The 115,343-nt window shown below is 67.5% G+C and carries 93 protein-coding genes and 1 tRNA gene (2 of these 94 cut by a window edge); 63 read left to right on the top strand and 31 right to left on the bottom strand.

Annotated elements, in window-relative coordinates:
- The 14 genes from J8F10_RS38825 to J8F10_RS38810 all read left to right on the top strand — a co-directional run.
- Positions 1-457, top strand: the 3' portion of a protein-coding gene (locus J8F10_RS38825) for a hypothetical protein (protein ID WP_246523280.1). The gene continues 272 nt to the left of window position 1, outside the view; 457 of the gene's 729 nt are visible here — the last part of the coding sequence; its start codon lies beyond the left edge, outside the window; the stop codon is at positions 455-457.
- A 204-nt stretch (positions 458-661) separates the two neighbouring features.
- Complete coding sequence (locus J8F10_RS13315; protein WP_210654287.1) at positions 662-1,180, top strand: hypothetical protein; 519 nt, start codon at positions 662-664, stop codon at positions 1,178-1,180.
- A gap of 567 nt (positions 1,181-1,747) precedes the next feature.
- On the top strand, positions 1,748-2,194 hold the full coding sequence (locus tag J8F10_RS13310) for a hypothetical protein (protein WP_210654286.1): 447 nt from the start codon (positions 1,748-1,750) through the stop codon (positions 2,192-2,194).
- Positions 2,195-2,266: 72 nt separating this feature from the next.
- Positions 2,267-2,716 (top strand): TIGR03067 domain-containing protein, encoded by a 450-nt coding sequence (locus tag J8F10_RS13305; RefSeq protein ID WP_210654285.1) that lies wholly within the window; start codon positions 2,267-2,269, stop codon positions 2,714-2,716.
- 502 nt (positions 2,717-3,218) lie between these two features.
- Positions 3,219-3,896 carry a hypothetical protein gene (locus tag J8F10_RS38820; RefSeq protein ID WP_246523279.1) on the top strand — a complete coding sequence of 226 codons (678 nt, stop codon included), beginning with the start codon at positions 3,219-3,221 and terminating at the stop codon, positions 3,894-3,896.
- 45 nt (positions 3,897-3,941) lie between these two features.
- Positions 3,942-4,844 carry an SMI1/KNR4 family protein gene (locus J8F10_RS13295; RefSeq protein WP_210654284.1) on the top strand — a complete coding sequence of 301 codons (903 nt, stop codon included), beginning with the start codon at positions 3,942-3,944 and terminating at the stop codon, positions 4,842-4,844.
- 80 nt (positions 4,845-4,924) lie between these two features.
- Positions 4,925-5,680: a hypothetical protein gene (locus J8F10_RS38815; protein ID WP_246523278.1), complete on the top strand. Its 756-nt coding sequence runs from the start codon at positions 4,925-4,927 to the stop codon at positions 5,678-5,680.
- A 108-nt stretch (positions 5,681-5,788) separates the two neighbouring features.
- Complete coding sequence (locus J8F10_RS13285; RefSeq protein WP_210654283.1) at positions 5,789-6,136, top strand: small ribosomal subunit protein bS21; 348 nt, start codon at positions 5,789-5,791, stop codon at positions 6,134-6,136.
- Positions 6,137-6,174: 38 nt separating this feature from the next.
- Entirely contained in the window at positions 6,175-6,573 is a 399-nt protein-coding gene (locus J8F10_RS13280; protein ID WP_210654282.1) for a hypothetical protein, read from the top strand.
- Between the two features lie 75 nt (positions 6,574-6,648).
- Complete coding sequence (locus J8F10_RS13275; RefSeq protein ID WP_210654281.1) at positions 6,649-7,044, top strand: hypothetical protein; 396 nt, start codon at positions 6,649-6,651, stop codon at positions 7,042-7,044.
- A gap of 395 nt (positions 7,045-7,439) precedes the next feature.
- Positions 7,440-7,946 (top strand): DinB family protein, encoded by a 507-nt coding sequence (locus tag J8F10_RS13270; protein WP_210654280.1) that lies wholly within the window; start codon positions 7,440-7,442, stop codon positions 7,944-7,946.
- Between the two features lie 97 nt (positions 7,947-8,043).
- Entirely contained in the window at positions 8,044-8,757 is a 714-nt protein-coding gene (locus J8F10_RS13265) for a hypothetical protein (RefSeq protein ID WP_210654279.1), read from the top strand.
- A gap of 196 nt (positions 8,758-8,953) precedes the next feature.
- Positions 8,954-9,451, top strand: coding sequence for a hypothetical protein (locus J8F10_RS13260; protein WP_210654278.1), 498 nt, complete (start codon positions 8,954-8,956; stop codon positions 9,449-9,451).
- A gap of 90 nt (positions 9,452-9,541) precedes the next feature.
- A complete protein-coding gene (locus tag J8F10_RS38810) occupies positions 9,542-10,213 on the top strand; it encodes a hypothetical protein (RefSeq protein WP_246523274.1) in 672 nt (223 codons plus the stop codon).
- A gap of 853 nt (positions 10,214-11,066) precedes the next feature.
- Here J8F10_RS38810 and J8F10_RS13250 read toward each other — a convergent pair.
- Together J8F10_RS13250 and aceE are read right to left on the bottom strand one after the other, a co-directional pair.
- Positions 11,067-12,704, bottom strand: a complete 1,638-nt coding sequence (locus J8F10_RS13250; protein ID WP_210654277.1) for a 2-oxo acid dehydrogenase subunit E2 — start codon at positions 12,702-12,704, stop codon at positions 11,067-11,069.
- Positions 12,705-12,834: 130 nt separating this feature from the next.
- Positions 12,835-15,663: a pyruvate dehydrogenase (acetyl-transferring), homodimeric type gene (aceE, locus tag J8F10_RS13245; RefSeq protein ID WP_210654276.1), complete on the bottom strand. Its 2,829-nt coding sequence runs from the start codon at positions 15,661-15,663 to the stop codon at positions 12,835-12,837.
- A 140-nt stretch (positions 15,664-15,803) separates the two neighbouring features.
- Between aceE and J8F10_RS13240 the strand changes: the two genes are divergently transcribed.
- The 3 genes from J8F10_RS13240 to J8F10_RS13230 all read left to right on the top strand — a co-directional run bounded on the left by J8F10_RS13240 (position 15,804) and on the right by J8F10_RS13230 (position 18,185).
- Positions 15,804-16,874, top strand: coding sequence for a hypothetical protein (locus tag J8F10_RS13240; protein WP_210654275.1), 1,071 nt, complete (start codon positions 15,804-15,806; stop codon positions 16,872-16,874).
- A 445-nt stretch (positions 16,875-17,319) separates the two neighbouring features.
- Positions 17,320-17,685, top strand: a complete 366-nt coding sequence (locus tag J8F10_RS13235) for an STAS domain-containing protein (protein WP_052551918.1) — start codon at positions 17,320-17,322, stop codon at positions 17,683-17,685.
- Between the two features lie 77 nt (positions 17,686-17,762).
- On the top strand, positions 17,763-18,185 hold the full coding sequence (locus J8F10_RS13230; RefSeq protein ID WP_210654274.1) for an ATP-binding protein: 423 nt from the start codon (positions 17,763-17,765) through the stop codon (positions 18,183-18,185).
- A gap of 18 nt (positions 18,186-18,203) precedes the next feature.
- Here J8F10_RS13230 and J8F10_RS13225 read toward each other — a convergent pair whose 3' ends face one another.
- On the bottom strand, positions 18,204-19,094 hold the full coding sequence (locus J8F10_RS13225; RefSeq protein WP_210654273.1) for a hypothetical protein: 891 nt from the start codon (positions 19,092-19,094) through the stop codon (positions 18,204-18,206).
- 215 nt (positions 19,095-19,309) lie between these two features.
- Between J8F10_RS13225 and mutS the strand changes: the two genes are divergently transcribed.
- Positions 19,310-21,883, top strand: a complete 2,574-nt coding sequence (gene mutS / locus J8F10_RS13220) for a DNA mismatch repair protein MutS (RefSeq protein ID WP_246523272.1) — start codon at positions 19,310-19,312, stop codon at positions 21,881-21,883.
- A gap of 688 nt (positions 21,884-22,571) precedes the next feature.
- A complete protein-coding gene (locus J8F10_RS13215) occupies positions 22,572-25,739 on the top strand; it encodes a COR domain-containing protein (protein WP_210654272.1) in 3,168 nt (1,055 codons plus the stop codon).
- Between the two features lie 133 nt (positions 25,740-25,872).
- Here J8F10_RS13215 and J8F10_RS38805 read toward each other — a convergent pair whose 3' ends face one another.
- From J8F10_RS38805 to dnaX, 7 genes are all read right to left on the bottom strand, one after another.
- A complete protein-coding gene (locus J8F10_RS38805; protein WP_246523261.1) occupies positions 25,873-26,529 on the bottom strand; it encodes a hypothetical protein in 657 nt (218 codons plus the stop codon).
- A gap of 325 nt (positions 26,530-26,854) precedes the next feature.
- Positions 26,855-27,550 carry a hypothetical protein gene (locus tag J8F10_RS38800; protein WP_246523253.1) on the bottom strand — a complete coding sequence of 232 codons (696 nt, stop codon included), beginning with the start codon at positions 27,548-27,550 and terminating at the stop codon, positions 26,855-26,857.
- 296 nt (positions 27,551-27,846) lie between these two features.
- The gene (gene rpoN, locus J8F10_RS13200; RefSeq protein ID WP_246523249.1) at positions 27,847-29,433 is read right to left on the bottom strand and encodes an RNA polymerase factor sigma-54; all 1,587 of its coding nucleotides are present in this window, start codon (positions 29,431-29,433) and stop codon (positions 27,847-27,849) included.
- 205 nt (positions 29,434-29,638) lie between these two features.
- Positions 29,639-30,247 carry a recombination mediator RecR gene (gene recR, locus J8F10_RS13195; RefSeq protein ID WP_210654270.1) on the bottom strand — a complete coding sequence of 203 codons (609 nt, stop codon included), beginning with the start codon at positions 30,245-30,247 and terminating at the stop codon, positions 29,639-29,641.
- Positions 30,248-30,285: 38 nt separating this feature from the next.
- Positions 30,286-30,534, bottom strand: a complete 249-nt coding sequence (locus tag J8F10_RS13190; protein ID WP_210654269.1) for a hypothetical protein — start codon at positions 30,532-30,534, stop codon at positions 30,286-30,288.
- A gap of 302 nt (positions 30,535-30,836) precedes the next feature.
- Complete coding sequence (locus J8F10_RS13185; protein ID WP_210654268.1) at positions 30,837-31,190, bottom strand: YbaB/EbfC family nucleoid-associated protein; 354 nt, start codon at positions 31,188-31,190, stop codon at positions 30,837-30,839.
- A 4-nt stretch (positions 31,191-31,194) separates the two neighbouring features.
- Positions 31,195-33,024 (bottom strand): DNA polymerase III subunit gamma/tau, encoded by a 1,830-nt coding sequence (gene dnaX / locus J8F10_RS13180; RefSeq protein WP_210654267.1) that lies wholly within the window; start codon positions 33,022-33,024, stop codon positions 31,195-31,197.
- A 398-nt stretch (positions 33,025-33,422) separates the two neighbouring features.
- Here dnaX and J8F10_RS13175 point away from each other — a divergent pair, with 398 nt between their 5' ends.
- Positions 33,423-34,598 (top strand): sulfotransferase family protein, encoded by a 1,176-nt coding sequence (locus tag J8F10_RS13175; RefSeq protein ID WP_210654266.1) that lies wholly within the window; start codon positions 33,423-33,425, stop codon positions 34,596-34,598.
- Between the two features lie 201 nt (positions 34,599-34,799).
- Here J8F10_RS13175 and J8F10_RS13170 read toward each other — a convergent pair whose 3' ends face one another.
- On the bottom strand, positions 34,800-35,252 hold the full coding sequence (locus tag J8F10_RS13170; RefSeq protein ID WP_210654265.1) for a hypothetical protein: 453 nt from the start codon (positions 35,250-35,252) through the stop codon (positions 34,800-34,802).
- Between the two features lie 329 nt (positions 35,253-35,581).
- Between J8F10_RS13170 and J8F10_RS13165 the strand changes: the two genes are divergently transcribed.
- The 6 genes from J8F10_RS13165 to J8F10_RS13140 all read left to right on the top strand — a co-directional run bounded on the left by J8F10_RS13165 (position 35,582) and on the right by J8F10_RS13140 (position 43,680).
- Positions 35,582-36,361 (top strand): OmpH family outer membrane protein, encoded by a 780-nt coding sequence (locus J8F10_RS13165; RefSeq protein ID WP_210654264.1) that lies wholly within the window; start codon positions 35,582-35,584, stop codon positions 36,359-36,361.
- A gap of 236 nt (positions 36,362-36,597) precedes the next feature.
- Positions 36,598-37,527 (top strand): UDP-3-O-acyl-N-acetylglucosamine deacetylase, encoded by a 930-nt coding sequence (locus J8F10_RS13160; RefSeq protein ID WP_315854110.1) that lies wholly within the window; start codon positions 36,598-36,600, stop codon positions 37,525-37,527.
- A gap of 83 nt (positions 37,528-37,610) precedes the next feature.
- Complete coding sequence (locus J8F10_RS13155) at positions 37,611-38,711, top strand: Gfo/Idh/MocA family protein (RefSeq protein WP_246523247.1); 1,101 nt, start codon at positions 37,611-37,613, stop codon at positions 38,709-38,711.
- A gap of 490 nt (positions 38,712-39,201) precedes the next feature.
- A complete protein-coding gene (locus J8F10_RS13150) occupies positions 39,202-40,863 on the top strand; it encodes a hypothetical protein (protein ID WP_210654262.1) in 1,662 nt (553 codons plus the stop codon).
- 382 nt (positions 40,864-41,245) lie between these two features.
- Positions 41,246-43,054, top strand: coding sequence for an RNA polymerase sigma factor (locus J8F10_RS13145; protein ID WP_210654260.1), 1,809 nt, complete (start codon positions 41,246-41,248; stop codon positions 43,052-43,054).
- A gap of 167 nt (positions 43,055-43,221) precedes the next feature.
- Positions 43,222-43,680, top strand: a complete 459-nt coding sequence (locus J8F10_RS13140) for a hypothetical protein (protein ID WP_210654257.1) — start codon at positions 43,222-43,224, stop codon at positions 43,678-43,680.
- Positions 43,681-43,781: 101 nt separating this feature from the next.
- Here J8F10_RS13140 and J8F10_RS38795 read toward each other — a convergent pair whose 3' ends face one another.
- Positions 43,782-44,951, bottom strand: a complete 1,170-nt coding sequence (locus J8F10_RS38795; RefSeq protein WP_246522717.1) for a transposase — start codon at positions 44,949-44,951, stop codon at positions 43,782-43,784.
- 281 nt (positions 44,952-45,232) lie between these two features.
- Between J8F10_RS38795 and J8F10_RS13125 the strand changes: the two genes are divergently transcribed.
- From J8F10_RS13125 to J8F10_RS13095, 7 genes are all read left to right on the top strand, one after another.
- Entirely contained in the window at positions 45,233-46,105 is an 873-nt protein-coding gene (locus J8F10_RS13125; protein WP_210654255.1) for a LamG domain-containing protein, read from the top strand.
- A gap of 406 nt (positions 46,106-46,511) precedes the next feature.
- Positions 46,512-46,874 carry a DUF4274 domain-containing protein gene (locus J8F10_RS13120; protein WP_210654254.1) on the top strand — a complete coding sequence of 121 codons (363 nt, stop codon included), beginning with the start codon at positions 46,512-46,514 and terminating at the stop codon, positions 46,872-46,874.
- A gap of 215 nt (positions 46,875-47,089) precedes the next feature.
- Positions 47,090-47,644, top strand: coding sequence for a hypothetical protein (locus J8F10_RS13115; protein ID WP_210654252.1), 555 nt, complete (start codon positions 47,090-47,092; stop codon positions 47,642-47,644).
- 119 nt (positions 47,645-47,763) lie between these two features.
- Entirely contained in the window at positions 47,764-48,786 is a 1,023-nt protein-coding gene (locus J8F10_RS13110) for an AAA family ATPase (protein WP_210654248.1), read from the top strand.
- A gap of 51 nt (positions 48,787-48,837) precedes the next feature.
- Positions 48,838-49,293 (top strand): hypothetical protein, encoded by a 456-nt coding sequence (locus tag J8F10_RS13105; RefSeq protein WP_210654246.1) that lies wholly within the window; start codon positions 48,838-48,840, stop codon positions 49,291-49,293.
- Positions 49,294-49,739: 446 nt separating this feature from the next.
- Complete coding sequence (locus J8F10_RS13100; protein WP_210654245.1) at positions 49,740-50,714, top strand: DUF58 domain-containing protein; 975 nt, start codon at positions 49,740-49,742, stop codon at positions 50,712-50,714.
- Between the two features lie 47 nt (positions 50,715-50,761).
- Entirely contained in the window at positions 50,762-52,921 is a 2,160-nt protein-coding gene (locus J8F10_RS13095; RefSeq protein ID WP_210654243.1) for a S9 family peptidase, read from the top strand.
- Between the two features lie 352 nt (positions 52,922-53,273).
- Here J8F10_RS13095 and J8F10_RS13090 read toward each other — a convergent pair whose 3' ends face one another.
- The gene (locus J8F10_RS13090; protein WP_210654242.1) at positions 53,274-54,596 is read right to left on the bottom strand and encodes a PQQ-binding-like beta-propeller repeat protein; all 1,323 of its coding nucleotides are present in this window, start codon (positions 54,594-54,596) and stop codon (positions 53,274-53,276) included.
- A gap of 332 nt (positions 54,597-54,928) precedes the next feature.
- Between J8F10_RS13090 and J8F10_RS13085 the strand changes: the two genes are divergently transcribed.
- The 5 genes from J8F10_RS13085 to J8F10_RS13065 all read left to right on the top strand — a co-directional run bounded on the left by J8F10_RS13085 (position 54,929) and on the right by J8F10_RS13065 (position 61,464).
- Positions 54,929-56,101 (top strand): CotH kinase family protein, encoded by a 1,173-nt coding sequence (locus J8F10_RS13085; RefSeq protein ID WP_210654241.1) that lies wholly within the window; start codon positions 54,929-54,931, stop codon positions 56,099-56,101.
- Positions 56,102-56,203: 102 nt separating this feature from the next.
- On the top strand, positions 56,204-56,431 hold the full coding sequence (locus J8F10_RS13080) for a hypothetical protein (RefSeq protein ID WP_210654240.1): 228 nt from the start codon (positions 56,204-56,206) through the stop codon (positions 56,429-56,431).
- 202 nt (positions 56,432-56,633) lie between these two features.
- Positions 56,634-57,680, top strand: coding sequence for an NAD-dependent epimerase/dehydratase family protein (locus tag J8F10_RS13075; RefSeq protein WP_210654239.1), 1,047 nt, complete (start codon positions 56,634-56,636; stop codon positions 57,678-57,680).
- Entirely contained in the window at positions 57,677-58,729 is a 1,053-nt protein-coding gene (locus J8F10_RS13070) for an NAD-dependent epimerase/dehydratase family protein (RefSeq protein ID WP_210654238.1), read from the top strand. Before J8F10_RS13075 ends, J8F10_RS13070 begins: the two co-directional genes overlap by 4 nt.
- Positions 58,730-59,061: 332 nt before the next feature.
- The gene (locus J8F10_RS13065; RefSeq protein ID WP_210654237.1) at positions 59,062-61,464 is read left to right on the top strand and encodes a sigma-70 family RNA polymerase sigma factor; all 2,403 of its coding nucleotides are present in this window, start codon (positions 59,062-59,064) and stop codon (positions 61,462-61,464) included.
- A 353-nt stretch (positions 61,465-61,817) separates the two neighbouring features.
- Here the strand turns inward: J8F10_RS13065 and J8F10_RS13060 are convergent, their stop codons facing one another.
- Entirely contained in the window at positions 61,818-63,161 is a 1,344-nt protein-coding gene (locus J8F10_RS13060; RefSeq protein ID WP_210654236.1) for a PHP domain-containing protein, read from the bottom strand.
- A 165-nt stretch (positions 63,162-63,326) separates the two neighbouring features.
- Here J8F10_RS13060 and J8F10_RS13055 point away from each other — a divergent pair, with 165 nt between their 5' ends.
- From J8F10_RS13055 to J8F10_RS13030, 7 genes are all read left to right on the top strand, one after another.
- Positions 63,327-64,007, top strand: coding sequence for a hypothetical protein (locus tag J8F10_RS13055; protein ID WP_210654235.1), 681 nt, complete (start codon positions 63,327-63,329; stop codon positions 64,005-64,007).
- Positions 64,008-64,533: 526 nt separating this feature from the next.
- Positions 64,534-65,202, top strand: a complete 669-nt coding sequence (locus J8F10_RS38790) for a hypothetical protein (RefSeq protein ID WP_246523245.1) — start codon at positions 64,534-64,536, stop codon at positions 65,200-65,202.
- 3 nt (positions 65,203-65,205) lie between these two features.
- Positions 65,206-65,802 carry a hypothetical protein gene (locus J8F10_RS38785; protein WP_315854109.1) on the top strand — a complete coding sequence of 199 codons (597 nt, stop codon included), beginning with the start codon at positions 65,206-65,208 and terminating at the stop codon, positions 65,800-65,802.
- 320 nt (positions 65,803-66,122) lie between these two features.
- A complete protein-coding gene (locus J8F10_RS13040) occupies positions 66,123-66,779 on the top strand; it encodes an OB-fold protein (protein WP_210654234.1) in 657 nt (218 codons plus the stop codon).
- A 96-nt stretch (positions 66,780-66,875) separates the two neighbouring features.
- Entirely contained in the window at positions 66,876-67,211 is a 336-nt protein-coding gene (locus tag J8F10_RS13035; RefSeq protein WP_210654233.1) for a hypothetical protein, read from the top strand.
- Positions 67,208-67,339: a hypothetical protein gene (locus J8F10_RS39855; protein WP_261363056.1), complete on the top strand. Its 132-nt coding sequence runs from the start codon at positions 67,208-67,210 to the stop codon at positions 67,337-67,339. Before J8F10_RS13035 ends, J8F10_RS39855 begins: the two co-directional genes overlap by 4 nt.
- A gap of 849 nt (positions 67,340-68,188) precedes the next feature.
- Positions 68,189-68,944 (top strand): hypothetical protein, encoded by a 756-nt coding sequence (locus tag J8F10_RS13030; protein ID WP_210654232.1) that lies wholly within the window; start codon positions 68,189-68,191, stop codon positions 68,942-68,944.
- Positions 68,945-68,976: 32 nt separating this feature from the next.
- On the opposite strand, the gene J8F10_RS13025 is transcribed toward J8F10_RS13030, so the two are convergent.
- The gene (locus J8F10_RS13025) at positions 68,977-70,689 is read right to left on the bottom strand and encodes a sigma-70 family RNA polymerase sigma factor (RefSeq protein WP_210654231.1); all 1,713 of its coding nucleotides are present in this window, start codon (positions 70,687-70,689) and stop codon (positions 68,977-68,979) included.
- 480 nt (positions 70,690-71,169) lie between these two features.
- Here J8F10_RS13025 and J8F10_RS13020 point away from each other — a divergent pair, with 480 nt between their 5' ends.
- From J8F10_RS13020 to J8F10_RS12980, 9 genes are all read left to right on the top strand, one after another.
- Positions 71,170-73,311 carry an HAD-IIIC family phosphatase gene (locus tag J8F10_RS13020; protein WP_210654230.1) on the top strand — a complete coding sequence of 714 codons (2,142 nt, stop codon included), beginning with the start codon at positions 71,170-71,172 and terminating at the stop codon, positions 73,309-73,311.
- Positions 73,312-73,634: 323 nt separating this feature from the next.
- Positions 73,635-73,730, top strand: a tRNA-Sec gene (locus tag J8F10_RS13015).
- A 338-nt stretch (positions 73,731-74,068) separates the two neighbouring features.
- Positions 74,069-74,482, top strand: a complete 414-nt coding sequence (locus tag J8F10_RS13010; RefSeq protein ID WP_210654229.1) for an ArsR/SmtB family transcription factor — start codon at positions 74,069-74,071, stop codon at positions 74,480-74,482.
- Entirely contained in the window at positions 74,475-75,149 is a 675-nt protein-coding gene (locus J8F10_RS13005) for an aquaporin (RefSeq protein WP_210654228.1), read from the top strand. The genes J8F10_RS13010 and J8F10_RS13005 overlap by 8 nt, the downstream gene beginning before the upstream one ends.
- A gap of 24 nt (positions 75,150-75,173) precedes the next feature.
- On the top strand, positions 75,174-75,629 hold the full coding sequence (locus tag J8F10_RS13000) for a DUF6428 family protein (RefSeq protein ID WP_210654227.1): 456 nt from the start codon (positions 75,174-75,176) through the stop codon (positions 75,627-75,629).
- Between the two features lie 32 nt (positions 75,630-75,661).
- Complete coding sequence (locus J8F10_RS12995) at positions 75,662-76,057, top strand: arsenate reductase ArsC (RefSeq protein WP_210654226.1); 396 nt, start codon at positions 75,662-75,664, stop codon at positions 76,055-76,057.
- 169 nt (positions 76,058-76,226) lie between these two features.
- Positions 76,227-76,559, top strand: a complete 333-nt coding sequence (locus J8F10_RS12990) for an IS1/IS1595 family N-terminal zinc-binding domain-containing protein (protein WP_246523242.1) — start codon at positions 76,227-76,229, stop codon at positions 76,557-76,559.
- 17 nt (positions 76,560-76,576) lie between these two features.
- Positions 76,577-76,966 carry an IS1 family transposase gene (locus J8F10_RS40800; RefSeq protein WP_390891140.1) on the top strand — a complete coding sequence of 130 codons (390 nt, stop codon included), beginning with the start codon at positions 76,577-76,579 and terminating at the stop codon, positions 76,964-76,966.
- Between the two features lie 171 nt (positions 76,967-77,137).
- Complete coding sequence (locus J8F10_RS12980; RefSeq protein WP_210654223.1) at positions 77,138-80,032, top strand: serine/threonine-protein kinase; 2,895 nt, start codon at positions 77,138-77,140, stop codon at positions 80,030-80,032.
- Positions 80,033-80,052: 20 nt separating this feature from the next.
- Here the strand turns inward: J8F10_RS12980 and J8F10_RS12975 are convergent, their stop codons facing one another.
- From J8F10_RS12975 to J8F10_RS12925, 11 genes are all read right to left on the bottom strand, one after another.
- Entirely contained in the window at positions 80,053-81,450 is a 1,398-nt protein-coding gene (locus J8F10_RS12975) for a sigma-54-dependent transcriptional regulator (RefSeq protein ID WP_210654222.1), read from the bottom strand.
- Positions 81,447-82,940 (bottom strand): two-component system sensor histidine kinase NtrB, encoded by a 1,494-nt coding sequence (locus J8F10_RS12970; RefSeq protein WP_210654221.1) that lies wholly within the window; start codon positions 82,938-82,940, stop codon positions 81,447-81,449. Before J8F10_RS12970 ends, J8F10_RS12975 begins: the two co-directional genes overlap by 4 nt.
- A gap of 68 nt (positions 82,941-83,008) precedes the next feature.
- Positions 83,009-84,265, bottom strand: coding sequence for an anion transporter (locus J8F10_RS12965; protein ID WP_210654220.1), 1,257 nt, complete (start codon positions 84,263-84,265; stop codon positions 83,009-83,011).
- A 12-nt stretch (positions 84,266-84,277) separates the two neighbouring features.
- On the bottom strand, positions 84,278-85,336 hold the full coding sequence (locus J8F10_RS12960; protein ID WP_210654219.1) for a metallophosphoesterase: 1,059 nt from the start codon (positions 85,334-85,336) through the stop codon (positions 84,278-84,280).
- Positions 85,326-86,588 carry an MFS transporter gene (locus tag J8F10_RS12955; protein ID WP_210654218.1) on the bottom strand — a complete coding sequence of 421 codons (1,263 nt, stop codon included), beginning with the start codon at positions 86,586-86,588 and terminating at the stop codon, positions 85,326-85,328. The genes J8F10_RS12960 and J8F10_RS12955 overlap by 11 nt, the downstream gene beginning before the upstream one ends.
- Positions 86,585-87,802 (bottom strand): MFS transporter, encoded by a 1,218-nt coding sequence (locus tag J8F10_RS12950; protein WP_210654217.1) that lies wholly within the window; start codon positions 87,800-87,802, stop codon positions 86,585-86,587. Before J8F10_RS12950 ends, J8F10_RS12955 begins: the two co-directional genes overlap by 4 nt.
- 128 nt (positions 87,803-87,930) lie before the next feature.
- Positions 87,931-88,476 (bottom strand): hypothetical protein, encoded by a 546-nt coding sequence (locus tag J8F10_RS12945; RefSeq protein WP_210654216.1) that lies wholly within the window; start codon positions 88,474-88,476, stop codon positions 87,931-87,933.
- Positions 88,477-88,552: 76 nt separating this feature from the next.
- Positions 88,553-89,380, bottom strand: coding sequence for a hypothetical protein (locus J8F10_RS12940; RefSeq protein ID WP_210654215.1), 828 nt, complete (start codon positions 89,378-89,380; stop codon positions 88,553-88,555).
- 438 nt (positions 89,381-89,818) lie between these two features.
- Entirely contained in the window at positions 89,819-90,514 is a 696-nt protein-coding gene (locus J8F10_RS12935; protein WP_210654214.1) for a DUF4082 domain-containing protein, read from the bottom strand.
- 1,099 nt (positions 90,515-91,613) lie between these two features.
- Entirely contained in the window at positions 91,614-92,867 is a 1,254-nt protein-coding gene (locus J8F10_RS12930) for an RNA polymerase sigma factor (RefSeq protein WP_210654213.1), read from the bottom strand.
- 553 nt (positions 92,868-93,420) lie between these two features.
- Positions 93,421-93,738 carry a hypothetical protein gene (locus tag J8F10_RS12925; protein ID WP_210654212.1) on the bottom strand — a complete coding sequence of 106 codons (318 nt, stop codon included), beginning with the start codon at positions 93,736-93,738 and terminating at the stop codon, positions 93,421-93,423.
- Positions 93,739-93,893: 155 nt separating this feature from the next.
- Here J8F10_RS12925 and J8F10_RS12920 point away from each other — a divergent pair, with 155 nt between their 5' ends.
- The 5 genes from J8F10_RS12920 to J8F10_RS12900 all read left to right on the top strand — a co-directional run bounded on the left by J8F10_RS12920 (position 93,894) and on the right by J8F10_RS12900 (position 100,051).
- Positions 93,894-96,419 carry a DUF1549 and DUF1553 domain-containing protein gene (locus J8F10_RS12920; protein ID WP_210654211.1) on the top strand — a complete coding sequence of 842 codons (2,526 nt, stop codon included), beginning with the start codon at positions 93,894-93,896 and terminating at the stop codon, positions 96,417-96,419.
- A 78-nt stretch (positions 96,420-96,497) separates the two neighbouring features.
- Positions 96,498-96,677, top strand: coding sequence for a TIGR02996 domain-containing protein (locus tag J8F10_RS40795; RefSeq protein ID WP_210661905.1), 180 nt, complete (start codon positions 96,498-96,500; stop codon positions 96,675-96,677).
- Positions 96,678-96,740: 63 nt separating this feature from the next.
- Complete coding sequence (locus J8F10_RS12910) at positions 96,741-97,427, top strand: class I SAM-dependent methyltransferase (protein WP_210654210.1); 687 nt, start codon at positions 96,741-96,743, stop codon at positions 97,425-97,427.
- A gap of 267 nt (positions 97,428-97,694) precedes the next feature.
- Positions 97,695-99,473, top strand: coding sequence for a sigma-70 family RNA polymerase sigma factor (locus J8F10_RS12905; RefSeq protein ID WP_210654209.1), 1,779 nt, complete (start codon positions 97,695-97,697; stop codon positions 99,471-99,473).
- A 59-nt stretch (positions 99,474-99,532) separates the two neighbouring features.
- A complete protein-coding gene (locus J8F10_RS12900; protein WP_246523241.1) occupies positions 99,533-100,051 on the top strand; it encodes a hypothetical protein in 519 nt (172 codons plus the stop codon).
- A 75-nt stretch (positions 100,052-100,126) separates the two neighbouring features.
- On the opposite strand, the gene J8F10_RS12895 is transcribed toward J8F10_RS12900, so the two are convergent.
- Both J8F10_RS12895 and J8F10_RS38780 read right to left on the bottom strand, forming a co-directional pair.
- Positions 100,127-100,873, bottom strand: a complete 747-nt coding sequence (locus J8F10_RS12895; RefSeq protein ID WP_210654208.1) for an ATP-grasp domain-containing protein — start codon at positions 100,871-100,873, stop codon at positions 100,127-100,129.
- A gap of 104 nt (positions 100,874-100,977) precedes the next feature.
- On the bottom strand, positions 100,978-101,682 hold the full coding sequence (locus tag J8F10_RS38780; RefSeq protein ID WP_246523239.1) for a hypothetical protein: 705 nt from the start codon (positions 101,680-101,682) through the stop codon (positions 100,978-100,980).
- A 559-nt stretch (positions 101,683-102,241) separates the two neighbouring features.
- On the opposite strand from J8F10_RS38780, the gene J8F10_RS12885 reads away from it, so the two are divergent.
- The 3 genes from J8F10_RS12885 (at position 102,242) to J8F10_RS12875 (ending at position 107,830) form a co-directional block, all read left to right on the top strand.
- Positions 102,242-106,216 carry an AsmA-like C-terminal region-containing protein gene (locus J8F10_RS12885; RefSeq protein ID WP_210654207.1) on the top strand — a complete coding sequence of 1,325 codons (3,975 nt, stop codon included), beginning with the start codon at positions 102,242-102,244 and terminating at the stop codon, positions 106,214-106,216.
- Positions 106,217-106,334: 118 nt separating this feature from the next.
- Entirely contained in the window at positions 106,335-107,162 is an 828-nt protein-coding gene (locus J8F10_RS12880; protein WP_210654206.1) for a polysaccharide biosynthesis/export family protein, read from the top strand.
- Positions 107,163-107,329: 167 nt separating this feature from the next.
- Complete coding sequence (locus tag J8F10_RS12875) at positions 107,330-107,830, top strand: nucleoside 2-deoxyribosyltransferase domain-containing protein (protein WP_210654205.1); 501 nt, start codon at positions 107,330-107,332, stop codon at positions 107,828-107,830.
- 94 nt (positions 107,831-107,924) lie between these two features.
- Here J8F10_RS12875 and J8F10_RS12870 read toward each other — a convergent pair whose 3' ends face one another.
- Positions 107,925-109,178, bottom strand: a complete 1,254-nt coding sequence (locus J8F10_RS12870; RefSeq protein WP_210654204.1) for a PDZ domain-containing protein — start codon at positions 109,176-109,178, stop codon at positions 107,925-107,927.
- A 709-nt stretch (positions 109,179-109,887) separates the two neighbouring features.
- On the opposite strand from J8F10_RS12870, the gene J8F10_RS12865 reads away from it, so the two are divergent.
- Complete coding sequence (locus tag J8F10_RS12865) at positions 109,888-110,097, top strand: hypothetical protein (RefSeq protein WP_246524616.1); 210 nt, start codon at positions 109,888-109,890, stop codon at positions 110,095-110,097.
- 539 nt (positions 110,098-110,636) lie between these two features.
- Here the strand turns inward: J8F10_RS12865 and J8F10_RS12860 are convergent.
- Positions 110,637-113,564 carry a serine/threonine-protein kinase gene (locus J8F10_RS12860; protein ID WP_210654203.1) on the bottom strand — a complete coding sequence of 976 codons (2,928 nt, stop codon included), beginning with the start codon at positions 113,562-113,564 and terminating at the stop codon, positions 110,637-110,639.
- Between the two features lie 272 nt (positions 113,565-113,836).
- On the bottom strand, positions 113,837-115,343 hold the 3' portion of the coding sequence (locus tag J8F10_RS12855) for a hypothetical protein (RefSeq protein WP_210654202.1). Its footprint extends 365 nt past the window's final position; only the last 1,507 of its 1,872 coding nucleotides appear in the window; the start codon falls outside the window, past its right edge; it ends in the stop codon at positions 113,837-113,839.

Here is a 115,343-nt window from a genome sequence, read left to right as displayed (position 1 = left end):
CAGGAGCGAGGGCCATCCGACGCTCATCGAAGAAGTAGAGTACCGCGCCGGGTGCGCGATCCTCACCGCGGGGAGCCCGTACCGCGACCGGGAATGGCACGGGTCGAGGAAGCTGCACTCGTACCCGTGCTACGTCGCCTATGAAATACTGAACGCGACCGATTTGCTCGGTCAGAGGGACGCCGCCGAGCGCTCCATCATCTGCTTCCTCCAAGATATCTTCGGCCCGTTGCCGTTCCGCCCCGTGGTCATCTCCTCCGCGTGGCGCACGTCCACTGTTGTGGCGCTCGCGGCACAGATGTACGAGTCGCGCGAGTTCGGCGCGATGCCGATTCTGGCCGACGCGATTCAGGACGCCGGCTGTGACAGCGAGGATGTGCTGAGTCACTGCCGCGACGCGGGCGCGCCGCACGTGCGCGGGTGCTGGGTCGTGGACCTCGTGCTCGGGAAGGAGTAGGTGGCCCGGGTGCGCGCACGGGGTTCCCAGGGTGCGCCGCGTTGCGGTCGACCCTGGGCTGGGTAATCTAACCCCTTCGGGGTAAATACCCCGGTGGTTTGGGTTTCTACCCCGAAGGGGTTGCACACCTCAGCCCAGGGTCGCGAAACGCGCACCCTGGGAACGCTGGATTGATACCGCCGCACACAACGAGGTCCCATAGCGATGGCCCGCATCGAACTCACGTTCCCCCTATCTCCGGACGAGTGTACCGCGCGCCTGGCCGCGGCCACGAACCGGGGCTACATGCAGTTCTTCGAGAGCGAACCCAAAGCGGTGTACGGGTACGTCGGGGCCGAGCGGGTGCGCGTGTGGAAGCGGATCGAATCCCGCAACTCGTTCCAGATGTGCCTCTCGGGAACGTTCGAGGCGCTGGGGGGCGTGACCGTGTTCCGGGGCCGGGTCGGGCGGGACGTCTCGTCCTGGTGGGCCCTGGCTACCTACGCGATGTCTATATTGGTCAACCTGTTTGTGCTGATCGTGGCCGCGAACAGCACTGCTTCCGGAATCAGCCGTTGGATGCTGCCGGTGTTTTTGTTCATGATCGTTGTGGGCACCTTCCGTTTGTGGCGCGACTGGCAAAAGGCCCGCGATGAAGCGGCGTTCCTGGTCGAATTTCTGACCCGGACCCTCGGCGGAACGGTGTGCGCGCACGAGTGCGAAGTGGAGGCTCTTTCGCCCTGAAGCGCTCGGGAGCGCAGAAGGTGCCCGGCGATCCGTTGGAACTGCGAAACGACACGGGCCGGGGATCGCTCCCCGGCCCGTCCGCTTCCCGACCGGCCCTGGCGGTGCTTGCGCCCCGCTGGGCAGGCCGGTCAATGTTCCCGTGGGGTCTACTTCTCTTCCTGGAGCGCGGAACGCTCGCGGCACCGCCGGGCAGATCTGCCGCAGGTGCGGCGCTGAACGGCATCCGGTGATGTTGTTCCAGCCAGCGCCGCACCTGCGGCAGATCTGCCCGACAGCGGTGCTGGAACAGCGGTCCCCGCGCGGGGTGTGGTGGAACGTGCTCGGACGACGCAACATCGTCCTGTCGCAGAGCGACGAGCTAAACGCAACCACGGGAACAGAACACAGAGTACCCGAACCGGCGCTCGATGCAAGGGCCGGGGTCGGCACGCGCGGCCGGGTGGCTTCGGCCGGAGCGCTCGTCGCGGGACCGGACGAGGGGCGCACGCACAAGAATGGAACAGATTCGTTTGCACGAACACGCGCGGCGCGGGTACACTGCGCTCCTCAACGCCCGGAGGCCCGATGGATCACGCGGACGAGACGTGGAAGTTCAAGTGCATACTGGTTTGCGGCGCACTGTTCCTGATTTCGTGCTTCATGTGTTACGACGAACTGGCCTTCCAGATCAGCGGCAAACAGACCGCGGCGACCGTCACGAAGGCCTACCCGTCGTCCACGCGCCGGGGCGGCACCGAGACGACGGTCGAGTACGCCTGGTCCGAGCCGGGCGGCGCGCCGCGCAAAGCCATGTTCACGACCGATCCGTCCTGGGTGGCGCCCGCCGACGGGAAACTGCAGATCGTTTACACCCCGGGCGCGGACGGCAGCTCGCGCTTGCTCGGCCAAGTGCGCTGGGGGTGGATCGCGATCTTCGTCGGGTCGCTCGGGGCCGCGGGCGCGTTCATGTTCCTGATGTGGCGCGAGTCGCGGGACGACGGGCGCCCGCGGAAACGGGTCCGCACGCGCTGACCCGGAGCGCCCGCGCCGCGCTCACGGACCGGTGGTTCGGTGTTCGGTACTTCACCCAAAGGAGAGCTTCTCATGCGCGCGCTCGTTGCGACCGTTCTCTGCTTGTGCCCCGTCGGGCACGCCGTTCTGACGGCGGACGACAAGAAGAGCGACAGCGACCTGTTCCAGGGCACCTGGGAGGTGGTCAAGCTCGAACAGACCGGCCAGGACCTCGCCGAAGTGGTCAAGGCCCTGGAGCCGACGATGGCGTTCGAGAAGAACACGTACACGTTCACGCTGGGCGAGAACGTGGAGAAGGGCAAGTTCACGCTCGACCCCAAGGCCAAGGTGCCGACGGTCGATTACGACATCACCGAGGGCGAGCAAAAGGGCAAGAAGCAGGTGGGCATCTACAAGTTGGACGGGGACACGCTCGTGCTGTGCCTGAGCGAAGAGGGCGCGGACGCCCGCCCGACGAAGTTCAAAACCGCCGCGGACGCGCCGGAGTACGTGATGTTCACGCTCAAGCGGAAGAAAAAGTAGGCCGGCCCTCGATCGCAATTGCTCCGCGCCCGTGAGTGCGGCGCGGGTGCGAAACGCCGCGAGCCGGGGAGCAATCCCCGGCTCGCGGCGCGTTTTCGTGGTGTCTACTTCTCTTCCTGGGGCGCGGAACGCTCACGGCAACGCCGGTTGGGGCAACCCCTTTTAAAAGGCGGAACCGCGACGGGCGAGGTTGACCCAGACCGACTTTTAAAAGGGGTTGCCCCAACCGACAGCGGTGCTGGAACAGCGGTCCCCGCGACGAGTGGGGCAGAGTGTGCTCGGACGACGCAACATCGTCCTGCTGCAGAGCAGCGAGCTAAACCGACCACGAGAACTTTGACCGGCCCGCCCAGCGGAGCGTATGCACCGCCAGGGCCGGTCGGGAAAGTGACAGAGTACCCGCGCGCGTGCCGGGTGCAAGAGGAAAGGCGTGCGCGCGCCGGGACTTGTGGGCGGGCGCCGGAACGGTCATGCTGAGGGCGGTTCCAGGAGGGGGCGACTGATGACCGAAGCGGAATGGCTCGCGTGCGAGGATGCGGAAGAGATGTACTTTCAGGTCGCAAAGTTGCCGTGGGGCAGCCCGCGCCGACTGGACCATTTCTGCGTCGCTTGCGCGAGCCTAGTATTGTCTCTGATTGAAGACGAGGACGCGCGGCGACCGTTCGAGTGGCTAGAGGAGCACCCTGGGCAGCGGCCTCGGCCTGACGGAGGGGCACACGTTCGGGAATTGTTCCGCGGTCCGGCACGGGCACTGTACGACGCTCATCATCGGCGCGAGCAAGGTATCAGCGGTGCCGCGATCCACGTCGCCTACGATTTTTGGGCCGACTGGTACGAGTACGCCTTCCCCAACTTGGGTGAATACTTCACCGATTCAAACGCACCTTACCGCGGTGCGCTTCGCGATAATCCTCGGACCTTCCTTCCAATTGCCATCCGTGACATCTTCGGGAACCCGTTTCGCCCGGTGGCGTTCTCCCCGTCATGGCGCACGTCCACGGCAGTGGCGCTCGCATCTCAGATGTACGAGTCGCGCGAGTTTAGTGCGATGCCCATTCTGGCGGACGCGCTCCAGGACGCGGGATGCGACAGTGCCGACGTGCTGAGCCACTGCCGCGCCGCGGGCGCGCCGCACGTGCGGGGGTGCTGGGTCGTGGACTTGGTGCTCGGGAAGACGTAGCGGGCGGGACGGTGAGTGCGTATCGCCGTTAGCAACGGAGCGCGTATGAGCGACGAGGCCGCATTTCTGGACGCGATCGCGGCCGCCCCGGGCGACGATGCGGTCCGGCGCGCGCTCGCCGACTGGCTGGACGCGCGCGGGCGCCGCGGCGGGGAGCTGATCCGCGCCGAGTGCGCGCTCGCGGCCGCGCCGTTCGGTTCCCGGCGCTGGCACGGGGCGTTCGCCCGGTACCGGTCGGCCGGCGCGGGGCTCCCCGACGAGTGGTGCCGGGCCGTCGGCCGGTACCCGTTGGACTACTGGCTGGAGGTCTCCGCGCGCAGCGCCTGGGCGCGCCTGGAGCGCTGGCACGAGAAGCACCGGGCGCTGTTCGGTGTGCTCAGCCCCGGTGCCTCGGCCGGGGAGATCGAGGACGTCGAGCGCACCATCGGTGCCCCCCTCCCGCCGGACGCGCGCGCGTCGCTCGCGACCCACAACGGGAGCTGTGACCACTTCCTCCTCGGCGACGGGCTCCTTTCGACATACGCGATTGTGCTGCTCTGGAAGGGCGACCGGAGGAACGCGGGGTCCGAAAAGGGGCTCCGGCGCGCTGCGGAATCGTTCCCGGTGGCGGCGGTCGCGCCCGGCCACTTCAACCCGGGCTGGGTTCCGCTCGCCTCGGACCTCAACGGCCGCTCCCTCGGGGTGGACCTGGCGCCCGGACCCGCGGGCACCGTCGGGCAGGTCATCAACTTCGGGACGCACGAACCGAGTACGTGCGTGCTGGCGCCCGGGTGGGGCGAGTTCCTCGCGCACTACGCGACGTTCCTGGAGTCCGGTGCGGTGGGCACGAGCGGTCCGAACGCGACCGACCCGTGCGCGTGGTACACCGATGCGTTCGACGGCCACTGCCACGACGCGCTGTGCAAATGGCGGCGTGCGGGGCGCTGGCCCCCGCGCGACCCGGCCTGACCGCGGATCGCGGCAGCGCAACCACCGAAGGGCACCGGGCGGCACGGGAACGGGCATTCTGAGGAGCGGGAGGGCGACCGATGACCGAACACGAGTGGCGGCAAGAAACGAGCGTTCACGCGCTACTTCGGTTCATCGCCCCCAACGTATCGGACCGGAAGCTCCACTTGTACGAAGTCGCACACCTCCGAAGAATTGCGGCTCTGTTGCCCCTTCCGGAGTGTTTGGCCGGCATCGACGTGCTGGAGCGGTTCGCGGACGGCGAAGCGACGAGAGAGGACATTCAGCAACTAGATTACGACCTCGAGGGGGCGGCCTTTAGATTCGAGTATTACGGGCGCGGTTCCTCGCCTCCCTTGCCTTTTAAAGATCACGACGTTGCCCGCGCCATTCAGCAACTGGAGCAAATGCCGCGCGAGCAGCTTGAGGAATTGGTGAACGATGCGACCTACATGAACCGAACCCCGCGCGAAATTCTCATGTCGGCCGCGTACTCGGTGCACACGGCGGTTAATTTCATACCCTTCGTTCGTTCGTACCCTGAACTAATGGGAAGGGAAGACTGCCCCGAACCTTTCGAGTCGCTCCCACATTTTCGGGACATTTTCGGGAACCCGTTCCGCCCCGTTGTGTTCTCCCCGTCGTGGCGCACCTCCACTGTTGTGGCGCTCGCATCTCAGATGTATGAGTCGCGGGACTTCAGCGCGATGCCGATTCTGGCGGACGCGCTCCAGGACGCGGGGTGTGACAGTGCCGACATCCTCGACCACTGCCGCGGACCGGGGCCGCACGTGCGGGGGTGCTGGGTCGTGGACCTGGTGCTCGGGAAGACGTAGCGGGCGGGACGGTGCGATGGTACGCTGTACACGAAGCGATTGAGCACTACGTTCGGTCGCGGGGGACTCTTTCAACCGGCCCCGCGTCGGCCGCGAAGACGCACCGCAGTGAGTGTAAAAGTGACCGTCCGCGAGGGCGAATCCGTCGAGGAGGCGCTCAAACGGTTCCGCGGGCTCGTGCGGCGCTACGGGCCGCCGGGTACCAACGTGAAGCGCCCCAAGTGGCACAAGAACCCGCTCACGTTCTACCTCAAGCCGAGCGCGCGCCGGCGCCGGGACGAGATCCGCGACGCCTTCGAGACCCACGCGGGCGAGTGCGCGCGGCGCCGGCTCGTGTGCGTCATCCGGCGCCAGACCAAGCGCCGCAAGGAGCACTTCGGCGCCGCTCCGGTCGTGGCGCAGTACCCCCGCGGTGACGCCGGCCCCGGTCCTGCGTCGGGCACCCTTCGGCACTGACCCGGGGCGCGTGTATTCGGTTATGCGAGTGTGATCGTATGCGGAAGCGTTCGCGATTCGTTCCCCTGATTGTTCTGGTGGCCGCGGTGGGCGCCGCGTACTGGTCCGCGGACCCCTTCGGCCAGCGAGCGGGGCCGAAGGCACCCCCGGAGCGGCCGTTCGTCGAACTGGAGGCGGCGGTCGCGCTGTACATCGAGAACCGGTGGGAAATCGCCGCCCCGCCCCGGTTGCCCGGTCCGTACCGCGAGTCGCGCGAGGGGGCGATGGGGTACGGGGCCGGGAGCAAGGTGACCTGCCGGCTCCGGGACGATTCCGGAGCGGTCACCGAAGATCTCCAACTGGAGCCCGACCCGGAGTTCGATCGAACGGTCATGTGTCTGGATACCGCCAGCGGGGGCCGCACGCTGGTCGTGCTGCGCCGCCCGCACAACCCGTGACGCGCGCCTCACGTGCGGGGAACGCTGTGGTTCGCCGGGGCGGGGGGGCGTGTTCGGTTATGGGAGTGTGCTCGTATGCGGAAGCGTTCGCGATTCGTTCCCCTGATTGTTCTGGTGGCCGCGGTGGGCGCCGCGGTCTGGTCCGCGGACCCCTTCGGTCAGCGAGCGGGGCCGAAGGCGCCCCCGGAGCGGCCGTTCGTCGAACTGGAGGCGGTGATCGCGGTGTACACCAGGGGCGGGTGGGAGATCGCCACCCGGCCCCGGTTGCCCGGGCCGTACCGCGAGGGTGAGGTGACACCGGTTTCCGGGGCCGGGGTATCGATGGTCAGTCGGGTCCGAGACAACACCGGGGCCGTAACCGAAGAACTGCGGGTGGACGGTGACTCGAAGTTCGATCAACTGGTCGTGAGGCTGGATACCGCGAGCGGGGGCCGAACGCTGGTCGCGCTGCGCCGCCCACGTAACCCGTGACGCGCCCCACGTGCGGGCGGCGGAAGCGTTCGGTGGGAGGGGCGGTGGTGGCTTTTAGCCCCGGCGGGGCGACCGATGGTAGCCAGGGGTGGAGCAACGCGCAACCCCTGGCGGACGTCCCGCGCAACCCCTGGCGGCAGGCGGCAGAGCGTGGCGGGGGGCGCGGGTGCGCGCACGGGGTTCCCAGGGTGCGCGTTCCGCGACCCTGGGCTGGGTAATCTAACCCCTTCGGGGTAAATACCTCGTGCGGTCGCGGGGCATTTCCCGGGTGGGATTTCTACCCCGAAGGGGTTGTACATCTCAGCCCAGGGTCGACCGCGACGCGGGCGCACCCTGGGAGCCCTGTTGCGTGCGTTCGGCGGGGCGTTCGTCTTCAAGGTTTACGGGAGGGGCAGATGACGTCGCTGGCCGACCGGTTCCGCCGGTGGTACGAGTACGAGCGCGACTGCAACGCGAAGTCGCTGGAGATGCTCGCGTCGGTGCCGGTCGAGCGCCGGGGCGCGCCGGAGTTCCAGAAGGCCGTCGACAAGATGGCGCACCTGGTGTCCGCGCGCCGGCGCTGGCTGCACCGGTTAGGGCGCTGGCCCGAGACCCCGCCCCTGTTCCCGCCCGGGACCGCGCTGGCGGACCTGACCGCGCAGGTCGCGGACACCGAGGCGGAGTGGGTCGCGTACCTGAGTCGGCTGGACGAGGGCGAGCTGGCGCGCGAACTGGAATGGGAGGCCGCCGACGGGCACCGGTACCGGTGGGACATCGAGGGCATCCTGACTCAGACGTTCGGGCACGCCTGGTACCACCGCGGGCAGATCGCGCACCTGGTGGCCGCGCTCGGGGGGACCGCCGTGGACACGGACTACATCCTCTGGTGCAAGCTCCCCCAACTCGACGCCCCGGCGCCGTGACCCGCGGACCAGCGCGCCGCCCTTGGGGGCTCCGGGCCGGGGAAGGGGGCGGGAGGGTGATGGGTGTTCCGAATCGCACGTCCGGGCGGGAGAACAAATGGTACGCGCGCGCCCGCCGGTTCTCGGGATCGCGGTCCTGGCCGCTCTGTTCGCAGTTTCGCCGGCACGCGCGGACCAGGACCTCAGTCCCGTGTCGTACAAGGTCACGGTTCCCGGCGGGGAGTTCGTTTTCGTGATGCTCGCCCCCGCAGGTGAACGGGGAAACGGCTGGTTGAACGAGGCGCAGGCGGCCGAGGTCCGGGAGATCCGCCGCGTCTATGCGGTGAGCGGCCTCTATTACAACGACGGAACTGTTAAGCCGTTGTGGACGGTCGATTGGTACGCTCGCGAGGTCGCGGTGGCACGCGACGGGGTTCACATGGTTCGGTTCGGCCCGCGGCCAGAACTCGCTCCGGACCGCGCCGCCCCGCTCGGCCCGGAACTCGCCACGGAAGCCGTCAGCTTCTTCGCCCGGGGCCAACTCGTGCGCACGTACAGCATCGGAGAGTTGGTCGATCGCCCGGACCGGTTGCCGCGCTCGGCGTCACATTTTTACTGGCGCGGCGGGGACTCGTTCGATGACGCCCGGCTGGAGTACGCGCTCGTGACACACGACGGCAACAGGTTCGTGTTCGACGCTCGGACCGGGGCAATCACCTCCCAAACCCGCGCAACCCCTTCGGCGTGGTGGGCCGTTGGCGGGCTCGCAACGGTCGCGGCCGGCGTGGCGCTCGGACTCTGGTTGAGCCGCCGAAACCGCCGACCCGCTTAACTCAGGTGCGAAACCGCCGATGTGCTGAGCCACTGCCACGTGCGCTGGGTCGTGGACCTGGCTCTCGGCAAGGAATAGCGGGCGGGTAACGACGCGGTTCGACAATAGGGGCCGAGCAGGGCTGCCTTGTGTTCGAGGGCGGGGGACGATATGGCGCTCCCAAACGATTCATCCGTATCGCCGCACAGGGGTTGCTGTGCCCATCTCGCTGCCCACGCTCGACACATTAGACGCGCTCACCGTCGCCACGCCGTGTACCGTTCCGTGGGACGAAATGAGCGGCAGCGACCGGTCGCGGTTCTGCGGTCAGTGCCGCCGGCAGGTGTTCGACCTGTCGGCACTGACCACCGCGGAAGCAACGGACCTGCTCTCCGACCCGACCGGGGCGCCGTGTGTGCGGCTGTACCGGCGCCCGGACGGGCGGGTGCTGACCGCCGATTGTCCGGTCGGGCTGCGGACCCGGGTGTGGCGGCGGTTGCGGCGCCGGGCGGCGTGGGCCGCGTCCCTGTTCGCCGTACTGTTCGTGCCGGCGTGCCGGACGGCGACTCAAGGAGCCCTGGGCGGTGCTTACGATAACGGTCGCGTGTCCTTACCCGCTTCCTTGCAGGACGACGCGCCGGGCACCAAGGGGCGTCCGCCCGCGGCCCACACGGAGTCGGGCGGACCCGGGGTTGCGTCGGTCCCGGGGACGTGATTTCTTCTCCCCCGCAAGCCGACAGGAGTGAACCCCGGCTGTCATGAGGGTGCGGGTATCCACGCGCGGACGCACCTCGTGGGGCAACCGATGACCGAAGCGGAATGGCTGGCGTGCGAAGATCCCGAGCCGATGCTTGAGTTCCTCCGAGGCAAGGCGGGTGACCGGAAGTTGCGGTTGTTCGCGGTGGCGTGTTGCCGAAGGATCTGGCACCTGATCCTTCACAACTGGAGCAAGGAAGCCGTCGAAGTTGCCGAGATGAATGAAAACGGTTTGGTCGACTCGTGCGTTGTCGAGGGGCGTTCGGATCAGGCCGAGCGAGCGATTGGGCGAGTGGCGCTCCGTTCGGAAATCGAGGAGTACGCCGCAACCGCAGCGGCGTGGGCCGTGTCGTTTGATCCCGAGCGAAGGAGACAGGTCTTCCAACCCGCTGCGGTAGCGGTTGGGTCGATGGCGGACCCCGAGGATTGGACTACCGGACGAAATAAAGAGTTTGCCAGCCAGTGCGGGTTGTTAAGGTGCGCTTGGGGGCCGCTCCCGTTCCGCCCGGTGCCCTTCTCCCCGTCATGGCGCACGTCTACCGCGGTTGCGCTGGCGGCGCAGATGTACGAGTCGCGCGAGTTCGGCGCGATGCCGATTCTGGCCGACGCGCTCCAGGACGCGGGGTGCGATAACGCGGACGTGCTGAGCCACTGCCGCGACGCGGGCGCGCCGCATGTGCGGGGGTGCTGGGTCGTGGACCTGCTGTTGGGCAAGGAGTAGCGGGGCACGGGGGGCGCGGTGGTGGCTTTGTAGCCACGGATGGGGCGACCGCAGCTCGCCAGGGGTGAAACCCCTGGCGAGCTGCGCGTGGTCGGGGACCGGGTGGCGCCCAGTGTTGTTTGGGGCGCGGGTGCGCACGGGGTTCCCAGGGTGCGCCCGCGTTGCGGTCGACCCTGGACGGGGGAGTATGACCCCTTCGGGGTACCGGCATTGGTCGTGCGGGCGCGCGCCGCGTGTGGGCGCACCCGCCGCCCTTGCGGGCGGGGTTCACCGGGGCTCAAGGGTGGTTCGGGTTTCTACCCCGAAGGGGTTGCACATCCCAGCCCCCGGGTCGTGATGCGCACCCGGGGAAACACCCGCGGGGAAGAAACTGTTTGTATTTATTCGTTCACTAGTATACAATTTGCCAATGCGCGGACCGAGTGTCCGATGCTATTGTGCGCGCGGGACATGCACGGGTGCAGGTGCGAAATGTTGGCCGAATGCTCACCCGGAAGCGCAGAAATGTCAGCGATTGTTAGCCATCTGCGGGGGATGATTCGGCGCCCGATGTGTCAAAAGCCCGGGGATATCAGCAGTTGGTGTGTTGCTCGGCCGGCGCGATCGGCCCCGGCCCCGAAATGTTAGCAAATGTTAGTCCGGCGGCCCGTTGACCGAAACGGCAGGCCGGTTTCGGATTGTGCCCTCTCCCCTTGCGGGAGAGGGTGGTGAGGCTTTGCGAACCGGGTGAGGGGTGGTTCCTGTGTGTGGGAGCAACCCCTCACCCCGCCGCGAAGCGCGACGACCCTCTCCCGCAAGGGGAGAGGGCACAAACACGAATCCCCTGCGGGTCGACCGCGGCCCCCGGTGGTTCTCACGTCTCCATCAGGAGCCGGAGCGGGTCGCTGAAGAGCTGGGACAGGCGCACCGCGAACCGGCACCCGTCGGCCCCGTCGATGACGCGGTGGTCGTAGGTGAGCGAGAGCGGCATCACGAGCCGCGCGACGATCTGCCCGTCGCGCACGACCGGTTGCAGTGCGGACTTCGACAGGCCCAGGATCGCCACCTCGGGGTAGTTCACCAGCGGCGTGAACCCGGTGCCCCCGATGCCGCCCAGGTTCGTGATGGTGAACGTGCCCCCGCGCATCTCGTCGATCGTGAGCTTGTTCGTGCGGGCCTTCTCCGCGATGACGGACACTTCCGCGGCCAGGTCGCGGATGCTCTTCTTGTCCGCGTCGCGGATCACGGGCACCTTCAGCCCCGCGTCCGTGTCCACCGCGATGCCGATGTGGAAGTACTTCTTGAGGACCAGCTTGCCCGCGTTCATGTCGTAGCTGCTGTTGAACCGCGGGAACTCCTTCAGGGCCGCGATGCACGCCTTGATCGCGAGCACCGTCATCGTGATCTTCGGGCTACCTTTGGGGAGGGCGTCGACGATGCGCTTGCGCCCGGCTTCCAGGTCGGTGATGTCCGCGAGCTCGTGCTGCGTGACCATCGGCATGGTCCGCCAGCCGACGGTGAGGTTCTTCGCGATCGCCTGCCGGGTCACACCGATATCGGTCACCTCGACCGGCCCGAACTTCGCGAAGTCCGGCAGCGGCGGGAGCGCGAACGCATTCACGATGATCCCGCTCGCGGGCGCGGCCGGCCCGCCGCCGGTGCCCTTCACGCGCTGGCGCTCGGTGCGGACGAAGCCCTTGAGGTCGTCGAGCGTCACGCGGCCCTCGCGCCCGCTGCCCTTCAGCTCGCCGAGTGCGACGCCGAGTTCGCGTGCGAGTTTGCGCGTCGCGGGTCCGGCGGGGACGACCGTCTTGGTGCCGCTCGCGCTGCCGTTGTTCGATGCGGGCTGCGCTTGTGGGGAGGGCGCGGCCGACGTCGGTGCGGCTTGTTGGGCCGGTGCGGGCGTCGAAGCCTTCGGCTCGGTCGGTGCGGCGCCCGCGGTCTTGAGGGTGACGAGCTTGCCCCCGACGGCGACCTTGTCTCCGGGCTTGACGTGGACCGCTTCGACGGTGCCGTCGGCCTCGGCGGTGACCTCCATCGAGGCCTTGTCGGTGCTCACCTCGACCAGCGCCTGGCCCGACTTGACCGCGTCGCCCGCCTTCACGAACACCGCCGTGACCGTACCGCCCTCAATACCCTCGCCCGGGTTCGCGAGCACGACGTCGATCGATGCGGCGTCGGCGCGAGGCGCTTCGGCCTTCGGTTGCGGCGCGGGCGCGGCCGGGGCTTCTGCCTTCGGCTGGGGTGGGCTCTTCGGTGCGGGCGCCTCGCTCGGCTTCGCCCCGCCGGATACGCGGACGAGTTTGCCTCCGACGGCGACCTTGTCTCCGGGTTTGACGTGGACCGCTTCGACGGTGCCGTCGGCCTCGGCGGTGACCTCCATCGAGGCCTTGTCGGTGCTCACCTCGACCAGCGCCTGGCCCGACTTGACCGCGTCGCCCGCCTTCACGAACACCGCCGTGACCGTACCGCCCTCAATACCCTCGCCCGGGTTCGCAAGCACGATGTCCATTAGGCCCCCTACGGACCGCGCGCACGCGACCCGCCACTGTGGTGTCAACTTGTCCGAACGGTCACGCGGTGCGAGCCGGGGGCGCGAGGTCGCGCGCCTTCGATTGTCACTGTCCGACGGCGCGCCCCGGTCAGATGGTCCACGGGTGCGCGGCGTCCGGGTCGATGCCCAGGTCCGCGACCGCCTTCTTCACCGTGCCGGGGTCGAGTTGCCCCTGCTCGAAGAGCGCGTACAGCGCGGCGACCACCACGTTCTCGGCGTCCACCTCGAAGAAGCGCCGCAGCGCCTTGCGCGTTTCCGAGCGGCCGAACCCGTCGGTGCCCAGCGCGAGCAGCCGGCCGTTCAGGTACGGGGCGACCGTTTCCGGCAGCGCCCGCATGTAGTCGCTCGTCGCGACGATCGGCCCCTTCGTGGCGCCGAGCACCTGGGAAACGAACGGCACCTTCTTGGGCGCGTCCGGGTGCAGGCGGTTGTGGCGCTCGCACTCGATGGCGTCCTTGCGGAGCATCTGGTAGCTGGTCGCGCTGTAGACCGTGCTGGCGATGTTGTACTTGTCCGCGAGGATCTGCTGTGCCCGGAGCGCCTCGTTCAGGATGACGCCGCTGCCGAGGAGCTGCACCTCGAGTTTCGCGCCGGCGGGTTTCGCGCTCTTTACGGGGTACAGCCCGCGGATGATGCCCTCGCGCACGTGCTCGCCGGGCATCGCGGGCATGTCGTAGGCTTCGTTGTAAACGGTGAGGTAGTAGAAGCACTCCTCGCCGCGCACGTACATCGCGTTGATGCCCTCTTCGATGACGACCGCGAGCTCGTAGGCATAGGCCGGGTCGTAGGTGCGGCACGTCGGGATGGTCATGGCCATCAGGTGGCTGTGCCCGTCCTCGTGCTGGAGCCCCTCGCCGTTGATCGTGGTGCGCCCGGCGGTGGCGCCCATCAGGAACCCGCGGGTGCGGGCGTCGGCCGCGGCCCACGCGAGGTCGCCGATGCGCTGGAACCCGAACATCGAGTAATAGATGTAGAACGGGATCGTGTTCACGCCGTGCGTGCTGTACGCGGTGCCGGCGGCGATGAAGCTCGCCATGCTCCCGGCCTCGTTGATCCCCTCTTGCAGGATCTGGCCGGTCTTCGACTCGCGGTATTCCGAGAGCGACCCCTTATCGACGGGCGTGTACGTCTGCCCGACGCTGGAGTACATGCCGAACGCCTTGTACATCGGCGGCATCCCGAACGTCTGCCCCTCGTCCGGCACGATGGGGACGATCAGGTGCTTGATGTGCGGGTCGCGGCACAGTTGGGTCATCAGGTTGACCCACGCGAACGTGGTCGAGGCGGTCTTCCCCTCGACCGTGGCCCCGTACAGGCGCTCGAAGCTCTTGCGCTCCGGCGGCTGGCACGGCACGAACTCGTTGTTGCGGAACGGCTGTGGGCCGCCGAGGGCGTCGCGCCGGGCCTTCAGGTACTTCGCTTCGGGGCTGTCCGCGGGCGGGCGGTAGAAGGGGATCGTTTCGAGTTGCTCGTCGGACAGGGCCGGGAGCTCGAACCGCTCGCGGAACTGGCGGAGCGCGGCGAGCGTCTGGCGCTTCGACTTCTCCTCCGGCTTCATGTCGGGCACGGCTTCGATCTGGACCGCGAGTTTCTTCAACTGGTGGGTGGTGAACTTGCCTTGCCCGCCGTCGCCGGGGATGCCGTAACCCTTCACGGTCTTCACGAGAATGACGGTCGGCTGGGCCTTGTGCTCGGTCGCGGTCTTGTACGCCGCGTACACCTTGAGCGGGTCGTGCCCGCCGCGCTTGAGGGCCGCGACCTGGCGGTTCGAGAGGTGCTCGACGAGCGCCTTGAGTTCGGGCGTGTTGAAGAACACGTCGCGGATGTACGCCCCGCGACGGTCGGCGTCCTCTTCCTCGCTGATGAGCTTCTTAGAGTTGATCTCTTCGGTGGTGCGCATGTCGCGCCCGACGTAGTCGCAGTACTCGCCGTCAACAACTTCCATCATGCGCCGGGCGAGCGCACCGGTGTGGTCGTTCTTGAGCAACTCGTCCCAGTCGGTCCCCCACACCACCTTGATGACGTTCCACCCGGCGCCGCGGAAGATGCCCTCGAGTTCCTGAATGATCTTCCCGTTCCCGCGCACCGGGCCGTCGAGCCGCTGCAGGTTACAGTTGATGACCCAGGTGAGGTTGCCGAGCTTCTCGCGCCCGGCGAGGCTGATCGCGCCGAGCGATTCGGGCTCGTCGCACTCGCCGTCGCCGAGGAACGCCCACACGCGGGCGCGGTCCGTCTTCGCGAGCTCGCGGTCCCGCAGGTACCGATTGTACCGGGCGTGGTAGATGGACATGATCGGGCCGAGGCCCATGCTGACGGTCGGGTACTGCCAGAAGTCCGGCATGAGCCACGGGTGCGGGTAGCTCGACACCCCGCCGCCGGGCTTCAGTTCCTGGCGGAAGTTGTCCAGCTTCTTTTCTTCCAGCCGCCCTTCGACGTAAGCCCGCGCGTACATGCCGGGGCTCGCGTGGCCCTGGAAGAACACAACATCGCCGGGGTGGTCGGCCGAGCGGCCGTGGAAGAAGTGGTTGAAGCCGATTTCGTAAAGCGTGGCGGCACTGGCAAAGGTGGAGATGTGGCCGCCGACGTTGGTGTTCTTGTTCGCTTTGAGCACCATCGCCATCGCGTTCCAGCGGATGGCACTTTTGAGCTTCCGCTCGAGAACCCGGTCGCCGGGGAAGGCCGCCTGGTCTTCGACGGGGATCGTGTTGACGTAGGGCGTCGTGATCCCGCCGGGCATTTTAGCGCCGGCCCGGTCGGTGACCGCGATGAGCGTTTCGAGGAGGTACTTGGCCCGCTCCGGCCCGCCGTGTTTAAGCACGGCCTCCATTGCATCGAGCCACTCGGTGGTTTCCTGCGGGTCGATGTCTTCGGGAAGTCGGGCGCTATTCAGAGCCAACACGTCCGGGGTGACGAGCATCGGCGAAATCCTCGTGTAGCGAGCAAGAATCGAGGCGGGGCGGACCGCGGGTGGCTCGGCTCGTGGTGCAAGGTTAGGATAGGCGGGGGCTTCCGGGTCGTCTATACGACCGGGGCGCCCCTCCCGAACCGAGGACCGCGATGCGAATACTAACCATTATATGCGTCTTGGTGGGCGCGCTGTCACTACTGCCCGCGGCCGACCCGCCGAAACCCGCGCTCGCACCGACGCCGGTCACCTGGAACAAGTCCGGCAAGGTGCTCGGCGAGGTCTGCGTGGGGCTGTCGGAACAGTCCAAAATCCCGATCTCGGTCGCGCCCGCGGCGCTCAAAACGCAGTGCCCGGTGGCGTTCGACCGCGTACCGTTCTGGGAGGCGCTCCAGGCGAGCGCCGACAAGACGCGCACGCGGATCGCGCTCTCCGAGGGCGGGCAAAAGGTCGAGCTCGTCCCGCGCGGCGCTTCGCAGGAGATCGCCGCCACGAACGGGGCGTTCCGCGTGGTCGTGCAGCAGGTCGTGGGGCGCACGCTGCTCGAACTGGGCGCGACCTTTCACGACGTAGGACTGCTCGTTCACTGGGAGCCGCGCGTCCGCGTGTACCGCATCGATACGGCGCCGCGCATTACCAAAATCACGGACCCGACCGGGGGGCGCGTCACCGCCGAGGACGGGAGCGCGAAGACGCTACCTACCAACTCCACGAGCGAAATGAAAGTGCGCCTTAACGGGCTCACGCGCAAGAGCGAGCAGCTCACCGCGCTGGACGGCGAATTCACGGTGACGGCCGCCGACCGGTTGCTCGCGTTCGCGTTCGACGTACCGGACGGGAAACTGCCGGACGCCAAGAAACAGGGCGACGTGACCGCGGCGCTCAAGCGGGTCCAGAAGATTAAAGATTCGTGGGAGATCGTGGTGGAGGTGAACTACCCTGCCGGGCAACCGGTGTTCCAGAGCTTCGAGGGCGATTGGTGGTTGCGCGACAACCGGTTGCTCCTGCGGGCGCCGGACGGCAAAACGGTGACGATCGACGACTACGAGATCCCGGAGCGGGAGCGCGCGACGCCGCTCGTCGTCACCCACCGCTACAAGGAGGACCCGAAGAACGGCTTCAGCGCGCCCACCACCAAGGGCTGGAAGCTCGTGTACGAGACCCCGGCGCCGCTCGTCGAGTTCAAGGTGCCGTTCAAGCTGAAGGGCATCCCGCTACCGTGAGGCCCGGCGCGGGAGGGTTCCGCCGGTGCCGCGCGGAGCGGTCGTTCCGGTTCCGCCGGCGCCGGGCGGCAGAACTGCGCGTAATGTGAGCGCACCGGAGCGATACGGGTGTTACTCTCGCTAGTAAACAGTAACGCCGGAACTCGCGAAACCACCCGGCCGGCCTTATTCGCCCGCGACCCATGACAAGCCTTCCGCTCGCACTCACGAACGCCGGGACCGCGGGCGCCTGCTGCCGGAACGGGCGCCCCAGTGTGAGCGCCGCGGAACAAGAGGCGGTGCGGCCCCGCCGGGGCGGGCTCGATCGAACGCTGGTCCGTTAAAATCACCCGCGCTACTTGACAGAACGTCCCCGAACCAGAATGATTTCCTTTACTCCGTGTGGTTGGCGCGCGCCGCTGCGTGTGGCTGGCTCTCGCTTTCCTTCTCGCTGAGGATGTGTCTCATGGCGTCCCAACCGCCCCGCCGTCGCCGGCTCGAAGTCGAAGACATCGGGGACATCGCGGTCGTCAACTTCGTCGACAAGAAGATCCTGGACGAGCAGAACATCCAGATGATCGGCGACGACCTGTTCCGCCTGGTCGACGAGCTCGGCCGCCGGAAGGTGCTGCTCAACTTCGGCAACGTCGAGTTCATGTCCAGCGCCGCCCTCGGCAAGCTGATCACGCTGCACCGCAAGCTCCAGGCCGTTCAGGGCAAGCTGGTGCTGTGCAAGATCGCCAAGGACATCCTCGACGTCTTCAAGATCACCAAGCTGGACAAGATCCTCACCATCTTCCCGGACGAACAGGCCGGGCTGCAGGGGTTCTGACCGCCCGCCCACTCGCGCGCGGGGGCGCCGCCGTCCGCCCCCGTGCTCCATTTCGCCGGTTCCCGCGACTTCCAAGCATGAGCGCCACCCGCACCGTTACCGAACTGACGATACCCAGTGACCTGGGCGAGTCGCGCCGCGTAATGGAACTGATCGAGGACGCGCTGCACGCCCGGGGGTACACGGAGCACGACATCTTCGCGATCAAGCTCGCGCTCGAAGAGGCCCTCGTCAACGCGATCAAGCACGGCAACCAGATGGACCTCGACAAGCGGGTGTTCATCGTCTACCACATCACCCCCGAGCGGTTCGACATCCGCATCACCGATGAGGGCGACGGGTTCAACCCCGAGGACGTGCCCGACCCGACCGCCATCGAGAACCTCGAGCGCCCCTGCGGGCGCGGGCTGCTCCTCATGCGCGGGTTCATGACCGAGGTCGAGTACCACGGCAAGGGCAACGTCGTCAGCATGGCCAAGGTGCGCGAAGTCCCCACCTGACCCGCAACTCGCCGCGATTCACTCGGTTTTCAGCAACTCGTCCCAGCTCGTCGCGTCCAGAATCCGGTCCGCGAGGCGCTCCAGTCGGCCCAAATCCGTGATTCCGTTGAGAACCGCGGCGGTCCCGGTCGATGGTGCCCCGAACTTCTTTGTTCCCAGACGCAGCATCAGATCGCGTGAGGCGCGGAGCCGGCCTTGCTCAAGCCCCTGTTCGAGCCCCTGCTCGCGGCCCTCGCCGAGAATCGCCTGGTACGTCGTCGATTCCTTCATCAGCATACTCAACCTCCGGTACATCTCGGCCACGCGCTCGTTGTCGTAGCGCAGGCCGCACAGCACGTAAGACGAGCCCAGCACACTGTTCGTGACGGCTCGGTCGGCGCCGGTGTCGATCAGGCACGTGTGGAACCGGTCCAACGCGCCCTCGAGGTCGGCACTCGCCTCGTCCGTCAAAAGCGCGAGCGGGGCGAGGCCGATGCCGCCCCTCAGCCAGTCGTCGATCGATCGCTCCCACACGCGCTCCACGCGGTACCGGAACTGGGCGATGATGCTCCCGGTTACGCCGTACCGGTGGTACAACCCGTTTTGGTCGCTCGCCAGTGCCTTCGGCCGCAAGAGAACCAGCACCGACTCTACCGGCAGTTGGTGCTCGTGGTCGATGAGGGTATTGTACCGCATCAGGTCGCGCGGCACGCCGAGCCGGTGGTTCGCTTCCAGTTCTAGGTGGATCAGGGCCGGTTTCGGGCCGTTGATGCGAAAGATCCGGTCCGCCTGGAGCGTCGTCGCGAGGTCGGTATCGAGCGCCTCGCTCGGACCCGGTGGGATGCCCGCGAGTCGTGCGAAGTACGCGGCCCAGTCGTCCGGCCGGACGGCGATGAGCGCATTCAACGTCGCGTCGAACGGTTTCGCCATCCCGAAGCCCCCCGGTTCGTGCCACCGATCCTACCCGCCGCCGGGCACTCACCTCAAGGTCGGTCCGGGTGAACCGCGCGCGTGAACGAGCGGGTGCAATCGCGGCCCTCACTTCGCTCATTCCCACGGTCCGGGGATTCCGATACACTCTTGTCGCGGCGCGAGCCGGCGACGTTCCGACGTTCGACATTCTGACTTTCGACCCGGGCGCAGCTATGTCCCGCATGATGCAGCAGTACCACGACGCGAAGGCCCAGCACCCGGGGATGCTCGTCCTGTTCCGCAACGGCGACTTCTACGAGCTGTTCGAGGACGATGCGGAACTCGGCGCGCGCGTCCTGGGCATCACGCTCACCAAGCGCGACGGGACCATCCCGATGGCCGGGGTGCCGGTCCACAAGCTCGAGCACTACCTCGGGCTCTTGCTCCGGGCCGGGCACCGCGTGGCGGTGTGCGAGCAGATGGAGGAGCCGGACCCGAAGAAGAAGATCATCCCGCGCGAGGTGAACCGGATCGTCACCCCGGGCACCATCACGGACGACGGGCTGCTCGACCCACGCGCCCCGAACTACCTCGTGGCCCTCGTGCCCGCGGCGAAGGCCGGCGCCTACGGAATCGCGTGGGTCGACCTCTCCACCGGGTACTTCTCCGCGGCCGACGTCCCGGCCCCCAAACTCTCCGATGAACTTTCCCGCCTCAACGCGGTCGAGTGCCTGTTCGCGGACGCGCTCACGAACGTCGTGGCGCAGGCCGCCGGGATGCACTTGCCGCGCAGCCGCGTGGCCCGGCCCGACTGGACGTTCGACCCCTCCACGGCGCTCGCGGCGCTCAAGAACCACTTCGCGGTGAGCACGTTCACCGGGTTCGGGTTCGAGGACGCGCAGCCGTGCCTGGTAGCGGCCGGCGCGGTCATCATCTACCTGCAGGAAACGCTGAAGGCGAGCCTCCAGCACATCCGCCGGCTGCGGCCCCACCGCCCGGACGCGCTGCTCGCGCTCGACGAGGTCACGCGCCGCAGCCTCGAACTCACGCGCACGCTGCGCGACAACCAGCGCGACGGCTCGCTGCTCTCCGTGCTCGACCGCACCGTGACCCCGATGGGCGCGCGGCTGCTCCACGACAGCGTCCTCGCGCCGCTCACCGACCGCCCCGCCATCGGCGCGCGCTTCGACGCCGTCGAGGAGCTGCTGAAGGACCACGCCCTGCGCCGGGCGGTGCGCGAGCACCTCGAGGCGTGCTCGGACATCCAGCGCCTCACCACGCGCGTCTCCACCGCGAAGGCCGGCCCGCGCGACCTGGCCGCCATCGCGCGCACGCTCCGCAAGTTGCCCGCGGTGAAGGCCAAGCTCACCGGGCGCCGGGCGCCGCTCCTGCAGGAACTGGAGGCGCGCCTCGAACTGTGCCCGGACATCCGCGAGCTGCTCGACAAGGCGATCGAGGAGGACCCGCCGCACATCGCGAAGGAGGGCGGCGTCATCCGCGCGGGGTTCAGCCCGGAACTCGACGAGCTCCGCGCGCTGGCCACCGACGGCAAGAACTGGATCGCGCGCTACCAGGCCCAGGAGATCACGCGCACGGGCATCGGGAGCCTGAAGGTCGGGTACAACGAGATCGACGGCTACTACCTCGAAATCACGAACGCGAACGAGACCAAGACCCCCGCCGAGTACAAGCACCAGAAGACGCTCAAGAACGCGAAGCGGTACTACACGCCGTCGCTGCGCGAGTACGAGGAGAAGGTCGTCACCTCGCAGGACAAGAGCCGCGCGCTGGAACTGCAGCTCTTCGTCACGCTCCGGGACCAGGTCGCGGCCCAGACCCCGCGCCTGTTGAACACCGCGGAGGTGCTCGCGGCGCTCGACATGCTCGCGGCGCTGGCGGAACTCGCGGCGGCCCGCAACTACGTCCGCCCGGTGCTCGTCGACGAGCCGGTCCTCGACGTCCGCGACGGGCGGCACCCGGTGCTCGACCAGATCCTGCCCCCGGGCACGTTCGTGCCCAACGACGCCACGTTCGGTCCCGACGGCGGCACGTTCTGGCTCGTCACCGGCCCGAACATGGCCGGCAAGAGCACGTTCTTGCGGCAAGTCGCGCTCATCACGCTCATGGCGCACATGGGCAGCTTCGTCCCCGCGAAGGGCGCGACGATCGGGATGACGGACCGCATCTTCACGCGCGTCGGCGCCAGCGACGAGCTGAGCCGCGGGCAATCGACGTTCATGGTGGAGATGACCGAGGCCGCGAACATCCTGAACAACGCGACCCCGCGCAGCCTCGTCATCCTCGACGAGATCGGCCGCGGCACCGCCACCTACGACGGCGTGTCGCTCGCGTGGGCGATGACCGAGTACCTGCACGACGTAATCGGGTGCCGGGCGCTGTTCGCCACGCACTACCACGAACTCGCGCAACTGGCGACCGCGCTGCCCCGGTTGCGGAACTACAACGTGCTGGTGCGCGAACTGGCCGACGAGATCGTGTTCCTGCACAAGATCGCGCCGGGCAACGCGGAGCGCAGCTACGGCATCCACGTCGCGCGGCTCGCGGGCGTCCCGGACGCGGTCCTGAAGCGCGCGACCGCGGTCCTGGGGTCGCTCGAAAAGCAGCACGAACTGCCCGGCGTCTCGGCCCCCGCCACCGTGCCCGCCAGTGCCGTTCCCGTCGCGTCCGAAGAGCTCCCGACGCGGAAGGCGAACGTGGTCCAGCCGCCCGAAGCCCCGCGGCGCAAGCCCAAGCCCCAACCGAGCAGCCCGAGCCTCTTCGGGGAAAGCGAAGACGTCCCGTTTTGATGCGGCGTACCGAGCCGCGCGTGAGTATCAGAAGAGCCACGGATCACGCAGATTACGCAGATCAAACCACGCGCGCTTTTAGCCCCGTTAGGGGCGGCAGAGTGTAGCCAGGGGTGAAGCGCCGCGCAACCCCTGGCGTGCTCCCGCGCAACCTCCGGCTTGACGAGCCGCGACCGCGAGGGAGCGAGAGGCACTGCCCGCACTCAGGTGATCTCAAGGTAACCCGGGGAGCCGCGCCCGTTCCCTTGCGGTCGCGGCTCGTTGGCCCGCTACGACTAACATTCGCTAACATTTCGGGCCGGTACGGGTGGCGAACCGGGCGGTATCTCACGAACCCCTTCTGCTTCCAGGCTTTCGGCGTTTTGGTCCCCTTCGGACACCCGCGCGGGGTGCTAACATCGACTCACATTTCGGCCTCGCGCAGCGCGAAAATCCGCTCCCATTACCCACAACGGTTAGCATTCGCGCGCCTCATCCGCACCATGCTGCGCGGTCGCCCACTTCAAAGTAATTATACACGCGATCAGTAAAGGGCGCAAGGTGAAAACACGAAATGTGCCGCCCGAAGTGACGGACCAGTTCCCACCCGCGCTCGAACGACCCGTCACAACGTTGACCCGCGCGAATTGGTGTGACAGGCGCGCACGTAGCGCGGTACCATCAGCAGCTCGCACCCGCGGAGCCACTCATGCCCTCGCCCGAAGTCGAACGCATCCTCGACGAATACCGCAAGAACCCCGGCCCGGTCCTCGCGCTGCCGGGGCTAACCGAGAGCAACTTCGCGGACCTGGCCCGCGCCGCGGATTCGTTCTCGGCGGTGGAAGAACTGCGCATACAGAGCGACGATGCGGACTGGACCACGGGCGGCCTCACGATATTTGCATTGCGCCTGAAGAATCTCTCCCGGTTGGATCTCAGCGGCTCCCGCGAGCTCTCCGATACCGATCTCCGGGGCATCGCCGACAAGCTCCCCGCGCTCACCGCCCTCAATCTCACCTGGTGCGAGCAGGTCACGGACGCGGGGGTAAAGGCCCTCGCCGACACGCTCCCCGCGCTCACAACGCTCGACCTCAACGCCTGCGACCAGGTCACGGACGCGGGGGTGAAGGCCCTGGCCGACAAGCTCCCCGCGCTCATCGCCCTCAATCTCACCTGGTGCAAGCAGGTCACGGACGCGGGGGTGAAGGCCCTCGCCGACAAGCTCCCCGCACTCACAACGCTCGACCTCGCGTACTGCGACCAGGTCACGGACGCGGGGGTGAAGGCCCTGGCCGACAAGCTCCCCGCACTCACCGTCCTCAACCTCAACGCCTGCGACCGGGTCACGGACGCGGGGGTGAAGGCCCTGGCCGACAAGCTCCCCGCGCTCACCGTCCTCAACCTCAACGCCTGCGACCAGGTCACGGACGCGGGGGTGAAGGCCCTGGCCGACAAGCTCCCCGCACTCACCGCCCTCAACCTCGCGTACTGCGACCAGGTCACGGACGCGGGGGTGAAGGCCCTGGCCGACAAGCTCCCCGCGCTTACCGCCCTCAACCTCAATCGCTGCAAGCAGGTCACGGACGCGGGGGTGAAAGCCATCGCCGACGAGCTCACCGTACTCACCACCCTCAACCTCGCCGGCTGTGACAAGGTAACCGTTCTACCCCGAAGCATCGCGCGGCTTCGCGATCTGGAACTTTTGGATCTCAGGGGCACGCGGTTGGTGAGCCTTCCGTTCGCCCTGCGTGAACTACCCCGCTTGTGCTTCCTGGACGTGAGTAACATTCCCACTCTCGAACTCCCGGATGAACTGACTCGAAACACGAGGAACCCGCGCGCCATCCTGGACCATTACTTTCGGGGGCGCGACGAAGGCCAGCGCACGCTCAACGAGGCCAAACTGATCCTCGTCGGGAACGAGGCCGTCGGCAAAACATCGCTCGTCAACTTCCTGGTCACCAACAAGCCGTGCAAGGACACCCCCAAGACCCCGGGCGTTGAGATCGTCGAGGGCGTGGACGTGAAGGGCTGGGACGTCAACCGGGATGCGGCCGGGGGAGCACCGCTGCGGCTCAACGTGTGGGACTTCGGGGGCCAGCAGGTGCTGTACGAGACGCACCAGTTCTTCCTCACCGCGCGCTCCCTGTACCTCGTCGTCCTCAGTGCCCGAAAGGAGAACGAGACCGAGCAGGAGGCGCACCTCATAGGGTGGCTCCGCTCGATCCGCGCGCGCACCATCGAGGACGTGCCCGTCATTGTCGTCGTCAACAAGAGCGAGGGCCAGCAGGCCCTCCAGATCGACGAGGACCGCCTCAAGCGCGAGTTCCCGGTCATCAAGCGGTTCGTCCGCACCTCGTGCCGCGCCGAGTTCAAGGGCCGGGGCATCGACGAACTGCGCCGGGCCGTCGTCGAGGTGATCCGGGCCGAGTTGCCGCACGTCCGGGACCAGTTCCCCCAGAGCTACTTCAACGTGAAAGAGGAACTGGCCAAGACCGCGCGCCTGGCGTCGATCTTGAACACCCGAACGTTCCGCAACAAGTGCCGCGCGCAGAAAATCACCGACCGGCGCGAGCAAAAGAACCTGCTCGAACTGCTCGACCGGATCGGCGTGGTCGTGAAGTACGACGACACCACGCTCCTGGACCCGAACTGGCTCACCACCGCCGTGTACCGCGTCCTCACGCACCCGGACGTGGTGGCGGCCGGGGGCGAGTTCGCCGTGAGCGCACTCGGCGCGCTGCTCGCCGGGCTCGCGCCGAAAGATTACCCGCCCGAGCGGTGGCCGTTCATCGCCGAGATGATGGAGCGGTTCGGGCTCAGCTTCCGGCTCCCGGCGCCCGCGGACCACTACCTGGTGCCGAACCAGTTCCACGTCGCCGAACCCGCGCTCCCGGGGTGGGACGCGCCCGGGCTGCTCCGGTTCCGCTACGAGTACCGGCACCCCCCGGCGCGCGGGCTCCTGCCCCGGTTCGTCGTGTTCGCGCACCGGCACCTGACGCGCCCGCGGATCGCGTGGCTCAACGGGGTCGTGCTCGGCATCCAGGGGTGCGAGGTGCTCGTAAAGATGGAGCCCCACGAGCGCCGGCTCGAGATCACCGTGCGCGGCCCCGAGCTGGTGCGCCGCAGCGCCCTGGCCGTGGTGCGCGAGCACTTCGCCGCGGTCCACGACCTGAACAAACTGGCCCCGGGCGCGGACGTGTTCGCCAGGATCCCGGTGGAAATCCCGGGCGCGCCCGGCGCCGCGTTCGACTTCGAGTTCCTGGAAACCTGCGAGCGCACGAACGTGCCCCGGGTGCCGTGCCCGGGCACGAGCGTCCTGTTCAGCGTGCGAGAACTGCTCGCCGGAGTGGGACCGGAACCGCTCCTCCAGCGCCTGCGTGCGAGCGCCCGCAAGCGTGCGAAGCGGGACGAACCCCGGAACCTGGCGCCCGACGGTGGTGACGTGTACCACATTCACGGGAACGCCGAGATTTACAAGGCCCGGGACATTCATCAACCTCATCAGGAGAGCAACATGGGCGACAAGATCAACATCACGGGCAACGTCAGCGGCAGCGCGATCGGGCGCGGGGCGAGCGTGACGGCCGAGCAGATCATCACCACCATCCGCCAGCAGTTGCCGCCGAGCGCGACATCGGGCGAGGAGCTGAAGGAGATCGTGAAGGCGGCGCTGGCGCAACTCGCCTCGGAGAAGCTGGACCCGGACGACCACAAAGAGGCGCAGGAGACTGTGGAGAAGATCGAGAAGGAGATGGCCAAGCCGGACCCGAGCAAGGAGCGCGTGGGCCGCTGGGTGGGCGCGGTCGAGCAGATCTCCGCGGTGACCGGCGGGGTGCTCCGCGCGGCCGGGTCGATTGCCGCGCTGTTCGGCTGAGGGTGAGTGAAGAGGATTTCACCGCAGAGGGCACGAGAGCGCGCGGAGAAAAAGAGACGAACAAGAATTGAACCGTTCTTGCCTTTCCTCCGCGCTCTCCGCGCCCTCTGCGGTGAAACGCTCTTCCGCGAAACTACTCTTTCCCGAGCACCAGGTCCACGACCCAGCACCCGCGCACGTGGGGCGCGCTCGCGTCGCGGCAGTGGTCGAGGATATCGGCGCTGTCGCAGCCCGCGTCCTGGAGCGCGTCCGCGAGAATGGGCATCGCGCCGAACTCGCGCGCCTCGTACATCTGCGCCGCGAGCGCCACGGCGGTGGAGGTGCGCCACTCGGAAGAGAAAGCCACAGGGCGAAAGGGATTGCCGAAGATCTCGCGCACCAGTTCCGATTGCCGGACCTGCTCCTCCAACCGATCGACCACACCCGCCGACGCGCTCAGGGCGTGAACGGCCGGTGAGGAACGGACTAACTCTCGGTACAGCATCAGCCCGACGAAGTGCGGATCGTCCCCCGACGCCGGGCCTTCGATCGCGATCCGGGACAGGAACTCGTAGCACCCGAAGCGCACGCCCTTCGCGGCTGCGGCCCGCTCCGCCGGGGTCGCGGTCCCCTCCGCCCATTTCTCCAGCACGGCCAGGGCCTCGCGTTGCCGGGGGCTGGGGATCATGCGGCTGAGGCGCCAGAAGCACTCGGCGGCAAAAAGGTACGACTTCCGGTCGCTGGTTCTTCCCCGGAGCAGTTGGAACAGAACCTCCGGGTTGTCGCCGGTCCGCCATTCGGCTTCGGTCATCGGTTCCCCCATGAGGTGCCGTCGCGCCCGCGCTGTTCCCCGAGGTGCGCACGGGCTTCCCGGGGTGCGCATGGAGATCCCGGGGTGCCGCCTGTTTGTTCCCGGGGTGCGCGCGGGGGGCCCAGGGTGCGCCCGCGTTGCGGTCGACCCTGGGCTGAGATGTACAACCCCTTCGGGGTACAAACCAAAATCACCCCGGGGCCGCACGTCCGGGGAAATGGCGCATCATCAATGTCCCGTGGCCGGATTTCTACCCCGAAGGGGTTAGATTACTCAGCCCAGGGTCGACCGCAACGCGGGCGCACCCTGGGAACCCCGTGCGCACCTACTCCTTGCCCAACACGAGGTCGACGACCCAGCACCCCCGCACGTGCGGTGCGCTCGCGTCGCGACAGTGCTCCAGGATGTCGGCGCTGTCACACCCCGCGTCCTGGAGCGCGTCGGCCAGAATGGGCATCGCGCCGAAGTCACGCGACTCGTACATCTGCGCCGCCAGTGCGACGGCCGTTGAGGTGCGCCACGCGGGGGAGAAGGGCACAGAGCGGAAGGGATTGCCGAAGATATCACGGAGCAAGACAGACTGTGCCGCTGCCTCTATTGTTTTCGCCGACCGCCATGCGTCATCGGATGGCCCATCGGCTACGGTGAGAGTAGCGATCGCATTCGTGGCATAGTGAGAAGACGTCCCGGCGGCTACGAGCGCTGGGCCGAAGAAATCATCAGAAGTCGCAGCCGCAGCAAAGCCATGAGTAAGATCAGCGGCCTTCGTCCCGAGAGCCTCCTCAGAAGCGTCCCAGGCATTATTAGCCGCTTCGATGAGCTGCTCCTGGGTTACTACACCTTCCGCAAAGCTCTCAGCCACCTCAACCGCGCCTTTGCTCCGCTCGTCGCTCGCAAATCCCCAGATCCGGCGGCAGCATGCCACGGCAAACAATCTTAACTTTCGCTCGCTCATCTCAATGTCATCCAATTCCAGCACGTGCCGCGGATCATCGCACATCAGCCACTCAGATTCGGTCATTGGTCACCCTCTCGCTCCCAGCATGACCGATACCGCGGCCGCACGTTATTGCGCGGTGGTCTTCGGGTTTTGCCCTCTCCCCTTGCGGGAGAGGGTGGTGAGGCTTTGCGAACCGGGTGAGGGGTTCTCCCTGAATCTGGAAGCAACCCCTCACCCCGCCGCGAAGCGCGGCGACCCTCTCCCGCAAGGGGAGAGGGCAAAAAACACCAGCATCGGGGGAGGGACAAAAAACGACCCCGGCCTGCGGAGCGTTCCGCGGACCGGGGTCGGAAGCAAAGGGTCTCGCGCGCTCGCGCTCACGTGGTCGTCGGCGAGAGCGACCAGTCCTTGCGCTGGCGGCTGCTCGGGATGTTCAGCATCTTGCGGTACTTGGTCACGGTGCGGCGCGCCACCGGGTACCCGTCGGCCTTCAGTTGGGTAACCAGTTCCTCGTCCGAGAGCGGGTTCGCCTTGTCCTCGTTGGACACGAGCTCGAGGAGCTTCTGCTTCATCACCTCGTAGGCCACGTCCTCGCCGGTCTGGTTGTTGGCCTTGCCGCCCCCGAAGAACCGCTTCAGCGGGAACACGCCGCGCGGGGTCTGCACCCACTTGTCGTCCACGGCCCGGCTCACGGTCGTCACGTGGACCTTCACCAGGTCGGCGATCTGCTGCATCTTCAGCGGGTGGATGTGCTCGGGGCCGTAGTCCAGGAACGAGCGCTGGTGGTCGATGATCGCCTTCGTCACCTTGAGCAGCGTGTTGCGGCGCTGCTCCACGGCCTTCACGAGCCAGTCGGCCGATTGGAGCTTCTTGCGCAGCTCCTCCTTCACGCTCTCGGCCAGGTCCTGGCGCTTGCACAGATCGACGATGCGCTTGCTCACGCGGATGCGCGGCACCCACTCGTCGGTGAGGCGCACCGTGTACTCGCTGTCGTCGGCGCGCTCCACCACCACGTCGGGCATCACGTACCGCGTGCCGGAATCGGAGAACTTGAGCCCCGGCTTCGGGTCCAGGTGCTGGATCGCCGCGATCGTGTCCTGAATGGTCGAGAGCTCGTACCGCGTGGCCCTCTGGATCACCGGGATGCGGTTGGCGCCGACGTCCTCGAGGTGGTCGCGGACGATGACGCGCATCGCGTCGGCCAGCGGCGAGTCCGGCGGGATCTGGAGGAGCAGGCACTCTTTGAGGTCGCGGGCCGCGACGCCGGGCGGGTCGAGCTTCTGCACGATGTGGACGAGCGTGTCCTCGACGTCATCGGCGGTCACCTGTCCGTCGTAGAGCGAGGCAATTTCGCTCAATGGCACGGTGCGGAACACGTCGCTGTACAGTTCCTCGTCGTTCTCGTCGTCGGGCTTCTTCTTCCGGGGCTTGTCCTTGTCCTCGTCGTCCGGCTCCTCGCGCTCCTTGCCCTTGCGGACCTTGAGCCGGGCACCGAGGTACCCGGTGCGGTCCACGAAGCTGCAGATGTGGCGCGCGAGGCCCCGCTCCTCTTCGTCGATTTCCAGTTCGCCGATCTGGTCCGCGAGGTAGTCCTGCAGCGACGGGGCGCGATCGGGCATGTTCGCCATCGCTTCGAGCTTCCGGTCGCCGTCCTCCTCCATCGACGCCCGGCTCCCGCGGTGCTCCTCGTTGAAGTGGTCGTCCCAGTCGCGGTTGAGCTCCTCCAGCCGGCTGAACTCCAGGTCGCCCGTTTCGTCGTGCTTCAGCGGCGCGTCCGGGTTGAAGTCCGGCGCCACCTCGTCCACTTCGCCGAGCTTCTCCTTCAGTTCCAGGAACGGGTTTTCCTGGAGCGCCTCATCAATCTTCGCTTGGAGGTCCGTGATGGACAACTGGAGAATTTCCATCGACTGGATCATGCGCGGGGCCAGGACCTGGCGCAGGTCCTGACGGACGCGGAGATCCATTCTCATTCCAAGACCGCTCATCGGTTCCCTCTCAAGAATCGTGCGTGGGTCACACGCGGGGCACCATCGTGCGTGCCAAATCCTCTCGGCCCGAATCTACCAACTAACCCGTGCGTATTCACGGATACCGGATTCACGTTCGGCGCTTGCGGGAGCACGTTTTCATCGGGGCGCCTCCGGTGCGCCAGTTTGCGCACCGGGCTGCTTAAAACGTTCGGCGCCCGTCGAGTGCCTCGGCCAGCATTTGTGCGTTCGCGAGTTCCAGAGAACTACCGCTAGGCAATCCCCGTGCCAATCGCGTGACGGGCACCCCGGTCGGCGCCAGAACCGTGGACGCGAACAGTGCCGTGCCGTCGCCCTCGAGCGTCGGGCTGGTCGCGAGAATCACCTCGCGCACCCCGCCGCGTGTCACGCGCGCCACCAGCGCACTGAAGGTCAACCGGTCCGGCCCCATCCCATCAAGCGGGGCCAGGCGCCCGCCCAGGACGTGGTACAGCCCGCGAAAGTTACCGGCGCGCTCGAACGAGTTCACGTCGCGCGGCGTTTCCACTACACACAACAACCCCGCGTCGCGCTTCGGGTCTCCACAAATCGGGCACAACGTCCCGTCGGTCAGGTTGAAGCACTCGCTACACGGGCGCACGCGGTCCGCGACGGCCTGCAGCGCCTGAGCGAGTTCGACCGCGTGCCGGCGGTCGCCCGCGAGTAAAAAGTGCGCGATGCGCTCGGCACTTTTGGGACCGATGCCGGGGAGCTTGGTCAGCTCCTCGAGCAGCCCCGCGATCACGCCTGCCGGTTCGGACACGTCCGCCATCTCCTTCGGGCGCTCGCGCCCCGGGTTCTGTCACGATGTTAGAACGGGATCGGGTCGGCCCGGGTGACCGTGTGGGGAATCGCGTCGCCCGGTTCCTCGGACACGAGGTGCTCGCGCGCCACGACCGACACGACGTCGGCCCGGTCGAAGAGCGCCACGACCCCCGGGAGCGCCACCGCCGTCGACGGCCCGAGCAGCTCGATGTAGCTGTCGGAACTGGACCGCAGCTCCTCGGCCTGGATCGTGTAGCGCCGGCCGCTGCGGAGCGTGACAATGAACGCGAGCATGAACGGGCCTCCGGGGTGTCGTGATCGCGGGGGCAGTGGCACAGGTCAGGGCGTCGGCCTCATCTTCCGCTCACCGGCCCTCTTCGGGTTTCGCCCTCTCCCCTTGCAGCCGCCTTCTCGCGGGCCGGGGTGTTTTTTGCCCTCTCCCCTTGCGGGAGAGGGTCGCCGCGCTTCGCGGCGGGGTGAGGGGTTGCTTCCTGATGCAGGAGGTTACCCCTCACCCGGTTCGCAAAGCCTCACCACCCTCTCCCGCAAGGGGAGAGGGCAAAAACACAAGCCACACCTCTAAACACGGCCACATCTCAGCCCATGCCGGGGAACCCGCCGCCCCCGAGCATCCCGGGGGGGAGCCCGATGTTCGCGGCCATCTTCGCGCTCTCTTCGGCGAGCTGGGCGCGCACCTTCGTGAGCGCCTGGTTCACGGCCGCGGTCACGAGGTCCTCGAGCATCTCGCGGTCGTTGAGTTTCAGCGCGTCGTCCGAGATGCGGACGCTGAGCACTTCCATGCGCCCGTTCACTTTCGCGGTCACGTACCCGGCGCCGGACGACGCCTCCGCGGTGATCTGCCCCACCTGGGCCTGGAACTTCTGAATCTCTTCCTGAATTTTGCCCTGGTTCCCCAGGAGGCTCAGCATCGATCCGAGGCCCTTGAACATGGCGTCACCCTTCGTCGGTATCGGTCTCGTCTTTGTCTTTGGTCTCGACCGGCTTCGGCGGGGCAAAGGGGTTGAAGTCGTCGTCCACCTGCCGGATCTGCCCGCCGAAAACGTTGAACACCTTCTTGAACATCGGGAGCGAGGGGAGCAACTGCTTCACGTCCCCGCGCGACGCGGTCGACGGTTGCGTGTCCCCGACCAGCGGCCGGGCGCCGTTCGCCCGGTCCGGCTCGAACCGCAGCGTGATCGCCTGGCCGGTGATCCGCTTCATCGCGTCCGTGAGCCGCAGGGCTCCGGTCTCGGTCGCACATGCGACTTGTGCTTCACTATAGCTTGGGGGGAAGCGGATTACTAGGGAATTTGGCCCCAAAATTGCATACGAACTGACATAATTAAGGTGTTTAGCCAGGATCGGGTACTTTTCACCGGCGTAGCGGTAGAAGCGATCCCACACGTCGTGAAGGGTCATTTCGCTGAGCGCAACGGTGGACGGGGCGGCATTAGGAGAAACGCTTTCGGCCGCTTTAGCCGTCAGCGCCGCCATCAGGGGGCCGTTTTTTTTTGCAGCGTCGTTTGCACCACCCGCTGGCGCTGTAACTGCCCGTGCAGGTGGCTGAGTGCCCGTCCCCGCAGCAACCACGGGAGATTGTACCCCCGGCTGCGTCAGCGCTTGCACCAGTTGGTCGAGCGACCGGAGGTCCCCGATCCGGCACAAGCGGACGACCGCCATTTCCAACAGCACCTGCGTGTAGGGGCTGCCGCGCATTCGCGCTTTTGTGGCGGTCAACACTTCCAGGCCCGCAAGAATAGTATCGAGAGAAACGCTCGCGGCTTGCGTCTTCACCGCTTCAAATTGGTTGGATGAAACGGGCAGCTCGCGCACTTCCGCTCCGCCGCAACTCACGAGCATCAGTGCGCGCCAGTATTCCACGAGCTGGTCAACGAGTTCCCCGATCTGCAGCCCGCGCTCGACCCACGACGCGATGAGGTCCAGCGCGCCTTTGGGGTCGCCCCCGAGCATCGCGCGGGCGAGGTCGATCACGCGATGATCGGCCGCGGTCCCCAGAACGGCGCTGACTTGCTCCGCCGTGAGTTTGCCTGGCGCCGAGGCGAGGAGCTGATCGAGCAGCGATTGCGAGTCGCGCATGGACCCGGCCGCGCGCCGCGCGACGATCCGCAGCGCGTCATCGTCGGCCGGGTGGCCCTCGCGTTCGACGATGCGCTTGAGCTGGTCGAAGATTTTCGTCGGCCCGACGTGCGCGAAGTCGAACCGCTGGCACCGCGACAGGATCGTGATCGGTATTTTTTGCACTTCCGTGGTCGCGAGGATGAACTTGACGTGCTCGGGCGGCTCCTCCAGCGTCTTCAGCAGCGCGTTGAACGCGGACGTGGAGAGCATGTGGACTTCGTCGATGATGTAGATCTTGTACCGGCCGCGCGCCGGGCGGAACCCGACGTTCTGGCGCAGGTCGCGGACCTCCTCCACCTTGTTGTTGCTCGCGCCGTCGATCTCCAGCACGTCCACGTCGTCGCCGGTCATCACGGCGCGGCAACTGTCGCACTCGTCGCACGGGGTGGCGGTGGCCTTGTCGCCCTTCATGCAGTTGAGGGCTTTGGCGAGGATGCGGGCGGCGCTGGTTTTGCCGACCCCGCGTGCGCCCGTGAACAAGTAAGCGTGCGCGACGCGCCCGGACTTGAGCGCGTTGACGAGCGCGTTGGCGACGTGCTCCTGCCCGATCAGTTCGGAAAACTGCTGCGGCCGGTACCTCCGCGCGACGACCGTGTACGCCGGGGGTTCGGCGCCGGGTGCGGGGTTCGGCTTCGACTTCGACATCGGCCCGTCCTGTTCCTGTCGGTTGATTGCTCGACTTTGAATCTACCCGGAACCGCGGTCCCGAACAATCGCGGAGGTGGCCAAAGAGTACCGGATAAAACTACCCGCTCGTTGACACTCGCGGTTCGCCCGAGGCTCAGGCGAACCGCGAGTGTCAACGAGCGGGTGGCGCCACAATCAAGACACTACCCGGCGATCGGCGACAAAAAGGCCCCGCGAACCGCGCGTTTAACGAGCGGGTGGCGCCACAATCGGTGACAAAAAGGCCCCGGCGGACTTGTTCTTAGGAACTCTGGAACTTGGAACGTGGAACTCAAAATAAAGCCCGGTTGTCGTTGCGCGCGGAATCGCTTCACTTGAATACACGCGGATCGTCGCGCCGAGGAGGAAGGACCGGGATGCCCCAGAACGCGAGCGCTGCTGATTCCGTTACCGAACCGGGCCGCGCCCCGGACCCGAAGCGCCCGGCCCCGGCGAAGGCGCCGAAGCGGGAGTGGTCGCCGCGCGTCTGGGAGGGGATGGACTGTTTCACCTGGATGCGACTGTTGCGGGACAACGGGTTCGCGGTGCAGGCGCCGTACTGGTACATCGCGGCCATCGTATCCGTCAATTCCGTAATGAACGCGGCGCTCCGGTGGATGCTCAACGCCCGGTACGGCGAGCGCGTGCGCGAAACGGTGATCGAGAAGCCGCCGGTGTTCGTGATCGGCCACTGGCGCACCGGCACCACGCTCCTGCACGAGCTGATGATTCGCGACGCGCAGTTCGGCTTCCCCGACATGCAGGACTGTTTCAACCCGCACCACGCGCTGCTCACCAATCAATTCTTCAAGCGCTACGGGAAGTGGATGCTGCCCGACAAGCGCCCGATGGACAACATGCCGTTCGGCTGGGAGCGCCCGCAGGAAGACGAGTTCGCACTGGCGCTCATGGGGGTGCCCTCCACGTACACCGACTTCGCGTTCCCGGCCCGGGTGCCGAAGGACACCGGCGCGCTCGATTTGTCGGGCCTCTCGCCCCAGCAGTTGGCGAAATGGAAGCGCGTGTTCGTGCGGTTCCTGAAGGAAGTGACCGCGCGGACCGGCAAGCAGCTCGTGCTGAAGTCGCCGCCGCACACGGCCCGCGTGCCGGTGCTGCTCGAACTGTTCCCGGACGCGAAGTTCGTCCACATCGTCCGCAACCCGCGCGCGGTGTTCCCCTCGACCGTCAACCTCTGGCGGTCGCTGGGCCGCAGCCACGGGTTGCAAACGCCGACCGATACGGGGCTTGAAGAAAAGGTGCTGCGCGAGTTCCGGGTGATCTACGACCGGCTCGAAGACGCGCGCCCCCTCTTTAAAGAGGGGCACTTCGCGGAACTGCGGTACGAGGACCTGGTCCGCAACCCCGTCAGCGAGTTGCAGAAAGTTTACGCGACCCTGAACCTCGGGGACTTCGACGCGGTGCGCCCGCGGATCGAGGAGTACCAGCGCCAGAACGCGAACTACGAGACGAACAAGTTCCGGACGACGGACGCCGAGAGCGCGCTCGTCACGGAGCGCTGGGGCGACGTGATCCGGCGCTACGGGTACGAGTAAGGGGAGGGGAGGCACAGGGCTCCCGCCCTGTGCTACGAACGCCGGCCCCTCCAGGGCGGAAAGGCATTGAAGGCGTTGGGCTTCGGCTCAGAGGGGCCGGTTTCCGTAGCTTCTCCACGGCGATTGATGGTTCTGGTCTTCCGCCCCGGAGGGGCCGGCGTTCGTAGCACAGGGCGGAAGCCCTGTGCATTTTTCTGTTCCTCACTCCTTCGGCACGTCCACCACGAACTCGAACACGTGCTCCTTGCCCGCCTGCACCTCGCGCTCCAGGCCCGAGAGGTCCGGGCGCGACAGTTTCGTCGGGAACACCGGCGCCGGTTCCGCCTCCGTGCTCGCGCTCGCGGGTGGGGGAGGGGCCAGCGAGATGCGGTACCAGCCCGGCGGAATGGCGCTCGAGCGGTTGAGTTGCAGCGCGTAAGAGCCGTCGGCGCCGGTCTCCGCGAACGCCGACTTCCCGCTCCCGCCGCGCTCCGGGTGCGGCGTGAACACCACCAGCCCGCCCGCCACCGGGTGCCCGTTGAGAATCACCTTCCCGCGCACCGTCGCCGGGACGGGCGGGGGCGCGCTCGACCCGCACCCGCCCAACAGTAAGAGCGCCGTTCCACCGGCCACCAGCGCGGAAAAAGGGGCCAACAACCGCATTGCCATTTTCATGGGGACCGTCCCGGGTGCGAAGCCCGACCTTTTGCCATCGACCGAACCGAACGCGCCGGATTAAGCTGTTCGCGGACCCGCCCCGCCGAACGCCCCCCGACCGCACGAATTCCCGTTACCGGACACGTACCCCGTTAGCATTGACGCCCCCCAAGTGATTGGGTATCTACGCTCGCCACGGCACCTGAGGGGAATGTGAGTGGGAGCGCCGAAGGCGAGGATTCGCCCGGCTTTACCGCTTACAGCGCTCGCAAGACGGCCGGTGTGGTACAGCCGCGGGGACCGGAACCCCCGCACAACCGGTAGCGGACAAAGAGGAGGACTGAGGAGTGAATCGCACGTTCATGTTCCTGTCGGCGGCCCTCGGCATCGCGGGCGTGGTGTACCTCACCAGCGCGTCGCACGCCCAACCCCCGGCCGGCGGCGCGCCCGCGCCCGGCGGCGCACCGGCCGCGCCGGCCACGCGCCCGACGATCGCGGTCTTCAACATGGCCGGCGTCATGCGCGACTTCGGCCAGGCGAAGTACCAGGTTCACCTGCTGAACCAGAAGAAGGGCGAACTGTCCAAGTACCTGCTCAACCTGCGGGGCGAGTACCTCGGGCACCAGAAGGACCTCACGGCCAACCCGAACCACCCGGAAAAAGAAGCCAAGGCGCAGCGCATGCTCGCCCTGCAGCGGGCCATCGAGGACGAGGACCGGAAGATCAACAAGACGCTCAACGACGAGGCGAGCAAGATCATTTCGGAGCTGTACGACAAGATCAAGACCGTGGTGGACAAGACCGCCGAGATGAACGGCTACCACATCGTGTTCGCGTACCCGGACGCGGTGTCGAGCGAGGAGCTGAACAGCCCGTACATCAAGGAACTCAAGTTGAAGCCGCCCGCGGCCCAACCGTTCTACGTGGCCCCGCACGCGGACATCACCGGCGTGGTGGTGAAGACCCTCAACGTCTGGTACCAGCCGACCGACGCCCAGGGCAAGCCCGTGGACGTCAGCAAGCTGGTCACCGACCCGGCCGCTTCCGCCCCCTCCACCGGCGGCCCGCCCCCGGTCGGCGGCGCCCCGGCCGGTTCGGGCGCGCTGCCCGTCCCGGGCAAGCCGTAATCGCGCGGAACCGATCTGGTGTTAACCCCGAACCGCGGGCGCGGTACAGTGTGGGACCTGCGCCCGACCCGGTAACTTCGGAAGACTCGGTCCGGCCCGGGTGCGCGATTCGGGTAAGGTGTTAAACTTGGGCCGGTCGGGGCACCGATACTGGGTGCTACGGCCGGCCCGAAAATGAGTACGAACAGCTCGACTCGATTCGATTCGGAACGGTTACGCCAGGGAAGGCGGACATCGTGCGCGTCATCGGCTACCGACACCAACGAACACTCGCCGCGCCGGTCTCGGTCGGGGGCGTGGGCTTTATCACCGGGGCGCGGGTGCGCCTGCGGTTCCTGCCCGCGGCCCCGGACACGGGGCTCGTGTTCCGGCGCACCGACCTGCCGGACGTGCCCACGGTGCCCGCCCGCGCCGCCCGCGTGAGCGGGACGCAGCGCCGGACCACCCTCGGCCCCCAGCACACCAGCATCACGCTCGTCGAACACGTGCTCGCCGCGCTCTCCGGCCTCCGGGTCGACAACTGCGTGGTGGAACTCGACGGCGCGGAGCCCCCGGGCCTCGACGGATCGGCCGCGGGCTTCGTGGCCGCGCTGACCGGCGCCGGGATCGTGACCCAGCGCACCCGCCGGGCCATTTACGGCGTCACCAAGCCGGTCGTCGTCCGCACCCCGGGCGCGACGCTCGGGCTGCACCCGGCCGACGGCCCCGAGCTGCGCATCAGCTACCGCCTGGACTACGGCCCCGGCACCACGATCGTGCCGCAGACGCACACGCTCGCGGTCACCCCGGAAACGTTCGCCCGCGACCTCGCGGCGTGCCGGACGTTCCTCACCGAGGCCGAGGCGCACGGGCTCCGGGCCCAGGGCGTGGGCCGGCACCTGACCGGCGCGGACCTGCTCGTGTTCGGCCCCCGCGGGCCGATCGAGAACGCGGTCCGGTTCGCGGACGAACCGGCCCGGCACAAGATCCTGGACCTGATCGGCGACCTCGCGCTGTGCGGGTTCGACCTCGCGGGCCACCTGGTCGCGTACCGCTCGGGGCACTCACTGAACGTGGAACTCGCGCGGCAACTGGCCTGCGCGGTCGGGGCCGGCGCCGAAGCCGAGTCCAAAAGTCGTAAAGTCGCAGGTCGTAAAGTCGTAAAGCCCGCGAGCCGGGCCGCCTGATTTACGACCTTGTGACGTTCGACCTTACGACTTGCGACGCCCGACCCGACGACGACCTTCGACGTGCAACAATTGGGGCTGATATGGACCGTTTGCGGATGGCGGTGATTGGGGTCGGACACCTGGGCCAGCACCACGCCCGCATCCTGGCGAACCTGCCGGACGTGAACCTGGTCGGCGTGGTCGACGCGAACCCGGACCAGGCCCGCGCGGTCGCGACGAAGCTCGGCACGACCCCCTACGAGTGCTTCGAGCCGCTCCTCGGAAAAGTCGAAGCGGTGAGCATCGTCACCCCCACCGTTCACCACCACTCGGTCGCCAGCGCGTTCCTGAAGGCGGGCGTGCCGGTGCTGGTCGAGAAGCCCGTGTGCCGCACGGTCGCGGAGGCGGACGACCTCATCGCGCTGGCGAAGAGGGCCCGCGTCCCGCTGCAGGTCGGGCACATCGAGCGGTTCAACCCGGCGTTCGAGGAACTGGCCAAGCGCCCGATCCGCGCGAAGTTCGTGGAGGCCGAGCGCCACGGGCCGTTCACCGGGCGCTCCGTGGACATCGGCGCCGTGCTCGACCTGATGATCCACGACCTCGACATGCTGCTCGCGCTCGTGGGCGGCAAGGTGGCCCGGGTCTCCGCGGTCGGCGCGGTGGTGTTCGGCGGGCACGAGGACATGGTGAACGCGCGCCTGGAGTTCGAGAACGGGTGCATCGCACACGTCACCGCGAGCCGCATCACCCGGCACCCGAAGCGCCGGCTCCGCATCTGGGCGCCGGAGGGGTACGCGGGCATCGACTTCGTCACCCGGAAGCTCACGCTGGTGCAGCAGAGCGAGGAGGTGCGGAAGTACGGGCTGCGCACCTCCGAGATGGACGCGGGGGCCAAGGCGCGCCTGAAGGACGAGGTGTTCGGGCGCTACCTGCAGGTGCTGAACCTGGACGCGGACCGCAAGTTCGACCAGCTCACGGCGGAACTCAAGCACTTCATCGGGTGCGTGCGCACCGGGGCGACGCCGCGCGTGACCGGGACCGACGGGCGCGACGCGCTCGAACTGGCCGAGCGCGTGCTGGACGCCCTGCGGGTCCACCCGTGGGAGGGCACCCCGGCCGGCCCGCACGGCCCGGGCGGGCTGCCGACGCCCGCCGGGTTCCTGTTCCCGCCGATCCAACTCGCCCGCACCGAAGCGGCGTGAGCGCACAGCACAAGCGAAACACGCACAGGGCGGGAGAGCGCACAGGGCTCCCGCCCTGTGCTACGTTAGTCGGCCCCTCCGGGGCGAAAACCAGAGCCATCAACCGCTTCGGGGGCGGTTCCTTCAGACGAAGACCAACACCTTCAATGTCTTTCCGCCCCGGAGGGGCCGGCGTCCGTAGCACAGGGCGGGAGCCCTGTGCGCCCCTTCCTTCCCCAACACCATGTCCACGCCCCAGATTTATCCGAGCGCCGGCCCGTTTGTTGGCAATCTATGACACGGTGGCGAGGAACGGATTCCCGGTTTGTCGCGGGGTGCGTTCCCAACGTGCCTCTAAAGGATCGCTACGTTGGTAAAGCGCCGCGTGGCGGTGCTCCCGGCAGCACTCTGTTCAGAACCGCATGATTGAGTGCCCCCCGCTCTCAAGTTTTAGTTGCAGACATGTTCGGCCTTGGTGCGCTGGCCGTGCCGAATCTATTGGGGAGTTGTTGTGGCGCGTTACATCTTGCAGTGGACGTCCGTGATGGCAATCGTGATGACCTTCGGTTCGGCGGACGCGCTCGGACAGCCACCTTCTCAAGCCAAGCTGCCCGAAGCGACGGCCGAGATGGCGATCAAGATCGATCCGGCGCTGATCTCTCAATTGGATCAGGTGTGGACGGTCATCGGAAGCCCGAAAAACCCGGTCTGGCCCGGTTGGGACGCACGCGACACACCCGTTCTGATCTACTTCCCGGATCGACAGGATGTACTCATCAACCACCCGAAGCCGCCCGAAGGGTTCAAAAGGTACACCGGTCCCCTGAAATCGGCGCTCGGTCCGATCCACATTCGTGACGGTAAAACGATCACGTCGTTCGACGGACAGAACACGGCGATAGACGTCGGGGGCGTCCAAACCCTCGTGGTGGCCGACACGCTGTCCGCGCGCCGCCAGTGGGCCGAGAGCGTCGCCGCCGCAGCGAAGGGCGATCCCGCCAACGCAAAAGCTCAGATCGACAGCGGGCTGGTCCCGAACCCGTACCCCGCGTTTCGGTTGTTCGCCCACGAAGCATTCCACGTTTATCAGCACAAGCGCGCCCCGGGTAAAGCGCCGCGCGAAACCGCCCTGCTCGCCTACCCGTCGCTGTCCGTTGAGAACAACGTCGGATTCGCGCTGGAAGCGGAATTCCTACACGCGGCATTGGAGGCGGAGGGTAAGGACGCTGCCGTCCCGCACCTCAAGAAGTGGCTCGCGGCCCGGTCCATGCGCCGGGCCAATTTGTCCCAGGAGGCGATCGACTATGAGGACGCGACCGAGTTCAGCGAGGGGACCGCGGTGTACGTCGAGTACCGCCTCACGCAGTGCTTAGAAGGGACCGCACCGCTCGACAAGTTGTGGCTGATTCAGGGGTTCCAAGGGTTCAAAGACCTGTCGTCGGAGCGGGCCGGGATGCGCGCGCGGATGCGGGGGATGATGTCGGGCCGGGTGCCGGTGAACAACGATCTGTACGGGGCCTCCCCCGTTCGCTTCCGGCTGTACTTTTCGGGCATGGCAATCGCCGCGTCGCTCGACCGACTCGGCGCCCGCTGGCACGACAAGGTGTTCGACCCGACCGTGACCCTCACCGGCCTGCTATCGGCCGAACTCAAGGTGAAGCCGGAGGAACTCGGGGCGGAGGTAAAGGGCATCCGAGCGGGGGCCCCGTTCGCCGACCTCACCCGCCAGAAGACGGCACTAGAAAATGACGGCAAGGCCCACATCGCGGCCGCCGTGGCAGCATTCGATCGGGCCGCGGGCGAACTCGTCATCGACTACGCCCGCGTGCGCAAACCGGCCGTGGGGTTCGTCTACACCTCGTTCGGCATCCTACGAGTGGCCGATCACCAGTCGCTCTACCGGCTGATTCCGATTAGTGGCACGGTCGGGGCGTTCAAGTTCGCCGAAGACGCGGCCCGTCCCGTGTTCCACGACGCCGAGGCCAAGCGGATACGCGTCCAACTGACTGGCAAGCCCGATCCGGCCGACCTCGCCAAACAAATCGGGGCGGAACTAACGGCCGATCGCCACATCGATCTGGCTAAGCTCACGGTCCCCGGGGTGACGCTGAACGGAGTCAAAGGGACCGTTCGACTCGACGGGAAGCGTCTGACCCTCGTTCTCGACGAGTAGCACACAGGGCTTCCGCCCGGTGCTACGAACGCCGGCCCCTCCGGGGCGAAGACCACAAACCATCTTCCGCCGCGGAACCGGCCCCTCTGAACCGAAGACCAACACCTTCAATGCGTTTCCGCCCCGGAGGGGCCGGCGTTCGTAGCACCGGTCGGGAGTGAACCAGGGCCGAGAACCAACACCTTCAATGCGTTTCCGCCCCGGAGGGGCCGGCGCTCGTAGCACAGGGCGGAAGCCCTGTGTGCGATTCTGTGCGCTCCTCATTCCGGTCGATCACTTCTCACAGCAAGGAATTCGCGGATAATACGGGCGCGCGGGAGCGCTGGAAATTTTCCCGCGAATTCCCGACTTCGCACCGCCCCGCCGGGCACTCCCTTTCGACATGCACGCACCGCTCACCCGATTGACCGCCCACTTCGCGCCGCCGCAACCGGACGGGGACCTGCTCGCGCGGTTCGTCCACAACCGGGACGAGGCCGCGTTCGCCGCCCTGGTCCACCGCCACGGGCCGACCGTGTACGGCGCGTGCCGCCGGCTCCTCGGCAATTCCGCCGACGCCGACGACGCCTTCCAGACCGTGTTCCTCGTGCTGGCGAACCGGGCCGGCGCGCTCGCCCACCGGCCGGCCCTCGGCGGCTGGCTGCACGAGGTGGCGGTGCGCGTGGCGAAGAAGGCCCGCACCGCCTTCGGGCGCCTGCGGAAGCACGAACGGCGGGCGGCGCAGTCGCGCACGGAACCGGTGCTCGACGCGCCCCCGGACGACCCGCCCGCGTGGTTGGACCGGGAACTGGCCGCGCTGCCCGAGCGGTACCGCGAGCCGGTCGTGCAGTGCCTGATCCGGGAGCGCCCGCGGACCGAGGTGGCGGCCGAACTCGGCATCCCCGAGGGCACGCTGGCGAGCCGGCTGGACGCCGCCCGCAAGCGGCTGGCGGAGCGGCTCGCCCGGCACCGCGTGCCGCTGGCGCTTGGCGGGCTATTGGTGCCGGTACCCGCGCCCCTGGCCGCGGCGACGGCGCGCCGGGCGCTCGACGGGCCGGGAGCGGCCATCCATCAACTCGCGAACGAGGTGACGAAAGCAATGTTCCCCAACACGAAGTGGATCGCACTGGGCGCGGTCGCCGTTCTGACGGCGGTCGGCGGCCTGCTGCTCGCGGCCGACTCGACCGCGCCCCCGACCCCAAAAGCTGGTGTCGTTGCCACCGCCCGGCGCGCCGCACCGGTGCCGCAAAAGAAGGAACCGCCCGAGCCGGCGTGGATGGGGGCGTTCCGAAAGGCTTACGAACTGAAGGACGGGGAGTACGTTCGGCGCGTGCCCCTACCGCTGCTACCCGAGCGCGCGGACTTCTTCCTCACGCATTTCTACAAGACCTGGGGGACAGAGCGCGATCAGCACTCGCGCCGGGAGTTCTCGCGGTGGAGCGCCTTCTGTACGCTGTTCGTGGAACAGGACGGCAAAGCCCTGCACTACCAACGGTCTTGGTCCGCGGTGTACCTCCAGGGGCACCCCGAACTGCAGCGCGGCGAGAACCTGCTGACGGTACCCACCCTGGTCGAACTCGTGACCGGACGCAACGAGCCGGAATTCGTGATCGAGCCCAAATCCAAGGACGCGCCGCTGTTCGAGGAGAGGAACCTGACCGTGAGCGGGGACTTCGTCGTGCGCCGGAACGCCCCCCTGGACAAGCTGGTCCCCCAACTGGAGAAGATCCTCCGCACCGAGCTGAAACTCGATGTGCGGCTGACCCTGAAGGACGAGGAGCAATCGGTGTTCGTGGTCGGTGGCGCGTTCAAGCTCGTGCCACCGGAGTGGCGCGAGCGGACCGTGAAGGAGGTGGACGTGTACGCGACCACCGAGGGGCTGAACAAGGAGTACCAGTTCGCGCAGCACGACCGCGGCCGGGAGCGCGCGGCGGTCGTGACCACGTCCACGTACACGGGCACCCCTACCGAGTTCGCCCGGTTCATCGGGTACCGGCTCGGAACCCGGATGGTATGGGACACCGACCTACCGGCCGAGCCGAAATTCTCCTGGCACAATCATACCGTGCGGAACCCGAACAAGGAAGCGGAAGCCGCCGATCGCGACCCCGAGAAGATACTGCCGATCGTGACGGCGCAAACCGGCCTCACGTTCAAGAAAGAGAAGCGGAAGGTACAGGTTCTGTACTTGAGCGCGCCCGAACAGAAGTGACCCCGCGGCGGTTCCCGAAGGCGTCGCGGGGACCGCGGGTCTTCCGCCCCGTTCGTTGCTGTACGCGCGCAGAAGCAGAAACGAGTTGCGACCGTGAAATCTGTTTGACACCTCGCTGCGAGAGCCGACAATCCCGGGAAGGGTTGCCAGCCCCCCGGAGGTCGACGATGAGGGCACCTTTACTGATCCTGGCCGGCGTGGTCGCGACTCTATTGACGGTTCCTGCCGGTGCGCAGGAGAAGATCAATCTGTTAAATAAAGATAAGGCCGAAGAGTCCGCCAAGAAGATCAAGGCGCTCCAGAAGGAGCGGATCACCGCCTTGAAGGACGCGGCGGAACAAATCGCCGCCCTGTTCAAAAGCGGGCGCACGACGGCCGATGAGGTGTACGAAGCGCGCCTGATGGCTCTGCGGGCGGAACTGGACGCCGCGGAGAAGGGGCCGGAGCGCGTCGCGCTCTACAAGAGCATGGTGGACGTGTTGAAGGAGTACGAGACGTGGGCCGTCGCCCAGCACCAGGCCGCACGAGCAACCGCCGCGACCGCCCTCAAGGTGAAAGCGCGGCGCCTGGAGTCCGAGATTCACCTGGAACAAGCGAAAGTTCAGGCCGACAAAGAGAGCAAGTAACCGGTCCAAAATGGGAAGTTCCACCCGCTCCGGCCGCACGCGGGTGGCCTCAAGGTTCCGGGAGCCGTGCCTTGTAACGAGCCGCGACCGCAACAGTAGTTTCAAGGCGTTGCGTTGGTTGTAAGTGTATTGTGTGGCAGGGTAATACATCGTGTGCGTGGGTATCGTGAGCGGATCCGTTGCGTGAGCCAGTCGAGCATCTCGGCCAACGGGAACTGGGCGACCCAGGCGGTCGGCGCGAGCCCGCGTGCCCGAGCGATCCGGAGCGTCAGGTACACCCACACCTGGCGCAACAGCAGGGCCACGCCCTCGAGCAGCAACCGGTACTCGGGGTTGGTGCTGGTGGTCCACCCGCGGGCCTGGTTCTTCTGCCGATAGCTGGTCTCGATCCCGAACCGCTCTCGGTACCGCCGGCGCCCCAACCGAGCCCGGTTCGCCTCCGACACGGCGGTCGCATCGCCCCACCCGCGGAACGCGTACACCCGGGCGTGCGATTCGCCCTTCCGTTGCCACACGAGCACCCGAGTCGATACCGCCTTGCGGCTCTTCTCGGTGACCCACTCCATGGTGGTGATGGTGCCGTGGGGTTGGGTGTAGCTGGCGTTGCGGCGGTTGGTACCGGTGCCCTTCTTGCGCATCGGGACCGTGTAGCTCAGGTTCCGTTCCTGCAACAGCAACAGGGTCTCCCCGCTGTCGAACCCGGCGTCCAGAACCACCCCGCGGACCGTGAGCCCGCGGGCCGCCACCTGGTCCAGAAGGGTCTGCACCTGCTGGTGCGGCTTGGTTCCTTTCGTCACGCTCATCAGCCCCACGGTGTACCGCCGGTGCTTGTGAATCAGTACCCCGGTGGCGTACGCGTGAAAGAACGAGGTCCCGGCCTTCTTGGGTCCGCCGATGATCCCCGGGGTGCTGCGATCCCCATAAAAGGGGACGTAATGCACATCGATGGCACACGTCCACCGGCGCCTCCGGTCCCGGCGCGTGAACCCCGCCACCTGGTGAAGGGCATCCACCAACCGGGCCGTGAGTTGGTCCCGGGAACCCCGGTTGGCGTGCATCGCCTGTCGCGCGGTCTCGTGGGAGAACCCGAAGTACCGGGTCACTACCGCGAACAACGTGCGGGTGGTGCCCGCGATCAACAGCACCAGGTCGAGCAACTGGGTGCGCGTGACCGACCGCTTGTAGTCGGTCCAACCCAGGGCCCGTTCCAACGTTCGGCGCGTCAGTGCGTGGACCACCGCCGGGGTGATCGTAGAGTAACCACGTCGCATGGGAGGCTCCCGTTCAAGTGCCTGAGAACCTTGAACTTAGGAACTCCCATGCGGCACTGCCAAATCACTTGAAACTACTGGCAAGGGAGCGGGAGGCACTGCCCGCACTCAGGTGATCTCAAGGTAACCCGGAGAGCCGCGCCCCGCTCCCTTGTGGTCGCGGCTCGTTTGCCCGCAACACTCGTGCTGCGCCAGGACCAGGCGTTCCCGCTCCCTTGCGGCCGCGGCTCGTCCCACCCGCTACGACGATCCCACACGCACACCACCCCGAGAGTTCCCGCATGCGTCACGTCTCCCGCCTGGGGCTCGCGCTCGTCGCCGCCGGCTCGGTCCTCGCGCCGGGGCGGGCCGACGAGCCCGCCGTCCGCAAGGCGGTCACCTTTTACGCCTCCTTCGACGAGGCCGTGAAGGGCGACGCCGGCGCGGGCGCCCTCGACGCGGGCACGCGGTTCCCGCACCCGACCGAGAAGGGGCAGTTCGTCTTCGAGAAGGGGATCGACGCGACCGTGCTGAAGGTCGCGAAGGGGAAGGGGGTCGCGGGGGGCGCGCTCGAGGCGACCGGCCCGCCGGCGAAGAACGGCTGGCTGTACTTCCCGGCGAAGGGCAACCTCGCGTACAAGAAGGACGGGTGGTCCGGCTCCCTCTCGCTGTGGTGCAACACGGACCCGAACCGGCTCATCAAGGCGCAGTTCTGCGACCCGGTGCAGATCACCCAGAAGGGGTACGACAACGGGGCGCTGTGGTTCGATTTCAACGACGCGAAGCCGCGCGCCCTCCGGTACGGCGCGTTCCCGGCCCGCGCCGCGGGGCAGAAGGCGGTCCCCGAGTCCGACCCGAAGGTACCGATGGTCCGCGCGGGGGTCGTGGACTGGAAAGAGGGCGCGTGGCACCACGTGGTGCTCACGTTCCAGAACCTCGACACGGGCAAGCCGGACGCCGTCACCACCCTGTACATCGACGGCAAGCGGATCGGCGAAGTGAAGGGCCAAGCGCTCGCGATGGGCTGGGACATCGAGAAAGCGGGCGTGTACCTCGCGCTCGGCTACATCGGGCTCCTGGACGAGTTCGCCCTCTTCGACCGCGCGCTGACGGCCGAAGAGGTGGCACTGTTGCACAAGAAGCCCGACCTGCTGGCCCCGCTCAAGAAGAAGTAACCGTGTACGGGGGCACGATGGCGAGGGCGTCGGTGGCGCCTCAAGCACCACCCCGAACTCACGCAACGAATGGCAAAGGTGGGACGCGCCAGCGGTTTTGGTTGTGCCCTCTCCCCTTGCGGGAGAGGGTCGCCGCGCTTCGCGGCGGGGTGAGGGGTTGCTTCCATATTCAGGCGGTTACCCCTCACCCGGTTCGCAGAGCCTCACCACCCTCTCCCGCAAGGGGAGAGGGCAAAAATACAGCCGAATCATTGCTCACGTTTGCAGTCGATTGGCAGAGGATTGGGGTGGTCAATTGGCTGTTCGATTGAGAAGTTTATATCAATCGAAAGAATCTGATTCGCGCTGATCCAACACTCGGGCAGGGGCACAGCGATCTAAAACGGTCGGGTCACTGACGCTGTGATTGGGAAGGAAATCAATGCCGCCGGCCGACCACCACGATTGGGTTGTGCAGTACAACTGGGACGACGGCTTGGCCCCGATCTGGGTCATCGCCGACAGTCCCGCCACGGAGGTCGCCACCGCTCTCCTCATTTACTGGCGGCTCGGCGGTCCGTGGCTGGCGACCTCTGTGGCCTCGGGGGGCAACGCCGAAGCCAAGCGGCTTCAGGACGTCGTCCGGGACCGCCTGCTGACTGGGTTCTATCTCGTCGGGCGGGCCGAGTTCGACCCGAAGACCGAGTTATCCCGCACACAGATCCACCAGTTACGTAAGGCCGGTCTGCCTGAATTGCTACTCGGCCCGGCACAGGGAGACTCGGACTGAACGGCACCCTAACGGCGCGGCATAAGCCCGCCGGTGCTACCAAGTGCGAGGGCGCCGCCGATCTTTTGAGGTGCCAGCGGTGCAGTGCAGGTCCACTTGGGGACAGTACCGGCGGGCTCACGCCGCGCCGTTCGCCCGCACCGGCGCTCCGGCCCGACGCGGAAACGATATCCTGCCGGGTAGAGATTGCCGGCGTTGCACCCGAGGAGATCGCCGTGAGCGAGCGCCCGCTGTTTGAACGACCAATCGATGACGTGCTTCCGCCGACACACCGCTCGGCCCCGGCCCCGAGTGGCTCGGCCCTATCCCCGGCGCCGGGAGTGGCCCGGGAGCGGCCGGACACGGAACTGCTGGCGATCGCTCGGTACCAGAAGTGGCTCATTCGGATCATCCTGCTCCAGATCCTGCTCGTGTGCGCGGGCGTCGGTTTAGGCCTCGCGGGAGCAGGAGACGGTGCGGGGGAGACGTCCACCGCGTTTCTTGTCGCCGCTACTGCGGCGGTGCTCCTGGGCGTGGTCTCGCTGGTCGTCGTGTTCCTGCTCGCCTCGAAGCTGTACGGCACGGCCACGGCAGTTGTGCTCGGGCTGTGCCTACTCGTCCTGTGCGGGGGCACGATCACGTTGCTGGTCGTGAACGCCCGGGCGACGGCCGAACTGCGGCGCAACGGTATCCGGGTCGGGTTCCTCGGCGCGCGGCGGGCCGACTTGGTGGCGCTGGCCCCCGGGCCGCGACAGCCGGGCGACGCGCGGATGCCCAAACTGGGGTGGTGAGCCCCCGCCGCGCGCCCGCGCCGGCGGTGAGGAGCGCGAAACGCCCTTCGCTACTCCGGCGGGCGCGCGAATTGGTAAAATGGGGTTTCGCGTTCCCCAACCGCACCGGAGCCGACCCCGTGGCCGATGATCGCTTCACGGACTACCTGAACAAATTCTCCGCCGACCGCGTCGCGATGCTCGATCAGCTCCGGCAGGTGGTCGTCGGGCAGGGCGAGGTCATTGAGCAAGTTCTGGCCGCGATCTTCACCCGCGGGCACTGCCTCCTGGTGGGCGTGCCCGGGCTCGCGAAGACGCTGATGGTCAGCTCCATCGCGCAGATCCTGAGCATCGCGTTCAAGCGCGTGCAGTTCACCCCGGACCTGATGCCCTCGGACATCACGGGCACGACGGTGCTCGACGAGACCGCCGAGGGCAAGCGCGAGTTCCGGTTCGTGCGCGGGCCGATCTTCGCGAACATCGTGCTGGCCGACGAGATCAACCGGACCCCGCCCAAGACGCAGGCCGCGCTCCTCGAGGCGATGCAGGAGCGCCAGGTGACCGCGGGCCAGGAGACGATGAAGCTGCCCGAGCCGTTCTTCGTGATCGCGACTCAAAACCCGATCGAACAGGAAGGCACGTACCCGCTCCCCGAAGCGCAACTCGACCGCTTCATGTTCAACGTGAAGGTCGATTACCCCACCCTGGAGGACGAGCGCCAGATCGTCCTGATGAGCACGCGCGGCGAGAAGCCGGAACTCACAAAGGTGCTGACCGCGGAGCGCATCGTCGCGTGGCAGAAGCTGGTGAAGAAGGTGGAAGTGCCGCCGTTCGTCAACGAGTTCATCGTGAAACTGGTGCGCGCGACGCGGCCCAAAGACCCGAGCGCGCCCGACCTCATCAAGCGCCTCGTGGATTGGGGCGCCGGGCCGCGCGCGGGCATCTTTCTCGCGCAAGCGGGTCAGGCGTTCGCCGCGATGGACGGCCGGCCCAGCGTCGCCATCGACGACATCAAGAAGGCCGCGATCCCCGTTCTGCGCCACCGGGTCAGCGCGAACTTCCAGGCCCAGGCCGAGGGCCGCAACAGCGACGACATCGTCACGGAATTGCTGAAGATCGTGAGCGAACCGGAACCGAAGAAGTACGTCGAGAAGAAGCGCTAGGGGCGCAATTGTTAGCTGTGCCCGTTCCTGTGTTTGTGGTGACGTGCCGATATGTGGTACCGCGTGTTCGGACGATCGGAAGTCGAGTCCCCGCCCGCCGCGCTCGCCGCGCACCTGCACGCGCGCGGGCTCACCGTGGAGCCGCACTTTAGGGGCGACGACCTGGGCTGGACGAGCGGCGAGCTCCGGCTCCCCAACGGGTCGCCGATCCTGCTCGCGCGCTTCCTCACCAAAGAGGACGACCTGCGCGACGACCTCAACGCCTACGCCGCCGAACTCGAAACGATGGACTACAGCCCGAACAGCGGGCCGCTGATGGCGCACATGATTCAGACGAAGCAACTCGTCACGCTGCGCAAGCCCGTGGACGCGCCCGACGAAGTGCTCTCCGAAAAGGTGCTCGAAGAGGCGTGCCGGTTCCTGACCGCCGCGACCGACGGCGTGTACCAGATCGACGGCCGCGGGTGGTTCGACGCGGCCGGCAAGTTGCTGGTGCAAGAGTATTGAGACGCCGAGTGCGGTGGTTTTTGTAGGAGGGTGGGTCCAGGCTTTGCGCCGGCCCACCACACCCGATGCGAGTGCGAACGGGACCCCGCGCGGATCATCCGGCGGGCCGATGACCCGATGGTGGTTTTTTGTAGGGTGGGTCCAGGCTTTGCGCCGGCCCACCACACCCGCCTGCGAGCGCGAACGGAACCCCGCGCGCGGATCGTCCGGCGGGCCGATGACCCGATGGCGGTTTTTGTAGGGTGGGTCCAGGCTTTGCGCCGGCCCACCATTGGGTCTTGGACGTGCCGGGTGGCGTTGGGGCGCGCGGGGTTCGTTCGCGCTTGCGGGGGAGATGGTGGGCCTGCGCAAAGCCTGGACCCACCCTACAAAAAACCACTGACACTCGCTTGTGCCACAAGGGTGAAGACGAATAGACCGACGGTTCACACGCGAACGGCCCCTTCATGAACGCAGAGAAGTACCTCCGGCCCGAAGTGATCCGCCAGGTCGCGCGGCTCGACCTGCGCGCGAAGTTCATCGTGCAGGGGTTCCTGTCCGGGCTCCACAGCAGCCCGTACCACGGGTTCTCCGTCGAGTTCTCCGAGCATCGCAAGTACAACCCGGGCGACGACCTCAAGTCGCTCGACTGGGGCGTGTACGCGAAGACCGGCAAGTACTTCGTCAAGAAGTACCAGGCCGAGACCAACATGACGGGCTACCTCGTCATGGACCTGTCGAAGTCGATGGACTGGAACGGCCCCGCGGAGGCGCGCAAGGCCGGCGTGAAGATCGACTGGAGCGCCCTCGGTGCGGCCGACGAGACGCTCACGAAGTTCGACTACGCGGTCTGCCTCGCCGCCGCGCTCGGGTACCTGATGATCTACCAGCAGGACCCGGTCGGGCTGGTCGCGTTCGACACGAAGCTCCGCACCGTGGTGCCGCCCAAGAGCAAGCGCACGCAGCTCGGCACCATCCTGTCCGTACTCGCGAACCTCAAGGCGACCGGCGAGACGAACATCCCGGAGAGCCTCTTCCAGCTCGCGTCCATGATTAAGGGCAAGAGCCTCGTGATGCTCTTCAGCGACCTGCTGCCCACCACCGACGACTGGAAGACCGAAGCGGACGCGCTCGTGCGCAGCCTGTACCGCCTGCGCTACGCGGGGCACGAGGTGATCGTGTTCCACGTCCTCGACGTGCTCGAAGCGAAGTTCCCGCTCGCGGGGCTCGTGGACTTCCAGGACGTGGAGTCGACCGAGCACAAGGAGATCGACGCGAACGGCATCCGCGACGACTACATCGCGTTCGTGGAGGAGTTCCGCGGGTACATCAAGAAAGAATGCACCGCGGCGAACGTGGACTACCTCGGTGTGGACACGTCTGTGGGCTTCGACAAGGCGCTGATCGAATACCTCGTACAGCGCCAGCGCCGGTTCGGGTAAGATCGCGGCTCGTATCCCTCTCCGCTCATTCATTCGGAGGTAAACGTATGCGAATCGCGCGTTCGGTCGCGGTCGTCGCCCTGGTGCTCTGCGCGTCACAGCTCCGGGCCGCGGACCGGCGGTCGATGACCCTCGACGACTTCTTCGCGGTCAAGCGGGTGGCCGCGCCGCAAATCAGCCCGGACGGGAAGCACGTCGCGTACCAGGTCACGACGGTCGATCTGGAGAAGAACAAGAGCGCCACCGCGCTGTGGGTGGCCGCGACCGACGGGAAGGAGGCGCCGAAGCAGCTCACCCCGAAGGACGTGCCCGGCCGCGAGCCGCGCTGGTCGCCGGACGGCAAGTGGATTCTGTTCGAGTCGAAGGGCGGGCTGTACGTGACGGATCTCGCCGGCAAAGAGCCGCTGCTCGTCGCGCAGATCAGCACCGGCGCGAGCCACGGCATCTGGTCCGCAGACGGTAAGTCGATCGCGTTCGTATCGAGCGTCCACCCGGAATTCAGCGAAAAACCGTTCGCCGAAAGCGACAAGCTCAACAAGGACAAGGACGACGCGATCGCGAAGAGCCCCGTGAAGGCGAAGACGTTCACGAAACTCTTCTACCGGCACTGGGTCGAGTACGTCGGCGACAAGCGCCAGCATTTGTTCGTGATCGAAGCGAACCTGGACCCGGCGCGCAAAGCCCTCCCGGACCCGCGCGACGTCACGCCCGGTGACCGCGACGCCTTCCCCACGTCGTCCACGTTCGATAGCGGCGACAACTTCACCTTCACGCCGGACGGCACGCACCTCGTGTTCACCGCGCCGCCCGCCGAGAACGAGGCGTGGAGCACGAACTACGACCTGTGCCGCGTGAGCACGACGAACACGTCCACGAAGTGGGAAACACTAACCACGGACAACAAAGCCGCCGACAGCGGTCCGAAGTTCAGCCCGGACGGGAAGAAGCTCGCGTGGCGCGCCCAAACGCGCGCGGGCTACGAGGCGGACTCATGGGACATCCTCTACGTTCCCGCGAACCCGGACGGAACGTTTACGGAGAAACCTAAAGCGGTACTGGGAGCGCACACGCGGATCACATCAATCAACGAGTTCGTCTGGGCAACGGTCTGGGATCGTGACGAAACGCACCTCAGCTTTCTGTTCGCCATCGACAAGGACGGCGGTCAACCGCTCCACTTCCATCTGCTCGGCAAACTGTCGTCGAACTATGCGGCTCGGGACGCTTCTAGCACCGGATCGTTCGGGTCGTTCACGGCAAGCCGCGACGGGACGAAGTTTGCTTACATTCATTCTTCCTTGACCGCGCCGGCCGAGATCCAGGTCTGGGGTTTGGCGATAAAGTTCGTACCAGAGCCAACACGTATCAACCACGTCAACGATACACTGCTCGCCGAACTCGACCTCCCGAAACCGGAATCCGTGAGTGTTCCCGTCGAGGGCGGCGCGAAGATGCAAATGTGGGTGCAGAAGCCGCCGGGGTTCGACGCGAAGAAGAAGTGGCCGGTGGTGTACCTCGTTCACGGTGGCCCGCAGAGCGCGTGGCGTGATGCGTGGAGTTACCGCTGGAACCCCCAACTCTGGGCCGCACAGGGCTACGTGGTGGTGATGCCGAACCCGCGCGGGAGCGTCGGCTTCGGCCAGAAGTTCACCGACGAGATCACCGGGGATTGGGGCGGGAAGTGCTATCGCGACCTCGTCGCGGGCCTGGATTTCGTCGAGAAACTGCCTTACGTCGATAAGGACCGGATCGCGGCAGCGGGCGGGAGCTTCGGCGGGTACATGATGAACTGGTTCGCGGTGAACGACGTCGCGCCGCGGTTCAAGTGTCTGGTGACGCACTGCTCGGTGTGGAACTTCGAGAGCATGTGGGGCACGACCGACGAGTTGTGGTTCGACGAGTGGGAGCACGGCGGATTGCCGTGGGAGAAGCCCCAGAAGTACGCCGAGTTCTCACCGCACAAGAAGGCCGGGAACCTGGGCAAGCACAAGACGCCGATGCTCATCATCCACAACGATTTGGACTTCCGGTGCCCGATCGGTCAGGGGCACGAGCTGTTCACCACGCTGCAGCGCCAGGGGGTGCCGAGCCGGTTCGTGAACTTCCCCGACGAGGGGCACTGGGTGCTCAAGCCGCAAAACAGCGCGCACTGGCACAAGGAAATCTTCGCGTGGCTGAAGAAGTACGCGCCGCCCGGACCGAAGTGATTGGCGAACGGCCGGTGTGAGCCGGCCGGTGTGAGCACAGGCGAACGGCCGGTGTGAGCCGGCCGGTGGGAGCGCAGGCGAACGGCCGGTGTGAGCCGGCCGGTGTGAGCACAGGCGAACGGCCGGTGTGAGCCGGCCGGTGGGAGCACAGGCGAACGGCCGGTGGGAGCACAGGCGAACGGCCGGTGGTGCCAGATACCGTGGCCCGCCGGTGTTTTGAGGTGGCGTTGGTGCAGCACTGGCTCACTTGGGGTGGCGCCACCGGCCGGCTCACACTGGCCGTTCGCCTGCGCTGGTTGCCGATCGCCGCTGCTGTGCCACCGGCCGGCTCACACCGGCCGTTCGCCCAGCTTCACTTCGCCAGATCGACGCAGATGAGTTCCTTGTCGTTGCGGACGAACATCTTCTTGTCCGCGAACGCCGGGGCGCACCACACGACCTTGCGGCCGAAGGCGTTGCCCGTCTGCTCGATCACTTTCGTGCGGTCGATCTCCTCGTACCCCTGCGGCGTCAGCTTGCCGATCACGAGGTGCCCGGTCTCGGCGAAGAAGAAGAACCGGTCGCCGTTCTTCACCATGAACGCGGTCTCCGACCCCTTCGGCTTGTCCCCGCCGACCGGCCCCACGTCCTCCCACACGCGCTTGCCCGAGGGCAACTCGACGGCGAACATCATCCCGCTGTCGTCGTAGCCGTACAGGAGCCCGTCGAGCAGGAACGGCTGCACGCTCCCGGGGTACAGCGCGGTTTTCTTCTTATTGTTGAAGACCACCTCCGCCTCGGGCTTGTCGGCGGCCAGCTTCACGAGCAGGTTCTTGGCCGGGTACCCCGCGACGAACAGGTGGTCGCCGACCCGCACCGGGGTCATCACCGCGTACCCGAAGTCCTCGGAGTACGGCTTCGACCAGTACTGCGCGCCGGTCTCCGGGTTCACCGAGTACACGGCCTTCGGCCCGGCCACGATCATCTGGCGCTTCCCGCCGGCCTCGGTAATCATCACCGGCGAGTACCCCTGCTCGGGCAGGTTCCCGGCCTTCCAGATCTCCTTGCCCGTGTCCTTGTCGAACGCGACGACGTGGCTCCCCTCGCCGCCGACGAGGGTGATGAGCTTCTTCCCGTCGATGAGCGGGTGCGCCGCGTACCCCCACAGCGCGGGCTTGGTCTTGTACTCCTTCAGGAAGTTGCGCGCCCAGAGCACCTTGCCGGTATCGGCCTCGAGGCAGAACAGGTTGCCCATCGCGCCGAGCGCGTACACCTTGCCCTCGTGGACCGTGGGCGTGCAGCGCGGGCCGGACGGGTAGCTGATCTGGTACGGGCAGTCGTACTCGTGCTTCCACAGTTCCTTGCCGGTTTTGGCGTCCAGGCACAGCACGCGCTCGGTGCTGTTCACTTGGGCCTTCGTGTCGAACGGGTCGGCCGGGTTCGCCGCGCCCTTCGCGAGCACGCGGTCGGCCACGAACACCTTCCCGCCGACGACGGCCGGCCCCGCGTACCCGCCGGCCACGGGGGTGCGCCAGAGCACCTTCGGCCCGTCCTTCGGGAACTTCTCCAAGATGCCGGTCTCGCGCCACACGTTGTCGCGCTTCGGCCCCATCCACTGGGGCCAGTCGTCGGCGCGGGCGCCCGGCGCCGGGGCGAGCGCCACCACCGCGAGCAGGAGCGCGTTGCGGAATCGCATTGGGAACCTCCGGGGGAGCAAACGAGTTGGTTATCATGACCCGCGGCGCGCGTGCGGACAAGGCGGAAACGCGGTGCGCCCGGCCTTGGTTTCGTGGCACAGGCCTCTGGCCTGTGTGATGCGCTGCCGTGTTTGGTCGTAGCACAGGCCTCTGGCCTGTGTGATGTCTCCACAGGCCAGAGGCCTGTGCCACGAAACACCGCGAACGAACAGGTGGTCGCGTGTTATTCACGAGAACTTAACGGTCGCTCCGGTCGCGTCGCGCTTGTGGTGCGGGTCCGTTCGCGGGTAAAATCGCTACACGCTGACCAGACCGCCCACCGGAGTTCGCCGTGAGACGACCCCTTCTGATATTGGCCCTGTTCGCCCTCATACTCGGGACCGCCAACGTGCCCGCGGTGGATACCGCGCCGGTCCCGCGCACGATCACCGAGCGCGACGCCTTCTTCCGCAAGCCCCAGGTTCACAACATCGTCCTGACGGTGGACAAGAAGGAGGTCGACGCGATCAACCGCGAGCCGCGCAAGTACGCGAAGGTGCTGGTGAAGGAGGGCGCCACCGAGTACGCCGACGTGGGGTTCCACCTGAAGGGCGCGGCCGGGAGTTATCGCAACTTCGACGACAAGCCGGGCCTGACGCTGAACATGGACAAGTTCGTCGACGCCCAGCGGTACCACGGGATGGACAAGTGGCACCTCGCGAACTCGGCCCAGGACCCGAGCTACCTCTCCGAACTGATTTGCGGCGATCTGATGCGGGCCGCGGGCGTGCCGGCCGCGCGCGTGAGCCACGCCACGGTCACGATCAACGGGCGCAAGTGCGGGATGTACTACATCAAAGAGGGCTACGACCGGCAGTTCCTCCAGAGCAACTTCGGGAACGGCAACGGGAACTTCTACGACGGCGGGTTCCTGCGCGACATCGACCAGCCCCTCGACCTGATTTCGGGCAAGGGCGACGTGGCCGACCGCGCGGACCTGAAGGCGCTCGTGGCCGCGACCCGCGAGGGGAACGAGAAGAAGCGGTTCGAGAAACTGGAGAAACTCCTCGACCTCGACAAGTTCATCAGCTACGTCGTGATCGAGATGCTCACCTCCGACTGGGACGGGTACCCGTCGAAGTGCAACAACTACCGCATCTACCACCACCCGAAGACGAACAAGATCACGTTCATCCCGTCGGGGATGGATCAGATGTACGGCGACACGAACTGGCCGATCCTGCCGGACTGGGGCGGGAGCGTGGCCCGCGCGCTGATGCAGACGAAGGAGGGGAAGAAGCGGTACGTGGCCCGGCTCCGCGAGATCATGGCGAACGTGTACAAGCCGGACGCGCTGATCGCGCGGCTCGACGAACTGGAGGCCGTGGTTCACCCGGCGCTCAAGGCGGTCGACGCCGGGGCCGGGAACGATTACAAGAACCAGGTCAACCGGCTCCGCGACGCGATCCGGGAGCGCGCGAAGAACGTGAACGCGCAGATCAAGCAGTTGCCCGTCGAGAAGTAACAGGGGCGTTTAATTCTCGCAGATGGGACGTCGTGTGGTTACCGCCATCGTCCCGATCAGGCTGGCGCTCGTCTACCCAGTGCTCGCGAGGCAGGATACTCCTTGAAGACGCTCGAAGCTTGGTACGGTGTACCGCCGGGTCGCGAGGGACCCGTCGTCCAATTGTTCTTTGCCGACGGCGGTCCGCAGTGGGGTGAAGTCAGCACCACCGACGGGAGGCTCGTGCTTGAAGTTTTCCCGCAGGACTCTGCCGCCCTGTCGCTGCCCGTGGGGGAGTTGTTGGAGGTCTTGCGGCTGGCTCGGGATCGCCTATCAGACGATCCCAACTGAGGTCGCTCTGGAGCAGTCGGTCGTGTCGAGCCCCTCTCCAGGTGCAACCGGCTGTAGCTTGAGTGTTCGGACACCAACGAGCGGGTGGACTACCCGTCCCGAGAACCCAACGGTCCTGCCCGCACACCGGGTTCCGGTTGATCCCGTTCGGCGATCCGACTACATTCCCTCGCGGACCCCCACACCCGCGAGGGCTTTTCGTTTGACGGCACCCCATAACACGACCGTTTACCCCACATGGACCGGGCGCCGGGTCGCGCTCACCGGCGCGACCGGGTTCGTCGGCTGGCACCTCGCGTCCGCGCTGCGTGCGGCCGGCGCCGAGGTGGTCGCGCTCCACCGCGAGGGCTCGGACACCGCGCGCCTCCAGAGCATCGGCGTTCGGACCGCGGTCGCGCCGCTCATCGACGCGGGCGCGCTGGCGGCGGGGTGTCGCGGGGCCGATGTGCTCGTTCACGCGGCGGCGGCGGTGGATTTCGGCGGCGACCGGGAGGCCATTCGACAGGTGAACGTCGAGGGCACGCGAACCGTGATCCAAGCCGCGCGCGCGGCGGGCGTGCGCCGGGTGGTCCACCTCAGTTCCGTGGCCGCGGTCGGCGCGACGCGGTGGCCCGACGTGCGCGACGAGAGCGCCCCGTGGACACTCGGGGCGTTCGACGTGCCCTATGCCACCACCAAGCGCGACGCGGAACTCATGGCGCTCGCCGCGAATGATGACGGACTGGAAGTCGTGGTCGTGAACCCGGGGTGCGTGGTCGGCCCGGACGACTTCGGCGAGAGCGAGTTCGGGGCGCTGTGCAAGCGGTTCTGGCGCGGGCGCGTGCCGTTCCACTTCACCGGCGGGAACACCTTCGTGGACGTGCGCGACGTGGCCGCCGGCGTGATGGCCGCAGCCACGCGCGGGCGCCCGGGCGAGCGCTACCTGCTCACCGGGGAGAACCGGCGCTGGCAGGGCTTCTTCCAGGACCTCGCGCGGGCCGCCGGCCGCCCGATCCCGCGCGCCACGTTCCCCGGCTGGCTCGCGCTGCCCGTCGCGCGCGTCATGGCGTGGCGCGGGCACAAGAAGAAGCGCCGACCGCCGCTGAGCATCGATAGCGCGAAGTTCGTGGGCCTGTACTTCTTCTACACCGCCGAGAAAGCCCGGCGCGAACTCGGGTTCGCCCCGCGCCCGCTGCGCGAATCGCTCGCGGACGCATTCGCGTTCTGGCACGGCCCCGGCCAACTCGCTCCGCGAAAGAAGGCCGCATGAGCGCGCCACCGCCCCCATTCTGGACGGGCACCCCGGTGTGCGTGCTCGGCGGGAACGGGTTCCTCGGGCGCCACATCGTCGGCGCGCTCCTGCGTGCCGGCGCCCGGGTCCGCACGCTCTCGCTACCCGGCCCGGCGCTCGGCGACGCGCACCCGAACCTCGACGCACACACCGGCGACGTCACCGACCCCGCGGCCGCGCGCGCGGCCGTCGAAGGGGCGCGCGTCGTGTTCCTGGCCGCGGGGCCGGTCGGCGCTGGGGGGAAGGTCGCGCGCGGAATGGGCACGCACCCGGACGCGCTCGCCAGTGTACTCGGCGTACTCCCCGGCGACGCGCGGCTCGTGCTCACGTCGAGCATCGTGGCCGTCGGGGCCGGGCGCGGCGAAGTGCGCACGGAGGATTCGCCGTTCCCGAACGCGAGGTTGCGCGTCAACTATGTCCACGCGAAGCGCGCCGCGGAAGAATCCGCACTGGTAGCGGCGAAGCAGCGCGACGTGCTCGTTGTGAACCCCGGGTACCTGTTCGGCCCCGACGATCCCGGGCCGTCGGTGATGGGCGACTTGTGCGTGCGGTTCTGGCGCGGGAACGTGGCCTTCGCCCTGCCCGGCGGCATCAACGCGGTGGACGTGCGCGACGTGGCCGCGGGGCACCTGCTCGCGGCCGAGCGCGGGGCGAGCGGTCGGCGCTACATCCTGGGTGGGGAGAACGTGCGATTCACGCACCTGTTCGCGGCGCTCGCGCGGGCCGGCGGGATGCAGCGCGCGTTTTTGCGGTCGTTCAAGCCGGCGCTGCCGCGGTCGGCGTGGTGGGCGATGGCCGCGCTCGCCGAACTCGGTAGCCGCGTATCGGGAAAAGACCCGCGGCCGTCGTTCGAGTTCGTGCGCATGTTTCAGCGCTGCTGGTTCGTGTCGTCCGCGCGTGCGGAAGCGGAACTCGGCTACCGGGCGCGCCCGCTCAGTGAAACGCTCGCGGACGCCTTCGCGTGGCACGCGGCCCGCACCCGTGTCGCCCCGCGCGGGCTGAACAAACTGTGGCTCCGGCGTTCGTAGCGCACCCGCAGAGCGCACAGGGGCTTCCGCCCTGTGCTGCGGACGCCGGCCCCTCCGGGGCGAAGACCGAAACCATCAACCGCCCCTCTGGGGCGAAGACCAGAACCCTCAATGCGTTTCCGCCCCGGAGGGCCGGCGTTCGTAGCACAGGGCGGAAGCCCTGTGCGCTCTGTGGGTGCGCCCACTCTCCCAACCCGTGCGATCTCTGTGCGCTCTTCGCGCTGTACACTTTGCGGAATCACGCGCCGGGCGCAAATTCGGTGTCCGGTTCCGGGGCCGAGCGGACATTATCTCGCACCTTGGGATAGCTCCTCGCACGGAAGGTTTCCGAAATGGACGTGCTGCTGCCGCTGTTGCGCTTCGCCGAACCTCCCGTTCCCGACGCCGAGTTGCTCGACCGGTTCGGCCGCGCGCGCGACGAGTCGGCTTTCGCGGAACTGGTGCGGCGCCACGGCCCGGTCGTGTACCGGGTCTGCCGGCGCCTGGTGGGGACGGCGAGCGCCGACGATGCGTTCCAGGCCACGTTCCTGGTTCTCGCCACGCGGCTCAGCGCAGCGCGGGCGTCCGGCGCGCTGGGCGGGTGGCTCGCGGGGGTGGCCGGTCGGGTCGCGCGCCAGATGCGACGCGGGGCGTGGCGCCGATCACGGTACGAGCGCGCCGCGGCACAAACACGCGGGGGCTCGTGGAACGAACGGGCGGCGGATCTTGCGGACCAGTTCCGGGTGCTCGACGAGGAACTGACGCGATTGCCGGACGCGCTGCGCGGGCCGGTGGTGCTGTGCCTGCTTCAGGGCCACACGCAGGAACAAGCCGCCGCGGAACTCGGGCGCGACGTGCGCACGGTGCGCCGGCGGTTGGATCGCGCGAAAATTACGCTGCGCGAGCGCCTGGAGCGCCGGGGCGTGGTTCCCGCGGTGGCGGCTTCGCTCGTCGCGGGGGTGGGAGAGGTGAGTGCGGTGGTTCCGCCCGACCTGGGTTCGCGCACGGTCGCGCTCGTGCTCGACTTCCTCACCGGCGGCTCGGCCGCAGCCGGTTCGCTCCCGGTGGTGCTCGCGAAGGGATTGACGACCGCCATGTTTGCGCAGAAGGTGTTCGCCTACGGCGCGGTGGCGGCGGTTGTCGGGCTAGTAGGTCTCGGCGTCGTGCTGGCGGGCGCGGGCGCGTCCCCCGGACCGGCGCCGGCGCCCACGCCGGGCACAGAGGCCCCCGCGCCGGCCCAGCCACCCGTGGCCGCGGCCCCCGCGCCGGTCGATGAGGCCGAAGCGCGCGCGGTCGCGTTCGTGGAGGGGTTGGGCGGAACGGTCACCCGGGACGAGAAGGCACCCGGCAAGCCGGTCGTGGGCGTGGACCTCCAATCGACGAAGGCGCGGAACGCGGACCTGAAGGAACTGGTGCCGCTCAAGAGCCTGGCCACACTCGATCTCGGCTACACGCGGGTGACGAACACGGGCCTGAAGGAACTGGCGGCGCTCAAGAGCCTCACCGCGCTGAAGCTCACGGGGCTCAGCGTCACGGACACGGGAATGAAGGCGCTGGCGGCGCTCAAGAACCTCACCGCGCTCGATTTGGGCGGCACGACAGTGACGGACGCGGGCCTGAAGGAGTTGGTTCCGCTCACGAACCTCGTCGAGCTTCACCTGAGTTCCAAAGTGACGGACGCGGGGGTGAAGGAACTGGCGGCGTTCAAGAACCTGACCCGGCTCTCGCTGAGGTACGCGCCGGTGACGGATGCGGCTCTGAAGGGCGCGGCCGCTCTCACCAACCTCACCGAACTGAACGCGAGCAGCACGCGGGTGACGGACGCGGGGGTGAAAGAACTGGCCGCGCTCACGAACCTCACCGTCCTGACCTTGCACGGCACGGGCGTGACGGATGCGGGGGTGAAGGCGCTCGCCGGGCTGAAGAAGCTGAAAGAGTTGCACCTGGGTACCACGAAGGTTACGGATGCGTGTTTGAAGGACGTGGCCGCACTCACCGACCTCACCTGGCTCACCCTGGATCACACCGGGGTGGGGAACGCGGGCACGAAAGAACTGCGCGCGCTCACGAACCTGAAATTGCTCAGCCTGGGCTACACGCAGGTGACGGACGCGGGCCTGAAGGACGTGGCCGCGCTCACCAACCTCACCGTACTCGACCTCAGCAATTTGCGGCTGACGGACACCGGGGTGAGGGAACTGGCCGCGCTCACGAAACTCACCGACCTGAGCCTGCGCAACGCGAGCGTGACCGGGGACGGGATCAAAGAGTTGCGTGCCCTCACGAACCTCACGCGACTCATGATCGGCAGCGATTCGATGACGGACGCGGGGGCGAAGGAACTGGCCGCGCTCACGAGCCTCACCTGGCTCGAACTGTACGGCCCGAAAGTAACGGACGCGGGCTTCAACGAACTGGGCGCGCTGAAGAACTTGACCGCGCTCCACCTGAACAACACACATATCTCGGACGCGGGGCTCAAGGGGATCGTCACGCTTCCCAAACTGGCCCAACTCTACCTGGGCTACTCGGGGGTAACGGACGCGGGGTTGGGCGAGTTGGCCGCCCTCAAGGGCCTCACCGAACTCGACCTGAGCCACACGCAGGTCACGGACGTGGGCCTGCAAGAACTGGAAGCGCTTCCGGACCTCAAGCGCCTGAACCTGACCTTCGTGCGGGGCGTGAGCGCCGAGGGCGTCGCGGACCTTCAGAAGACGCTACCGAAGTGCCGGATCGCATACCAGCCCGTGCGGTAAACCGGGCCGCGTTTGTGGGAGAGCTCGCGGGGGAATGGTTTTATGTAGGGTGGGTCAAGGCTCGGCGCAGGCCCACCATCGCGCCTTTGACATGCCGGTTGGGGTTGGGGCGCGGGGTTGCGTTCGCGCTCGCGGGGGGAATGGTGGGCCTGCGCCGAGCCTTGACCCACCCTACATACAGGCCCACCATCCCGCCTTTGACATGCCGGTTGGGGTTGGGGCGCGGGGGTTGCGTTCGCGCTCGCGGGGAACGGTGGGCCTGCGCCGAGCCTTGACCCACCCTACATACAGGCCCACCATCGCGCCTTTGCCATGCCGGGTGGGGTTGAGGCACGGGGGGCGTTCGCCCGCGCTCACGGCTGGGGCTTCGGGTCCGGGACGACGGGCTGCGTCCAGGCGACCTCGACGTCGCCCTTCGCGTAGGGGTTCGGGTGCGGCTTGCTGCTCGTCACCTTCGCGCGGACGTACAGCTCCTTGCCCGTCAGCGTGTACGTCGGGTTCGCGTCGGTGGATCGTGCCACCACCTTGCCGATGTCCGGCGAGTAGTCGCCCGTCACCGGGGTCTCCTTGCCGTCCTTGTCCTTGAACACCTTCGGGGTGCCGGTCAGATCGGTGCCCTTCAGCGTGGCGACGAATTCTGTTTTGTACGTGACGCCCGGTTCGGTTCGGATCGCCAGTTTCAGGGTGTCGCCGGCGCGCGTGATCTCGTTCAGGACCACGCCGGTGCTCGCGTAGAAGTCCCCCGCCTCCAGCCCCTTCACGACGGTCTCCGCGGTGAGGAACGGGGCCTTCACCATCACCCACCCGCGCCCCGGGTTCACCCGGCCCACGCCGTACTCGTGGTACCCGTGCGAGTCGTCGGTGGCGAGGCCGTACACGACCGGCAGGTTGTGCTTGCCCAGGCGCAGCGCGAGCGTGATGTCCCACACGCGCTCGCAGCTCGCGTGCCGCTCGTCGCCGTAGTTCCGCACGCCCGGGTGCCCGTTGAACACCTCGAAGTAGCGCAGCTCGTCCGCGAGCAGCATCTCCTCGGCGCGCACGCCCCAGCCGAAGTTCGGGTGGTTCAGGAACGCGATCATCACGCGGCTCGTTTTCGTGCGCTGCTCGTTCACCTGGCGCAAGTTCACGCGGACCGTTTCGACCGCGTCCTTGCCGTCGAGGGGCTTGATCGGCTCGCGCAGGTTGATGCCGTTGATGTGGACCGGGCGCTTCGCGTAGGCGTGCGTGATCTCCTCCGCGGGCACGAGCAGGAACTTGCCCGGCTCCTCGAAGAGCGAACGAAATTCTGCGAGGGGCTTCAAGCGCACTTGCGCCTTATCCTTCACCGTGCGCGTTTCGAGCCACCGCTCGCCGAACCGCCGGGCGTACTTCGTCACGGCGGTTTTGCGGGTGGCGTTGGCGTCGGCGTCCACCCACTTCGTGCCCTCGGCGATCACGTTGTGGTCGGTGAGCGCGAGGAAGTGGTACCCGTGCTGCTTGTACCAGTCAACGACCATTTCGGGGAAATCGTCGCCGTCGCTCCAGAGCGTGTGCGTGTGCAGGTTCCCGCGCCAGTATTGCGGCGGCGCGGTGGTGAGCGGCGACGGATCGGGCAGGGCGTGCGGCACGGGCGCGGGAGGCGTGTTCTGGAACGCGAGCGCGGCGGCGAACAGACTTCCGGTTAATGCGAGGACCGCGAGCGGGCGGGCAGCGTACATGGTGGGAAAACCTCTTGGCAGCGAGAGGAGCGGTAGTGAAAGTATGCGTTCCGCGGGGCGAAAGGGAACATCTTCCCGCGCCGGTTCCGCAAATGTTCACACTCCGCGCGCCCGGGCGGGTAATCTGGTGGGCCACCCCACTTCCACCTGAACGGACCCGTGCGTATGCCGACCTCACCCGGACTCTCCCGCAAGTACGCGCACTGCTACCTCGCGCCGCGCAAGTACGCGCTCGTCATCAGTTGCGTAGATTGCCGGCTGCTCGACGACCTCGTGCGGTTCCTGGACCACGACAACCTGACGAACCGGTACTACCACCTCACGTTCGCCGGGTGCGCGATCGGGCTGAACAAGACCGCGCCGGTCTACCACCCGAAGTGTGCCCAGCGCGCCGAGCACACCTGCGTGCCGATCGATTTCTCGACCTGGAAGCAGGCGCTCTACGACCACCTGAAGCTGGTGCTGACGCTCACGAAGGGCGAGGTGACCGACGTGTACATCGTCGAGCACGCGGACTGCGGCGCGTACCGGGCGTTCCTGAACGTGGACTACTACGCGGACCCGGCGAACCCGGACGCGGCCGCCGAGCACCGCGCCCACCACGGGCACGCGCTGGAACTGGCGAAGGAGCTGGTCGCGTGGTACGACACCCCGGACGCGAAAGCGCTGGCGGCGGACCTCAAGGAGCAGTTCGGGCTGCCCGCGCTGTGCGCGCCGCTGGTGCGCGGGTTCATGATGGACCTGCGGGGCGGGGTCGAGCGCCTGTTCGACCCGCCGGCCCCCGGCAAGCGCGCGAAGAAGACCCGCCCCGCGCCCCCGAGCACCGAGGACGAGTGCTACATGTGAGGGGCGAGTTTTGGTTTTGACCCCGTCGTACTCTCCAGCCCGGTCAGCGGAAGTTCTCGCGGGCCGGGGATCGGGCACAAGCGCGAACCCGGGGCCGCTCACGCCGTGGGCCAGGCGAAGGCGAGCAGGCGCCCCGCGGAGTGCGGTCGATTCGCCGGCTCCTGGTGGGGGCCGGACTTCTCGGCGTCGGGCGTGGAGCACGACATCGGGAAGGAACAACAGTGCGCCCAACCCTCCCGGATGTAGCGGACCAAGTCGGCGCTCGTGAGGGGAGCGCTCCGACCGCACCATTTACACAGTAGCACGTAGGGGGCTGGGTTCCCGGCACCCGCGCGGGGGGTGGTGGCGGTCGGCTTCGTAGCAACGGGCGGGAGAGTTGATTGGACCACGGCTGAGCCCCCTACTGAGTGCGATTGATTCCTTTGTGAGGTACCAATCGAAATCGGGAGCGAATTCGTGTCACACATTCCGTAACGCACTTGCGGCCGGTGCGGGACTGGTCGTGCTGGGAGCGGGAGGGCGACCGATGACCGAAGCGGAATGGCTGACGTGTGAAGATTCGAGGCTAATGCTGATGCTCCTGAAAGGTAAAGAGAGCAACCGGAAATTCCGACTATTCGCGTGCGCGTGCTGCCGCCGAGTGACTGATGTCCTTGGAAGCCAGCACGGTGCCGCGGCCCTTAAGGTGGCAGAGCAACTCGCGGACGGGTTGGCGACAAACGTGGACCGCCGACGTGTCACGGAGTCGCTCCTCGCCGCCAAACCGTTCTTTCCTTCCCTCAATACGGCACTCTTCGCCAACTCGTTCACCGCGGCATACGACACGGCGGCGCGTGCGGCTTCCGCACCAACCCTGATTAACGTCCCAAAAATCATCGGCGGTCCAGGAGCTACCATAAATCCGAGGTGGGCTGAAGCGGTCAAGAACGAGTATGCGATTCAAGCCTCACTTTTGAGAGACGTCTTCGGCAATCCATTCGACCCCGTCGCTTTCTCTCCGGAGTGGCGCACCTCCACCGTTGTGGCGCTCGCCTCCCATATGTACGAGTCGCGCGAGTTCGGCGCGATGCCGATTCTGGCCGACGCGCTTCAAGACGCGGGCTGTGACAGCGCCGATGTGCTGGCGCACTGTCGCGGGCCGGGGCCGCACGTGCGCGGGTGCTGGGTCGTGGACCTGGTGCTCGGGAAGGAGTGAACCGTGACCGAAGCGGAATGGCTGGCGTGTAAAGACCCGCGGGAGATGATCGATTACCACCGGATGAAGACGGCCGCCCGCCGGCTCCGGCTGTTGGCCGCCGCGTGCGTTCGGCGGGCGGTCCCCGCGGGCGCCCCGCCGCTGGTCGGTGAGGTGCTCGACGCGGTCGAGCGGTACGCGGACGGGGCGGCAACTCGGGGGGAGTTCCTGGCGGCGCGAAAGGCCGTTCGGAAGGCGATCAAGGACAAGCTCCCCGCCGTGCGGGTTCTGGCGAACCTGGCCGACGACGCGATGGAAGGGGTGACGGTCACGATCGAGAACGTCCGCCGCCGGTCCGGATGGGCGGCCGAGTGCGGGTTGATTCGCTGCATCTTCCCGTTCCGCTCCGTGTCCTTCTCCCCATCGTGGCGCACGTCCACTGCCATCGCGCTCGCGGGGCAGATGTACGAATCGCGGGAGTTCGGTGCGATGCCGATCCTGGCCGACGCGCTTCAAGACGCGGGCTGCGACAGCGCCGACGTGCTCGATCACTGCCGCGACGCGGGCGCGCCGCACGTGCGCGGGTGCTGGGTCGTGGACCTGGTGCTCGGGAAGGAGTAGCATAAGGCCGAATCCGGCGCTGGGCCGGGCGCGACCGCACGATCCGATTCCCGTTGCTCACCGCCTTGTCGTTGTCGCACGCTGGAGTCGCGGCCGGGTCGGTGAGACGATTCGTTCGGCAGCGCAGGTAGAAGTGTCCCGCCGTTCGATAATTTCAAGGAGAGGGCAAGATGCGATCGGCTTCTGTCTTAGTATTGGCGGCGGCCCTGATAGGGGCTTCGGCGGGGTGCGGGGGTAAGGGTAGCTCCACGACCACATCAGATGCACCGGCACCCGCACCGCCACCGGCGCCGGGACAACCGACCCCGCCCGCGCCACCCGTGACCGCTCCGTCGAGCGCGGCAGACTTCAAACTCCCGGCCGGTGAGTTCGCCAAGGAATTGCGGAAGGACGCAAAAGCGGCGCGAGAAAAGTACCAGGGGAAGACCGTGGAGCTGACCGGCGTGGTCGCGAGTGCCGCTCAGGGGTTCGAAGGTAAGAACTCCTACGTCAGTGTGGAAACCCCGGACCCGGCCGTCAAATTCGGTAGCCCGGACGTCATGTGCCTGAGCAGCGACCCCGAATTCTTTGCTCAATTCGGGCGCGGTCAGACGGTTCGTATCAAAGGGAAGATCGGAAAGTTCGGAGAGTTTTTGTCCGAAGAGGTGCTGGAAAAGGGACCGGAAACGCTGATCCGCGTCTCCTCCGAAGCACTGACAAAGGAATTCACGGCCGATCGGGAGAAGGCGGTGGCGAAATACGATCGGAAGACACTGGTTGTTAGTGGAAAGATCTCGGCAATCAAACCGTACCCCGGCTTGAAGGTGAAGTACATTGAACTGACAGGTGATAGCAAGACGGTTATCGAGTGCCGATACAGTGACACAAACGTCGTCGAGAAATATCAGGTCGGCCAGACGGTTAAGGTGTACGGCGCGATCGCAACGTCCGGAGAAGGTGCGGTCAACATCGCCCCGTGTTACCCCGTCACAAAATAGTCACGGTTGGGGTGACGGTGCGGCGCCGCGCACCGTCGCGCCGAACCCGGCGCCACACCGGACCGCGGTACAATGCGCTGTCCCGGAGTGAAAACCATGCGATCCGACGCTGAAGTGTTTGTTGGCACGTGGGAAGCTGTGGTTCCCGGTAAGGAAGGGGAAATGTGGGGCACGTCCACTTGGACGATTGACCACACGCTGAACGTGCAGATCGCCTACCCCGAGGAGGGCGGGCGGTTCACGTCGTGGGAATTGACTCTCGACCCCGACAAGTGTCCGAAGGAGTTCAAACTGAGCGGCTTCAACGGTATCTATGAGATCGATGGGGATCGTATCCGCGTGGCGAGTTCGTCCGGGGACCGACCAACGAACTTCGAGTCGAAGGACGGCGTGACGGTTTACGTTCTTCGTCGGATCGAGCCGAAGAAATGACTCGGACCCACAATACCGACAACGGCCGGTCGAACCCGGCGCTGCACCTGACACCGCCGGCTGATTCGGAACGCACCGCTTATCCGGTGGTGGCGGTGCCGGTGAGCTATTTGTTCGGCAACGGGTGACGCGCCCGGTGTTGTTGGTGGCGCGGGTGCGCACGGGGTTCCCAGGGTGCGCCCGCGTTGCGGCCGACCCTGGGCTGGGGAGTGTAACCCCTTCGGGGTACCGGCATTGGTTGCGCGGGAAATGGTTTTATGTAGTTTTATGTAGGGTGGGTCCAGGCTTGGCGCAGGCCCACCATCCCGCCTTTGACCTGCCGGTTGGGGTTAGGGCGCGGGGGTTGCGTTCGCGCGCAAGCGGGTGTGGTGGGCCTGCGCCGAGCCTGGACCCACCCTACTACAAAAGGCCCACCATCCCGCCTTTGACCTGCCGGTTGGGGTTGGTGGCGCGGGCGCACCCGGGGAAACAACCGCGGGGAAGAAACTGTTTGTATTTTTACGTTCAGTAGTATACAATTTATCAATTCAAGTGTGTGCCGAGTGTCCGATGAGGCGGTGCGCGCGGGACATGCACGGGTGCCGAGACGAAATGTTAGCCGAATGCCCACCCGGAATCACAGAGCTGTTGGTGATTGTTAGCGGCGGGCGCGGGTGATTCGGAGGGCACTGTGCCAAAAAATCCTGAAATGCCAGCAGTTGGCGCGTTTCTCGATCGGCGGGGTCGGCCCCGGGTCCAAAATGTTAGCAAATGTTAGCCGGCTTCCCGATCCGCTCGCCGGTGAACCCCCGGTGGCGACTAAAGAACGCGCGACACCCGGCGCGTCGACTAGCGACAATGAGACGACAAATACGCCATGAAAAATTCTGAATAAAGAACATCGGAATTTATTTGGAAAATTGCAGGTGAAAGTAGGGCGCGCGTGCGGTAGCATCGCGCCGGCCCCGACCGTTCGACCCCCGCGCCGAGGAACGCCCGTGCCCCTTTCGAGACGATTCTTTGCGGCCCTGACCCTGCTCCTGTTCGCCCAGGCCCCGACCGCGCGGGCCGGCTTCATCATCTACTCGGGGTCCGACGCGGGGGCCAGCTCGGGTTCCCCGCGGCCCAACTCGGACGCGGCGGCGGCGGCGTTCGATGCCGCTGCCGGGGCGCTGGGGGCGGTCTCCGTGATCGATTTTGAATCCGCTCCCCTGGGCGCCTTCGCGAGCCTGAACGCGGCCCCCGGGGTGACCATCACCGGCGCGGGCGGAACGAGCGGTCCACCGTCGATCCTCGACGCCCCCACGGGCACGCCGGACGCGATCTACGGGTACAACACCACTGCGGGCGGGGCGCGGTTCCTGTACACGCAGGGCGGGACCGTGACGGTCACGTTCGGCACAGGGGTGCAAGCGTTCGGCGCTTACATCTCCGGCATCCAGTTCTCCGGCGAGACGATCACTTTCAACGACGGGTCGAGCCAAACCGTGGACATCCCCGGGTTGACGGCCGCCGACGGCGGGATCGCGTTCGTCGGCTTCACCGACGCCGGCAAGTCCATCACGAGCATCACCTTTAACCTGAACGGCACCCCGGGCGGACCCGACTTCATCGCGATCGACGACGTGCGCTTCGTCCACGCAGATTCGGTCACCGCGACGCCCGCCCCCTCGGGCCTCGTGCTCGCCGCCACGGGCGGGTTCATGGGCCTATTTTACGCGCGCCGGCGCCCGCGAACCGCGCCCGCGGCGTGAGCCGCGGACCACGGTCCGTGGCACCCATACACTCACTGGCGCGCCGGCGGCTCGACCAGAATCGGCGCGGCCGGAGGGAGTGCGACCGGTGCGGGTGTCGTCGGGGCCGGCTGCGGTCCCTTCCCCTTTTCGGGCACGCGGACGACGTGGGACGTCAGTACCCACAGCAGTTCGTGCGACGGGTTGTTCTCGCGAATTTCCGTAAGAGGAAACGGGAACGCGGCCGTCGCCACCTTCTGCGGGGTGGCCGCCCGGACCACGCTACGGATCACGAGCGTTCCACTGTCCGGGAGGAGCGCCGAGGATTTGATCGATTCCTCGTTGACAACCTGTGCCGGCACCCCGTTCACCAAGTCGGTGTACCGCGCTTCGATCTGCAGGTGTACGAACCCGTTGGGGACAATCGCCGGGGTGACCTGCATCTTAAATCCCCTCTCGATCGGTACCGTCTTCGCCGTGTAGACCTTGTTCTGGCCCTCGGTTGTGGTCCGCACCTCGGTCACCATGTCCAGATTCTGGTTAATCTGACAGGAACCGGTCTTCTTATCCGCAATGAGCATCTGGGGTCGGGTCAGCACTTCGCGGTTCGGTTCCGCGCGGAGCAGCGCGGTGAACATTCGCGTCTCGCGCGGGGTGAGCGCGTGGACATCGTACCCCGCCCCCTGAGCGCTCTCGTTTATCAACCCGACCCGGTCACAGAACCCGGTCGGCACGCGGACGCACACCGCCTGGATCAGAACCGACGGCTCGGTCTTCGGGTCGGCCCTTAGCAAGGCCAGCGCCTTCTTTGTCACAGCCACTTGGCGATCCCAACCGAAGTCCGATTGCGTGGGCGCGGCCATCACGAGCGGCGCGGGCTCCTTCGCAGGCGGCGCGACTGCGAGTAGTGTGGCCGGTGCCGGGGCGGGCGGTCCGCCGTCGGCCATCACCGCCCCGAGGCCGACCAGCCCGAGCGTCGCCGCGACCGCGCCCAACATGAGCTTCCGTGCGAACATCGTCATCGCTAATCCTTTCGCGAGGGCGACCGGGGCCGTGGCAGACGCCGCGCACCCCCCGGTCAGGAAATCGAACACGAGTGCCACGGTACGCGAACCCAGTTCGTGCGGAACCACCGCGGCCACTTCGCCCATCCCGGCCACCAGCGCGGCGGCCACCGCGGGCACCACTCCGCGGCGCTCCAGGCGCTCGCGCAGCACGCGCTTTGCGCGCTCCAGGCGCCGGCGCAGGGTGCGGGCGTCCCGCCCCAACTCGGCGGCGGCTTGTTCCTGTGTATGGCCTTGAAGCAGGCACAGCACCACCGGCCCGCGCAGAGCGTCCGGGAGGCGCGTCAGTTCCTCGTCGAGCACCCGGAACTGGTCCGCGAGGTCCACGGACCGTTCTTCTCCTTCCGTGGAAGGCCCGCGCGCCGCGGCCGATTCGTGACGCGCCCGGCGCCCGGTCCCGCGGCGCATCTGGCGCGCGACCCGACCGGCCACGCCCGCGAGCCACCCGCCCAGCGCGCCGGACGCCCGCGCTGCGCTGAACCGCGTGGCGAGAACCAGGAACGTGGCCTGGAACGCATCGTCGGCGCCGGCGGTGCCCACCAAGCGCCGGCAGATGCGATAGACGACCGGGCCGTGGCGCCGGACCAGTTCGGTGAACGCGGACTCGTCGCGCGCGCGGCCGAACCGGTCGAGCAACTCGGCGTCGGGAACGGGAACTTCGGCGCGCCCGGCGCGTCGGAGGAGGGGGAGGAGTGCGGCCATCCGTGACCCTTCGTCGGTGGGGGAATCGTCCCTGATGTGATGTAATGTCCGCCCGGCGCGGCGGGAGGACAAGTTTTTTCTGCGCGGGCGGCTCGCCCCGGGTCGAAACCGTTCCGCGCGGGGCCGCGCCAGAAAGCAGACCGAGCGCAGAGCCGCGGATCAAGACCGAGGAGGGGCGGTCGACGGGCTCCCGGTGGTGCCGCCACGCGGCCACGCGCCGCTCCAACGCTACGACCTGCGCCAACGTGGACGGGTCGCTTCGAGTGCCGCGGCCGTTCTGGTGCCCCTATTGCGGCACGTGGCTCGTGCGCACCGTGTCCAGTTTAGGCCCGTGGTATCGGCTCTTTGCCCCTCGCGGTGCTTCCTCCTGCCCGCCGCCACACGTAAGATCATCAACACGATACCCCGGCCCCACGGAACCGCGTGGAGCCGCACGCCATGCTCGGTCGGGCGGGCGGTTTTTAGAGACGAGGAGCGATTATGACGGGCTTACCGGAGCCGGCTGCATCGGGGGCCGGTGCGCGCCAGGCGGCGCGGGCGCTGGCAACAGCTCTCGGCAAACGGAAGGAGCCGCTCGCCCGGTCGCTGGTGCCGCAACTGTTCGACGGTTGGGACAAGTTCGCCGGTTCGGTGGCGGGAGGTGAGGGCGAAATTGAGGCGTTCGTCCGGCGCGAGTTACTCGTGTTCGTCGACTACCTGAAGCTCTACTTCGAGACCGGGAGCGTGGATTACAAGTACCTCTACATCGGCGAAAAGCGGAAGCAGTTGTACGACGCGCGCCTGGCACCCGACGCCCGGGCGGCGCTCACGGGCCGCGTCCTCGACGCCGACGCCGCGGCGCTCCGGTCGGGCCTGGCCAACCTGGTCGACGCGCCCGCGCTCGCGCTCCTCGACGCGACCCTTGCGGACATCCGCGCCGTGGTGACGGCCCGGGCCGCCCGGCACCTGAGCGTCTTGTTCGTCGGGGACTGCGTTCACCTTGACGTCGTTGCGTTCCTGACGGCGCCCGCGGCCGAAGACGGGGTCACCGTCGACGCCACGTTCGTCACGTCGAAGAACCCGTTCAAGCGGCGCGAGGAGCTGCGCGCGGTCGCAACGCGGACGTTCGACATCGTGTTCTTCAGCCCTTACACCTACGAATTTTGCGCCGAGTACGGCAGCCTCAGCCAGTGGCGGCGGGCCCTGACTCCGGCCGAGGAAGTCCGGCGGATCGCGGAGGACGCGGCCAAGCAGACCGAATCCGACCTCAACGACCTGAGCGCGCTCTTCGAGTGCCCGATCGTCGTCCACAACTCGGCCGGCGTTCGGCGGCACGAGGGCGGCGCGCTCGATCGGGTGAAGGGGCTCCTAACGAGGCGCGTGCGGCGCGGCGCGCGACGGATCGTGAACACGCGGCTACAGGCTTACGTCGCCGCACGGAACGCGGCCACGTTCCCGCACCTCTTCATCCTGGACGAGGAACCGATCCTGGCGCAACACGGGGACGTCGAACTGGGCCGCCTGTTCTACAACTCGGACCTCCAGCACCCCGCGGTGCTCGGCAAGCACCTCGCGCGCGCGTACCGCGATTTCCTCTTCGTTCGCGCCCACCTGTTCGGCCGCAAGCTCGTGGTGTGCGATCTGGACAACACGCTCTGGCGGGGGGAGATCGGGGAGGGCGCGGTGGAGCACTACGCCGACCGGCAGCGGCTCCTGAAGCGGCTCCGCGAGAAGGGCGTGGTGCTCGCCGTCAACTCGAAGAACGACGCCGCCAGGGTCCACTGGCGCGGCGCGGTCCTGTCGGAAGGGGACTTCGTGAACCAGCAGATCAACTGGGACCACAAGGCCACGAACATGGACCGCATCCGAGCGGCCCTGAACCTCAAGTTCAAGGACTACGTGTTCATTGACGACCGCGCCGACCAGCTCGCGCTCGTGGCGGATTCGATGCCCGAGATCCTCGGTATGGACGCGACCTCGGATCGCACCTGGCGCCTGTTAGAGCTCTGGGCCGATCTCCTGGCGGAGCAGGAGGAACTCGATCGGACCCAGCAGTACCGCGAGAAGGACCTGCGCGAGCAGTTCCTTTCCACGACGGTGCCGGACGTCGACCCGGGCGCCATGTTCGCCAAGCTCGGTCTGAGGGTGACGATACGCGAAGCGGGGCGGGCGGATTACAAGCGCGTCGTCGAGCTCGTCAACCGAACGAACCAGTTCAACCTCGCCGGCAGTCGGACGAGCTTCCGCGAGATCGAAGGTTGGGGCAGTTCGCCGCGGGCGAAAGTCCTGGTCGCAGAGGGGGCGGACAATTTCGGCGCTATGGGCCTGGTTTGCGTGGCCGTCGTGGAGTTGGACGCGGCGGCGCGAATCCCGATCTTCGTCCTCAGTTGTCGCGTGTTCGGATACGCCTTTGAGACGGCGATGCTCAACGCGATAATTGACACCGTTCGGATCACCCCCGCGAACGGGGCGGCAGTGATCCGTGGGGCGTTCCACGAAACCGCTCACAACCAGCCGTGCCGGTCGATGTACCCGGACCACGGGTTCCAATTGGTCGGCACGGAGTGGGTGTTGGAGGGCAATGCGCGCTCCGCGCGGTCGATTCCGCACTGGCTGTCGGTGACCGGTACCACGCCCGCTTAGCTGACGTGCTCGCGATCGACCGATTCGGTGCCCCATCTATCATAAAGTCCGTTGAGAAATGGGCCGGCGGCGCTCGGTCCGTTTCGTTTTTTCGTACCCGCCCTCTCAAGGTTCTCTTCGTCGATCTCCCTTCCCTTTTCGCCCCTCGGTTCGTCCGTTTGGCGGTGACGGTTTCGGCCGGAGGGAGTGGAACTGAGGACTTCGAGGGGCTTTCAATGACCGCTCTTGTTTCGTTCGCGCGGTAAAGGTTCGCCCGCGCCGAAACTCCGCGAAGCCCGTCTTCCCCAGCGCCCCACGCCCCTTACAATGGGCGCGTCCGCTTCGGGAGTGTTTGCACGACTGGTGTCGGCCCAGGTCTTCAAAACCTGTGGGACCCTTGAATAGAGGGTTCAGTGGATTCGATTTCCATACACTCCCGCTTCTATAAAAGCCTTAAATTGCAGCATTTCACGTCGGTTTTCAAAGGCGACCTGTCACCGAGGTGACAGGTCGCCTTTGCCGTTGAATGCCGCCAAAACGGGGTGGTCTGGGGCTTGAAAAGGGTAATGGGCCGCTCCTTCCGGGCGGATGTGGCCGACGGAGAAATGGCCCTCTGCCTCCTCCCCGTCCGAAACTCGGCCACCTCGACCAGCCTCGATAGCACCTCGCCCTGCTCCATCACGAACTCGCCACCTCAAGTCGTCGCAGCAGAGGCGGATGTCTCTGTTGACTTCACAATTACACTTGGTAGTGTAATTGTGAAGCGGAGGTAATGCCCATGAACCGACCGAAACGTCCCGTGAACGACTGCTGCGAACAGCCCCCGCTGAAGGAGCGCTCGCTCATGTCGCCTATCCAGGCCGGGGGCTTGGCGGCGGTCTTCAAGGTGCTGGCAAACGACACCCGGTTAAGGCTCCTGCACGCCCTGGTGCGGGCCGACGAACTGTGCGTCACCGACCTCGCCACTTCGCTCGGCATGAAGGCCCAGGCCGTGTCGAACCAACTCCAGCGACTTTCCGACTTGGGCATCCTGGCGTCCCGCCGCGACGGGAACAGCATCCACTACCGGCTGGTGGATCGCTGCGTCCAGGGGCTGCTCGAACAGGGCTGGTGCCTGATGGAGGAGGCCGGGGACCGCGCCCCGCTGACCGACCGGGCGGCCCGGTGCTGCGGGGACGGAACCGATGCGTAAGCTCGTCGCCGAGGCGTTCGGTACCTTCTGTCTGGTGTTCGCCGGGACCGGCGCGGTCGTCGTCAACGACCTCCACGGCGGGGTCGTCACCCACGTCGGGGTGGCCCTCACATTCGGCATGGTCGTGCTGGCGATGATCTACACGGTCGGCGACGTGTCCGGCTGCCACCTGAACCCCGCCGTCACGCTCGGCTTCTTCGCCGCCCGCCGCTTCGAGTGGCCGCGGGTGGTGCCGTACATCCTCGCCCAGTGCGCCGGGGCCGTCCTCGCCAGCCTCGTATTGCGGGCCATGTTCCCGGCGCACCCGTCGCTCGGGGCGACCCTGCCCGCCGGCACCGCCCTCCAGTCCTGGGTGATGGAGTTCGTGCTGACCCTGATGCTCATGGTCGTGATCCTGAGCGTATCCACCGGATCGAAGGAGAAGGGCATCCTGGCTGGTGTGGCGGTCGGGGCGGTCATCGCTTTGGAGGCGATGTTCGCCGGGCCGGTGTCGGGGGCGTCGATGAACCCGGCCCGGTCGCTCGCCCCGGCCGTCGTCGCCGGGCGGCTCGATCACCTCTGGCTGTACCTGACCGCACCCGTGGCCGGGGCGCTGGCCGGGGTGGTCGTCTGCGGCGCGATCCACGGCCCCGGCGAGTGTTGCCGGCCCGATGGCGCGAAGGAATGAACCGTATCTTTGATGGAGCCGATCATGATTCTCGACGACTTCGTCCGCGCTCTGAATGAGAACCCGGCGGCGGCACTGCACCTGATGTTGCCGGACGGCTCGTTCGTCCCCGCGCACTACCACGTCACCGAGGTCGGGCGGGTCCACAAGGACTTCATCGACTGCGGCGGCACGACCCGCTCTGCGACGGCGTGCGTGTTGCAGGTGTGGGTGGCCGACGACACTGACCACCGGCTCGACACGACGAAACTGGCCCACATCATGCGGCTCGCCGCCCCGCTGCTGAAGGCCACCGATCTGCCGGTCGAGGTCGAGTACGAGAACGGGGCGGTGTCGCAGTTCCCGGTGGCAGATGCCGAGGTCACGCCGTCCGGCGTTCTGCTACACCTTGGCACCAAGCACACGGCGTGCTTGGCCCAGGATCGCTGTGGCGTCGGCGCGGGAGAAACGGCCTGCTGCACGACACCCGGTTGTTGTTGAGTCCCCGGAACCCTCACTCGGAGAGTGGTCGCATGAGTCCGACGAAGCTCGTCCTGTTCGTCTGCGTCGAGAACTCGAACCGGAGCCAGATGGCCGAGGCGTTCGCGCGGATGCACGCCGGCCAGGGGGTCGAGGCGGCGAGTTCCGGCTCACGGCCTTCCGGACGGGTGAACCCCCGAGCCGTCGAGTACATGAAGGAGGTCGGCTACGACCTGGCGACGCATACATCGAAGTCGCTCGACCAGTTCAACGGCCAGGAGGTCGAGGTGGCGGTCACGATGGGGTGCGGGGACGAATGCCCGCTGGTCCGGGCGCAGCGGCGGGAGGAGTGGCAGATCCCCGACCCGAAGGAGATGCCGCCCGATCAATACCGCGAAGTCCGCGACCTGATCGAGCGGAAGGTCAAGGAACTCCTGGCGCGCCTGTGATTGGCAACCAAACCAGTTGCCTTTTAAGTGGCCACGCCTTGCCCGGTTCGAGGCGTGGCTCTGCGGGGAATCGGTTCTTCGATGCAGGCGAGTCGGACTCACGTTTTCTTCTTCCCGCCACCCAGTTACGGTAGTGGCTTGAACAGTGTCATAGGTCTATTCTGACTCGATGAACACATCGGTACCGAATCCGCCGCCGATCCCACCCTGCCCCCGGTGCTCGGGGGACCACGTGGTGCGGAACGGGTCCAATGCGTCGGGTACCCCGGTGTTCCGGTGCCCGGGGTGCCATCGGCGGTTCGTGGCCGCCCCGAAGAAGGGTCCGGTGGGCGAATCGGACCGGGCGCGGGTGCGCCGGTTGCTGGGCGAGCGGGTCGGGGTCCGGGCCATCGCCCGGATCACCGGTCGGTCCCGGTCCTGGGTCCAAGGGTTCGTCAACGCGGTGTACCGAGAGGGCGCTCCACACCACCCCGGACCGTCCCCCAAAAGGCCGGGGCCGTAGTGATCGAAGCCGACGAGATGGGGAGCTCCGTCGGTTCCAAGGGCGACGTGCATGGGGTCTGGGTGGCCCGGGATGCCGGCACACGGCGGGTGCGGGCAATGGTCGTCGGCGACTGGTCCGCCGCAACAGCTCAACGGCTCTGGGCCGCATTGCCCCGTGGGTACCGGACCCGGGTCACCGTATGCACCGACGTCCTCGCCTCGTACCGCCAAGCGATCCCACGGGTCCGGCACCGGGCCGTGGGCCAGGACACGGGCCGCACGGCACACATCGAGCGCGTCGGGCTCACCTTACGTCAACGATGTGCCCGATTCGTTCGTAAGACACTCACATTCTCCAAGTGCCCCAGGAACCATCTCGGAGCGCGCTGGTACTTTATACGACTCTATAACCTGTGCCATCAGTAGAGCCACTACCCGAAAGTGCGATTCCGAATGTATCGAAGGAACGCGAGCCGCACCCTATAGTAACGCCTTCAAATCCGCGGCCCCGGCCCTTTCGGTTCGCGCGCCGTGTCGGACACTGTTTCGTGCCGCCCCGTTTACTTGGATCGCGGGAGGTACTGTTTAGGGGCCGGAATGGGTGAATCAGCGGTACACGGTGAGCGCCCCGAGCCCCTTGAGCCGAAGCCGGACCGGTCCGGAGTCGTCCCGACTGCCCGGTTCGGCCCGCCGGGAGGGGCCGCCGGCCCGAAACAACTTCCGCCCCGCGGCGCCCCGCCCGCGGGCCTGGTCATCGGGCGGTACCCGGTCGAGCGCGAGATCGGGCGCGGGGGCATGGGGGTCGTGTACCTGGCCCGCGACCCCCAACTCGATCGGCCCGTCGCGCTCAAGGTCATGCACTCCGACGAGCCCGGCGCGCTCGTGCGCTTCCACCTCGAGGCGAGTGCGCTCGCGCACCTCTCGCACCCGAACGCGGTGCGCGTTTACGAGACCGGCGAGGATAACGGGTGGGCGTACCTGGCGATGGAGTACGTCGAGGGACCGTCGCTCGCGGACGCCCTCGTGACGGGGCCGCTCGACCCGCTCCGGGCCGCGGCGCTCGTGGGCGCGATCGCGGGGGCCGTGGACGCGGCCCATTCCGCCGGGGTGCTGCACCGCGACCTGAAGCCCGCCAACGTGCTCCTCGACGCCGCCGGGAGCCCGAAGATCACCGACTTCGGGCTCGCCAAGCGGATCGGGTCCGCGCGCGGGCCGACGCAGACCAACGTCACGATCGGGACGCCGTCGTACATGGCCCCCGAGCAAGCGGACGCGCGCCCGGTGGACGCCCGGACCGACGTGTACGGGCTCGGGGCCACGCTCTACGAGTGCTTGACCGGTCGGCCCCCGTTCGTCGGGACCACGCCCAACGTGCTCGCCTGGGTCCGGAGTGCCGACCCGGCCCGTCCCCGGCGCGTGAACCGCGCCGTCCCCGTCGACCTCGAGACGGTGTGCCTCAAGTGCCTCGCCAAGGACCCGACCGCGCGCTACCCGAGCGCGTCCGAACTGGCCGACGAACTCGGCCGCGTGGCGCGCGGGGAACCGGTCCGGGCGCGCCCGATCGGTCCCGCGCGCCGGGCGTGGCTCTGGTGCCGGAGGAACCGGACCGTTGCCGCTCTTTCGGCCCTGACCGCCCTCGCCCTGGTCGCCGGCTGCGCCGTCGCCGGGTGGCAAGCGCACCGGGCGACGGTGGCGCGCGACGCCGAGGTCGCCCAGCGCCAGGAAGCCGAGGCCGAGCGCGCCCGGGCGCGGGCCGCCGAGGAGACGGCTCTGGGCGACAAGCGCCGCGCCGAGGACGCGGCCGCCGAGACCGCGGCGATCAACGGGTTCCTGCTGGACGACCTGCTGCGCCAGGCGTCGAGCCGCGCCCAGGCGGACGCGCGCCTCGCCCCGGACCCGAAACTGACGGTTCGCGAGGCCCTGGACCGGGCGGCCCAATCGGTGGGCCCCCGGTTCCGCAACCGCCCCGCGGCCGAAGAGGGGGTTCGGGCGGCCCTGGGAGCGACGTACTTGGACCTGGGGGCGTTCGACCGCGCTCGGGTCCAGCTCCGGGCCGCGTTCGAGCTCCGGACCGCGCGCCTCGGGCCGGACCACCGGGACACGCTCAAGCTCATGAACGGCCTCGGGCGCGCGACGCACGAGGACGGGAGCCCCGGGGACGCGGTGCGCGTCCTCGAAGAGTGCGCGCACCGGGCGCGGTCGGCCCTCGGGCGCACCGACCGCGACGCGCTCGCGGTGGTGAGCAACCTCGCTTCGGCCCACCGAGCGGCCGGCGCGCCGGCCCGGGCCCTGGCGCTGCACGAGGAGTGCCTGGCACTGCGGCGCGAGGCGCTCGGGGCCACCGACCCGGACACGATCCGCTCGATGAACAACGTGGCCGAGCACTACCGGGGCGCCGGGCGCGCGCGCGACGCGGTCCCGCTCGCCGAGGAGGGGCTGGCCCTGGCGCGCCGGCACCTCGGGGCCGCGCACCCCGACACGCTCGTCGCGGCGGTCACGCTCGCCATGATCTACCGCGAAACCGGGCGCCCGGCCGAGATGCTCGCGCTGGCGGAAGAGGCCCTGCGGGTCGGGCGCTCGGACCTCGGACCGGGGCACCCGCAAACGCTCGCCGCGATGAACGCGCTCGCCCTCGCGTACCAGAGCGCGGGGCGGACGAGGGAGGGACTCGCGCTCACGGAAGAGAGCCTGCGGGCGCACCGGCGCACACTGGGCGCGAGCCACCCCTACACGCTCACGCTCCTCTACAACACGGCCGTCGCGTACCTGTCGGCCGGGCGCGTGGCCGACGCCACCCCCCTGCTCGAAGACTGCCTCCAGCGGCGGCGCGAGGTGAGCGGTCCCGAGCACCCGGACACCGTGCGCGCGATGTGTACGCTGGCGACGGCCCACCGGTTCGCCGGGCGCCCGTTCGAGGCGCGCCCCTTACTCGAAGAGAGCGTGCGGGTGCTGGGCCGAGCGCCCGGGGGCGATCCGGCCTTCGCCCGTGCAATGGTCAACAACCTCGCGGTCGTGTGCCGGGAGACCGGGCGCCCGGCGGACGCGGTGCCGCTCTACCGGAACCTGCTCCGGTCCGCGCGCGAGCGGAACGCCCCCGACCACCCGGAGGCGCTCGCGGCCCTTTCGGACCTCGCCTCGGCACTGCGCGAGTCGGGGAACCCGGGGGAGGCGCTCCCGATGCACGAGGCCGTATGGCGCGCGCGTTCGGCCCGCGCGCCGGCGGCCCCGCAGACCGCCGAGGCCGAGGTGCTGCTGGGCGCCTGCCTCCAGCAACTCGACCGCTTCACCGACGCGGAGCCTCGCCTCCTCGCGGGCCACAAGGTGCTCAGCGCGACCAAGGGCGCGCCCGCGAAGCTGATCGCCCTGAACCGGCGCGCGCTCGCCGACCTGTACGACCGGTGGGGGCGCGCACTGGACGCTGATCGGTGGCGCGACCCGGTCCCCCTCGCTCCGCCACCGCGCCCCTCACCTCGAGCCCCGACGAAACCGTAACCCGTGCCGTGCCGCTCCGGTCACCGATCGAGGCCGTAAGCGCGGACCTTGTCGAACAATTGCCGGCGGCTAATGCCCAGCAGCCCGGCCGCACGAGTGCGGTTCCCGCCGGCCTGCTCCAGGGCTTGCTGGATCACCCGCCGCTCGGCCTCGGCCACGGCCGCCCGCAGGTCGAGCGAGCCGGCTCCGGGCGGAACAACGACCGGGGGGACCGGCGCGACCGCGGGGTCGTCGCCGGCGAGGTGTTCCGCGCGCACGACCCGCCCCCGGGCCAGGATCGCGGCCCGGGCCAGGGCGTTCCGCAACTCGCGAACGTTCCCCGGCCACTCGCGCCGGCCCAAAACGGCCACGGCCTCCGGTGACAGCGCGAGCCCCGGCCAGCCGTGCTTCCGCGCGAGCTGCTTCACGATGTGCTCCGCCAACTGGGGAACGTCCTCGCGCCGCGCGCGGAGCGGCGGGAGCGTCACGGCGACCACGTCGAGCCGGTAATAGAGGTCCTCGCGGAACTCGCCGGCCGCGACCCGTGCTTTGAGGTCGCGGTTGGTCGCCGCCACGACGCGCACGTCCGCGGTCAGCGTCTCCTCGCCGCCCACGCGCTCGAACGTGCCGCTCTGGAGCACGCGCAGCAACTTCGCCTGGAGCTCGAGCCCGAGTTCGCCGACCTCGTCGAGGAACAGGGTGCCCCCGTGCGCCTGCTCGAACCGCCCCCGGCGCCGGGCCACCGCGCCGGTGAACGCGCCCTTCTCGTGCCCGAACAGCTCGCTCTCCAGCAGCGCCGGGCTGAGCGCCGCGCAGTTCACCTTGACCAGCGGGCGCGCGGCCCGGGGCGAGTTCCGGTGGATCGCGTTCGCGACCAGCTCCTTACCGGTGCCCGATTCGCCCAGGATCAGTACGGGCTCGTCGGCGGGAGCGACCAGCCCCACGGCCTTGAACACCGCGACCATCGCCGGGGCGCGCCCGACCAGCTCGTCCCCGTCCGGGTCCGGGTCGTCCCGGAGCGGGTCCGCCGACAGCGCCTGCACCTGGGCCACGAGCGCGCGCTGCGTGAGCGCGCGGCGCACGGTGAACAGGACCTCGTCCAGGTCGAACGGTTTGGTGAGGTAGTCGTAGGCCCCGAGCTTCATGGCCTCGATCGCGGCCGAACTGCCCCCGTAGGCCGTGACCACCACCACCGGCACCTCCTCGAGCCGGTCCGCGTGCGCGCGCAGGACCGCGAGGCCGTCGCGCCCGGGCATCTTGATGTCGAGCAGCGCGGCGGCAACGGACGGGTCGCCCAGGGCCCGGTCCGCCGCGTTCCCGTCGGCCGCTTCGACCACCCGGTACCCCTCCGAGCGGAGCAACAGCGCGAGGTTCGCGCGGGTCGCGGGGTCGTCGTCGGCGACGAGGATCGTCGGCCCGTCCGGGTGCTTGGTGGTCACGCGGGGGGCCCTCCCACGGTCACGGGGAGGGTGAAGCGAAAGGTCGCGCCGGGGCCGCCCGCGGGGTCGAGTGCCACGTCGCCGCCGTGCTGCCGGGCGACCTCGCGGCACAGTGCCAGCCCCAGACCGGTGCCGTCCGAACGGGTGGTAAAGAACGGCTCGAAGACGCGGTCCCGGGCGTCCGGCGCGACGCCCGGCCCGGTGTCGCTGACGGCCAGTTCCACGCGCCCCCGGGCCGCGCGCGTGCGGCACGTCAACCGCCCGCCGCCCGGCATGGCCTGGAGCGCGTTGGTGACGAGGTTCAGGACCACTTGGCCGATCGCCTGCGCCGCGCCGGGGACCGGGGGCAGGTCCGGGGCGAGATCGGCTTCGATCGTCACGCCCTGAGCGTCCGCGCGGGCGCGGACGAGCTCGAGCACCTCGGCGGTCACCGCGTTGAAGCCCACGGACCGGTAGCTCTCGTGCCCGGCCCGGGCGAACAGGAGCAGCCGGCCGACCAGTTCGTTCAACCGATCGACGGAGCCGACGACGGCCGCGAGCGATTCCGGCGTGCGGGCCTGGGCGGGGAGCCGTTCCCAGAGTTGTACGGTGGAGCGGATCGCGGTGAGGGGCGTGCGCACCTCGTGAGCCACGCCCGCGAGTAACCGCCCCAAGATCGCGAGGTGCTCGGCCTTCCGCAACTCGTCCCCGAGGGCGGCCCGGCGCCGGGCCTCGCGCCGGAGCGACGCGGCGAGCCCGCCGGTCAGCCCCAGGGCCAGGACCACGCCCCCGAGCGAGAGCCCCGTCGCCGCCTGGAGCCGGGCGAGGCGGGCCTTCTGTTGCTCCGGGCCGGTGAGCCGCACCATGACCCACACCGCCGCCCGGGCGGGGCGCTCGTCCCCCACGGCCAGCGCCGCGACCGCGACCCGGCTCGGCCCCACGTCCCGGACCTCCACGACCGGCGGCCAACCGGGTTCGGTGCCCGCGACCTCGCGGCACTGTTGCCGGATCGACGGCGCTTCCAATGGCGGGGGGTCGCGCCGGACGGGGGCGCCGGGGGCGTCCGGCCGGGTGCCCCCCTTCTTGTCACCGTCTTTCTTGCCGCCCTTCTTCTGATCCGCCTTCGGCTCGTGGCCCGTCTTCTCGGCACCTTTTCGATCGGTAACGGGCGGCTCCGGCCCCGCACCGCTCACCACGGTCCCGGCGAACTGGTCCGAGCGCACGAAGTAGAACCCGCCCTCCGTACCGGGGTAGTTCGTCAGCACCCGCCGCGCGATCTCGGTGAGCCGGCGGGTGTCCGGTTCCGGTACCACGCTGCCCGCGTCGTCCGTCGGCAACTCGTGTACGGGTCCACGGGCCGCGGCCCCCAGTTCGGTGGCCGCGGCCCGGAGCTGGTCACGGGCCGCGAGCTCGTCCGCGCCCCCCCAGAGCGCCAGCGCGCTGCTGGCCGCGAGTGCCGCGAGCGACACTGCGAACACCACGACCACCACGGTGACCCGCGCCCAACCCATTTTGCCCTCGTACAGAATTCCCAAAGTCGAACGTGCTCGCCCGCGTCCATCTCAGAGTAGCCCGTTCCTCAATACCGGACGAGGGCGAGCCACGCGGCCCCGACCACGAGCGTAATCAGCGTGACCGGGATACCGACCCGGCAGTAATCCCAGAACCCGATCGTCACGCCCTCCTTCCGCGCCTGTTCGACCACGATCAGGTTCGCCACCGAGCCCAAGACAGTCAGGTTCCCCGCGAACGTGCTGGACAGGGCCAGGGCCAGCCACGCGGTCTCGCGCGCCGCGTCCGGCATGGCCCCCACGACCGGCTTGAACAGGAGCACGGCCGGGACGTTCGAGACCACGTTCGACAGGACCGCCGAGAGCCCGGAGAGCGCCCACACCGGATCGGCCCGGCCCGCCCACTCGCCCACCCCACTCGCCGCGAGCACGTGAACCTCGAAGGCCCGTACCACAACGAACAGCCCGGCAAACATGAGGAGCAGGCTCCAGTCGATGTGCGCGTACACCTTCGCGGGGTTCACGCGATCGAGCAGCAACACGGCCGCGGCCCCGAGCGCGACAACGGCCATCGGCACCCCGGCGAAGAACAGCCCGACCGCCGCGCCCGTGACGAGCAAACTCTTCGCGAGCAGCGCGGTGTGCCGCGCCCCGTCGGGCACGCGGTCACCGTTGCCGTTCGGTGCCGCGCCCGGTTGCGCACTTCCCTTCAAAGCCGTCCGATAGGCGATCAGCGTGACAACGTAGCCAATCGCCAAACAAATGAGCGCCGGAGGAGCGAGTTTGGCAGCGAACCGCAGGTACGAGATCCCCGACAGCCCCCCGATAATCATGTTCTGCGGGTTCCCGGTGAGCGTCGCGGCCGAGCCGAGGTTACTCGCCACCGCGAGCCCCACCAGGTGCGGGCGCGGGTCCAGTCCGAGGCGCCGCGTGAGGTGCAACACCAGTGGCGTGAGCGCCAGGCACACCACATCGTTCACCAGGAGCGCGGAGAGCGCCCCGGACATCAGCATGGTCACGGCAAGCAACGCCTTCGGCGACTTCACGCGCCCTAGCGCGAGCCCCGCGAGCCGCGCGAAGAACCCGGCCCGCCGCAGGAACGCGACGACCACCATCATCCCCAGGAGGAGCGCGATCGTGGCGAAATCGACCGCCCGCACCGCGTCCTCGAACGACAGGAGGCCGCACGCGAGAACGCCCGCGGCACCCACCAGCGAGACCCCGGCGCGGTCGGTGCGCAACCCCGGGAGCCGGCCCAGGGCCAGCCCCAGGTAGGTCAGCCCGAACCAGAACAGCGTCAACCACAGGGCAGTTGTTCCCGACACGAGTTCTCCCGTTCAGCAAAAGGCCGTTGAAGTTACCAGGGGCCGGACCATCGGCACGGCGGTGTAGCGCCCGGTGGGATCGACCGCGAACTCGATCTCGTGCCCGCCGACGGCACCGGTCGCGTCCTCGGCCCGCACCGCGAGCCGGTGGGCGCCCTTCGCCAGGCGCGCGCCGGGCAGGGGCGCCCGCCAAAACCCGTCCCCGCACGGGTCCATCGGTACCCGCGTGTCACCGTTCAGGCACAATTCGACCGCACCGACCGGCGCTCCCGCCCACACCCGCACCCGGACCTCGTCGGCCCCGGTCACGACGTGATCCGGCCCGGTCGCGAGCAGCATCTCACGCGGGTGCGTCACGAGGACCAGCGGCCCGCGCTCCGCGACCGGGCGGTACGTGAGCGCAAAATCCTCGCCGTGGAAGACCGCGACCGCGTACCCGGGCGCCCCGCCCTCCGGGTCACCGATCGAGCGCACCGCGGCGAGCACGTTGCGCCCGTCGTTGGCGAGCTGCCAGTAGTGCGTGTGGCCGCACAGGAGGGCGTGGACCCGGCGCGTCTGCACGATCTCGCGCCAGGCGTCGGTACCCGGGCCGGCGAAGTCTTCCCAGATCTGGTACGGATAATTGTGCTGAAACACCACCACCCGTTCGCCCGCCGCGCGCGCGGCATCGACCTCCGACCGGAACCACGCGATCTGGCCGGGAGACAGTCCGACCGGCCGCGCCTCCTGAGTGTTCAAGCGCAGGAACCGGAACCCGCGGATCGCGACCGCCCCGCACGGGGCACCGACCCGTTCCCGGAATTGGCGGGCCGCCGGGTCGCCCGGGGCATCGTGGTCGCCGACGAGCGCGAACCACGGCACGCGCAACCGCGCGCACAGGGAACCGAAGAGGGCGAACTGCTCGTCGGACCCGTCCTGCACGTTGTCCCCGATGAACTGAACGAAATCGGGGCGGACCAGTTCGTTCGCGTCCCCAACGGCGCGAAGCGCGGCGGCGTAGTTCGGTTGCCCGGGGTCCGTGAGGTGCAGGTCGCCGGGGATCATAACCGTTACGGGCGCGTCAGGAGTCACGTGTCCCCTCCTCGGTCGGCGCCGGGGCCGGCCCCCCGGGGACGGCGCAGATCACAACGAGCGTCGCACCGGCGCCCACGCCCGCGAGGAGGCCGAACACGCCCCGGTAGCCGAGGTCCGTGACCACCAGCCCGGCGAGCGCCGGCCCGATCGCGGACCCGAGCACCAGCGCGCTCCCCACCAGCACCTGGGCCGCGCCCGCCCGGCGCGGGCCGCCGAGCCGGTCCGTCACCCACGCGGCCGCGGCCACCGCGAACAGGCCCTGGGCCAGGCCGTCGAGCACCTGAACGAGCAGCACCTGCCAGCCCTCGCGGGCCAGTGCGAGGAGCCCGAGCCGGACCGTCATCGCCACCCACCCGGCGACCAGCAGGGGCTTGCGCCCGAGCCGGTCGGACAGCCACCCGACCGGGCGCACGCACGCGCTCCACGCCACCATGCTCACGACGAACGCGTAAGACAGGTCACGGGCCGGTGCCCCGAGGTCGTTCTTGAGGAACAGCCCGAGGTACGCACCGGGTGGGGCGTTGGCGACGTGGAACAGAACCATTGCCGCGATGAAGGCCCACAACCCCGGGTCCTTCAGGTACCGCCCGTCCCGGTGCGGGGGCCCACCGGCGCCCGGGCCGAGCGGCGGGGGCGGGCCGCGCTCGCGGATGAGGAGCGCGGCGCCGACCGCCAGCCCCTGCACCACCGCGAGCGGGCCGAGGAGCCACCCGACCCCGCGCTCCTCGGCCACGGCCCCGCCCACCAGTGCGGTCAGAACGACCGCGACCGGGCGCCAGAACCGTAAGGCCCCCAGTGCCGCACCGACCCCGCCCGGGGGCGCGAGGCGCGTGGCCTCCGCACCGGCCATGCTCTCGACCGTCGCGCGGCACGGCCCGTTCTCCGCGAACAACACGACGAGCGCCCCGACCAGTACCGCGCCCCACGCGCCCGCGGGGTCGGCGAGGGGCAGCAGCGCGGTCGCGAGCGCCAGGGCCGCGAGCCCGGTCACCAGGAACGGCTTGCGCACGCCCGCGCGGTCCGACCACACCCCGACCGGGAACTGCACCAGCCCCGCGACCGCGGCGAGCACCCACACGAGCGCGATGCCCCGGTCGGAGAACCCCTTCTCCTCTTTCAAGTACAGTGGCAGGTACGGCAAACAGAACCCGATCCCCGTCATCCCCAGGAAGTACGCCCCGTGCAGGGCCGCGCGGGCCCGCGGCGCGGGAGGTGGAGTCGGGGGCGGTTCGATCGCGGCGCGCGTCACGACACGTCCTCCTTGGTTTCGGGCATGAGCGCGAGGAACACCCCGGCCCCCACCGCGGCGACGAGGGCGAACGCCCGGAACGCGGGCGCGAACCCCAGGTGCTGCACGATCGGGCCGGCCACGAGCGGCCCCAGAACCCCGCCCACCGCCAAGGCCGTCGCGAGCACCCCCTGGAGCGCGTTGAACCCGCCCCGCGTGCGGGTCAGATCGGCACACACCACGGTCGCGACCACGCCGTAGACGCCCGCCCCGATCCCGTCGAACACCTGGAGCGCGACCAGGACCCACGGGTCGGACGTGAACGAGTACAACAGGATGCGAACCGGCAGGGCAACGAACCCGATCGCGAGCACCGGCTTGCGGCCCCACCGGTTGCACGCCCACCCGGACAGCACGGCGACCGGGATCATCACCGCCTGGGCGACCAGCACCACCGCCGCCACTTGCGTGTCGCTCCCACCCAGGCGGGCGATGTACTGGCCCACGAGCGGCATGACCGGCGCGTTCGCCAGGTGGAACAGCGCCACCGCCGCGAACAGCACGACCACCCGCCGGTCGCGGAACAGTGCCCGTAGCCCCGGCCCGGCCTCGACCACCGTTCCCGGTCCCCCTTTCAGATCGGAGCCCCGAATCAGGAAGGCGCTCGCGGCGGCGAACGCGGACACGACGCAGACGGTGTAAAAGACGGCCGGCAGCCCGAGCCACGCGGCGACGGTCATGGCGGTGAACGCCGCCGCGATGTTGCCCGCGTGGTTCCACCCCTGGTTCTCGCCCATGACCTTGTGGAGCACCGCCGGCCCCGCGAGGCCGAGCGCGAGCGCGCCGAGCAGCGGGACGAAGAACGCCTGCCCGACGCCGCCGAGGAACACCAACAGGCCGATGAGCCAGCCGGTGTCGGGCGCCAGCGGGAGCAACCCGAAGCACGCCCCGACGACGAGTGACGCGCCGGCGAGCAGGAGCCGGCGGTTACGGGACCGGTCTGTGAGCAACCCGGCCGGTGTTTGCGCGAGGAACACGCCCAGCCCGCACGCGGCGGCCGTGTACTGGATCGCGTCGTCGCGCCAGCTCCGGTCGGCCAGCATCTTCGCCAGGAACGGGATCACGACGCCCGTCAGTTCGGCCAGGAAGAAGTTGGCCGCGTTCAGCCCGATCCGGTCCCGCGGGGCGATCCGCGGGGCCTCGGTGGTCAGGTGGGGGGCCACGACGGTGGACATGAGTCAGCTCCGATTGATTGCACGGCTCACCGGCGCGCGAGCCCGAGCGAATTGGACACGCAACGAACGCCAGTGTTACCGGCGGCCGGCCGATACGGTCCGGCCCTTGTAGTGTTGTCGCGCTCCCGTTAGTGCGCGTCCCCGCGGACGACTTCAACGCCGTTGACAACGGACGCCTCAATGACCCGGTGACCGGTGACCGTCGGCCGGGACGCCCCTTCGGCCACGACACGGGCGCCGAGGGCAAGCGGGACGAGGCGCATCCCGTGGGGCTTCAGGTGAACGAAATCGCCAGTATCGAGGACGACACCGTTCGGCTCGCCGTGCCGGGCATAATTCAGACGGATCACGACGCCCGCGGTCGCCGGCCGCCGGCCCCCTTCGGGGACCGGGGCCGCGTCCGCGTCCGCGACGAACTCGCACACGGGGTGATCGCCCGGGTCGTGTTCCGCAGCGCGGTGATCGGCGCCAACGACAAATCGGATCAGCGAACCGGGCACGGGCGTCGGGAACTCGGTGGCCCTCGGTCCGTGCGGGAAGTTCACCTGGACCGGGCCGGCCTCGGTTTCGAGAACCAGCCCCTCGATCTCGCCTTTCGGGCTGAAATTGTGCTGGCGGACCGTGCCCGAGAGCGTGCGGGACTCGGATCCAGTGTTGCGGCGGTGCTTGCTCACGGTGGGGGTTGCTCCGGGAATACGGGTAAGGTCGAGCGCGCCAGACGGTCCGACGCGCTCGTAGTGCGGTTCCGGTTTAGTTCTTCGCGGGTGGGAGCGGCGGCGCGCCCTTGCCCTTCGGCTCGGGCGCGGGTGGGGGTGCGGTGGCCCCGTCCCACTCGGCCCGTTCGAGGTGCTCGTTGACCCGGAGCCAGGCACCGGCCGCGCGAGCGAGTTCGGCCGCCTTGCGGTAGTCCCCCGCCTCGTAAGCGGTGCGGGCCTGGCGGTTGGCGCTCTTCGCGGACTCGAAAAAGTCCCGGCCCGCGCCCCTGGCCGGCGGCTCGGCGGTCGCGAGTTGGTTGTGGACGTCGGTCAGCGCGTCGAGTGCCGGCGCCCACGGGCCGCTCTCGCTCGCCGCGTCCCGCGGCTCGCGCCCCCTCGGGCCGTCCTTCGGGGCCGGAGGCGGTCCCTTTGCCTTCGGGCCGTCCTTCGGCGCGGGCGGGCCGTCAGAATCTAACGGCGGTTCCGGTAAATTCGCGACCGGCTGGTACGAGGCCCGGCGCAGGTGATCGAGCCCGCGCGCCGCGTCGGTGGCGGCGAGGGCCAGTTCGCGGAACCGGCGCGGCTCGTCCGGGTGCGCCCGGTGCGCCGCGCGGTAGAAGTTCTTCGCGTGGTCGAGCAGGCGCGCCGCCTCTTGGCCCGAAGGGGCGTTCTGGGCGGCATCGGTGATACTGTCGAACGCCTTGCGGAGCTCTTTCGTGCCCTTTTCGGGACCGCCTTTCGGCCCCTTGTCTTTGTCCTTTTTCTCCTTGCCCGGCTCCTTGTCTTTGCCGGGTTGCCCGATGGCCCCGCCCGCGGTAACCACCAGTAAACTCGCGACCAGGAACAGGGCCGGTCCAATCAACCGGCCGGATGTGAATCGCATGTCGTCTCTCCCGTTCGCGCGACCGTTTGTGTCGGATCGGGTTCCAGCGGAGCGAAGCGGTCGCGAGAGCGCCCCACCGACCCGCTGAACCCAATGGCAAACCGGGAGCCGAGATCGCAATTCGGTGAGAAGCGCGTGCGCGATTCGATGAAATGGGCGAAAAAGTCAGCAGTTCGTGGCCGAAACAAATTTCGAGGGCACCGCACAACGATCGTCGCGTGCGCGCTCCGGTGGGCGAGAGTCCCCCGCACAAGCGGGGGATCTCCGCCCACCGGAGCGGCGGACCTGGGCGTCAGTGGGACGCGAGTTCGAGAGATGGTGACGATCGCGCGGGAGAAGCTCCGGGACGTGGCCGAGGTCGCGTGAGTGACGTGTTCGAGTGTGAAACGAACGCGGGCCGCCCACTGAGGCGGCCCGCGTTCGTTTCGTGGGCGCGGGTTAAACGATGGTCGCGCTGGCTTTGCGGCGGAGTCGGAGGCCGCCGAGAGTCGCCAGACCGATCAACCCGCTGACAAGAGATGCGGGCTCCGGTGTCGCCGTGACGGGTGGATCAGAGAAAACGCCGTATTCAAAGTTCGGGCCGACGTAACCGGTGCTCGCGGGGGAACCCGGGAACACGTTCCCAAAGGCGAATCGCCCCTGTACGTAGGTCACATCGGCAGAGATGATCGCTTGCATCTGGCCCGCATTGTTGGAGCGAAAGAGGTCGTTGGCAAAAACGCCCTGGGGGTCCTCATAATAGGCTCCCAACACGTAACTCTGACCCGCCAGGATCTTGATTGATGTCGCGAGTTCGACGAAGCGGAACCCGTTGACCAGAGGTGCCGTGGTGCCGGCCGGGACGGTCGCACTCCCGAGGAGCGTGGTGCCGGTAGCATCCCAGAGAGAAACTTTGTGCGCGTATGCGAGACCGTTCCCGGCGGCGATGAAGTCCAGGTCCAAAACGCCGAGGCTGGTAACAACAAGGTCCTGGCTGCCGACCGTGAATTCGAACCCTACCGTACCGGTTTGATTCGACTGAAAACCGCTGTTGTTCCCGGAACCGGCGCCGCTGACCAGGAACCCCGCTTGAGCCTGTGTTGTGCCAAGCAATGCTGTCGTTACTACGCACGCGATCAACCAAAACTGTCTCATGAGTTCTGCCTTCTCGAATCAAGTTAGCGATGATGGACACGAAACCGAGGCGTTAGGGTCGCACGATCGAACATCCGACGCAAGCAGATTCCGCGCTTTGAAAGACGGGCAACAGCTCCAAGTTTTCGGTGATTGGTGCCTAGCTGCGATGTTGAGTGCAATCGTGTTCGCCGAGTGTGAGCCAGGCCGAGGCCATCAGCCTCGGGCAGCGAGCGAAGATTGCGAGGGAAGTGGCAACGTGAGAGATGCGCTTGGAGGTGAATAAACTGACGGCCTTCCGACAGCAACTACCACCACGAGACCGCCGGTTAAACGGCGGTTTAGGTTGTTGCACGAGGAAGCCCGCGTGAGTTAGAAGTGTCGTTCCGGCCTATGGAAAGGTCCAGGACGATCTGTGGAAAACGCAATCACTTTACCGAATCGGGTCAGGGGCGACTCCCAGAGTACGCTGGAATTTACGCATGAAATGCTGCTTAACAGCCAACTTGCGGTCAGCCGCGTAGCGCGGTGGCGATTGTGAGATTGTGAATCCGGATGGCTCGCCAGCAACCGCCATGCTGTGGGAAACATCGTAGCCAAACTCTTTACGAACAGCGTCTTGAAAATGGGCAGCAGCCGCGAACGGGTCATCCGTATTTATTGGGAGCACTATACAGGTGGACGGCAACCGACCCCATTGGTTTTCTGCAAGAAGCACATAGTGATATCCGCCCAGAGAATGAACCCAAAGGTACAAATCTGAGTACACTGATGAATCGGAGTCGTACAGGTCGAATGAAATCGTGTAATTGGGCATGGTGTCGGCCTTAGCGGAAAGTTGGGTCGAGTCTGATAATTATACTCGGGCGCACAATCAATCCAAGCCTACCAGCCGATTTACTCAATAATCTGCGCTGTATAGTTGGTAGCCCATTCGCTACGAGGTCCGCCGCGACCTTGCGCTTCGTCTTCGCGATGCGGGCTACTGTGAAGCACCAGTCAACGACAAGGGCCGGGGATGATCCGCGGCCCGCTCTGTTCCCGTGGTGCCCACTTCCCGACTTGGGGCGCGGAACTTACCGCATCCTGCTCAGGAACGTGGCCTCTCGACTCTGATCTCTCACTTCCCCCCGCCGCTCACGGGCACGAGCACGTCCTTGTCGATGTACACCACGCAGACACGCGGCTTCGTCAGTTTCACCGAGAACGGCCACGGCAGGACCACGATATCGGTGAAGTAGGCCGAGCACTCCCAGTGCTGTACCCGGAGCCGGGCCTGGCCGACGTTCGGGAAGTGCCTCGGCGGGTCGAGCCGATCGAGGATCTTCTCCTTCACGATTACGATGTCGTCCCGCGTCGCCCCGGCCGGCGGTTTCGGGAGGGCCTTGATAACCTCCTGGTCCGTCGGGACATCGCCGCTCGGGAGCATGGCTGCGGCCAGCTTCTTCTTCAGGTGCGCGATCTCGTGGCGGAGTCGCTCGTTTTCCTTCTTCAACTCCTCGGGCGTTGGGTCCGCCGATGCGGGGTGCGGAGCGGCCCGGACTACCGACGGCGGCTCGACGTACCCGACCGCGGACCCCGCGGCGGCAGTTGCCACGAGGGTCAGGAACACGACTTTCGCCTTGAGAATTCCCATTGGTTTCCACATTCCTTGTGAAAGAGCAAGGGCGACGGGTGCCGCCGAGGTTGGAGAACCGCTTGCGAGCCCGATGGCCGCGGACACAGTGGTGGTCGCGAGCCGAGCGGAGACCGTCCCCGCGCCCAGGACCGGGAGCGCCACGCCACAGACGGAGAGGCGCGTGCGGAGCCGCTCCTTCGCCCGCGCGAGCCGCGACTGGAGCGTTCCGACCGGGCACCCGAGTTCGCGCGCGACGTCCTCTTGTGCCCGGCCTTCCAGACTGCACAGGATGAACGCCTCGCGGTACGGGGCGGGCAGGCGCTCCACCTCGCGGTCGAGGAGCGCGCGCCAGTCGGACCACTCGACCGCGCCCTCGGTGACGGCTTCCGGTCGGGCCGCAAGGCACTCGCGCGCGGCCCGCCGGCCCTGCTCGCGAGCGAGGCGGGTGCTGACCCGACGTGCCACGCGGTAGAGCCACCCGGCGAGGGCCTCGCCCGAGCGGACGGCCCGAGCCCGTCTCACGAGCACGAGGAAGGTCGCCTGGAAAGCGTCCTCAACGTCCCCGGTCCGACCGAGTACCCTCCCGCAGACCCCGAGCACCATCGGGCCGTGCCGCCAGACGAGGGCCTCGAAAGCGAGGGCGTCTCGGTCCGCGGTGAATCGCCGCAAAAGCTCGTCGTCGGTGAGTTGGGCCAGTCCGTCACGGGCGACGACCCGGCCGAGGCGGTGGACGAGACCGGAAAGCAAGCGGGCCACGCGCGACCTCCGTTTCGCTGCTGTATCTACCTGGATAGAGGCCGTTCGAGCGGCGGAGCGTCCCGAAATCCAGAAAGTGCCCCTGGTCTTTTGACCCAGACGCGGTGCGTCACGCCGTTCACCGGGTTCACCGGCGGGTTACCAGTTCGTGGATGTGGGAGGGCTGAGAAGTGTAACTGAGCGCCGAGAAGGGCACAAGCAACTTCACGGATCTGACAGGGCTGTTTAATGTGTGAATATGGGCCGAATGATTGACTCCCCCGCTCGGTGACCCTCGCGGTTCGCCCGCGTCTCTTGGCGAACCGCGAGGGTCACCGAGCGGGTGGACTTTCCTATCCCCGAGAACTAAACGGCCCCGACGGATCTGACACCCGTTGACACCCGCGCGAGGGCGCGACGCGGGGCAACTGGTGTCACGGAGGAATGCAAAAACTCCGGGGTTCCCGGGGTTTCGATGTCATATTCCGATTTCAGCAACTGCTGCCCGGGTCACAACATCCAATCGGGAAGGGCCGCGTGTTGCTCGTTCGCAAACTCAATTGATTCTCGCACGTCAGTGCGCGATTTGGAACCACTCACTTCCGCTCGCTTCGTATTTGGTGTAGGTGTCGTCGGTGTCCACGGGCGCGGCCGCAATTCCTTTCGTGGTCAGTGCTTCGAGTACGGCGCTCGTGGCGCCCTCGCCGACCATGTACTGGCGCGACACGCGACCACCGGTCGCGTCGAAGTGCTTCGCTTCCGCGTACACGGCCTCGTAGGTGTCGGGCTGCGTGCGGATCAGGTGCGACCAGAACGCGGTCAGTCGCGTTTTGAACGCACTCTCGGTTTCGCCCGCCTCGGCAATGAGTGTGAGGCACAGGTATTCGCTCATGGTGTCGGTCCGCGCGTTCCGGGGTGTCTCCTCGCTTTCTATTGCTCCCACTTGCACTTCGACCAAGCATAAGCGACAATCACACCATCCTGCCGCTAATGTTCCGCCGAAAGTCCGCACCCACCGCTCGCTACCCCAATCGAGGGTCTCATCCCATGCCGAAGCACGTCCAACGCTGGGCCATTCTCCTCGCCTTTGTTGCGACGCATGGAACCAACGCGACCCGGGCCGGGGCCGCTGAAATCAACCCCTCGGATGTGAAGAGCATCGCGATTAATCCGCCCAAGGTGGCGCTCACGGGCGCCGACGACGCGACGCAACTCGTCGTGACCGGCACGTTGAACGACGGGCGACTGGTGGACCTCACCGCGGACGCGACTTACACCGTTGCCGACGGGAAATTGGCCGCCGCGCTCGTGGGCGGGCGCATCGTTCCGCGTGCGAACGGGTCGTCGGAGGTCGTGGCGACGTTCGGAGGGAAAACCGCGCGGGTGCCCCTCGGGGTCAAGAGCTTGGGCGAGAACCTGCCACTGAACTTCACGAACCAAGTAGTGCCGATCTTCACGAAGCTCGGCTGCAACTCCGGCGGGTGCCACGGCAAACTCGCGGGGCAGAACGGCTTTCGGCTGTCGCTGCTCGGGTTCGAGCCGGACCTCGATTTCATGACGCTCGTGAAGGAGAGTCGCGGTCGGCGCCTGTTCCCCGCGAACCCGGACGCGAGCCTCTTTCTGATGAAGGCCACCGGGCGCGCCCCGCATGGTGGCGGTAAGAAGATGGACCCCGACTCCGACGAGTACAAGCTCGTTCGGCGCTGGATCGCGGCCGGGATGCCGTGGGGTGACGAGAAAGACCCGAAGGTCACCAAGATCAGCGTGTACCCCGAGCACCGCGTGCTGAGCCGGCAGAGCAAGCAGCAGTTCGCGGTGTACGCACACTACACCGACGGCACGGTGGAAGACATCACGCGCCGGGCACAGTACGAGAGCAACGACCCGGAAATCGCCACGGTCGAAGAGCGCGGACTGGTCCACACGCTCGGCATGAGCGGCGAGGCCGCGGTGATGGCCCGGTACCAGGGCATGGTCGCGGTGTTTCGCGCCACGGTGCCGCTCGGCGTGAAGACGCCCGACTGGACCTTCGCCGAGAAAACAGTGGTCGATAAGTTCACGGCCAAGAAGTGGAAAGAACTCGGGCTGGTCCCCTCCGAACTGTGCAGCGACGAGCAGTTCATCCGCCGCGTGTACATTGATGTGACCGGTTCTCTCCCCACGCCGAAGGACGTGCTCGCGTTCACCGCGGACGCGGACCCGGCCAAGCGCGACAAGTTGGTCGACAAACTGCTCGATTCGCCGGAGTACGCCTTCTACTTCGCGAACAAGTGGGCCGACATCCTCCGCGTGAAGCGCCGGCAGCAGGCCGACCGCGCGCCGGGCACGTTCGCGTTCCACGAGTGGATTCGCGAGCAGGTGGCCGCGGACACACCGTACAGCGACTTCGCGCGGGCGATCATCGCGTCCAGCGGCGACGAGCGCAAGAGCCCGCCGACCGTGTGGTACAAGGAAGTCGAGAAGGCCGAGCAGTTCGTGGACGACGTGAGCCAGGTGTTCCTGGGCCAGCGGTTGGCGTGCGCCCAGTGCCACCACCACCCCTACGAGAAGTGGTCGCAGGACGATTACTGGGGGCTGGCCGCGTTCTACGGCCGCATCGGGCGCAAGGAAGTACGGCTGCCCAACACGGACCCGAACCGCCAGGACAACCGGGTCCAGACGATCTACATCCGCACCACCGGCAGCGTGCAGAACAAGCGCACGCAGAAGCCCGCCGAGCCGAAGCCGCTCGACGCGGACCCGATGGTCGTCTCCACCGACGACGACCCGCGGCAGAAGCTCGTGGACTGGATGGTGGACGCGAAGAACCCGTTCTTCGCGAAGACGGTGGCGAACCGGTACTGGGCACACTTCTTCGGGCGCGGGATCGTGGACCCGCTCGACGACATGCGCATCACCAACCCGCCGTCGAACCCGGAACTGCTCGACGCGCTCGCGAAAAACTTGGTGGACAACAAGTACAGCCTGAAGGCGCTCGTCAAGACGATCTGCAAGAGCCGGACGTACCAACTGAGCAGTGCGCCGAACGACTTCAACAAGCACGACAAGCAGACCTACGCCCGCTACTACCCGAAGCGGCTCCAGGCGGAAGTGCTGCTTGATGCGCTGTGCCAGGTGACCGACAGCCCGTCGCGGTTCAACGGGCTCCCGGCAGACAAGAACGCCCCGAACCGGGCGATCATGCTGCCGGACGAGTCGTTCCAGTCGTACTTCCTGGACGTGAACGGGCGGCCCCAGCGCATCAGCGCGTGCGAGTGCGAACGGGTGAGCGAAGCGAACCTCGCGGCCGTGCTGCACATGCTCAACAGTGACGAGGTGGAGGGCAAGATCAAGCGCGGGGGCGGGCGCGCGGACGCGCTCACCAAAGCGGACGACAAGCGCCCGGACGAAGAGAAGGTCACGGACCTGTTCCTGTGGGTGTTCGCCCGCAAGCCAACGAAGGACGACCTCGACGGGGCCATCGAGCACATCAAGAAGCTCGAAGCCAAGGGGGGCGCTGCGGGCAAGAAGACCGCCTACGAGAACATCCTGTGGGCGCTGGTGAACACCAAGGAGTTCTGGTTCAATCAGTAAAGTGGCCCGGCGAGTGCGGTAATCTGAACGGCCCGGGGGATATTTATCCCCCGGGCCGTTCTTTGTGTGACGAGGTGAATCGCGACGTCTACGGAAACGGCGTTTCTTCACGCGATCGCAGCGAACCGGAGCGGCGCCACCGTGCGCCTCACATTTGCCGACTGGCTCGATGAGTTCGGTTCGCGCCCCGGCCGATGCGAAACAGCCGCGGGCAGCGTTGATCGCGGAATCGTGACCTCCCGTGCGGTCGTGGTCTGACGAGGCCCGAGGCGGCTGCGTTGCGGAATGACGCGCGCGGACCTCCTTCGTATCTCAACTCGTATGACCACACCTGCCGCTCCGCCGCCGGTCCTCAGCACCAGCATCGGCGATTTTCCGCTCTCCGAGTGCCGCCTCCGGGTCGGTGACAAGGAGCTGTCGGTGCTGCACACGGACGCCGTTCTCAGTCTCGGCGAGGAGACGCGGTTCCTGAACGACCCGGACCGGCGCGCGCCCTACGGGGCGGTGCTGTGGCCGGGTGCCATCGCACTGGCGCACGAGATCGCCGCTCGCGCGGCCGAGTTCCGGGGGAAGACCGTGCTGGAACTGGGGGCCGGCACCGGCTTACCGGGCATCGTGGCCGCCGCGCTCGGGGCGACGGTCGTCCAGACCGACCGGTCCGAGTTGATAATCCACGTGTGCCGGCTGAACGGCGAACGGAACCGAATGGCGGGAATCGAGTACCGGTTGGCCGACTGGACCGAGTGGGCGGAGGAGACCCGGTACGACTGGATCGTGGGCTCGGATATCCTGTACGCCGACACCCAACACGAACACTTGCGGCGGATCTTCAGCGGCAACCTCGCGCCCGGCGGACGGGTGCTGTTGTCCGACCCGTACCGCCCCCCCAGCCTCCCCCTACTGCAGGGGCTGGAAGCGGGCGGGTGGCGCGCGCGGCACTCGCGCTGGGCCATCGACACCGGTGACGAAGCCCGCGCGGTCGCGGTCTACGAACTGACCCCGCCGTAGCGCGGACCGGTGCTCACTGGTGGGCCGTGCTCCAGAGCCTCGGCGCTGTCGCGTCGGGCGCCGTGTGGCGCAAATCGTGCGGCGCTTCTTTTCGATGGTTCGTCACCAACCGGGCAGGTTATTCTCAAGTCAACCCCTCTTGCGACGAACGGTGCCTGGCCCAATAAGGCCGGTCGGGTTCACGACACTTCCAAAAAGTTGGCCATCAGACGGCGCGAGAGCACACTAAGTGGGTGAAAGGCCGGTTCGCTCACACGAGGGCCACGGATGCCCGTTTCGGTACGCAAACTCTGTCCGCCCGCGGAATCGGTGCTCTCGGACGGCGACCTGCTCGCGCGGTTCTCCTCCGCCCGCGACGAAGCGGCCTTCGCGGAACTCGTCCGCCGGCACGGGCCGGTCGTCCACCGCGTCTGTCGCCGACTGGTTCCCGCGCACGCCGATGACGCATTTCAGGCGGTGTTTCTCGTGCTCGCGTGCCGGCCGGAGCGGGTGCGCGCGCCGGGGGCGGTCGGGAGCTGGCTCGTCGGTGTTGCGGGGCACGTCGCCCGGCAAATGCGCAGCGCGGAGCGCCGACGGGCGGTACACGAGCGCGCCGCGGCGCGCCACGAGTCCCGTGATCCGTGGGCGGACGCGCACGAACTCGCCGCAATTCTGGACGACGAACTGACCCGGCTCCCGGACGGGCTCCGCGCGCCTGTCGTGTTGTGCCTGATGCGCGGGCGGACCCACGCACAAGCCGCAACGGACCTCGGCGGTAGTGTGCGCACTCTTCGGCGCCGATTGGACCGGGCGAAGGAGCTGCTCCGCGCCCGACTCGAACGGCGCGGGGTGATCCCGGCGGTCGCAACCGCCCTGGTTGCGGGAATCGGTGAAGCGGTCGGCGCGGTTCCGCCCGTTCTGGCCCGGCAGACGGTGGCAAATGTGTTTCAGTTCCTCGCCGGCGGTGCCCCCACTGCGCCGGCGGCGATTGTCGCGAAAGGAGTCGTAAACGATATGGCCAGGTTCAAAGTGCCCGCGCTGCTGGCGCCCGCCGCGGCGGTCCTCGTGTGCCTCGGGTTCGTGTGGTCCCAAGACCCGCTCAAACCCATTGATCCGCCTTTGCGGGAGATCCCGCCGACCGCCGCACCGCCCGCGCCGTCGGTGATAAGCCCGCCGTGGATCGACGCGGGCGAAGCGCCCAAGAACGAGACGCGCACGGCCAACTTCGTGGTCCACGCGCCGACTCCGGTAATGGCCCGGGTTATGGCGTCCGAAGCCGAGTACCACCGGCGCGAACTCGCGCTCCAGTGGCTCGGTAAGGAGCTGCCGGCGTGGTCCAAACCGTGCTTCATTCGGTTCGCTCCGGGACAAGTCGGCGGCGGAGCGACCACCTTCACATTCGGTAACGGCGCGAACGGGGCACCGACCGTCACCTCGATGGAAATGACTCTGAGTGGGGAGTTCATGGGCGTGCTAACCAACGCGCTCCCGCATGAGGTGACGCACACCGTACTGGCGTCGTTCTTCGGCAAGCCGGTCCCGCGGTGGGCGGACGAAGGGCTGTCCGTTCTGGCAGAATCCGCGACCGAGCAGTTCAACCACGACGTCCGTGTTCGCGAACTGCTCAACGCCGGGCGCGGGATTCGGCTCCGGGTGCTCGTGCGCATGACCGAGTACCCCAAAGACATGATCGTCCTTTACGCCCAGGGGCACTCACTGACCCGGTTCCTGGCCGGGCGGACGAAAGGGGTACCGGTGCTCATGGACGTCCCGATACTCGGTGATTTGTTTAAAAAGAACGCGGAGAACGAAGGGCGCCGCCGGCTCTTGACGTTCTTGTATACGGGCACTGAGGGTAACACCGCCGAGTCTTGGGACAAGGCCGCCAAAGAGGTCTACGGGTTCGAGTCAATCAACGATTTGGAGGAAGCATGGTTGGAATGGTTGAAGAAGCCGATAAGCGCGCTCCAACCACCATCGGACTCAACCCCCCGCGCACCGAAAGCGAACCCGGGTTCGTTGCACCAGATCCCGCCGACGGAACTACCGCTGCCTAGGGGCAGGTAGCGCTGGGAGTGCCCGGGAGAATTTCGTAGGGTGGCAGTGCCCCTACGAAAGGAGTTCCGGTGTTCGACCCGTCAGTGTACTCGCCGACCATTTCCGCTCTCCTCGCGGCGCGAGTTGTAGTTCCCCTCGGCCCCGGCGCTCCTGATGACGCGGTCCGGGGGCGGCTCGCGGCCCTCGACGACGCCGCGCTCGGGCGCGTGGTGGACCGGGACGCGGCCGCCGCGTGCCGGTCCGGGTTGTGGATCGCGTTCAACTTCCTGGACGAATCGCACACCATCAGCCAGGACATCAACACCCACGAGGGGAGCTTCTGGCACGCGATCATGCACCGCCGCGAACCGGACCCGTTCAACAGCAAGTATTGGTGGCGCCGGGTGGGGGCGCACCCCGTTCTGGATCACCTCCGCGAACGTACCCCGGAGGTGAGCTACTCGTTCACCACGCCCGAAGCGTTCGTCGATTTCTGTGAGAAGGTGCGCGACACGTCGAGCGCCGATGAGGAGATCGCCAGGCGCGTGCAGCACCTCGAATGGGAACTACTGTTTGCGTGGTGCTTCGATCGTGCTGTGGGGAAGTGATCTGGTCACGATTCCAGTAGTTCGGATGGACGCGGGAGGGATAAAATCAGATGGCTGGAGCAGTGCCGAGCCGGGTTACGCCTCGACGCCGACCACTTGCAGCCAACGGTCCTCCAGCATGCGAGCGTAAGTGACTGCGTCCAGGCCATAAGCTCCGAGGGCGAATGCGTCGTTCGCCTCGACCAGTAAGGTGCGCCCGTCGGCCGTGACGCCGAAGTCCAGCGCGCACGCGACCGGACCGGGTGAGTACGCGGCGACGGCCCGGCGCACCGTGTCACTGTCCGGCACGATCGACCACTCACCCCTGTAGTGGGCCAACCCCACAACTGCTCCGCGGTGAACGAAGTACCGCCACTCCGACACGAACGCGACCGGTTCGGCGGTTTGAATACGGGTGTCGTCGTCGAGGTGCTGCAGCCGCCCCAATTCGACCGCTCCGGTAACGACGGCCCCGGCGAACGATTTGGTCTCCACTTGCGGTTTGATGAACAGCGGAGAAGCGTCTGGAGAACGGAAGCGCTCGCGCACGGCCCCGAGGGTCGTCTCCCAGACCGCGCGGCCGGCGAAACCGAGCAGCGGACCGGGCAAGTTCAAGGGCGGCGGCACGGGGGCGCCGATCTGTCGCAGGGCCATGTGAACGGCCACGGTGCCCCCGACAACGAGGGTGAGCGGGTCGAGCCGGAGGCACTTCTGGGTCAGATCCTCCCACTCGAAGAAGTCGAGCGGGTACGCGAGGTGAGAGAACCCGCGCCAGGCGGTGTAACAGGCCTCGCTAGCGATCTCGCCACCGGCCCTCTTGATGTACACGCGCCGCAGCCTCATCCGCTTTGCTCTCCACCGCGTAACGAACGAGCGCCCGCTTTTGGGATCGCCTCTCGCTTACCGGTACCGGCCCGCTCCAGCGTATCGCCCCCGCCGGCTCCCCGCTACTGTTTGTCGAGTACCAGATCCGCGACCCAACACCCGCGCACATGGACTCCCGGTCCACGGCAGTGGTTCAGCACATCGGTGGCGTCGCAGCCGGCGTCTTGGAGCGCGTCGGCCAAGATCGGCATCGCGCTGAAGTCACGCGATTCGTACATCTGCGCCGCCAGCGCGACCGCCGTTGGGGTGCGCCACGACGGGGAGAAAGTCACAGGACGGAACGGGTTCCCGAAGATGTTGTGAATGAGCGCGACGTGAAACTCGCAGGCGGCTTTGGTATCACCCCGTAGTGGTCGTTCGCCTGAATCGCACTGTGAGGTTGCGATTAAATCACCTAGTGCCTGCACAGAGCGAAGAAAGTCGTATCCCCAGATCCGCACCGACTTGTCTACGCAGGGCAACACTGCGGCTGCGGCAGTGAGCGATGCACTCGGAATGCTCCCGCTCCGCCAATGGGGTATCAACGCCTCCGGCGCCGAGTGAGCGGCTCGGCGGGCAATGAGCCGCGTTCGATCATCGGCCAGTCCATCGGCATACTGTTCTCCAATTTCTACGGCTCGCTGAGACGCGATATCTGCTAACAATGGCCAAAGCACCCTTCCACACGCGACGGCGAACAAACGCATCTTCCGGTCGCTCGCTTTGCCTCGAAGGAACTCCAGCATCAGCGTCGGCTCGGTAGCCGCCAACCATTCTTCTTCGGTCATCGCTCGTCCTCCCGCTTCAGCATGACCGATGCGGCACTGCGTGCCAAGTCTTGTGTGTGGGCTCCGGGCCGCTGTGGGTTCGGCATCAGCGTGCGCGACGCAGCACAAGTAGGGTAAAAATTTCCACTGTGTTCTTTGAGACAGAGTGTCTATTCGGTATAATTTGAACGGTGATCGAAACTGCAGAGTTAGGCGGTGAAGGGGCTTTAATCGCAGCAATTCGGGCACGAATGTTAGCCGTTGTTAGTGGCGAATAGCGTTTTCCAAGGCGAAAACCGTAGTCGCGGCGATTGTCCTCAAATTGTTAGCAATTGTTAGCTTCGGGTCTGGATCGCGGGCGCGGGCAACCGCGGATGATCGGGTCAGCAGCTCAATAACCCTTCCTGGCTGGGGCGGGGAGCGCGTCTGAAAAGTTCGCACGCACCTGAAGATGTGCGAATTATTTGGAGAATGCCGTCCGTACCGCTGGCGGCGCGGGTACGCGGTTGGAACAGGATGTGCAACCAATTGCGTCTTGGGTTAGCGTGAATGAACGCGACACGCGCTTGGAGGCCGCACGATGATTCGAGCACGTTCTGCAGTCCGGTGGACACTTTACGGCCTCGGCGCGTGCCTCGCGCTCGTGATCCTCGTCCGCGTCGGAGTTGGGGCGTACCTGGGCACCGACGCGGGCAAGTCGCTCGTGAGTCGGAAGATCACCGCGCAAATCGGGATGCCGGTCGAGGTGACGAGTGTCCGCCTCGGACTGGTCACGTCCGCGATCGGGATGAAGGTGCTCGACCCGGCCGCGCCGGACCCGAACAAAGCCGAAGTGTTCGCGGTCGAGAACGCATCCGCCGATGTCTCGCTCTTCGGGCTGGCCACGAGCCGCATCGCGCCGAAAACGGTGACGCTCAAGGGTGTGAACCTGACGCTCCACGTTAACGCTGATGGGAAGGTCATTACCACGCTGCCGAAGTTCCCCGAGGGTGGAGGAGGGGAGGGGGGCGAACTGCCCACGATCACCCTCACCAACGGCCAACTCACGATTCGGCAGGACGGCCGCCCGGAGTTCGCCCTCCAGAACCTCAACGCCACCGTAACACCGGCCGGCGACCGCGTGAAGCTGGCTGGCACGATCGACGACCCTGCGTGGTCGAAGTGGACCATCTCCGGCGACGTGGCTCGGAACGGGTCGGCGGGCGAGGTCCGGCTCGCGACCGATGACGGCCCGCTCACAATGGACCGGCTCGGGTCGATCCCGTTCGTGCCGGCGTCGGTGTGGCAGCGGGTGAAACCCGATGGGCGCGGGGGCGCTGCGCTGCGCCTGTGGCTCGATTCGGTGGGCGAAGTTCACTACGCGGTGGATCTCAAACCCGCTGGCGCCGCGCTCGCGCTACCCGATGCGAACGTGACACTCGCGAAGGTCACCGGCGAGATCAACGTGACGGGCGCGAAGGTGAAACTCGTCGGCGCGAAGGCGGAACTCGCCGGGGGCACGGTTGCGGTCGATGGCGACGCGGACTTCGGCCCGGAACCGACCGTTCTGAACCTGAAGGCATCGGCCGCGGACCTCGATCTCAAAAAGTTGCCCGCGGAATGGAAGCTGCCGAAGGACGTGGAAGGCAAACTCAAGGGTACCGCGGATCTCGTGCTACGGGTCTTCTCCGACGGGCGCATCGAGCCGAGTGGCGGCGGTTCGGGCATCATTACCGAAGTGAAGATCGTCGGCTTCCCCGGCGACGACATTCCGATTCACTTGCGGAAGGCCGGGAGCCAGTACGAGTTCCAGCGACCCAAGAAAGACGCGAGCAACACGCGACCCCCCAATGCGCCCGTGCGCAACGCGGCGCGACAGGAGAAGAAGCCCGCCGATCCGCCGAAGAAGGACGACAAGAAGGAACCGGCTAAGGGCGGTGAGCCGACGCTCGACGCGACCGTCCGCTTCCGCGACGTCAACATCGCCGAACTGCTCGAAAAGCTGAAGGTGAAGGTCAACTACAAGATCAGCGGGAGGGTGAGCGCGGAGGCAACCATTGCGGTTCCGGTGAGCCAGGCGGTGAGCCAAGCCGCGTACAAGTTCACGGGAAAAATCACATCCTCAGCGCTCACGCTCGAAGGGCTCACGCTCCGCGATCTCTCCGCGAACATGATCTATCAGGACGGGAAATTCACCCTCACCGATCTCACCGGCAAGATCGATCAGCCGAGCGCGGGCGGGCAACAATCCGGCACGTTCCGCGGTACACTTACGGCTGCGACCGCGCCGCCGGGTGACGTAAGTGCTGCGCTCACGATCGATCAGATTCCGCTCGGCGAAGTGCTCAAAGCGCTCCCCGATTTCAAGCTCGATCTGAAGGGGACCGTTTCCGGCAAAGTGGCGATGAAGGCGCCCTACGAGAAGCTCTCGGACCCCAACGAGTGGAGCGGTTCGGCCGAAGTGACTTCGACCGAGCTCGTGGTGGAGAACCGCAGCGCGAAGGACATCCGCCTCTCGGCCACGGTCGCGAAGGGCGTCGTCGCGCTCAAGGACGCGAACGTCACTCTCGAAGGTATTCCCGTCACCGCCGAGGCGACGCTGGGGCTGGCCGGCAAGTACCCGTTCTCGGCCGTGGTGAAGACGACCGGGACGAACATCACCGACTTGCGGAAACTGGTTCCCGAAGTGCAACTCCCGGCACCGGTCGAGGGCGTGCTGGAAACGGAGTCGCGCGTGACCGGCACGGTCGCACCGCTCTCGTACACCGCTACGGGTAGCATCAAGGCCACGAAACTTACGCTCGCGAAATCGAGCGCCAATCACGTCGAGCTGAAGTGGGAGCTGACCCCCGAAAAGCTCGTCGTCTCCGACCTCAAGGCGAACGCCTTCGGCGGGACGCTGACCGGTTCCGCCGATGTCCCGTTCGCGGCGGACAAGGCGGGTGCGTTCGGGGTTGAGTTCAAAGACCTAGACGCGGGCGGCGCGACCGAACTCGTACCGGACTTCCCCGTGAAGATCGCGGGCAAGGTGTCCGGGAAGGTCGGCGGAGAGATTCCTCCCGCGAAGGAGGGGCAGGGGCGCGTGGGCAACCTCAATTTGGACCTCACCGCGCCGCGGTTGACCGTTCAGGGCATTCCCGCCGAGCGCCTCACCGGAAAGGTCGCTCTCAAGGGCGGCGCGGTGGAGTACGAACTCGAAGGTAAGACGTTGGGCGGGTCGTTCGACATTAAGGGCCGCTACCCGGGCCTGAAAAAAGACAAGGAACCGGGCGGGCAGGGGAAGCGCGACCGCGGGGCGTTCAAGTTGACCGGCGTGGACCTCGCGCGGCTCGCCCGCGGCATCGGGTTCACCGCGCTCGAACCGCTCCGCGGTCGGCTCGATGCGAACTTCGACTTCGAGAACGATCTCTCGTCCGGTTCCGGCCGCATCACCGTCACGCGCCTCGAGTGGGGCGGGACTCTGCTCTCGCAAGAGGTGGTGGGCGTGCTGGTCATGCGCGACGGGGTGCTGCAACTCTCGGACGTTACGGGCCGCGTCGCGGGCGGCGAACTCCGCGCACGCGGCCAGGTGCGGCTCGAACAAACGCAGCGCAACTTCTTCACGCTCGCCCTCACCGGCGCGGACGCGAAGAAGCTGCTCGCGCCGTTCGGGAGTTCTAACGACCTGCTCGACGGGCCGGTTTCGGTGGTCGTTCACGCCCGGCTCGGGGGCGAGAGCCGCGGGTCGGGCACACTCACGGTGCCGCGCGGGAGCGTGTCCGGCGTGCAGGTGAGCGACCTCCGCGTGCCGTTCACGTTCGCGAGTGCCGCGGGCGGGTACGGGCGGTTCACCGTGCGCGAGGCGTCCGTTCAGGCCGGGTCCGGGCGCGCCCGGGCCGATTTGTCACTCGATTGGGGCACCGAGACGCGCCTGGACGGGGAGGTGAAGTTCACCGACGTACCGCTGCGGGCCGTCGCGCCGGGGCTCGGCGAGAACGCCCTCCTGGGTAGCGGGCGGCTCACGGGGCGCTTCGACCTGAAGGGCACGCGCGTGCGCTCGATCGACGACGTGAGTGGAACGCTGATCGCGAGTCTGAACAACACGTCGGTGAAGGAAATCCCGGTTCTGCGCCAGGTTACCCCGTTCCTGAACACGACCGGCCTCGTGAAGCCGTTCCAGTCGGGCGACGTCCGCGCGACTCTGAGCAAGGGCGTGTTCCGCGTCGAGCGAATCGCGCTGGCGAACCCGGCGGCGCAGTTGTTCGCGGAAGGGACCATCGCCACCAGCGGGCGCGTGGACCTGAACGTGGTCGCGCACACGGGAACGATCGGCCCCGACGTTCGCGCGCTACGGGTGTTCGGGCTCCGCGTCCCCACGTTCGGCCCGGTCCCGGTCGCGCTGATCCGCGACGTGAGCGATTTTCTCTCGAACCGAACGGTGCGCCTCACGATCACCGGTTCGACGAGTAACCCCATCGTGCGCGTGAACGTGGGGGCGCTCCTGACCGACCAGGCCGTGCGCTTCTTCCTGTCGCGGTACGTACTTCCGGCCGAAGCCGCCGGCGTCCTCGGCCTCGGTTCCATGAGCAACAAGTGACGCGGTCGTGCGGAGAAAGTGCAGAGTTTGGGATATATCGAGGAGAACGGTTTAAGAGGACGTTTCATTTGGCCCGATAACACCGATGCCCCAGGTAAGCTGGAAAGGAGCCGGTGTTATGGTAATTCGTGCTCGGGCCGGTGTTGCCCTCGGGTTGATGCTAATCGTTGTAACGGGGTGTTCGACCGTGGGCGAATCGCTCGGGTTCAGCACACCGACGAATCCTTTAAACAAGAACGCGAAGGCCGTGCGCGACACGGCCCCCGTTCCCGCACCGGTGCCGCGGGAACTTGCCATGTCGCTCCTCGCTCCGCACGTGGTCGAAGCCGGTGACACGCTGCTTGTGCAACCGGTTGAACTCGACGCCCCGGTTCGGCTCCCGCCGGATCAGCCGGTACAGCCCGACGGCACCATCGACCTCGGCCAGTACGGGCGCCCGGTGGTCGCGGGCAAGACGCTGCCGGAAGTCGAAGTGCAAGTGCGCGACGCGATCAAGTCGAAAGAGAAGAACGCGGTCGCTGTGACGGTGCGGTTGCTCGCGCGGCCGGGGAAAGTGTTCTACGTGCTCGGCGAAGTGAACGCCCCCGGTGCGTTCCCGATCACGGGCCACGACACGGTGCTCTCCGCGATCACCCAGGCCGGTGGACCGACGCGCCGGTCGTCGCCGCAGAACATCATCGTCGCCCGCCCCTCGGCCCCCGACGGGTGCCGCACGGTGCTCCCGGTGTGCTACACGAACATCGTGCAACTCGGCGACACTTCGACGAACTACCAGATCCTGCCGGGCGACCGGATCTTTGTGCCGAGCAAGGGGACGTTTGAAGACCTCTTCGGCGGGCACTTCAACCGCGGCGGCCCGTGCAACGGTCCGCAGGTCTCCTGCTTCAGCGGCAACTGCGCTCCGGCGTGCGGCGGGTTGCCCGCGGTGCCCGCTCCGAAGCCGTAACGGTTCAGTGACTCCGTGCCGGTGTTCCACAGCCGTACCGAGGGTGTGATGACACTCACCCTCGGCGCGCACCGAACCCGGCGCGGCTCCGCAGTGTCGACTTCTGACATTTGCGACTCACCGCACAAACCGGTGAGCGTTATTGTTGCGAGTCACAGGGGCACGTCGTGAGTGCGTTTTTGCCGCTGACTATTTCGCCCATCGACGGACCGCTCGTGTTTCTGGCGGGTCCGATCCAGGGCGCCCCGGACTGGCAGGCCGAAGCGCTTCAGTGGTTCGCGGAACACGCCCCGGCCCTCGCCGTCGCATCACCCCGGCGCCCCGGCCCGCGGCGCGACTCCGAGTACGCGGCGCAAGTCGATTGGGAAACGCACCACTTGCGCCGGGCGGCCGGGCACGGCGTGATCCTGTTCTGGCTGGCGCGCGAGGCGGTGAGCGTGCCCGGTCGGGCCTACGCCCAGACCAGCCGGTTCGAGTTGGCCGAGTGGAAGGTGCGCCACGAGCGCGACGGGGTGCGGCTCGTGGTCGGGCTCGAGGACGGGTTCAGCGGGGCGCGCTACATCCGGCACCGGTTCGGCCAGGACTGCCCGGGGGTGCCGGTGGTGTCCGCGCTCTCGACCGCGTGCGCTGCGGCGGTCGAACTCGCCCGCACCGCTCCGGGAGCCTGAAGCGGCGCGGTACAGGGTCGCAGCCGAGTGCGTTGCAGGCCGCTCGCGCGGTACCGGATCAGATGTAGTCGCGAACTCTTTGAGGCCCCGGTATTTACTTGGGTAGCGGGAAGAAGACGGGGATGTCGATGGTCTTGTCGCCGCGCGTGACGGTGATGAGGCAATCGCCCTGGCACACCAGCGCACGTCGGAGCACTTTGCGGAATTGCTCGGAGTGCCCGGCCGGGGCGTCGTCGATGGACCGGATCAGGTCGCCCTTGGCGATCCCGCTGGTGCCGAACGGGGTGTTGGGCTTGATCCCGGTGACGACCAAGCCCTCCTCGTCGTCGGCCACCAACAGGCCCGTGTCGGACACCTCGAAGAACTTGTACGGGGCCGTCGCGTCCTTCACGCGCGACTCGATCGTACAGTTCACCGGAAGGGCATCCTTATCGCTCGGCAGGCGAACCTCGCCCGACGCGCGGATCAGGTTGCCTCTCGTCTCGCTCGACTGCGTCAGATCCACGTCTCCGTCCACCAGCAGCACACATGCGCCAACCCCGTGCCAGCCGGTAAAGTTGCCGCGACACACGACGATGCCCCGGGCGGTCAGGACGCCCTTCGACGGCTCGAACTCGGGGGTCTCGCCCCACACGTCCCCGTCGCACGCGACAAACGCGGTGTCGATCCTTCTCGCTTGAACCGGCCCAAGAACCAGAAACTGCTCCGCGCGTGAGGGCCTCATCCCCAGATGTGCCGGGCCGCCGATCGAGGCGAACCGGATACATTCCGGCGGAAAGGGCACCTGGACCATCCGATCCGTCCGAATGCTCCAGGTTGAATCACCCTTGCTACGGAACTGCTCTGGATAGGGGCCGTCGTGGGATCGCGCAACTACGCGCGAGTGCAGGGCGAGCATCTTCTCGAACCGCTCCCAACTCCCCTTCGGGCACGACTTGGCGAAGAGATCCATCCCGGCTTTCGCGGCGCGCGGCCCGACGGTCCACAGATCGGCCTCGGCCCGGGGCTTCCAGAACTGGTGCCACTCGGTCAGTAGGTCGATGCGCCCCTCGCGCACGCAGGCATCGATCGCCGGGACCACCGCCTCCTGGCGGGCCTTCTCGTGCGGAACCAGCAGAGCCGCGGCCCGACGCGCGATGTCCTGATCCGCGGACCGGGCCGCGCGGCGCAGCCACGGCCGCGCGTCGGCCCGGTCCCGTAGAGCCGCGAACGACTCGTCGCGCACCTTCGCGCTCGGGTCGCCCAGGGCGTCCACCAGAGCCTTCGCGGGCCGCTCCGGTGGCACCGGGGCGGCGAGTATTGCGCCGACCACCGCCACGGCGATCGACGCCATCGTGAAGCGCAACATGTGTGTCCCCCGGGTTGTCCTTTGGCCGGTCAATCACATTGTTGCGGATTTCCCAATTTGCATCCGCATAATTTTTGCGAATGATTGCACGCGGGTATTATCCTGACATGAGCGTGCGTGAGTCCAGCCGGGCAACGTCGCCCGAAGTACGATAACGCGAGCGCGTGGGGAACGGGTCGCCGGGCGTCATTTCGGCCGGTCGAGCTGCGGGGCTTGCGGTCGGCACGAGATCGGTCATGCTGGGAGCGGCACCAGGGGGCGATCAATGACCGAAGCGGAATGGCTCGCGTGCGATGATCCGATGCCGATGGTGAGACTCCTTTGGCACAAGGTAAGCAACCGGCAGCGAAGGCTTTTTGTGGTTGCGTGTGCGCACTGTATCTGGGACCGAATCCCCGCCGGGGATATGCGTGAGGCCGTGGCCACTGCCGAGCGCTATGCTGATTCGTCGGCAACGCACGAAGAGTTCTATGAGGCGGGCACGGCGATGTACGGGTACACCTTCAGGACGGCGACTCTTGAAAAGCGAGAATGGGGGTTCGGCGCACCCGACAAGCGAAGTGTTCACAGACACTGCCTATTAGCAACGTTCGGCGACAGAGGACTGGCAAACCTGGAGACGCTCAATGCCTGGAATGACTCCCGCATATTGACGGGCCGGTTCCAACCATTTTTGCTTCGCGAGATCCTCGGGAACCCGTTCCGCCCCGTGCCTTTCTCTCCTTCGTGGCGCACCGACACTGTTCTCGCGCTCGCGTCCCAAATGTACAAGTCGCGCGAGTTTAGCGCGATGCCGATTCTGGCCGACGCGCTCCAGGACGCCGGGTGCGACGCCACCGATGTGCTGAACCACTGCCGTGGGCCGGGGCCGCACGTGCGCGGGTGCTGGGTCGTCGATCGGGTGCTGGGGAAGGAGTAGCGGGGGGGCGGGTGTTGGTTTGTAGGCGACGGATGGCAGCGCGGGAGGTGCGCACGGGTTTCCCAGGGGGCGCCCGCGTTGCGGTCGACCCCTGGGCTGGGGAGTGTAATCCCTTCGGGGTACCGGCATTGGTCGCGCGGGCGCGCGGGGCATGGTTTGATGTAGGGTGGGTCCAGGCTTTGCGCAGGCCCACCATCGCGCCTGGGACGTGCCGGTGGGGATTGTGGCGCGCGGGGTGCGTTCGCGCTCGTCGGGGTAATGGTGGGCCTGCGCAAAGCCTGGACCCACCCTACATGACGGCCCACCATTGGGCTCCGGCCTGCCGGATGTTGTTTGGTGGCGCATGTGCGCACGGGTTTCCCAGGGTGCGCCCGCGTTGCGATTGACCCTGGGCTGAGATGTGTAACCCCTTCGGGGTACCGGCATTGGTGGGGCCGGGTGCGACCGCGCCGAGGTACTCGATCACTGCCGCGGACCGGGGCCGCACGTGCGCGAGTGCTGGGTCATCGATCTCGTGCTCGGCAAGCTGTAGCGTGTCTCTACTGCCGGCCGACATCGGTACGGAGCGCCTGGACACTTTCGACGACGCGCTTGAACTCGGGTGTACCGCGGATGGGGTCCAGATCCTTGTCCGATTCGACGTGTTCGTGGCCGAAGCCTCTTCGGAGGGCGGCCGTCAGGAGCCGGATCGCTTCGGCTCGCGCGCCGGGCTGGACCTTGTCGAGCAGCGCGTAAACGCAGGCGGCCTGGTACGCATTCACGGGGGACGGTTCGCGCTTGAGGACGTCGGTCGCGTCCGCGATGGCCTCGGTCGCGTTGCCCAATCGGGCGTGCAGCACGCCGCGCCCGGACCGAGCCGGGACGTAGTCCGGGAACTGCTCCAGTAGCGCGTCGAGGGTGCGGATCGCGTCGCGTGTCTTCCCCATTTTGGCCTGCGTGTGGGCCTTGTTCTGCTGTGCCGGAATCGAGCGCGGGTTGATCGCGAGGGCCGCGTCGAAGTCGCTGACGGCCCCGGCGAGGTCGGTACTGAGCCTCGCGATGCCGCGGGCCACGAGGCCCACATCGTCTTCTGCGTTCAGTTTCATGGCCTCGGCCAGATCCTTCTTCGCGCCGTCTTTGTCGCCGGAGAGGTGCTTGATCTGTGCCCGCATACACAGCGCCCGAACTTGTGGCGCGCCCAGTTCGGTCGCGTGCTCCAGGTCGCGCAGGCCGGCCGCGTAGTCCTTCAATTCCTGGTGCGCCAGCGCGCGGTTCAGGTACACGTCGGCGGTCTCGGGGAGCAGGTCGGCGGTCTTGTCGAGGTCACTCTTCGCGCGGGCCGGGTCGTGGGTCCGCAGCGCGACCAGTCCGCGTGCGTAGTACCCGCCCGCGTGGTCCGGGCGCAGTGCGATCGCGGTGGTGTAGCACGCGGAGGCATCCGAGTACCGGCCCAGGCCCTCGTAACAGCGCCCCAAACTCAGGTGCGAAGAGAAGTCGCCCGGGTCGAGTTCGATCGCCTTCCGCAGCAGCGGAAGGGCCTCCCGGTGCTTGCCATTGGTCATGGCCTCGGTCCCGGAGAGGTAGTAGTCGCCGGCGGTCGCGAGCGGCGCATCCTTGGCCTTCTCCGCGGACCGCGACGCGCCCTCGGACCGACCGAGTCGGCGCATCAGATCGGCCCGCTGTTCCCAGAGCGCCTTCGTGGTACCTCCGGCGATCTGTTCGGCCAGCTCGTTCGCGCGAAGGGCTTCACCGAGCGCCCCGTCCGCGCTGGCCCCGGGCTTCGCACGGAGCGCCTGCCCTCGCGCGAGGAGCAGGCAGGCTTCGGCGATCTTGGTGCGCACCTGCTGTTGTTCCTGGGCCGAGAGCGTGCGGAACTCGGGTCGGCGCTCCCAGCGGACGTCGTCCGGCAGCCCATACCGCGCGAGCGCGGCCGTGCATTTGGCGACCCCCTCTTCCACCGTGGCCGGTTCGGGCGCGCGGGTGCTGAGCAGGTAGTGTGCGGACTTCAGATCGTCGTCAAAGTGCCGCGCGTTCACGGCGGCGTCGGACCGTTCCGCCCGCGCGCTGGCTGCGAACAGACCCCCGAGACACAGCGCGAGCGCAGTTACGGCCACGGTCGCGAGGCTCAGATGGGACGTCAACCGCGGGTGCCGTCGCGCCCACTTCCGCACGCGCTCGCGGACCGGGACGCGCGCGAACCGCAGTGGCAAATCCGCGCGGTGCCGGTCGAGGTCGTCCCGCAGGTCGGCCGCGGTCTGGTACCGGTGCGCGGCGTCCGGTTCCAGGCACTTGCGGACGATCGCTTCCAGCCCGCGCGACACCTGTCCGTTGCGCGCACGCAGCCGAGGCGGGAGCGCGGAGCGCTCCGTGAGCATGAGCGGGATTTCGTCTTCCAGTTTGCCCACGGGCACGCGGAACGGGTGCTCCCCCGTGAGCAACTCGAACAGAATGATGCCGAGGGCGTAGACGTCGCTCCGGGCGTCGGTCGCGGGGATGCGGTCGCGCACCGAGCGCAGGTGCTCGGGAGCCATGTAAGGCAGTGTCCCGCCGATGTGCGCGCCGGGCGTCACGGCCCGCACCTTCATGTCTTCGGACACGCCGAAGTCGAGGAGCATCGGCTGGCCGTCGTCGGTGAGGAGCACGTTGGCCGGCTTCAAATCGTTGTGCAGGATGCCGTGGGAGTGGGCGTGTTCCAGTCCGTCGGCGAGCCGGGCACCGATCCAGGACACGGCATCGGGGTACGTGACCTCGCGCAGAACCTCCAGCGGGCCGCCCGCGCGAACCGGTCCGCGGACCGCGCGCAGGTGGGCTTCCTCCTCATCCACGGCGATCGCGGAGGCCCCGAGCGATTTGGGACCGGTGCCCGTACCCGTGACGCGCGAACCGAGGGCCGGGATTTCTGTCTCGTCGCTGAGCCCCTTGAGGGTGTCGAGCAGTTGCCGACCGGTCGCGGGGACGGCCGTGTTCCCGCGGAACCGGTGGAGCAGGTGCGCGAGCGTGGCGACGCCGAAGAACGGCATGCACACCGCCTGGAACGGCCCGTCGCGGTGCGTCGAATAGATGGGGACGATGTTCGTGTGCTGGAGCCGGGCGAGGGTCTGCGATTCGCCCGCGAGGTCGGCCGAGACCTTGAGCGCAACGAACCGGTCCGCGAGTTCGCCCTGGCGCGCGAGGTACACGCGGCCGAACGTCCCGCGCCCGAGGACCGCCATCAGGTCGAACCCGGCGAAGTGGCTGTTCACCGGCGGGAAGCGGTCGAGCGCGTCCCGCAGTTTGGCGGCGGTGGCGGGGTCGGAAGCGCGCAGGTGGTCAATTAAGATCGCCGGCTCGAGGCTCGCTTCCGGCGGCAGGCCGGCTTCGCCGGTCCAGTTGCGGATGGTGCCGACGTCCGCGGGGTTCGCCGGTGTTTGGGCGTCGGGCGCGGGGAGATCGAGCGCGGGCTGGAGTTGAAGGAGCTGCGCAGTGGGCGGAAAATCACGGGCGCTCATGTGGGCGATCGCCGGGGCGTGGGGGTAGATCAGCGGTCCACGGAGCGGACCGTTCCAACTCTACCTAGCACGAAACCGGCGCAATGGGGCCGCCGAAATGACGCGACTTTATTTTTCGCGCGGGGGCGGAAGCCCGGGACGTCTCACGTGATGGCGTTGTCGGTACCACAAAACTAAAGGCAAATTACCAGCATTCGGGCGTGAGTCGCGCCGAGGGGTTCAGGCTCCTCCAGCGCGACTCACGCCGCATCTCAATAACCCCCGGTTCGCTTTCAGCCCCACTGGGCCGGGTCTTCGGGATCGGGCGGGAGCGGCGGGGGCGGTTCGCTCGGTGGGGGTGGTGTCGGGTTTGTTGGTGGTGGCGGTTCGCTCGGCGGTGGGACCGGTGGCGAAGTCGGTGGTGGGGGCGTTGTGGGGGCGGGTGTACCGGTCGGGTCTTCGGGCTGCGCGCCGACCGGGTCGGTCACGATCGCGAGCCCCAACTGGAAGCCCAGCATATCCCCTCCGACCGAGCGCACGGTGACCGTGTACTTGCCCGCGGCGAGGTACAGGTCCAGCGAGCGCCCGCGCCCGGCGGCCGCAGTGAACCGTCCGACCACGTCCCCGGCTTCGTTCGTGACAACGGCCTCGGCCGTACCGTGCGCGCCGGTCGCGCTGAGCACCAGGTGAACCTGGCTCGTTTGCTCCAGGCTGAACTCAGTGGTCGCAGCCGTTGCCGCACCCACCGTACCGGACGCCAGTTCCGGCACGGTGACGACGTCCGGTCGAACATCGGCCGCGAAGGTGTACTCGCCCACGCTCCCGCTGTCGGAAAACGTCTTCACGAAGTACGTCGCCCCGGCTTTCAGCCCGGTCACTTGCAGCGTCGTCGTGTTCCCGTTGGCGGAGGTCACCTGGGCGGCGAACACGCCCCCCGTGGCGTCGCGCACTTCGATCCAGGGATTCAGTACACGCCCGTCCGCGCCCCATACCGTGACCAGCAGATTGACGGGGCCGTCGGAAACCGAACCCGGGACCGTGAGCCGGTAATAGTCCGCGTCCGCGGGCGAACCAAACGCGGCCCGCGTGCCGTACTCGGTCTGTGGGCCGGGGGAGAGCGTCTTGCTCAAAAGGCTCGTTGCGGTGAACAGTGTGTCGTTCAGCCCGGTCTCTTCGAGCAAGTTCCCCACCAAGTCGGTGACTTGAGTGAGCAGCGACGATTGCTTGATCTGGATCGCGTAGGAGCCGACACCGAACTCGCCACCCGCGCCTGATACGCGGACGTAGTACGTTGCCCCCGCGCGGAGCCCGCCCAGCGACAACGTGATGTCATTGGCCAGCGGGTCGGTTACGGCCCGCGACGCCAACACGCGCCCCGAAGCATCGAGCACCTCGACCCGCGCCGTGAGTAGGCTCAGGCCCGCGGCGCGAAGGCTCACGGTCACGCTCTGCGTGAGCACGCCGGCGGTGAACTTGTAGACGTCGACATCGCCGGTCGTCGTGAGGTCCGCAGTGACGTCGGAGCGGTAGCGGGTGGCCGCGGCGAAAGTGTCGTTACCCCCCAACCCTTCGTACTGGTCGGGTTGGCGCGCCCCGTAGAGCGCCTGAATGGATGCAATGTCGCCCGCGGACGGCCCGGCCCGAACGCCGCTATAGAACTCGTACATCACGGACGCGGGGTCGGGGCTGTTACCGACGCCCAGCGCGTGGACGGATTCCTGGAGCAGCGCGGTGTACAGGTCGTACCCGCTCAGGCCGAACGGCGCGGCGGTGTTCACCACCAGATCGCCGGAATAGTTG

This window comes from Gemmata palustris (assembly GCF_017939745.1).
In the GTDB taxonomy this organism is placed as follows: domain Bacteria; phylum Planctomycetota; class Planctomycetia; order Gemmatales; family Gemmataceae; genus Gemmata; species Gemmata palustris.
The sequence above is the reverse complement of the archived record's forward strand: the minus strand, read 5'-3'. Positions and strand labels throughout refer to the sequence as shown.

Excerpts from the sequence above, each read along its gene's own strand:
- J8F10_RS13315 (WP_210654287.1), top strand. The coding sequence starts at position 662 with ATGGCCCGCATCGAACTCACGTTCCCCCTATCTCCGGACGAGTGTACC.
- J8F10_RS13310 (WP_210654286.1), top strand. The coding sequence starts at position 1,748 with ATGGATCACGCGGACGAGACGTGGAAGTTCAAGTGCATACTGGTTTGC.
- J8F10_RS13305 (WP_210654285.1), top strand. The coding sequence starts at position 2,267 with ATGCGCGCGCTCGTTGCGACCGTTCTCTGCTTGTGCCCCGTCGGGCAC.
- J8F10_RS38820 (WP_246523279.1), top strand. The coding sequence starts at position 3,219 with ATGACCGAAGCGGAATGGCTCGCGTGCGAGGATGCGGAAGAGATGTAC.
- J8F10_RS13295 (WP_210654284.1), top strand. The coding sequence starts at position 3,942 with ATGAGCGACGAGGCCGCATTTCTGGACGCGATCGCGGCCGCCCCGGGC.
- J8F10_RS38815 (WP_246523278.1), top strand. The coding sequence starts at position 4,925 with ATGACCGAACACGAGTGGCGGCAAGAAACGAGCGTTCACGCGCTACTT.
- J8F10_RS13280 (WP_210654282.1), top strand. The coding sequence starts at position 6,175 with ATGCGGAAGCGTTCGCGATTCGTTCCCCTGATTGTTCTGGTGGCCGCG.
- J8F10_RS13275 (WP_210654281.1), top strand. The coding sequence starts at position 6,649 with ATGCGGAAGCGTTCGCGATTCGTTCCCCTGATTGTTCTGGTGGCCGCG.
- J8F10_RS13270 (WP_210654280.1), top strand. The coding sequence starts at position 7,440 with ATGACGTCGCTGGCCGACCGGTTCCGCCGGTGGTACGAGTACGAGCGC.
- J8F10_RS13265 (WP_210654279.1), top strand. The coding sequence starts at position 8,044 with ATGGTACGCGCGCGCCCGCCGGTTCTCGGGATCGCGGTCCTGGCCGCT.
- J8F10_RS38810 (WP_246523274.1), top strand. The coding sequence starts at position 9,542 with ATGACCGAAGCGGAATGGCTGGCGTGCGAAGATCCCGAGCCGATGCTT.
- J8F10_RS13250 (WP_210654277.1), bottom strand. The coding sequence starts at position 12,704 with ATGGACATCGTGCTTGCGAACCCGGGCGAGGGTATTGAGGGCGGTACG.
- aceE (WP_210654276.1), bottom strand. The coding sequence starts at position 15,663 with ATGCTCGTCACCCCGGACGTGTTGGCTCTGAATAGCGCCCGACTTCCC.
- J8F10_RS13240 (WP_210654275.1), top strand. The coding sequence starts at position 15,804 with ATGCGAATACTAACCATTATATGCGTCTTGGTGGGCGCGCTGTCACTA.
- J8F10_RS13235 (WP_052551918.1), top strand. The coding sequence starts at position 17,320 with ATGGCGTCCCAACCGCCCCGCCGTCGCCGGCTCGAAGTCGAAGACATC.
- J8F10_RS13230 (WP_210654274.1), top strand. The coding sequence starts at position 17,763 with ATGAGCGCCACCCGCACCGTTACCGAACTGACGATACCCAGTGACCTG.
- J8F10_RS13225 (WP_210654273.1), bottom strand. The coding sequence starts at position 19,094 with ATGGCGAAACCGTTCGACGCGACGTTGAATGCGCTCATCGCCGTCCGG.
- mutS (WP_246523272.1), top strand. The coding sequence starts at position 19,310 with ATGTCCCGCATGATGCAGCAGTACCACGACGCGAAGGCCCAGCACCCG.
- J8F10_RS13215 (WP_210654272.1), top strand. The coding sequence starts at position 22,572 with ATGCCCTCGCCCGAAGTCGAACGCATCCTCGACGAATACCGCAAGAAC.
- J8F10_RS38805 (WP_246523261.1), bottom strand. The coding sequence starts at position 26,529 with ATGACCGAAGCCGAATGGCGGACCGGCGACAACCCGGAGGTTCTGTTC.
- J8F10_RS38800 (WP_246523253.1), bottom strand. The coding sequence starts at position 27,550 with ATGACCGAATCTGAGTGGCTGATGTGCGATGATCCGCGGCACGTGCTG.
- rpoN (WP_246523249.1), bottom strand. The coding sequence starts at position 29,433 with ATGGATCTCCGCGTCCGTCAGGACCTGCGCCAGGTCCTGGCCCCGCGC.
- recR (WP_210654270.1), bottom strand. The coding sequence starts at position 30,247 with ATGGCGGACGTGTCCGAACCGGCAGGCGTGATCGCGGGGCTGCTCGAG.
- J8F10_RS13190 (WP_210654269.1), bottom strand. The coding sequence starts at position 30,534 with ATGCTCGCGTTCATTGTCACGCTCCGCAGCGGCCGGCGCTACACGATC.
- J8F10_RS13185 (WP_210654268.1), bottom strand. The coding sequence starts at position 31,190 with ATGTTCAAGGGCCTCGGATCGATGCTGAGCCTCCTGGGGAACCAGGGC.
- dnaX (WP_210654267.1), bottom strand. The coding sequence starts at position 33,024 with ATGTCGAAGTCGAAGCCGAACCCCGCACCCGGCGCCGAACCCCCGGCG.
- J8F10_RS13175 (WP_210654266.1), top strand. The coding sequence starts at position 33,423 with ATGCCCCAGAACGCGAGCGCTGCTGATTCCGTTACCGAACCGGGCCGC.
- J8F10_RS13170 (WP_210654265.1), bottom strand. The coding sequence starts at position 35,252 with ATGAAAATGGCAATGCGGTTGTTGGCCCCTTTTTCCGCGCTGGTGGCC.
- J8F10_RS13155 (WP_246523247.1), top strand. The coding sequence starts at position 37,611 with ATGGACCGTTTGCGGATGGCGGTGATTGGGGTCGGACACCTGGGCCAG.
- J8F10_RS13145 (WP_210654260.1), top strand. The coding sequence starts at position 41,246 with ATGCACGCACCGCTCACCCGATTGACCGCCCACTTCGCGCCGCCGCAA.
- J8F10_RS13140 (WP_210654257.1), top strand. The coding sequence starts at position 43,222 with ATGAGGGCACCTTTACTGATCCTGGCCGGCGTGGTCGCGACTCTATTG.
- J8F10_RS38795 (WP_246522717.1), bottom strand. The coding sequence starts at position 44,951 with ATGCGACGTGGTTACTCTACGATCACCCCGGCGGTGGTCCACGCACTG.
- J8F10_RS13125 (WP_210654255.1), top strand. The coding sequence starts at position 45,233 with ATGCGTCACGTCTCCCGCCTGGGGCTCGCGCTCGTCGCCGCCGGCTCG.
- J8F10_RS13105 (WP_210654246.1), top strand. The coding sequence starts at position 48,838 with ATGTGGTACCGCGTGTTCGGACGATCGGAAGTCGAGTCCCCGCCCGCC.
- J8F10_RS13100 (WP_210654245.1), top strand. The coding sequence starts at position 49,740 with ATGAACGCAGAGAAGTACCTCCGGCCCGAAGTGATCCGCCAGGTCGCG.
- J8F10_RS13095 (WP_210654243.1), top strand. The coding sequence starts at position 50,762 with ATGCGAATCGCGCGTTCGGTCGCGGTCGTCGCCCTGGTGCTCTGCGCG.
- J8F10_RS13090 (WP_210654242.1), bottom strand. The coding sequence starts at position 54,596 with ATGCGATTCCGCAACGCGCTCCTGCTCGCGGTGGTGGCGCTCGCCCCG.
- J8F10_RS13070 (WP_210654238.1), top strand. The coding sequence starts at position 57,677 with ATGAGCGCGCCACCGCCCCCATTCTGGACGGGCACCCCGGTGTGCGTG.
- J8F10_RS13065 (WP_210654237.1), top strand. The coding sequence starts at position 59,062 with ATGGACGTGCTGCTGCCGCTGTTGCGCTTCGCCGAACCTCCCGTTCCC.
- J8F10_RS13060 (WP_210654236.1), bottom strand. The coding sequence starts at position 63,161 with ATGTACGCTGCCCGCCCGCTCGCGGTCCTCGCATTAACCGGAAGTCTG.
- J8F10_RS13055 (WP_210654235.1), top strand. The coding sequence starts at position 63,327 with ATGCCGACCTCACCCGGACTCTCCCGCAAGTACGCGCACTGCTACCTC.
- J8F10_RS38790 (WP_246523245.1), top strand. The coding sequence starts at position 64,534 with ATGACCGAAGCGGAATGGCTGACGTGTGAAGATTCGAGGCTAATGCTG.
- J8F10_RS13035 (WP_210654233.1), top strand. The coding sequence starts at position 66,876 with ATGCGATCCGACGCTGAAGTGTTTGTTGGCACGTGGGAAGCTGTGGTT.
- J8F10_RS39855 (WP_261363056.1), top strand. The coding sequence starts at position 67,208 with ATGACTCGGACCCACAATACCGACAACGGCCGGTCGAACCCGGCGCTG.
- J8F10_RS13025 (WP_210654231.1), bottom strand. The coding sequence starts at position 70,689 with ATGGCCGCACTCCTCCCCCTCCTCCGACGCGCCGGGCGCGCCGAAGTT.
- J8F10_RS13020 (WP_210654230.1), top strand. The coding sequence starts at position 71,170 with ATGACGGGCTTACCGGAGCCGGCTGCATCGGGGGCCGGTGCGCGCCAG.
- J8F10_RS13010 (WP_210654229.1), top strand. The coding sequence starts at position 74,069 with ATGAACCGACCGAAACGTCCCGTGAACGACTGCTGCGAACAGCCCCCG.
- J8F10_RS13005 (WP_210654228.1), top strand. The coding sequence starts at position 74,475 with ATGCGTAAGCTCGTCGCCGAGGCGTTCGGTACCTTCTGTCTGGTGTTC.
- J8F10_RS13000 (WP_210654227.1), top strand. The coding sequence starts at position 75,174 with ATGATTCTCGACGACTTCGTCCGCGCTCTGAATGAGAACCCGGCGGCG.
- J8F10_RS12995 (WP_210654226.1), top strand. The coding sequence starts at position 75,662 with ATGAGTCCGACGAAGCTCGTCCTGTTCGTCTGCGTCGAGAACTCGAAC.
- J8F10_RS12990 (WP_246523242.1), top strand. The coding sequence starts at position 76,227 with ATGAACACATCGGTACCGAATCCGCCGCCGATCCCACCCTGCCCCCGG.
- J8F10_RS40800 (WP_390891140.1), top strand. The coding sequence starts at position 76,577 with ATGGGGAGCTCCGTCGGTTCCAAGGGCGACGTGCATGGGGTCTGGGTG.
- J8F10_RS12980 (WP_210654223.1), top strand. The coding sequence starts at position 77,138 with ATGGGTGAATCAGCGGTACACGGTGAGCGCCCCGAGCCCCTTGAGCCG.
- J8F10_RS12970 (WP_210654221.1), bottom strand. The coding sequence starts at position 82,940 with ATGGGTTGGGCGCGGGTCACCGTGGTGGTCGTGGTGTTCGCAGTGTCG.
- J8F10_RS12950 (WP_210654217.1), bottom strand. The coding sequence starts at position 87,802 with ATGTCCACCGTCGTGGCCCCCCACCTGACCACCGAGGCCCCGCGGATC.
- J8F10_RS12940 (WP_210654215.1), bottom strand. The coding sequence starts at position 89,380 with ATGCGATTCACATCCGGCCGGTTGATTGGACCGGCCCTGTTCCTGGTC.
- J8F10_RS12935 (WP_210654214.1), bottom strand. The coding sequence starts at position 90,514 with ATGAGACAGTTTTGGTTGATCGCGTGCGTAGTAACGACAGCATTGCTT.
- J8F10_RS12925 (WP_210654212.1), bottom strand. The coding sequence starts at position 93,738 with ATGAGCGAATACCTGTGCCTCACACTCATTGCCGAGGCGGGCGAAACC.
- J8F10_RS12920 (WP_210654211.1), top strand. The coding sequence starts at position 93,894 with ATGCCGAAGCACGTCCAACGCTGGGCCATTCTCCTCGCCTTTGTTGCG.
- J8F10_RS12910 (WP_210654210.1), top strand. The coding sequence starts at position 96,741 with ATGACCACACCTGCCGCTCCGCCGCCGGTCCTCAGCACCAGCATCGGC.
- J8F10_RS12905 (WP_210654209.1), top strand. The coding sequence starts at position 97,695 with ATGCCCGTTTCGGTACGCAAACTCTGTCCGCCCGCGGAATCGGTGCTC.
- J8F10_RS12895 (WP_210654208.1), bottom strand. The coding sequence starts at position 100,873 with ATGAGGCTGCGGCGCGTGTACATCAAGAGGGCCGGTGGCGAGATCGCT.
- J8F10_RS38780 (WP_246523239.1), bottom strand. The coding sequence starts at position 101,682 with ATGACCGAAGAAGAATGGTTGGCGGCTACCGAGCCGACGCTGATGCTG.
- J8F10_RS12885 (WP_210654207.1), top strand. The coding sequence starts at position 102,242 with ATGATTCGAGCACGTTCTGCAGTCCGGTGGACACTTTACGGCCTCGGC.
- J8F10_RS12880 (WP_210654206.1), top strand. The coding sequence starts at position 106,335 with ATGGTAATTCGTGCTCGGGCCGGTGTTGCCCTCGGGTTGATGCTAATC.
- J8F10_RS12870 (WP_210654204.1), bottom strand. The coding sequence starts at position 109,178 with ATGTTGCGCTTCACGATGGCGTCGATCGCCGTGGCGGTGGTCGGCGCA.
- J8F10_RS12860 (WP_210654203.1), bottom strand. The coding sequence starts at position 113,564 with ATGAGCGCCCGTGATTTTCCGCCCACTGCGCAGCTCCTTCAACTCCAG.